Genomic DNA, 115343 nt, shown 5'->3' on the forward strand with positions numbered 1-115343 from the left:
GCGTTAGTATATAATTGTATTTAGAATTCATTTTAAACAAAAACGGTTGCTAAAGAAAGCAACCGTTTTTGTTTTTATTTACTCATTTCGGTAAAGTACTTATAGAATAACGGAATAGTCTCAATTCCTTTCAAGTAATTGAAGATTCCATAATGTTCGTTTGGTGAGTGTATCGCATCACTATCTAAACCGAATCCCATTAAAATAGTTTTACTCTTTAATTCTTTTTCAAATAATGCTACAATAGGAATACTACCTCCAGATCGTTGTGGTATTGCTGGTACTCCAAATGTTTCTGTATATGCTTTATTTGCTGCTTTATATCCAATGTTATCTATCGGAGTTACATAAGAATGTCCTCCATGATGAGGTGTTACTTTAACTTTAACAGATGCTGGTGCTATCTTATTAAAGTGTTTTACAAATTTTTCTGTAATCTCATCTGGTGTTTGATTAGGTACTAATCGCATTGATATTTTGGCGTAAGCCTTACTTGCTATTACCGTTTTTGCTCCTTCTCCTGTATATCCTCCCCAGATTCCGTTTACATCTAAAGTTGGTCTTATAGAATTACGCTCATTTGTAGTATATCCTTTTTCTCCATGAATATCTGCCAAGTCTATTGACTTTTTGTATTCTTCTAGATCAAACGGAGCTTTTGCCATTTCTGTTCTTTCTTCGTCACTTAGCTCTACTACATTGTCATAAAATCCTTCTATAGTAATTCTATTATCTTCATCCTGTAATGAAGCGATCATCTTACTTAATACATTGATAGGATTTGCTACAGCTCCTCCATATAACCCAGAATGTAAATCTCTATTAGGTCCTGTAACTTCTACTTCTACATAACTCAACCCTCTTAACCCAGTAGTAATTGATGGTTGTGTATTAGAGATCATTCCTGTATCTGAAATTAAAATCACATCATTAGCTAGTTTTTCTTGATTTCGTTTTACAAACCAATCTAAACTTTCTGATCCTACTTCTTCTTCTCCTTCTATCATGAACTTTACATTACAAGGTAATGAATCTGTTTTCATCATCAATTCCATTGCCTTGACATGCATATACATCTGTCCTTTATCATCACATGCTCCTCTAGCAAAGATTGCTCCTTCTGGATGTAATGCTGTTTTTTTGATTACAGGTTCAAATGGTGGTGAATCCCATAGTTCTATTGGATCTGCTGGCTGCACATCATAATGTCCATAAACCAATACAGTAGGCAAATTAGAATCAATGATCTTTTCTCCATAAACGATAGGATATCCTGGTGTTTCGCATATTTCGACTTGATCACATCCTGCTTCAAGTAATCTTTCTTTTATTGCGTCGGCAGTTTTAATCACATCATCTTTGTAACTAGGATCTGCACTTACCGATGGTATTTTTAATAATTCTAAAAGTTCATCTATAAAGCGTTGCTTATGTTCTTTTATATAGGATTGTATGATTTCCATTTTGTTTTTCTTTTGAGTCTAAAAGTACTAAAAATCGATCATTTCGTTTTAGTATCTTTCTTTCTCGTTATTTTATCAAAAAATATCTCCCTCACTAACAAACACTTATCCATTAAACACATTTTTTATTTAAAAAAAGTTCAAAATATTCTTTGTACATTGTAAGTATTGTTTATATTTGCACTCGTTTTACAAACAGTCCTAAGTATATTTGTAAAATCAGAAAATGCGGGCGTGGTGGAATTGGTAGACACGCTAGACTTAGGATCTAGTGCCGCGAGGTGTGAGAGTTCGAGTCTCTCCGCCCGCACTGCAAAAAGCTGAATCGATCGATTCAGCTTTTTTTATTTTCTTTTTCTTCATACTATTAAAAAAAATCCATTTAAAACATTTTTAAGGTAGGGTTAAACCTTAGTATTATCGTTTTGTATATGCTAAAAAAAATATTATCTCATTTTGCGCTATAGAGATAATGCTATGAAAAAGAAAAAATATTATGAAAAAAATTCTACTCTTATTAGGTTTCCTCAACACCTTTTTTCTGTTTGCAGGAATTGTACCATTACAAAAATTTGACACTAACACCCTTAGTCATTTTAACGATAATCCTTTATATCAAGCCTTATCTACCGATGATAAGTTCTTATATGTATTAGAGAGCACTGGAGATATTAGCACCTATGCAGTTGATACTAATGGTGTTCTTTCTTTTATACACACATCTGACCTTAATTTAAATATCGCCAATTTAAAAGACGAAACTAATGCTTTATTAATTAGCTCTAATGGATTTGATTTGTATTTTACTGATGCTCTTGAACAAATTATTCATTTAAAAATTGATAATACTACTCAAAACATTACTATTGAAAACAATTACACCTTAAATAATAATGGTTCACCTCTTCTTAATGTTACTTTAGACAATAACACTAATCGCCTTTATGCTATTCAAAAAAGATTAGTAAGTTATTTTCAAATTCAAGCAGACGGTACTTTAACTCTTGAGCAACAATTATCACTATCAAATACTAGAGATCAGTTTCTCAATATTACAACTGATAATAATGGTTTTTTATATGTTTTAAGTTCAGATACTCTTAAAGGAGCTATATATACTTTTCGTATAGATAATGTTTCAGGTAATTTAACACTTACAGATGAAATTGAGGAAGCAAATGGTTCTTTAGGTCACTTAAAAGATATTACCATACACAACAATCACATTTACATAGCCAAAAGACCTATAATAGGCCCTTTTAATGTTGTTTTTGATAGAGGTGGTATTTTAGTTTTTGATATAGATACGACTACTGGATCATTGAACTTAATACAAAAAGAACAAACTCAATTAGGAACTAATTTTACTTATGGTTTTTTTGCTGATTTCATAAAAGAAGTTGTGGTTTCTAATGATGGTAAAGAATTATATGTTGTAGATTATGGAGTGAGTGTTTTTACTTCTGAGTTTAGAAATAAAATTATCTCTTATTCGATTAACCCCGATGGAACTATTGCTTTTACTGGAAATTTTTTATCACATGATGACACTCAAGTAGCTATAATAGACAATGCTTATCAATTAACTCCTTTTCATCAAAGCAATAATTTCTTTTCGTTATCTACAGATGATCATTCTATAACCTTATTAGGTCAAGTAGACACTCCAGAAATCAGTTTAGTCGATCAAGATCAAAGATTTACATTAGCCGAAAGTGGTATAATCATTCCAGATATCCCTATTCGCATAAAAAACCATCAAAATATCAGTGTTTTCTCTTCTGATGGAGCAATTATTGGTGCTCAAAACATTTCTGTAAATCACATTCAGGGCGATGATTTTAATGTTTCATTTACCGAGTTACCAGATACTATAGGTAGTACGGTTATAACAATTCAAGCTGAAGGAATTAACAATTCAAAAAGTTTAGCTAGAATACATCTTCGTGTTTTACCAGAGAACAATCTTCCTCCTACATTAAACGTAATGGATATTACTATAAAAAGAGGAGAACGTTATAGTGCGTCGAACCCTATTCTTGCTAATTTTGTTTCGGATGCAGACACTCCGTTTGATATTTTATCAACAACCATAACTTCGTCAAATCCTACTCTTATACCATCAGATGCATTATTAAGGACAGGTATTATTCAACTATATTCTAATGTATTATATATCAACACTCCAATTAATCAATTAGGGAGTTCTTTAATCACAGTAACACTCAATGATAGTAAGCATACAGTTACAAAAACATTTAGAATTACAGTAGTAGAGCCTTCTACTTTACTTTCTGATAATGATTTCACCCATTTTTATACTGGAGATATACGCAATAATCCTCATAGTTGGGCTTCTATAGACACTAACAATCACAAAGTAGAACTAGTTTTACCTGAAAATAGTGCTATAAATCTTACTTCTGTTTCTCCTTTTTTAGGAGTTTCTATTGGTGCATCTGTTACTCCAAGTAATCTTGTTAGACAAGATTTTTCTAATGGCCCTATAATCTATGAAGTAACTGCAGAAAATGGTGATATTCAAGAATGGGAAGTAATTGTAAGAAAAGAAAATGTACTTTCTGTAGAAGATCATAAAGTACTTAATTTCTCATTGTATCCTAATCCAGCAAATACAGTTATCAATCTAGGTTTTAGCGCTCCTATTGAAGGAAATTTAGCTATTTATGATATCTCTGGACGAATTGTAAAACAACAAGAACTTAATGCTAATAATGCAACCGCTACAATAGATATAATCAATTTGTCTTCGGGAATGTATATGATAGAAATCGTATCAAATACGCAAGAGCGATTAATCAAGAAATTTTACATTTTATAACACACTTTTGACCCCCATATTTTTTCAGAAAAGTTTTTTCTGATCATTCATTAAACCGGGATAACATGCCATCCCGGTTTTATTTTTTATAATGATATTATATACTCTTTCTTATTGATTAATAATATTATAAATGGTACGTTCTGATAGGAATAATCTCTCGGAAAGCTCTGCTACGATAAGCTTTAGTTGTTTGTGTTGGTTTTCGAGTACGTAGTTCTGTACGTAGACTCTACGCTTTTCTAATAATTCGCAATTTCGTTTCATAATTTTAATTTGATTTTTGATTGAATTCTGGTTTATCTATTTTAATTTATTTCATTTTATTTCTCTATTAATTTTTCAGTTCCTACGTATCTCACGCTATAATCAATCGTTATTTTTGATATATTTACCTTTTGCTATACTATAGCATACAAAATTAAATAAAACTGTATCAAAAAGGTTTTGTAATAGTATAAACTCCTTTTTGATTTAATTATTTTATACGTTTAAGCCCCCGTAAAATGTCATCTCAATCTCGCTTAGATCACGCCTATAAAACTGCAAAAGTCATTCCTTTTAATGATTCTTCTAAGTTTATCTTATTTAGTGATTGTCATAGAGGTGACAATAGTTTTGCCGATGATTTTGCTAATAATCGAAACATCTATTATCATGCTATTAAATATTATTATGAGCAAGATTTCACCTATTTTGAACTAGGTGATGGTGATGAATTATGGGAAAATTTAGAATTCAAAACCATTTTTAAAACGCATAAAAACATCTATTTAACCTTACGTCAGTTTTATCTAAAAGATCGCTTGCATTTAATATGGGGTAATCATGATATGGTATGGAAAAATCCAAGCTATGTTAAAAAGCATTTAAGCACCTATTTTGAGCCCAAATCAGATGAACATCTACCATTATTCCCTGATATCACTTTTCATGAAGCTATAGTGCTTAAACACGAGCAAACACAACAAGAATTGTTTTTGTTACACGGTCATCAGGCTGACTTTATGAATTATGTGGGATGGAGAATTAATCGTTTTTTAGTTCGCGTCTTATGGAAACCTTTACAAATTATAGGTATTGCAGATCCTACTAGTCCCGCCAAGAATTATAAAGGTACTATAAAGATTGAAAGGCGTATTAAGGATTGGATTCGTAAAAACAATAATTTATTTACGATTATAGGTCATACCCATAGACCTCGATTTCCCGAAACTAACAAAACTCCTTTATTTAACGATGGGAGTTGTGTTCATCCGCGCTCTATAACTGGTATCGAAATAGAACACGGATGTATTACTTTAATAAAATGGGAAATAGCAACTACAGAGGACGGTACTTTAAAAATAATTAGAGTACCTCTAGAAGGTCCTCAAAAATTAAGTAGCTATATCCCAAAAGGATAATTCACATTATAAACTATCCTATATTTACTACTTCTTCTATTTGTGGAGCATACTTTTTAATTGTCATCTCTACTCCAGATTTTAATGTCATTTGATTAACACTACATCCTACACATGCTCCTTCTAATTGGACTTTTACCAACTTATCATCTTCTATAGCTACCAAAGAAATATCTCCTCCATCATTTTTTAAAAAAGGTCTTATTTCTTCTAGTGCTTTCTCTACATTTAATCTAATCTCTTCTGATGTCATTTTTCTATATCTTTATCTTTTTATTTCTTAACGGTAGAACAACCCGCCATTGTTGTAATTTTTATAGCTTCTGTAGGAGGTAAATTCTCATTACGTCTTACTACTTCTTGTACAACATTTTTTGTTATCTCTTCAAAAGCTTCTGCTGTAACTGTAGCCATTTGCATTGCTGCTGGTCTACCTACATCTCCCGCTTCTCTAATACTTTGTTCTAACGGTAATTCTCCTAAGAACGGTACTTTTAAATCTTCTGCCAAGTTTCTTGCTCCATCTTTTCCAAAAATATGGTATTTATTTTCTGGTAATTCTGGTGGCGTAAAATAAGCCATATTCTCAATAATACCTAAAACAGGTACATTAATACTTTCTTGTTGGAACATCGCTACTCCTTTTTTAGCATCTGCTAATGCTACATTTTGAGGTGTACTTACAATCACTGCTCCCGTAATTGGTAACGACTGCATGATCGATAAATGAATGTCTCCTGTTCCTGGAGGTAAATCCAATAATAAGAAATCTAATTCTCCCCATGCAGCATCAAAAATCATTTGATTCAAGGCTTTTGCCGCCATAGGCCCTCTCCATACCACGGCTTGGTCGGGTTTTGTAAAGAAACCTATCGATAGAATTTTCACCCCATAGCTTTCTATAGGCTTCATTTTTGATTTACCATCTACTGTAACTGATAACGGACGTTCTCTTTCTACATCAAACATAATTGGTGCAGATGGTCCATATACATCGGCATCAAGTAATCCTACTTTGAATCCCATCTTTGCCAAAGTAACTGCTAAATTTGAAGTTACTGTAGATTTTCCTACACCTCCTTTTCCTGAAGCTACTGCTATGATATTATTTATACCTGGAATAGGTTTTCCTTTGATCTCTTGTGGCTTATTTTGAGCAGGTGCTTCTACCTTTACATTTACTTTTACTTTTGCTTTTTCATACACCTTTTCATGAATAACTTTCATGATATCTACTTCTGCTCTCTTTTTTATATGCATCGCTGGTGTTGTTAACACCAAATCTACGATAACTTCATCACCAAAGGTAACTACATTCTTTACAGCACCACTTTCTACCATATTCTTTCCTTCTCCTGCTACTGTAATGGTTTCTAGTGCTGCTAGAATTTCTTTTTTATCAATTTTCATTACTTTCTTTCTTTTTCTAAAGTCATAGCTGACTTTAGTTTAGGTACAAAGATAACTTGAAAAGTTTAGATTATAAAGCTTATATGACGAAATAGACTGGTGTTAATCTTGCTCTACTCTTAATGTTTTTATAAAACTTTTTATTCTGGCATAATTCATGTGCAATTTCTTATTTTATTTTACCAATCAATGAATTCAACAAACGTATTTTTCTGTCTCTTATCTATCTTTATATGCACCTCTGTTTTTAGCCAAGGAAAATTAGTGCAGACTCAAAAAAACACGTTTAAAAATGCTGTTGTTATTGCAGAGACTATTCCTCTAACAGAGGAGGATAGAAGACATACTCATTTTACCAAATATCTATATCTAAAAGAAGATCTTATAACCAATACAATATTACTACTATATATACCAGCAGTTGGGTGGGATAGATTTTTCGTTTATCACTATCAGTTGTAGTATCCATTTCTAATCTCATTAACAAAATGCCACAACCTCAATTAAATTAATTTGTGTTCAATTTAGCTCTTTGAGAGGATCCCAAAAGATGTTCTCAAAATCAACAACCTGATTGTCTTCAACTTTTACGTTCTCATTTTCTAAAAGTTGTTGCATCAGGTTTGTTCCTTCAAAATGGTGTTTACCAGATAACATTCCTTTTCTATTCACAACACGATGTGCTGGAACTTCTTCTTCTTGGCTCCCTGAAGCATTCATAGCCCAACCTACCATACGAGCACTTCTAGCTGCTCCTAGATATTTTGCTATAGCTCCATATGATGTTACTCGCCCATAAGGGATTAATCGAGCTACTTCATAGACTCTTTCAAAAAAATTATTCTCTTCCTTTTTCAATGCTTTTTATTTAAAACGATCCTGTGACATAGATCCTTGCTAATGTTACAATCACCAAAACCAACATCAATGTTGCCATAAAGTAATTGGAGTATCTTGTAAATTTAGCTGTTTTATTTTCTATTTTCAAAAATGAAAGCACATAGAAATATAAGGTAGTAAATGTTCCTAAAGCGGCTGCCAAGATGAATGCCGAGATATTAAGCGCATCATAAGTAACATGTAGTGCCGCTCCTATCGCACAAAAGAAAGGAATTGGTAAAATATTGAGTATAGATACCATAACGCCTTTAAAAAAGCTTTTGGTCTTAGCACTCTTATATGTTTTTACTTTAGGGCTCTTTTTCTTTGCTTTGATAAAAAAGTAAATAGCCATTAAAAGAAAAACCACCCCTCCTGTGCGCAATAAAATATTTCTAACATAAGGGTTGTTAAAAATATATCTAGCCAATAAGATAGCTATTAAAGCCTGAAAAAGCACTACTACAGAAGCTCCTATAGCCACAAAAATCCCGCTCTTCTTTCCTCTTTCAAGGCACGTTTTGGCCACAGTCATATTGACCAATCCTGGAGGGATAACCCCCAAAAAGGCTGATAAGAAAGTTATAAAAAAGAGTTTAGTGATTTCCAATGGTATAGTTACTTGATTTTAAATCTAGTGTAAGTTATAGGTTTATTTTCTTCTAAATACTGTTTTTCGTAAAAAGTTTGAATAGAAATAACTTCTTCTGGAGCTCCTTGATTCTTATAAATATCGTGATTTGCATATAATACTTCATGTCCTTCTCCATGTAATAGTCCTAAAGTATATCCATGCATAAACTCGCTATCCGTTTTTAAATGCATAATTCCTTCTGGTTTAAGAATTTGTTTATATCGCTTTAAAAACTCACTATTAGTCATACGGTGTTTTGTGCGCTTATATTTTATTTGTGGATCAGGAAAAGTTATCCATATTTCGTCAACCTCAGCTATATCAAAAATATAAGTTACAAGTTCTATCTGTGTACGAATAAAACATACATTATTCATTTCTTTTTCTATAGCAGTTTTTGCTCCTCTCCAGAATCGAGCTCCTTTTATATCAATACCGATAAAGTTTTTATCTGGATACAATTCTGCTAAACCTACTGTATATTCTCCTTTACCACATCCTAATTCTAAAACAATAGGATTATCGTTCTTAAAGATATTCGCTCTCCATTTCCCTTTTAGATCCAAAGCATTATTGATTACCTCTTCTCTAGTAGGTTCTATAACATTATGAAATGTTTTATTTTCGTTAAATCGTTTTAGTTTATTCTTACTCCCCACAGATTATTTAATTTTTTGGTAAAATTAAGGAAATCTAATCATTAACTAACTCCCTTATCTTCGTTTTCTATAGATAATTTATTTTTTAAAGTTTTATTACTGTTTCTACTCTAGTTTTTATACTCCAATAAACTACTATTGCTATGAATACAGCAATATTATTTTAGTTCATTTTCAAAAGAAATCGTGTGAAGAAAATTCTAGTTGCTCCTCTTAATTGGGGATTAGGTCATGCTACTCGTTGTATCCCCATTATAAATGCATTATTACAAGAGGGATTCACTCCTGTTATTGCATCAGATGGAGATGCAAAAGCATTACTTCAAAAAGAATTTCCTACACTTGAATCTATAGAACTCCCATCATACAACATTAAGTATGCCAAAAAAGGTTCTTTCTTTAAGTTTAAAATGCTTTTTAACAGTCCTAAAATTGTAAAAGCAATTCAACTAGAACGTAAGGCTACCAAAAAAATCTTGACAAGCGATCGTTATTACGGCATTATTTCAGATAATCGCATGGGAGTACGTCATAAAGATATTCCTTCTGTATTTATAACGCATCAACTGACCGTTCTCTCCGGAAAAACCACAAAAATCAGCACTAAACTTCATAATAAATACATCAAAAAGTTTGATGCTTGTTGGGTTCCTGACATGGCTACTTCACCTAATCTAAGTGGTGCTTTAGGGCATCCTAAAAAAGCAAAAAAAGCTGTATCATATATAGGTCCTATTAGTCGTTTTTCTTCACAACAAACACCTATAGAAAATGACATCATGGTGCTCTTATCGGGTCCTGAGCCTCAACGCACTATGCTTGAAGAAAAGTTACTTAAAGAGCTTAAGGAGTCTCATAAAAAAATCTTATTTGTACGTGGCTTAATCGAAGATAAACAACATATCTCTCAACTTGACAATATCACTATATATAACTTTTTATTAGGTAAAGAAATTGAACATGCTATTAACAGCAGTGAACTTATCATTTCTAGATCTGGATATACTACAGTTATGGATTTAGCCAAACTACAGAAAAAAGCATTTTTTATCCCTACTCCAGGGCAATTTGAACAGGAGTATATTGCCAAGCGATTAACAGAACAAAAAATTGTACCTAGTTGTAAACAAAAAGAATTCTCTTTGTCTCAACTAGATACTATTAATGAATATTCTGGTCTTACACATTTTGAATCAGACATCAACTTCGGGAAGCTCTTCCACCTTTTCCAAGGTAAATGAGAATTCACTCCCCACACCAAAGTCACTTTCTACATAGATGCGTTCTTGATGTGCTTCTATAATATGTTTTACAATAGATAATCCTAGACCCGATCCACCTTCTGTACGCGCACCACTTTTATCTACTCTATAAAAACGTTCAAAAAGTCTAGGGATATGTTCTTCGGTAATTCCTTCACCATTATCAGTCACTCTAATGATAACCTTGTTTTTAATCAAGTTTTCTATCCCTACTTCTGTCGTTCCATCTTCTTTTCCGTATTTGATAGAATTAACAACCAAATTCGTCAAAACTTGTTGGATTCGTTCTTTGTCTGCAGCTACCCATATTGGTTCTTCATAATCCATATCAAACGTAAGCGCAATATTTTTCTTGGCTGCTTTCATCTCAAACAAATCAAATACACTCTGTGTTAATTCTATGATATCAAAGATTTCTACATTGAGATTTAGATCTCCTACCTCTAATTTGGTAATCATATCCAAATCTTTAACAATATAGATTAATCGCTCTACTCCTTTATTTGCTCTTTCTAAGTATTTTTTACGAACAGCTTCATCATCCATTGCTCCATCAAGTAAGGTTAATATATATCCTTGAACTGTAAACAATGGTGTTTTGAGCTCATGAGAAATATTTCCCATAAACTCTTTACGATAGGTCTCTCTTCCTTTTAATGCTTCAATTTCTGTTTTCTTATTTAACGCAAACTTTTCAACTTCTTGCGTTAATGTAGACATATCTGTTGTAACTGATTTATGTACTAAATCATCTGCATCAAGCAACTTTACATTATCATAAATTTTCTTAACTCTTTTATAGATAAACTTTTCAACTCTATGTTGAATGATATAAAAAGATACAATATATGTAACTATACTAAATGTTAATAACACCCATAAATTCAATACCATCTGGATGTATAAAAAAACGCTCAACATGAGCGTTAATATTAATGTGATATATAGAGACGTTCTAAAAGCGAATCTATATGTTTTTTTAAAACTTCTTGCCATCGTTTATACTACAAACTTGTATCCTACTCCCTTAATAGTTTTGAAGCTTTCATCTCCTATCTTCTCTCTAAGTTTTCTAATATGAACATCAATAGTTCTTCCTCCTACAATTACTTCATTCCCCCATACTTTATCCAAAATATCTTCGCGTTTGAATACTTTTCCTGGTTTTGAAGCTAAAAGCGATAACAGTTCAAATTCTTTACGAGGTAAGACCAATTCTTTCTTATCCTTGATAATTTTATACTCATCTCTGTTAATAGTAAGGTCTCCGATTTTAACAACATTTTCTGCATTATCTTCTTCTTTTAGCCTTCTTAACAATGCCTTAACCTTACTTACTAATACTTTTGGCTTAATTGGTTTAGTTATATAATCATCTGCACCAGCATCAAAACCTGCAACTTGAGAATAATCTTCTCCTCTAGCCGTTAAAAATGTAACAATTGTATCTTCTAATTCTGGAATTCTTCTAATGTTCTCACAAGCCTCTATTCCGTCCATTTCTGGCATCATTACATCTAGAATAATAAGGTGAGGTTTCTTCTTTTTAGCAATCTTTATCGCCTTACTTCCATTCTCTGCAGTTATTACTGTATACCCCTCGGCAGTCAGGTTATATCCCACTATTTCTAAAATATCCGGCTCATCATCAACTAATAGGATGGTAATGTCTTTTTTATTCATTGTTTGCTATTTAAGAGTGTGTTTCGTGGCTAATATACTACTTAAAATACATCGTTTTACATCAAAATTTCTTCGTAACAATTCCCTAACGTTAATATCATAGATAAATAATACATTTCAATAGCCCTATCTTATCATTACTCCTTTCCTTTGCCCCAAATTACAGAATATTACTAAAAATGAAAAAACTATTTACATTTATTGCTTTGTTTTCTTTTGCAATAAACTTTGCTCAGGACACCGGTTCGATAAGCGGTAAACTTCTTGACAAAGAATCTAATAATCAACCATTACCTTTCGCAAATATTATACTTAAAGGTACTACTCAAGGTACTACTACTGATTTTGACGGATTATATACTATCAATAACGTACCTGTAGGTACTTATACATTAGAATTCAGTTTTACTGGATATGAAACTGTTCAAGTTCCTAATGTTGTGGTTGAACCCAATAAAGTAACTGTAATTGACTCTGCACTAGGTGCAACTGCAGCAGTACTTGATGATGTTGTAATTAAAGTACAGACAAGTAGAGAACGTGAAACAGCTTTATTATTAGAACAAAAAAATGCTGTTGTAATTAAACAAGCTATTGGTGCACAAGAATTAGCTCGTAAAGGAGTAAGTGATGCTGCTGGCGCAGTAGCAAAAATCTCTGGTATTTCTAAACAACAAGGAGGAAGTAATGTATATGTAAGAGGATTAGGTGATCGCTATCTTAATACAACATTTAACGGTTTACCTTTACCTTCTAACGATATTGAAAAGAAAAATATTGACCTAAATCTTTTTAACTCAGATATCATCAAAAACGTAGGTGTAAGTAAAACTTATGCTGCTAATTTTTATGGCGACTTTGCCGCTGGTAATGTTGATATTCTTTCTAAAGAACACAAAGGTGATTTCTTTATTAATGCTGATATAGGTTCTAGTATTAATACAAATTCTGTAAACGAAGACTTCTTTAAAAGTGAAGGAACTGGTTTCTTTGGTTTCTACAATCGCTATCAAAATAATCCTTATGCCGTTATCTTATCTCATGGTGTTGATGCTGAAGCGACAGATGGAACTATAGGGCTTAACGGAAGTATTTCTGGAGGAAAATCTTGGAACATCGGAGAGGAATCTAGAATAAGCCTTCTTGCTACTGCTTCTTTTAGCAACTCATATGAATACCGAGAAGGTACCGCTGTAGATTTTACAACGGTAACTAAAAAACGTTTTCCTAATGTAGAAGAGTTTGAATATAGCAGAAATACTACGGCGTTACTTTCGTTAGGATATAAAATCAATAGCAATCATAAAGTAAAGTTTAACTCTTTATTTATCAATGATGCTACAGATGAGGTTGGATATTATGGTATTAATGGTGAAGGTTCTAACCGTGACGCCATCTTAGATACGGATAGAGGTTTTTATCAATCAAATGTACAATTTGATCAAGATATGATTTATGTAAACCAGTTAACTGGTACGAGTACATTAACAGAAAAATTAAAACTAGACTGGGGAATTGGATATAACAAAGTATTATCAAGACAACCAGATCGTAAACGTATTAGTGTCGAGCGTTATGATCTTGAACTTGATAATGATCCTACTACAAATGGTTTTTTCTTTAATAATATCGTTTTTGATAATCAACGTTATTTCCAAGATATCACCGATGATGAGATCAATGCTCGTATCAACTTAAACTACGAAGCTTCAGAACAATTATCTTTCAATTTTGGGTACAACGGAAGACAAAAAGAGCGTGATTTCGAAAACATTCGCTACGGATATGATTTTATCGAACCTAATACGCCTGTTGGTGATGTAAGAGATCTTAATGGTTTGTTTACTCAAGAAAATATCGGAACTGTATTTAATACTTTTGTTTTTAGAGGTCTAGATCCTATCAACGGATTAGGAAACGTTAATCTTCCTGGACGTCCAGAAAATACGTATAACGGAAAACTTAATGTACACGCAGCTTATGCTAGTGCCATCTATAAACATGGAGAAAAGTGGTCATTTGTACCTGGATTACGTGTAGAATTATTTGATCAAGAAATTTTTTATAATGTAATCAACTTACCGGCTACAGATCCTAAATTTAGAACAGCAGATGAGGTGTTTTTCTTGCCTAGTTTAAACATTAAATACGCATTACAAGAAAATCAAAATTTACGTTTCTCTATAAGTAGAACAGTTTCTAATCCTGAGTTTAAAGAGGTAGCTCCATTTGTTTATGAAGATGTAACAAAAAGAGTTGGAGGTAATCCAGACTTATTAGATGATCCTTCTTTTTCTAGCATTATCAATTTAGATCTTAAATACGAATGGTTTATTTCAAAAGGAGAATTACTTTCTTTTGGAGCTTTTGCTAAACAAATTAACGATCCTATTAACCTTGTTGTTGCTAATGATGCTACAGGAACACAACGTTTCTTTAGAACTGGTGATAAAGCTGAAGTTTTAGGTTTTGAATTAGAAATAAGAAAAGCTTTATTACAAGACGAAGACGAGAAGAATATTCTATCTGCTGGATTCAACACAACATATACTTATACTAAGCAAGATTTAAAAAGTACTCAAGGAACGTTCAGTACTACATTTGATCGTGATGAAGATGAGCTGCAAGGTGCTTCTCCTTGGTTAATTAATGCTGATATTAACTATAGTCCAACTTTTGGAAACTATAAACCTATTGCCAACCTAGTATTCTCTTATTTCTCAGATCGTATAGATGCATTAGGTTCTGGTCAATTAGGTAATATCATAGAAAAAGGAGTTCCTACTTTAGATTTCATCTGGAAAAACAGCATTGGAAAACATCTAGAGATCAATACGAGCATAAAGAATATTTTAGATCCATCTATAGAATATGTAAGAGAAGGTACTCCACAAGGAGATATAATCACTTCTACTTACAAAAGAGGGATCAATATCGGTTTACAAATGAAATACAAATTTTAATACTACTAAATCAAAAAAGCAATTAAATCAACACAATTATTATGAAAACTAGTAAATTTCTCTTAAGTCTTTTAACAGCAGCTACTTTATTTATCGGGTGTTCAGATGACGACACTGCAGATGTAGTAATCAATCAAGGTGGTGGCGATGACCCTAACCCATCAGATAATGTTATTGGAGGTACTTTATCTCAAGATTTAACATTAGATGCAAATGAAGAATATACCTTAACAGAAGCACTTCTTGTTCCTTCTGGTAGAACCTTAACTATCAACCCAGGGGTTGTAGTAAAAGCTGCTTCTGGTGCAGATGTATATATTGCTGTACAACAAGGTGGAAAAATAATGGCCGAAGGTACTTCTAGCAATCCTATCGTGTTTACTTCTTCTGCGTCAACTCCTAATCCTGGAGACTGGGGAGGTCTTATCATTTTAGGAAAAGCTCCTATTAATTCTGTAACAGGTGGTGATGCAACTTCTACTTCAGAAATCGGTGGTTTACCTTATGGTGGAAGCATTACTAACGATAACTCTGGTACTTTAAAATATGTACGTGTAGAGTATTCTGGAGGTAGTGCAGATGCTTCTTCAGAAAATAATGGATTCTCTTTCTATGGTGTAGGAAACGGAACTACTATTGAGTATATCCAAGCATTTGAAGGTAAAGATGATGGTGTAGAGTTCTTTGGTGGAACTGTTAACGCTAGCTATATCTCTGTTGTTGGTGCTCAAGATGATTCTGTAGATTGGACAGAAGGATATACTGGTACATTAACAAATGTATATATCGAGCATAGTGCTTCTCATGATAAAGGTATCGAAGGTGACGGATTTAATACAGATATAGGAAACAACTCTAATCCTGTTTTTTGGTCTGCGCCAACAGTAAACAATATTACTATCTTAGGTAGAGGTTCTACAAATGATAACGAAGCTATTCGCTTAAGAGCTGGTACTAGAGCTATGTTTAGTAATGTAGAATTAATCGGATTTAAAGAAGCTTATGATCTTGATGGTGACTCTGGAAACAGCCCTACAGGTCAAGGAGTTCTTGATAATGAAACTGCAGTAGACGGAATCTTATTTACTGATATCACAACTAAGCTTAAAAATGATACAGGAGCTTCATTTACAGAAGCTGATTTCTTCTCAAACGAAGGAACTGCTCAAGGAGCTAACTATGACAACTGGAGTTCTGGATGGACTCGTAACTAGTCGATTTTAAACCACATACAACACATACAACAAGAAAAACCGTCAAATTTGACGGTTTTTTTTTATTTAACATTTAAATTAATGTTGTACCTTTATAGTCCCAAAGCTATTTGTATGAAAAAATTTTACCCTACTATCTTAACATTATTGCTCTGTTGCTTTCTGTCATTTCAGGATGCTCATAGCCAGTCCATCAATAATTCTGATCAGACTATTGAAGGGCTATCGATCTATCCAAATCCTACTACATCCAATAAAATTTATATCAATTCGACTAGAGCTTTAACTAAGCAAGTCGAAATATATAACGTATTAGGAAAAAGAATATTGTTTAAAGTGATAACTTCTAAGGAGCTTGACATTTCAACCTTAAAGTCAGGTGTTTATATAATTAAAATCAAAGAAAAAGACCAAACAGCAACCAGAAAACTAGTGGTACACTAGTTTTCTCATGTTATGTTTAGGTTAAATCCCTTTCTATAAATTCATATTTTGTGTTTTATAACTAGGTTTCATTATTTTAGCACCTAGAATAAAAACACATTAGTATGAAAAAAATTACTCTCTTATTATTTTTATTGATCTCGTCTATTTCTTTTGGACAGGTGATCATTACAGAACTTGCCGATCCTAATAATAGCGCAACTGCTGCAAACACAAGATATGTTGAAATCTACAATATTAGCGGTGGAGATGTTGACTTAACTGGATGGGAATTAAGAAGATGGACTAACGGTAATGCTGCTACTACTAGCCAAGTTGATTTAACTCCACTTGGAACTTTATCTGCTGGTGGTTTTGCTGTAATTGCAGCTAATGCTGCTGCTTTTCAAACTGCTTATGGTGTTGCTGCAGACCTAGAAGGTGGTACTGCTGGTCCTGTTGATAGTAATGGTGATGATCAAATTGGTCTTTTTAACAACAGTGATACTTTAGTAGATATTTTTGGAGTTCCTGGAGAAGATGGTTCAGGTACTTGCCACGAATTTGAAGACGGTAGAGCTGAACGTAAAGCTACTGTAACTGCTGCTAATACTACTTGGGATGAATCAGAATGGAATGTATGGGCTGATGATACTGTAAGTGGATGTACTAGTCATACAAATGCTGCTCAAGATGCTCCTGGTAATTTTGATCCAGGTGCTTGGATTGGTGCTTCTGCTGACCCTTCATTAAATGCTAGCGTTTCTGCTTCAACTTTTGCTCCTGGTACAACTTCTGTTGCTGTATCATTTTCAACTAACAATTTTGATTTAACTGGTGATAATGTGGTAGAATATATTGTAAACGGAGGAACTCCTGCTACAACAACATCTAGCCCTATCAACGTTACTGTTACAGATGGTGAATCATATACTGTAACTTTAGAATTAAAAAATGCAGGTGGTGCTTTATCTCCTGAAGTAAAAGAAACAGTTAACTTTTCTGTTGCATCAATCACAAATGTTGCTAACATTGGTGCTTTAAGAGCTGGTACAGAAGGAGACTATTATATGCTTACTGGTGAAGCATTATTAACTTATGCTCAATCTTTTAGAAGTCAAAAATATATTCAAGATGCTACTGCTGCTATCTTAATTGATGACAATGACGGAATCATTACTACTTCTTATAATGTAGGTGATGGGATCACTGGAATCAAAGGGCAATTAACTTCTTTTAATAGTCTTTTACAATTTGTACCTATCGAAGATCCAGGTGCTGCTTCTACAACAGGTAATACTATTACTCCAGAAGAAGTTACTTTAGCAGATTTAGCTGCTAATCCTGTTAATTATGAATCTGAATTAATTTCTGTTATAGAAGTAACTGTTGATACATCTGTTAACACTGACTGGACAAATGGTGCTGAATATACATTAACTCAAAACTCTGATACATTTACTTTTAGAGCTTCTTTCTTTGATGTTGATTATATCGGTACAGCTATCAATACAGATCCTCAAAATATTGTAGGTCTTGTTACAGGAAGAAATACTAATCTCTTCTTAACAGCTAGAAATGCTGCAGATATTACAGATTTCTTAAGTACGGATAGCTTTACTCGTAACGGAAATGCAATCTATATGTTCCCTAACCCATCTAGCACTGGAGTACTTAACTTCACTACTGGTAATGAAAATGTTGACATTAAAGTTTTCAACATCTTAGGGAAACAAGTACTTGCTTCTACAGTAAATAACTCTTCTGTTAACACTGCTGATTTAGCTGCTGGTATTTACTTAGTTCAGTTCTCTCAAGAAGGAAAGAAAATTGCTACTAAAAAATTAGTGATTCGCTAGTTTCTTTAGTTCACGATAATTTCAAAACGTTCCTAATGCTACGTATTAGGAGCGTTTTTTTATTTTATCTTTGTTGGTCTATATATCAACAATACTCGACTTTATGTTATCTGATGCTATATTTTCTATAAAAAACACTACCGATTTTAACGAAGTAGCACTACGTGTTTTTCGCCGACAATATACTCATAACCATACTTATCAGCGTTTTTGTAATTTATTAGGAAAATCAAAAACTGCTGTAAAACATTATACTGAAATCCCATTTTTACCAATCGAGTTTTTTAAAAAAGAACAATTACTAAGTTCTTCTAAACCGGTCCAGAAAATCTTTACTAGTAGTGGAACCACGGGTAGTATTACCAGCAAGCATTACATTACTGACTTAAATCTTTATGAAAAAAGCTTTAATACTGCTTTTAATTTATTCTATGGAGATGTTTCTGAGTATGTAGTTTTAGCCTTGCTCCCAGCATATCTAGAACGAGAGGGTTCTTCTCTAGTCTATATGGCACAATCCTTAATAACACAGAGTAATCAACCCGAAAGCGGTTTTTATCTTCACAATCTTGAAGAATTAGCTTCTATCCTAAGAAAGCTTTCGCAGCAAAATCGTAAAGTTTTACTTATAGGTGTTTCTTTTGCTTTACTTGACTTAGTAGAAAACTATGAGGTGAATGTAAACAAAGAAACTACCATCATTATGGAGACGGGAGGTATGAAAGGTAGACGAAAAGAACTCACCCGTTATGAATTACATGAGATATTAAGTTCTGGCTTTAATACCCCAATGATTCATAGCGAATACGGCATGACCGAATTATTATCTCAAGGATACTCAAAAGGTAATGGTATTTTTTATTGCCCACCATGGATGAAAGTTCTCACTCGTGATCCAGAAGATCCTTTTACATTATTACCACATGCCAAATCTGGTGGTGTAAATATCATTGATTTGGCCAACCTTAATTCCTGTGCTTTTATCGCCACTCAAGATTTAGGTAGAGTATATGCAGATAATAGTTTTGAAATCATAGGGCGATTTGACCATAGTGATATTAGAGGATGTAACTTAATGGCGCTATAATATGCAAGAAAAGAAAACTTCTAAGGTTATAGGTTGTTTTACTTTTTTGGTAGTACTTATCATTGCTTTTATTGCTTATGCAATGATTTCTATAATACTTCCTATTAAAGGTACTTACCTTTTTTCGTTTATCTTATTAGTTATATCTTATAGCATTTATAAAATCACAAAGCATCAAACTAATTTCCTTCCGTTAAGTAGTATTGTTATTATCCTTTTACTTTTCTTTATTCCTAGACTCTCTTCTCCTACTATTACAAAACCTAAGGTTTCTAATGAAGAAGAACAGGTTTTTACCGAAAAAAAATATGAAAAAGGGGATTCAATTATTTTATATAGTCAAACTCGAGAATGGGTAGATAATTATGGTAATGATTATAAAGGTACTTTTTCTGTAAGAGAAAAAGATTATATCAATTCTAAAATAGAATATCTTAATTATACCAAATCAACAATTATTAAAAGCTGGACTTCTTTATATGATCATCTCATAAAAAAAGATACCCCTCACCTAGATCTAATTATAGAACGTCTTTCACTTATACAAAAAGAGCATAATCTTAATAAGTTAGATTTTGCCGAAATGGTAGTTACCTTTATTCAAGATATCCCTTATGCCTTAGTTTTTAGTGAGGAATGTCAAGCTCCAGAAAATTACGAACAAAACATCAGGAGTATATTAGAAGACTGTTCTGACTGTTGTATTGGTAATATTCCTTACGGGATTCAAAACCCTGTTGGATTTATGGGAAATTTAAAAGGAGATTGCGATACGCGCACTGTTATTATTTACGCACTTTTAAGTCATTTTGGTTATGATGTAGCCATACTTAATAGTCAATACTACAAACACTCTATATTAGGCTTAAATCTACCCGCTAGTGGTGATTATAAAATTCATCAAGGAAAACGCTATTACACTTGGGAAACCACAAACAAATACTATACTCTAGGAACGCTTCCAGAGAGTTTTGATAATATTAATCATTGGGATATTGTACTCACTAATACTTCTTCTTATGCAAACTAAACTAATTACTCTAGCCGTAATAGAGCTTACTCTAGCGATATTAATCTCTATTCTTATTTTTTATATCTCATACACTATCTTAAATCGTTTATTTTTTAAGAATACTTCATTAAGAGAAGGAAATACTGCTTTTACGATCTTTACTAGTGGTATTATTCTTTCTATTGGTATGATTTTAAGCGAAATCATTCCTTCTATTACAAATATCATTCGTCTATCGATGACTGGGCAACATCAAATCCATTTAGGCACATTAATTCAATACTCTGGTTTATATCTGTTTATAGGGTTTCTTTTTGCAGTTCTTATCAACACTGCTGTTTTCTTTTTATTCTCTATTCTTACAAGGGGTATCAATGAATTTAAAGATATTCAACAAAATAATATTTCTACTGCAATTCTCGTTTCTTCTATTCTCATTTCCATTACATTAATCTCAAAAAACAGTATTAGTTTACTAATTAGTGCCTTGCTTCCGTATACCGAAAATGCTAACTTTTTATTATAAAATTGTAAAGTATTTGTAATGTGCTTTTTTAATTTACGACTGAATTGACACATAACAAATAAACAATAATTTATAATGAAACGCTTGATTACCTTTATATTACTGGTATTTACATTAACATTAAATGCCCAAAAAATTGATTATAATACTGATGATGGTTTTGTAGCTGAAGGATATGATGTAACAGAATATTTTAACAATAAAGCTGTAAAAGGAAAATCTAGTTTCACTTATACTCATGATAATGTTAAATATAAATTTGCGAATAAAGCAAACCTAGATAAATTTAAAAGTACCCCTGATAAATTTATTCCAGAATACGGTGGATATTGTGCTTATGCAATTGCAAAAGGAAAGAAAGTTAGTATAGATCCTAAAACTTTTGAAATAAGAGATGGTAAATTATATTTATTCTATAATTCTTGGGGAACTAATACGCTTAAAAAATGGTTAAAAGAAGGTGCAAATACCTTAAAGACCGAAGCAGATAAAAACTGGAAAAATTTAAAAACGAAATAAAAAATTATACAGAGAGTAACTGTATAAACACAATAAAGTTTTTTTTCAATAATTGATTGGTTAGTTGTAAAGCCTGCTAAGTATAGTACTTAAGCAGGCTTTATATTTTTATATAATTAATTATTTAATACTTAATACAAAGTAATTCTTTTTACCTCTTTGTAACAGTACAAAACGATCATTAATTAGATCTTCTTTCGAAATTTTATATCCTTCTTTGATCTTTTCTTTATTTACCGAAATAGAATTCTCTTTTAAAGCTCTTCTTGCTTCACCATTGGATTTTAAGAACCCTCCATGCTCAACCAAAGCACCAATTACATCTAATTCTTCTTCGATAAGGTTTTTAGAAATCTCTGCTTGTGGTACTCCTTCAAAAACATCTAAAAAAGTAGCTTCATCTAGATCTTTTAGATCTGCAGAAGTTGATTTACCAAATAAAATATTTGAAGCTTTAATCGCATTATCCAAATCTTCTTGAGAATGTACCATTATAGTTATCTCTTCTGCCAATTTCTTTTGTAACGCACGTTGGTGTGGTGCTTCTTTATGAGCTTCAACTAGCGTTTCTATTTCTTCTTTGGCTAAGAATGTAAATATCTTGATATATTTTTCTGCATCTTCATCACTAGTATTCAACCAGTATTGGTAAAATTTATATGGAGAAGTACGATTAGCATCTAACCAAATGTTTCCTCCTTCTGTCTTTCCAAATTTCGTACCGTCTGCTTTAGTAATTAAAGGACAAGTAAGGGCATATCCTTTTCCTCCTCCTATCCTTCTAATCAGCTCAGTTCCTGTAGTGATATTACCCCACTGGTCACTACCTCCCATTTGAAGCGTACAGTTTTTATCTCTATATAGATGTAAGAAATCGTATCCTTGCACTAATTGATATGTAAACTCTGTAAATGACATTCCTTCAGACGACTCAGACGACAAACGTTTTTTAACCGAGTCTTTTGCCATCATATAGTTCACCGTAATATGTTTACCTACATCACGAATAAAATCCAAAAATGAAAAATCTTTCATCCAGTCGTAATTATTCACTAGCTCGGCTGCATTAGGTGCATCGCTATCAAAATCTAAGAATCTAGATAATTGTTCTTTGATTGCTTCTTGATTGTGACGTAATGTAGCCTCATCAAGCAAATTACGTTCTGCAGATTTTCCAGAAGGATCTCCTATCATTCCCGTTGCACCACCTACCAAAGCGAATGGTTTGTGTCCTGCCAACTGAAAATGACGCAACATCATCACTCCTACTAAATGTCCTATATGTAATGAATCTGCTGTAGGATCTATCCCTACATAAGCACCTCTCATCTCCTCCATTAAGTGCTCCTCTGTGTTAGGCATCACATCATGTAACATTCCTCGCCAAGTGATTTCTTCTATAAAATTCTTTATCATTTTGTCTGCATATTTTAAACTTCAACAAAGATAAAAATTAGCATATTATTCGCTATCTTTTAGATCAGAAATCCCAAATTCCTTACTTTAGTCCTTTGGATATAGTTTATATTTATGATTTTAGTTACCGGAGCCACAGGATTAGTAGGATCACATTTAATTGCACAATTATGCAAAACGCATAAAAACATTAGAGCAATTTATCGTTCTGATCAAAAAAAAGAACAAGCTAAACGTGTTTTTCTACACTATCACAATGATGCTACTGCTTTTGACAAAATTGATTGGATTCTTGCCGATATCAATGATATTCCTACTCTAGAAATAGTTTTTAAAGGTATTACTCATGTATATCACTGTGCTGCTATGATCTCTTTTAATCCAGATCATTATAAAAAACTAAGAAAAATCAATATTGAAGGTACCGCTAATATCGTTAATCTTTCTATCGCAAATCAAATCCAAAAATTATGCTATGTAAGCTCTATTGCTACTCTAGGTGATGATCCTACCAAAAATTATTTTGACGAAGAAAATGATTGGAATCCCGAATCTCTTAACTCTGTTTATGCTATCACAAAATATGGAGCAGAAATGGAAGTCTGGAGAGGTACTCAAGAAGGGCTTAATGCCGTTATTGTAAATCCAGGTGTTATTATCGGTTCTGGTTTCTTTAATAGTGGTAGTGGTTCTTTATTTTCTAAAATCAATAAAGGGTTTAATTACTATACTTGTGGAGTCACTGGCTATGTAGCTATAGAAGACGTAGTTACTCCTATGATTGCACTTATGAATGGTGAGTATACTAATGAGCGTTATATTTTAGTTTCAGAAAACTTAAGTTTTAAAAGTATTTTCTCTTCTATGGCTAGAGCTTTAGGTAAGTCTGCTCCTAAAAAGAAAGTCTCTCCTTTTATTTTTCAAGTAGCATGGAGATTGCAATGGGCTGCTTATAAAACATTAGGTATCACTCCTTCTATTTATAAGACTACAGCAAAAAGTGCTTTTACTAACTGTCTTTATAAAAATGTCAAGCTAAAAAAAGCACTTAATTATTCTTTTATACCTATTGAAGAAAGTATTAAAAAAACGGCTACTCTTTTTTTACAGGAGTGATTGCACCTCTTTTTTTCTTTGCTGCATCTATTTCGGTATCAATTTTAAGCTTTCGTTCTATTGCTTTCTTATCTAGTTTTCGTTCTATTTTTTCGTCTTTCTTTTTAAGCTTTGCTATAGAATCTTGAATTTTCTTAATAGAGTCTTCTCGCTTAACAATTTTGGCATAAAGTTCTTTAGATTTCTTTATAGTATCTTTTACACGTTCAAAAAGTTTATCATATTCTTCTAATCTAGAAGCATACCACTCATTACTTTTTATAAAAGTAACACTATCTATTCCGTGTTTTTTATATACCAAATCTACTGGATGAATTTCTTTTTCAGTAAATACTTTTTTGTTTACAGCTTTAGCAGTTCTAGCAATAGCCAAATCTGTCAACACTGCTACCATCTTGTCTTCAGGAATTAAATTCTCTGGTTTATTTATTTTTTCTATACTTTGACAAGAAATTGCTAAAATCCCTAAGCCTAAAATTACTCGCTTCATCATCTTTTTATCTATTGAATGTTAGCCTAGCTCCATTCTTTACCCCAGTAGGTTTAAAATTATGATATGCCAAACTACCATTTACAAAGGTATGTGTTATTCTTGATTTAAATGTAGTTCCTTCAAAAGGAGACCATCCACATTTATATAATATATTCTCTGTTTTTACTGTCCATGGTGAGTTTAAATCTACTAACACCAAGTCTGCATAATATCCTTCTTTAATGTATCCTCTCTTTTCTACCTCAAATAATCTTGCTGGATTATGACACATTTTTTCAACGATCTTTTCTAAGCTAATTTTTCCTTGATGATATAGCTCTAACATAGCAGGTAATGCATGCTGTACAAGAGGTCCTCCAGAAGGTGCCTTAGTATACACATTACTTTTTTCTTCTTTGGTATGAGGTGCATGATCTGTTGCTACTACATCAATTTTATCATCTAATAAAGCTTTTAATAAGGCATCTCGATCTTGCTCTGTTTTTACTGCTGGATTCCATTTGATAAAAGTTCCTTTCTCTTCATAATCCTTATCACTAAACCATAGATGATGAATACATACTTCTGCTGTAATTTTCTTTTCTTCTAGTGGAATTTTATTTGTAAACAGTTCTAATTCTTTTGCTGTTGATAAATGGAAAATATGTAATCTAGCTCCTGTTTTTTTCGCTAATTCTACTGCTTTAGAAGAAGAAAGATAGCAAGCTTCTTCACTTCTTATTATCGGGTGATATTTAATAGGAATATCATCTCCAAATTCTTCTTTATATTTTGCTGTATTCGCTCTAATCGTTCCTTCATCTTCACAATGAACGGCTATCAATAATTCTGTAGAAGAAAAGATTTTTTCTAATACTTCTGGATTATCTACTAACATATTTCCAGTAGATGAACCTAAAAATAATTTTAAAGCGGCTACTTTCTTTGGATCTAATTTTAGAATTTCATCTAAATTATCATTCGTTCCTCCAAACATAAACGAATAGTTAGCATAACTACTCTCTGCCGCTATTGCAAATTTCTCTTCTAGTTTTTCTACTGTAGTAGTTTGTGGTACTGTATTAGGCATTTCTATAAACGAAGTAATACCTCCTGCTATAGCTGCTCTGGATTCTGTTTCTATATTAGCCTTATGAGTAAGTCCAGGCTCTCTAAAGTGTACTTGATCATCAATTACCCCAGGCAATACATAATTACCTTCTGCATCAAAAATACGTACATCTGGTGTTTTTGCACTTATCTGTTCTGCAATCTCTTTGATTACCCCTCCTTCAATATAGATTTCTCCATTGATAATTTTGCCTTCATTAACAATGTTTGCATTTTTAATCAGTACTTTTTCCATGATTATATTTCGTAACGCTTAAATAAACTTTTGATTTTCATTTTTAATACTCCAAAGATAGCTTCGGATATGATAGAACCACTCATTTTTGATTTTCCTTGTGTTCTATCGGTAAAGATGACCGGAATCTCTTTAATATTAAAACCTAATAAATAGGTTTTAAACTTCATTTCGATTTGAAATGCATAGCCTACAAATCGTATTTTATCTAGATTAATTTTTTCTAATACCGCTCTTTTATAGCATACAAAACCAGCTGTTGTATCATGTATGTCCATGCCTGTAATCATTTGAACATATTTTGAAGCTCCCCACGATAACAACACTCTACTCATAGGCCAATTTACCACATTAACTCCTGTTATGTATCGAGAACCTATTACTATATCTCCTTCATTTTCTATACATGATTGATATAATCTAGGTAAATCGTTAGGATTATGAGAAAAATCTGCATCCATTTCAAAAATATATTGATATGACTTTCTCAAAGCCCATTTAAATCCATGAATATAAGCAGTTCCTAATCCTTGTTTTCCTTTGCGTTCTTCTATAAATAGTCGATCGCTATATTGTTCTTGTAATTGTTTTACTTTGGTCGCTGTACCATCTGGGGAATTATCATCAACAACGAGGATATCAAATGAAATATCCTGCGAAAAAACACTATGTATTATTCGCTCTATGTTTTCAATCTCATTGTAGGTAGGAATAATAACTAATGAATCTACCATTAAAGCTGTTTTCAGGCAAATATACTCAAATAATTGTGAGTTACTTCTATACATTACTATTGTTATAGTTTTGTATTACAATCCAAAAAACTTTTCTATTATTAAGCATATTTATACAACTTTCTTTCTAAATCTTTTAAGTTCTTGTAATTTTACCCTCTCTTTATATTTATGGAAATTATTACCAGACATATTGTAACTACAGATTGGATTGCATTAATCTTTATTTTTTGCTTATCGCTATTAGTGATTTTGCGATTGTTAAATGTTGTGCGCTTTTTTGATTTCTTGACTTTAGTGAGTAGTTCAAAATATATTACACTTCAAAAACACAACAAAAGCAATATGCTATTTAGCGCCCTTTTGGTCTTTATACAAATAGTATCGGCTGCGTTGTTTATTTATATTGCTTATCAAACATTTGATTGGCAAACCGAGACCAAAGGCTTTTTGCTCTTTGTTCAAATTGCGGTGGGTTATATGCTTTTTATTCTTGTTAAATTGCTCATAGAATATATTATCGCTACAATTTTTTCTATAGAAGATTTGATTCAAGAATATGTTTTTCAGAAATTAAGTTATCGCAATTATCTAGGTCTATTTTTATTATTTATTAATTTATTTCTAGTATATACCTTTAGTCCTTCAAGTTTAGTACTATTAATTTTATTTTTTCTACTAGTTTTTTTAAATTGCGTTGCATTGTTTTCAATATATAAGAAGCAGGAAAATGCTATTTATAGCAACTTGTTTTATTTTATTTTATATCTTTGCACACTTGAAATCGCACCCTATTTTATACTGTATAAACTAATTACATTATAAAACAGGAACTTTACAAAAGAATTACATATGAAAGTGAAAACAATTTTGGTTTCTCAACCGGAACCTAAAGTAGAAAATTCACCATACCATGAGCTTGTAGAAAAGCAACGGGTAAAAATTGATTTTGTACCGTTTATTCATGTAGAGGGCGTTGACGCAAAAGAGGTTAGACTTCAAAAAATTGATCTTTCCCAATATACGGCCATCATCCTTACAAGTCGTAATGCTGTAGACCATTTCTTTAGAATTGCAGAAGAAATGCGCTATAAGATTCCGGATACATTAAAATATTTCTGCCAAAGTGAAGCTGTAGCTTATTATTTACAGAAGTATGTTGTATACAGAAAACGAAAGATCTATGTAGGAAAACGTACATTCCCTGAGTTATCGCCTCTAATCAAGAAGTATAAAAACGAGAAGTTTTTATTACCGTCATCAGATCAGTTAAAGCCATTAATTCCTAATACTTTAGATGACCTTAAAGTACAATGGAAACAAGCTACTTTCTACAAAACCGTAGTGAGTGATCTTTCTGATTTGAGAAATGTATTTTATGATGTATTAGTATTCTTTAGTCCATCAGGTATTAAGTCTTTATTTGAGAATTTCCCTGATTTTAAACAAAATAATACGCGTATAGCTGTTTTTGGAAACTCTACAATTAAAGCCGCAGAAGAGCATGGTTTGGTTTGCAACATTCAAGCACCAACTCCAGAGACTCCTTCTATGACAATGGCTCTTAAAAAATATATTGAAAAAGTAAATAAGTAATTCTTATTTACTTTTTCAACAAAATAAAATAGGCTCGATATATAATCGAGCCTATTTTATTTATTACAATCAAGGATTATTATCCTTCAAATTGTTCATAGTTTTTCTTAAACGAAGCTACTAATCCTTCTGCTTTTTTATCATAAGCTTCTTTGTCTGCCCATGTTTCTCTAGCATCTAATACTTCAGATGGTACATTAGGACAAGTTTTAGGTACTTTTAATCCGAAAATCTCATTAGTACCGTATTCTACATTATCCAAATCTCCATTTAAAGCTGCATTAATCATCGCTCTAGTATATTTAAGCTTCATACGACTACCCACTCCATAAGGACCTCCAGTCCATCCAGTGTTAACCAACCATACTTTTGCTCCAGTCTTTCTTATCTTATCCTTAAGCATATTTCCATATTCTTTTGGATGTAATGGCATAAATGGTGCTCCAAAACATGCAGAGAAACTCGGTAATGGTTCATTTACTCCTGCTTCTGTACCGGCAACTTTTGCTGTATATCCACTTATAAAATGATATGAAGCCTGCTCTTCTGTCAATCTTGAGATTGGAGGTAATACACCAAAAGCATCTGCTGTTAAGAAAAAGATATTATCTACTGTAGTTCCTTTACTAGGCTGCTTAATATTTTCTATATGATAAATAGGATAACTAACACGTGTATTCTGTGTTATAGAAGTATCGTGGTAGTCCACTTTTCCTTTTTCATCAATAATCACATTTTCTAGTAAAGCTCCTGATTTAATCGCATTATAAATCTCTGGTTCTTTCTCTGCAGATAAGTCAATTACTTTTGCATAACATCCTCCTTCAAAGTTAAACACAGTGTTCTCCTCTGTCCAAGCATGCTCATCATCTCCAATAAGTTTTCTATTAGGATCTGTCGATAATGTAGTCTTTCCTGTTCCAGATAGTCCAAAGAATAATGCTGTATTCCCATTTTGCCCTTCATTTGCAGAACAGTGCATCGGTAAACAATTACGCTCTACAGGTAGAATAAAGTTTAACGCAGAAAAAATACCTTTTTTGATTTCTCCTGTATATCCTGTTCCTCCTATTAAAGCTATCTTTTTAGAAAAGTTTAAGATTGCAAAGTTATGTTGACGTGTTTTATCTTCGGCTGCATTTGCCATAAACCCAGGTGCATTTACAATCAACCAGTCTGGGCTAAAGTTTGCTAATTCTGAAGCTTCTGGCCTCAAGAACATATTGTATGCAAACATATTTGACCAAGGATACTCATTAATCACTCTAATATTTAAGCGATAATTCTCATCTGCACATGCATAACTATCTCTTACATATAATTCTTTGTCTGATAAGTATGCTGTTACTTTATCATAAAGTGCATCAAACGCCTCTTCTTCAAAAGGTATATTGATATCTCCCCACCATATTTTATCTTTGGTGATCTCATCCTTTACAATAAATCGATCCATTGGGGAACGCCCTGTAAATTCTCCTGTACGAACCGCTAATGTCCCTGAATCTGTAAGCTGCCCTTGGTTTTTTTTCAATACTTCTTCCTGAAGCGCCTCAGGAGACATTTGATAACGCATCTTTGCGTTTTGAATGCCATAGTCTGTCAACGAAAACGTTTTCGTTTCTGGATACAATGATTCCATAGATATAGTGTTGTGTTTATTCTATACCCACAAAACTATAAATTATTAGCACACCAACCATCAAAAAACTTATTTAATCTTCATAAAAGAAATTATCATGAAAATCCAACCTATAATTAATAGTAATCCTCCTATAGGTGTTATAAAACCTATACTTGATAAGTCTATTCCAAAAATTTGATCCGTTACTAGTAGATATATAGAACCTGAAAAAAGTAGGATTCCTGACAAAAAGAAATAATATATCTTCTTTTTTAAATCTGGATCAATCATGTTCATCATACCCAACATTACTATAACGATTGCGTGATACATTTGATACCTTACTCCTGTAACAAAAGAAGTTATACTATCTGTATCTACAAATTTTTCTAATCCGTGTGCTCCATATGCTCCTAGAATAACAGCAAACAATCCTGCTATTGCTCCTGTAATTAATATTTTTCTATCCATTATTTTTAATTTTTATAGAAGGAGATTCTCAATATATTCCTAAATTGGTCGCAAATTTACCAAAAAATACAACAGATGCGAAAGATATTAGTCATCGGAGCAGGTAAGTCTACCGCTGTTTTAATTCGATATTTTCAAAATAAATCTATCTCAGAAAATCTACATATAACTATAGGTGATGTTTCTTATGAGAATGCAAAAAAATTGCAAGCAGATCACCTTAATACTAAAGCTATTGCCTTAGATGTTTTTGATCAAAATTCTCGTGAAAGTGCAATTCAAGATGCAGATATAGTTGTCTCTATGCTTCCTGCTAGGTTTCATATTAATGTAGCTAAAGATTGTTTAAAGTTTAACAAATCTATGGTTACCGCTTCTTATGTTAGTAAAGAAATGCAAGCACTGGATGAAGAAGCTAAAGCTAAAGGATTAACATTTATGAATGAAATAGGTGTCGATCCTGGGATTGATCATATGAGTGCAATGCAAGTTATTGACCGTATTAAAGAACAAGGAGGAAAAATGTTACTTTTTGAATCTTTTACTGGTGGTCTTGTTGCTCCAGAAAGTGATACTAACTTATGGAACTATAAATTTACTTGGAATCCTAGAAATGTAGTTGTTGCTGGACAAGGTAGTGCTGCAAAATTCTTGCAAGAAGGAACCTATAAATACATTCCTTATAATAAGCTTTTCAGAAGAACTGAGTTTCTTGAGGTTGATGGTTATGGACGTTTTGAAGCTTATGCTAACCGTGATTCTTTGAAATATCAAAACATTTATGGTCTCGAAGATGTACTTACACTTTATCGTGGTACTATACGTAGAATAGGTTTCTCTAGAGCTTGGAATACTTTTGTTCAATTAGGAATGACTGATGATGATTACACTATTGATAACTCTGAACATATGAGTTATCGTGATTTTGTAAATTCTTTTTTACCATACTCCCCTACCGATTCTGTTGAGCTAAAACTACGCCATGCATTAAGAATAGATCAAGATGATATTATGTGGGATAAGCTTCTAGAACTCGATTTATTTAATTCAAATAAAAAGATTGGGATTCCTAATGCAACTCCTGCTCAGGCTTTACAAAAGATATTGGTAGAAAAATGGTCTCTTGCTCCAGAGGATAAAGATATGATTGTAATGTATCATAAATTTGGATACGAAATCAATGGAGAGAAAAAGCAAATTGATGCCACTATGGTTAGTATAGGTGAAGATCAAACTTATACTTCTATGGCAAAAACAGTTGGTCTTCCTGTAGCTATGGCTACTTTAAAAATTCTTAATGGAGATATTAATGCTCCTGGAGTACAAATACCTATTACAAAAAATATCTACGAACCTATTCTTAAAGAATTAGAAGAGTATGATATTATTTTTAAAGAAAAAGAATGTGAATATTTAGGATATAATCCAGAAGGTGTTAAAGGATAATATTTGATTATTAATAACATTATATTGATAACGGTTTGAAATTACTATTGTATTTTTGATTTCAAACCGTTACTTTTTTTAAGCTTATCTCTTATGAAAAATGCCAATTCAGATTTAAAAATAGATGGTATTGATAAAGAAATATTACGTAATCTTATGGATAATGCTAGAAAACCTATTCTTGAAATCGCAAGGAAAATAGGAATTTCTGGAGCTGCCATTCATCAGCGTTTACGTAAACTTGAAGCTTCTGGGCTTATTTCTGGTTCAAAATTTATTATAAACCCCAAAATATTAGGCTATAAAACCATGGCTTTTGTTGGTGTTTATCTAGATAAAGCGGTAAGCAACCCTTTAGCTGTAAAGCAATTAAAAGACATTCCAGAGGTTATTGAATGTCATTATACTACAGGTAATTGGTCTATTTTTATCAAAATTCTATGTCGTGACAACGAACATCTAATGCATGTTTTAAATAAGAATATTCAGGCTATAGAAGGTGTTTCTCGTACAGAGACTTTTATCTCATTAGATCAACAAATCGACCGTCAAATCCAACTTTAGATTTCAATTGATTTTGTTATACTATTATAAAAATACTTGCTGTGTTCCATTTCCTATGGGTACTCTATATACTTCACATTCACTACCATAAATCATTTTATACGCTGTAGTTATTTCTTTTACTATACGTGCTACGTGATTTTTATGAATTAAATTAATAGTACAACCACCAAAACCTCCGCCCATCATACGCGCTCCTAAAATTTCTGGATATGTTTTTGCTTTATCTATTAAAGTATCTAATTCTGGACAACTCACTTGATATTGTTCTTTCAATCCTTGATGAGATGCATACATCAATTTTCCGAAAGTAATCATATCATCATTATCTAATGCCTGAGTAGCACTGAGTACTCGTTCATTTTCTTCTAATACATATACTGCTTTTTCATAATCAGCTGTAGTAATTTCTGAAATTAAAGTTGCTAATTCTTTTTTACTTACTTCTCGCAGTGATGTTTTTCCTAAACGATTTGCAATAGCTTCGCAAGTCGCTCTACGGTCATTATAGGCAGAATCTGCTAGACTATGTTTTACATTTGTATTGATTAATAGTAACTCATAATCTTTAAAAGCTATAGGATATATTTTTGCTTCTAGAGTTTTACAATCCAGTAGAATCGCTGTATCTTCTTTTCCAAACATACTAGCGTATTGATCCATAATACCACATTGAACTCCTACGTAATGATGCTCTGCTTTTTGCGAAATTTGAATCATCTCTTCTTTGGATAAACCTAATTCAAATAATTCATTGCACAAGGCTACTATACCATTCTCCAAAGCTGCAGAAGAAGACAACCCTGCTCCTAAAGGAATATTTCCTCCAAACGCAATATCTATTCCTCCTATCTTACAATCTATCTTTTGTAATTCTCCTAAAACACCTATGATATAGTTACTCCAATGTCCCTGTATTAATTCTTTGTCTTGATTGATCTCAAAGGTAACTTTTTCGTTTAGGTCAATTGCTATACAGTTACATACGGTAGTACCATTCTTTTGCCCTGCTACTACTGTTATTTTATCTATCGCTGCCGGTAATACAAACCCATTGTTATAATCGGTATGTTCTCCTATCAAATTAATACGTCCTGGCGATGCTATTAATACAGGTTCTTTTTTATACGCATCTACAAAATGCTCTTTTATTGTATGTAAAAGCTGTTTATCCATAATTGACGGCTATTTACCTTTATGATTCCATATGCAAACGCATCGTGGTAATATGTTTTTCAAAACCAGCTTTCTCATATGCTTTTATTGCAGATTCATTTTGATCATATACATCCAATCTAATTTCATGTATATCTCGTGCTTTACACCAATCGCATAAAACATTAATAATAAGCTTATTTATACCTTTTCCTCTATGAGCATCTTTAACAAACATAAAACCTAAAAAGCCATAGGTTTTATGTTTTAAAAAAGGTTTAGCTTCGAGTATTTTTACATAGCCCGAAGCTATAATTTCTTCTTTATATGTTACTACATAAACTTCGCTTGTTTCTTCTTCTACAAGTTCTAACAAATCATAATAACTGATCTTCTCTTCTTTTAATGTAGTATCAAAAGGGCGTTCTGCTTCAACAATTCCCTGTTCAAATGCTAATAAAACAGGTAGATCTTCTGGTGTGGCTTTTCTTGTAGTATACATATCTTTTTATCTTATGCAAAATAGATATAAATTCCGATTACAATAACACAAATTCCGATACCTACCACGTTTAGATATTTCCATGGTGTGATATCAACTTGCTCTGTATATTTTTGTACATAAGCTTCTTTCCTTGGTTGTAGCTTTCCTATCAACAACATGATCAACACATTTAATACAAATAGGATTGCCATAACATGTAAAAAGTGAGGGTATTCTCCTCCATTTTCTTTCACCATTGGTGCTAATACAAATTGACTTATACTATACAATACTACTCCAGAAATGATTCCGATTTTTGCAGCAATTGCAGGTACATATTTTGTTAAGTATCCTACTACTATGATCGTTAAAATAGGAATACTATAACATCCATTTACCTCTTGTAGATATCCAAATAATCCATCTGGTGCATTAGCAATTAATGGTGCGATACACATAGATAATATCGCTAATATGATTCCAAATGTCTTTCCTGCTTTTACAACTTCTTTTTCTGACGCTTCTTGGTTGATATACGATTGATAAATATCTATCCCAAATAAGGTTACTGAGCTATTTAAAGCTGAGTTAAACGAACTCAAAATTGCTCCAAATAATACTGCTGCAAAAAAGCCTACTAATCCTAATGGTAATACTCTGGTTACTAAAGTAGGATATGCTTGATCTGGATTTTCTAATGTATCTCCAAACATATGAAATGCAATTACCCCTGGTAATACTACAATTAGTGGTCCTAAAATCTTTATAAAAGAAGCTAATAATAATCCTTTTTGACCTTCTTGTAAATTCTTTGCTCCTAGTGCACGTTGAATAATTGCCTGATTCGTTCCCCAATAAAACAATTGTACTAGCATCATTCCTGTAAATATCGTAGAAAATGGTACTGATGCTGCTTTATCTCCCAGAGACTTAAATTTATCTGGATTGGTTTGCATCAATGTTGTTAATCCATCTCCTATACTACCATCTCCTATCGCCATCAATCCAAAAATAGGAATCAACAATCCTCCTATCAATAACCCTACAGCATTGATAGTATCTGATACTGCTACAGCTTTTAATCCTCCAAATACGGCATAAATAGAACCTATAATTCCTATTCCCCATACTGTAATCCATAATGCACTTGTTTCTGAAACGCCTAATAAAGTAGGTACATCAAACATGGTATTAATTGCCAATGCCCCAGAATATAGTACTATAGGTAATAATACGACTACATATCCTGTTAAAAACAATCCCGACGTTATTGTTTTTGTCATTTTATCATATCTACGTTCTAAGAATTGTGGTACAGTAGTCAATCCTCCTTTAAGGTATCGTGGTAATAAAAATACGGCGGTAACTACCATGGCTATAGCAGCTAGAGTTTCCCATGCCATTACCAATATTCCTTCTTTAAATGCCGCTCCGTTAAGTCCTACTATTTGCTCTGTCGATAAATTGGTTAATAATAAAGACCCTGCAATTACTACTCCGGTTAAACTTCTTCCTCCAAGAAAATATCCATCTGAAGAGGATTCATTGGTTGTCCTACTGGCTATGTAAGAAATAATTGCGACTACTAATGTGAAGCCTAAAAATGATACAAATTGCATAAGTTAATTTAAAGTTTAGTTGGTTTAATTCTAAAAGTATAATTATACGTTTTTGGTTTTATCGTATATTCTTCATGCACTAATCTTCCCCAAGAAGTATCTCCTCCTACTCCCATTTGCTGTAAATCTATATTCCACTGCACTGTATCTCCTATCGTTATATCTGCATCATGTTTTTTGGTTACTGGTACTAAACCTGAAGCTGATGCGCTTCCGTCTTTACCTGATATAAAATCCAAAACTTCCATTTTAAATGGCCATACACTCGCGTTTATTAATTGATTAGCTGTTACTGTTAACATCAAATCTCCTTTAACTTTCATCCAGCGTACATCTGTCTTATTCCCTGTTTCTTGTGGTCTAGAATAACGATGAAACTGATCTGCCACAGCTCCTTCATACACTCCTATCTTGGTACCTGTTTTTCGATCCCAATAACTTTCTTGAGGTCCTTTTCCGTACCAATATACACTTTTGTAGGTTTCTGGTAATGTTAAATACATTCCGATTCTAGGTATATTAGGGATTTCTTTTGCTATTGGATTCAACTTATAATTAACTTCCAAAACCCCATTAGCTGTAAGTGTATAATCTACAACAACTTCTGCTATTTTATCTAAGGCATACGCTACACTAAAACGAACTCCTATTCCTCTTTTTTCTGGTTTATGTATTAGCCTTGCTGTATGAGTATACGTAACATCTTGCCAAATTTTCGCCCATTTATCCATTCCATTACCCAAATCATTATCTGTAGGTGGTCTCCAAAAATTAGGTCGAATAGGCTGATTTGTAATGGTTTTATTAAAATGTTTCCACGAAAGGATTTCTCCATTATTATCGCTTATTACAAAAGCCACATCTTTATTATAAATTTTTATACTATCGCCTATGGTTTTTATCTTTAAATCATTTGGCACCAATCTAGTATCATCAATCTTCTGTGCTTTCTGAATAACAAATTGTTCCCATGCTATTTCATGCCCTTTTTTAAGTATTCCTGAAACTTCCTTCTGTTGAAGAGTTACTTCCAAAATATACTCTGCATCACTTCTTAATTCTTGTAGTTCTTTGGTTAAAACTACTGTTTCCGAACTTTGAGGTTGGGCATTAAACTGTTCAATTTCACCTTTTCTTACTACTGCTCCATCTTCAAGAAGTTTCCACGAAAGCTCTTGATTTGAAAAATCTGTAAAGAAATGTTTATTGATAATCTTTACTATTCCGTTTCCTTCATAAGTAAATTTTGCTGGTTGATATACTTTCTTCACCTCAGATAAATGTGGATGAGGTTTACGATAAGGGTCTACCAATCCATTATTTAAGAAATTTCCATCGGTAGGTAGGTCTGGATGATAATCATGTCCATAAGCTAAATATGGTTTTCCGTTTTCATCTTTGTATTCTAAACTTTGATCTACCCAATCCCAAATAAATCCTCCTTGAAGATTAGGATATTGCTCTATAATATCCCAATAATCCTGTAAATTCCCTACAGAATTCCCCATCGCATGACAATATTCAATCATAATCGATGGTTTATCAGATCCTGAAGTTGCATGCTTAATTAGATATTCTGGTTTAGGGTACATAGGACAATACAAGTCTGTATAGGCTTCTTTACCTGCGGGTTCGTACTGTACTATCCTGTTATCATCTTGCTTTTTCAACCATGCATACGTTGTTTTGAATATTTCACCTTCTCCAGCTTCGTTTCCTAATGACCAACTGTATATTGATGGATGATTACGATCTCTATAATACATACGCTCTGTACGCATCATATGTGCTGGTAACCACGACATCTCATTTCCTATTTGTGTTTTCTCGTCTATAGCCAATGGATGACTTTCTATATTAGCTTCGTCTACAACATATAATCCATATCGATCACATAAATCTAACCAATACGGATCATTAGGGTAATGCGAACTACGTACAGCATTAATATTATGCTCTTTCATCAATTGGATATCTTTTTCCATTGATGCATGAGATACTACATGTCCTGTAAATGGATCTGTTTCATGACGATCTACGCCTCGTATATAAATGGCTTTACCATTAATTAAAACTTGACTGTTTTTTATTTCTACACGTTTAAAGCCTAATGGTCGTTCTACAAATTCGCTATTAAGAAGTTCTTCTTCATCCTCTAATTCTATAGCTACTGTATATAAATAGGGAGTTTCTGCACTCCAAGCTTTTACATTAGCTATAGTTGTTTTAAATGAAACAGCTTGAGTCGTTTCTTTACTCACCTCAACCTCTTCAATTTGATCATAAAGTACTTGTTCTTGATCTTTTATCTTTAATCTTATTTTTCTTTTTATATTTCCTTTTCCTTCGTTTTTTATCCATACAGTTCCGTTAAAAATACCTTGAGTATAAGTATCATCTAATGTTGTTTTGGTTTCATAATCGGCTATATGTCCCTTGGGCCTTGTGTATAAGAACACGTCTCTTTCTATACCACTCATACGCAACATGTCCTGACTTTCTAGATAACTAGCATCACTCCATCTATACATTTGTAGCGCAATCAAGTTTTCTCCTTCTGTAACATAAGGTGTAATATTAAATTCGGCTGGTGTTTTACTTCCTTGTGAATATCCAACATATTTACCATTAATGTATACATACATAGCCGATTTTGCGCCTGCAAACTTGAGGATTACCTCTTCATTTAAAAACTCATCATTTAATACTACTATTTTTCTATATGTTCCTACGGGATTATATTCTTTGGGAGCATTAGGCCATTGTGTAGTAAAAGGGTAACGTTCATCTAGATATATTGGTTTACCATATCCTTCTACTTCCCAATTTGCAGGTACTGCTATAGTATTCCATTGTGTATCATCATAACTTTTATGATGAAATGTAGTAGGTCTATCTTTTGGATTTTTAACCCAATTAAATTTCCATCCTCCATTTAAGTTTATAAACCTTCGTGAGTCGGCTCTTTTTTTTATGCTATCTGATTCTGTTGCAAAAAAAGTTGCTCTTGGTGGCAGTTTATGTTCTTCAAAAATCTTATGATTTTCATGATTAACTTGTTCTGCTATTGGTGTCAACTCTTGGGGTGAGCAACTCCATAGCATAACAAATACCCCTAAAATGAAAAATATTGGTCTCACAAGCTTTGGTTTTAAGTATTAGTAGTTTATCATGATTGTGTTGTCGCCTTAAAAACTATGTTCCTTTTCTATTCTGGTATTTTCAATAGTTATAAATACTGATACTATTTTATCATCACTATAGCCTTTAATTCTTCCAAAATAGTAAAAACAAATAAGACTTGTATTTCTTTTCAAAGGAAAAAGTAGTTCTTTTATAGCTTTTTTTTGCTTCACGGATAAACTTATACTTTTTGACGGTTATATCAATACTATATACTCCTAGTCAGATTTTTAAACTTTAGTTAATCTTACTTTAATAGGTTTTAACTATTTTAAATTGATATTAAATTATTCTTTTATTGTTGTTATACCATTTCTTATTTGAAAATACGGAATAGAAAAATTGAAGATTTTTGAGGTTTTACAAAAAAGAAAATAAAAGCATAGCACCTGTACTGAGCAAAGTCGAAGTAATAGCTACTGTGGTATTTTATTTTGAAGTAAAATGCGTAAAGAACAATTTTAATGCGGTAATTTCAATTGAGTAATGGTATTAATCTTAAAAAATCAAATCCATGAAAAAACCATTATTAATGGGATACCTAGAAAGCTGGGCTCCCAATACGCTTACTTTTACAGAAGCTGCTCAAAAAGGATATACAGGAATTGCAATGGCTTTTGGTACTATCACTGGTACTGATATTGGTATTTATGATAATACATTTAATCCTTCACCGACTATTGAATTATTAAAAGAAGATTTAGCCAAAGCTAAACAAGCTGGAGCTCAAGAACTTTTGTTTTCTGTTGGTGGTGGTGAAAACAATACCTATAATCCCCATAATGCAACTCCAGAAGCACTTGCCGAAGCACTAGTTACTTATTGCAAAGATTTAGGGTTTACTGGTGTTGATTTTGATATTGAAATTGAAACTGATGGGGATTATTTAAATGCGCTTTGTGCTGCTATCAAAGCTATCGATTCTTCTTTTACACTTACTGCTGCTCCTCAAATCAATCAAGGACCTCATGAATCTGATCTAATCTTGGTTTCTACAGGAAATTATCAAATTTATAATCAAGCTATACAAAATAACTATTTTGATTATTTATTTGTGCAAGCTTATAATAATCCTTGGCCTAGATTACAGTCATATACAGAAAAAGATGTTGCTTTTATCGCTGTAGCTTTCGACAATCTAAAAAAAAGTATTCCTAGCCAAACTTTATTTGCCATAGGTGAACCTGCTAGTAAAATTGCTGCTGGTGACTATAGTATTTATCATGGTGATGATGCTAATAAAGATATCTATCAACTTATGCAAGATCAATATCGTTCTATAATGAATGATCCTCAATATGGTGGTGCTATGACTTGGTCTATACATCTAGATGAAAGAAACGGCTTTAAGTTTTTAAATGCTATGCAGTCTGTTATTACTAATACAACAGTTTCTTCTGTTTCTTAAAAGCAAAAGGAGTAAACTTGCATTGGTTTACTCCTCTTTTTATCTTAACTACATATATCTAATATAGGTTTTTTCTTTTTGGTCATTGCTTTCATCAAATCTTCGTTAAAGATCTTTGTTAATCGAGTGATCAGTTCTTGAGCATTTTCTAGATTAAAAACTATTGGTGGTTTTATTTTTAATACGTTATGATCTGGTCCATCTGTACTCATCAAGATACCGTGATCTTTCATACGGTTTGCTAGATAGTCTGCTGCTTCGGCTAAAGGAGTTAAGGTTTCGTCTACCAATTCAATTCCTAAAAACAGTCCTTCTCCTCTTACGTCTCCTATGATTGGATATTCTTGTGCCAACTTTTGTAAAGCGTCTTTCAGATACGTTCCAACTGCTTCTGCATTATCTTTAAGTTTTTCCTTTTTGACTGTTTGTAATACTGCTGTTCCTATAGCACAGGATACAGGGTTACCTCCAAAAGTATTAAAGTATTCCATTCCGTTTGCAAACTTATCTGCCACTTCTTGTGTACATGCTACTGCTGCTAATGGATGTCCATTACCCAACGGTTTTCCTATAGTGACAATATCTGGAATTACATCGTGTAACTGGAATCCCCACCAAGTTTTCCCTACGCGTCCACAGCCTACCTGTACCTCATCAGATATACATAAACCGCCAGCTGCTCTTGTATGTTGATATGCTTCTTTTAAAAATCCTTTGGGCAACTCTATTTGTCCTCCACAACTAATTATAGGTTCTACAATTAAAGCTCCTACATTACGCCCTTTTACTTGAATATTTTTGATGCATGTTGCAACTTCATTAGCATATAAACTTCCTGTATTTTCTCCTCTATACTTACCTCTAAAAGCATCTGGTAGGGGAAAAATATGAGTATGTTCTGGAGCTCCTTGCCCTCCTTTTCCATCAAACTTATACGAACTAATATCTATACACATATTAGCATTACCATGATATCCAACTTCTGATGCTATAATATCTCGTTGCCCTGTAGCTGCTTTTACCATACGAATAGCTAATTCATTTGCCTCACTACCTGAATTTACAAAGTGTAATACATTCAATTCTGGAGGTAAGGTTTCTATCAATTCTTTTGCCAGAGCATTGATATTCTCGTGTAAGTATCTAGAATTGGTATTGAGTAAAGACATTTGTTGTTGTCCTGCTTTTACTACTTCTGGATGTTCATGGCCTACATGTGCTACATTGTTAACGGTATCTAAGTATTTTCTTCCATATTGATCCATTAAGTAAGCGCCTTCTCCTCGTACCATCTTAATCGGAATCTTATATTGTAGGCTTAGGCTTTTTCCTAAATGTTGTTTACGATAATTAATTAATGCTTCATTGGTACTTCTTTCTACTGCTTCTAATCCTTTTGTTTTAAATACTAGATTCGCATTAGGACAAATGCTTTGCCATATTTCTTGTGTTTTTGGGGTAGCTACCCCAGGAAAGTCTATTGTATTTCCTAGCATATCTAACATTATCTGAAAATGTAGGTGTGGATTCCATCCAACGTTTTCTTCAGGTTTACCGATATATCCTATCAATTCTCCCTGAGTTATCTGCTGTCCTACTTTAACTGTTGTTAAACTTTCTATAGATAGATGACCGTATAACGAATAAAATGTATCTGTTTCATACTGATGTTCTAGTATAATTGTAGGTCCATAGTCTTTGTGTTGTTTATTGTTATGTACCGCAATAACAGTTCCTGATAAAGGGGCATGCACAGGTACTCCTGCTGGCACCCAAAAATCTGTTCCTAAATGTATTGTCCTGTATTCATAACCGCTATTGCCTTCAATTTTATACGCATCTGTTGTATAAAATGGTCTAGCTTCTAAGTATCCTCCTGCTAATATGGCTTCTGGATATTGTTGCTGTAAACGGTCAATTTTAAATTGTGTTAGTACTACATCTTCATATTCGGCAGCATTTCCTAACCATGTACTCTCCATACTAAAATCTATAGTATGTACTCTTTCTTTTTTTAATGTAGGAAAAAGTGTTGCTAAACTTACCTGCTGTGTCTCTACCCATTTTTCAAAGTTTTTTTGCTTTGGATGAGGTGTATATCCACAAGTATGTCTAAAAGCATAAGTGGCATAATTACTATTAATTTGTATCCATTTCTTAAGTACTGCCCATGCTGGTTTTTCGCTTATTAATAGATAGGTATTGTCTGGTTCTTTTATTTTATTAATCGCCGATTTTGTTACTGATATTACTAATCGTATTGCTATAGCAGTATATAAATGTGATAATTCTTCTTCTTGTAAAGCAAAATGTTTGTGATATCCTTCTACAATTGGTAGAGCTGCTTCTAATGGATCTGGATGTCCCATAATTGTATAGGCACAACTTATTGCTACATCATTAATAATTTGTGTATAAATAGCATCTCCATAATCTATAGCCGCTTTTACAGTAGGTTTCACCAATGCTTCTGTAACTATGACATTATTATCATTAGCATCGTTATGCACTATTGCTTTTCTCAATTGCTCGTACGTTTCCTTTTGCTTTTCAAACTGAGCATAAAACGTTTTGATAATCGTTAGTTCTTCTCCTGTAAAAAGATGTTGATATTCTTTTGTCCATTGTGCTTGTGCGATATCCCATTCAAACGTTCGATGTGCTTGTGGATGATCAAAACCTTGTAATGCATTTGTAAGATTTCCACAAGCGGTTCCTAAACTATATCGCAATGCATCTAATTGAGGATTAACACTACTCCACACTCGGCCAGAAATCCAACTTAACAATCTTACTTTTCGTTCTTGTCCATAAGTATCTATGATTTCTGAAATTGTATTTCCTTGACGATCTTTTATTACTTTGGGCGCTACTAGCTCTGGTTGTTTTACAGCTACATATTCTAATAATTGCTGTTGAAAATCCAGATATGCAATATCCTCGTCTGGTCTACTAATTTTTAATACATATTCTTCTCCTGAAATCGCTTTAATTCTAAAATTAAAATCAACCTCTCCAGGTAAGGCTTTTGCTGTACCTTGAATAGCAAAATTATTTAATACTATTTCTTCTGCTTGCTGTAGTGTTATTTTTAGTGTTTCGTAGTTCATTGCTTATTCTGCTTCTTCTAGTAATAACATAATAATATGTGCTGCACTCCAACTAAAATTATGTGCATTTAATCCTTCTCCTGTTAATGGATGGTAATTTTCGCGTATCGCTTTTCCTTTTTCTAATATTCCTTGTGCGCCACTTAATATAGCTATTGTTGCTCGATTAGCATCCTCATGATAATTATAATTACGTAATGCTTTTACTCCAAAATAAGCTTGATCTAACCAGTTTGGCCCTCGCCAATACCCTTTTAATGGATTAAATTTTTCATGATCTGCTGTCATGGTTTGAAACGGTACTCTAGTATAAAACTTACTAGTGTCCATCATTTTTATACGCACAGCCTTTGCTTGTTCTGTTGTCGCTACTTTTGCCCATAATGCTGTCCAACCTTCGCTTCCTTCTCCTTTTATAAATTGTTTTCCTGATAAATTGGTATCATAAAACCATCCATCTTTAGGATCGTAAAACTGCTGTTGTATTTTCTCTTTTAATATTATCGCCTCCTTTTGATATGCTGTGGTATCTTTATTTTGTATGATATTGGCTAATTGTGCTAAGTATTTTTTTTCTGCATATAAATAGGCATTAAGATCAACACTTTCTTGATCAAGAGAATATGCTCCTTCTTCATTTTTAAGAATTTTGGACTGATCAAATCTAATTGCATTATCCATTCCGCTTTCCCATTTGGCTGCAATTAAACTTCCATCTGTTGATCCATATTCACATAATCCATCTTTATCATGATCTCTTTTATTATACCACCAATAATGGTATTTTTTAAGTTTAGGATACATTTCTTCTACAAATTGTTTATCACCATCTGCTTGAAAGATCTTATGTACCGCCCATGCAGATAAAGGTGGTTTTGTATCTCTATAGTTATGTTTTTCTATAGTGGTATCTCTATATACCACATCTGCTACAAATCCATCTTCATCTTGAAATTCAAACATTAATCGCATTTGTTTCTTTGCTAATTCTGAATCATATTTTGCCACTCCTACAGCTTGTTTCCATGTATCCCAAGACCAGAAACCATGAAACCATTTGTAATGATAACTCGGAAACATTCCTTCGTGTTTAATTTCTCCTGCTGGAATTCTCCAGTTATTTTGTAATGTCAAGATAGTTTTTGCTAATACCTCATCATATACTTTATCAGTAAATGTTTTTCGCTTTTGAGCTATTAACTTTTGTATCTCTCCATTTTTTTCTTCTTTTCTTTTTCTTAATACGCCTTCAAAAGTTGCTTGTTCTATATTTGATTGCTCTTTTTTCCAATCGTATTCTGGAAAAATAAAGGTTTGACTCAGTACTATTTTCTTGACTTCTTTCGGTTTTAATGTAATCGTTTCTTTTGTAGTGATATATCCATCTTCTCCTAATATTACTTGAGTTCCTTTTTCAAATTGAAGATACCCACTTGCTGTCGATTTTTCTGATTGAATATTTACTATATTTTCTTTTGCCTCATATTTAAGTGTTTTTGCCAAAAGACTTCCTTTCCATTCTGCTTCTAGTTCTAGTGTTTTTTCTCCCGTATTTACAATTTCGGTTTGCATTAATGCTGTATGTCCTGATATAAATACGAGTTGTTGTTTTACTTTATAATCGTCTTGTACATATACTTGCTCCAGATGACTAGTATAACTTTTATTTTGCTTAGGTTTCCATTCTTGTAATACTCCTGCTTTATATAACTGTAATCTTGCAAGTGCTATACTACTCCATATACCGTTTTCTTGTGTCATCAAAAATGGTCCAGAAAAGCCTCCATAACTAGCGATACTATCGGGTATACTATAGGCAAACCATGCTCCTTGATCAGAGAACATAAGCATGTTCTTATCTTTTGCATGTCTAGGTGTACCTTTATAGTTTAGAATATTCTCACTTAGTTTTAAATATTCTTGAGTCGTTTCTTTTTGAACTAGCTGAGGTTTTGCTTTTTGTTCTTTTTGACAACTTATAAGTAGTAAAAACAGTAATATGATTCCTATTCTATGCATGTCTATGTATTTATTTGAAGTTGTATTGTCCATTGGTATTCTTCTCCTGGAGCTAGTATCTGAAGTCCTTGATGGTTATTAAACACGTCTATATTGGCTGTCATAGGTTCTATTGCGATACTTTGCCTATCGTTTGGAGTATATAATTGTAAATATTTATTTATACTATCATGAGTCATCGTCATTTGATATGTTGAGGTCTTCCATACCACTCGATTTTCTTTAAGTATAAAAGCATTATCAAATGTTTGTTTTCTTATTATTTTTGAAAAGTTTTCTACTCTTTCTTCTGTTATAGGTATCATACGCTTATCGCATAATACACTATTCTTTATTGTAGTTTCTAAAGTACTTATCGCTATGTCTTCTGTATAAAAATAGGGATGCCACCCCATACTGAAAGGAAATTCTTTTGAGTCTTTATTCAATACAGTCATTCTTATGACTATCGTTCCTGAAGTAGTAATCGTATATGTTATTTGTAATTGATATTTAAAAGGGAATCCTTTTATTTTTCCATCAGATTCATATTGTAAGGTTACTATTGTCTCTTTACTTTCTTCATGTATTTTTATAACCTCAAAGACTTGATCTGCTACTAATCCATGTATAGCATTATGATTTTGGACATCATTAATTTCTAATTGATACTCTTCTTCTCCAAAACGATATTTTCCGTCTTGAATTCTATTAGCAAAAGGAAATAATATTGCCGAAGAATATGCTTTTAAGTAATCACTTCTTCCTTCTTCATCAATTGAAACTCCTTTTATAATTGGATTTTCTTTATAAGTATATTCTTGTAATGAAGCACCAAACCCTGGGGCTATTTTGCAAGAAAAATTTGCTCCTGTTAACTGGAGATACGAATATTTAGGGTCTGAATGAATTATACGTTCAGTTTTAATCATCTATATAATTATAGTTTAAGCTTACTATAAAGTGCAGGTCAATTGCTAAAATACAGATAATTAATCTATGTTTATGATCACTTATACGCTTCTATTTTTAAGCTTTTAACGTCTATAAATTGTTTAATCTCTTTACTGATCAAGCTTTTAACTTTAATCTCTAGAGCAATTCATATTATTTGATCTTTATTTTTTGCCAAAATGCTATTGATTTTGATTAAAATAAAATCAGTTTTATATCACTTTTATTTTCTTTTAATACTATTTCGCTAACCATTATTATAGATTTTTTATTCCATAGCACTTCAACTCATAAATTAAAGCCACTTTACATTTTAGATTATTCAACTATTTATAACAACAATTGTTCTTGATCCTACATATAGCTCTTATTTAATCAAAAAAGAGGATTCAAAATTGAATCCTCTTTAATTCTTGTTAAGCTTTAACGATCACTTGATCTATGATTTTTTCTACTACTTCTGGATTAAGTAAGGTAGAAGTATCTCCTAAATTTGAAATATCATTACTTGCTATTTTTCTTAAAATACGCCTCATGATCTTTCCGCTTCTAGTTTTTGGCAAATCACTAGTAAACTGTATTTGGTCTAGTTTTGCAATCGGCCCAATTTGCTCTGTGATGATTTGATTAATTTCTTTTCTTAAATTATCATGGTTTCTAGATTCACCTGTATCTTTAAGAATTACATAGCCAAATAATGCATTTCCTTTAATATCATGTGGATATCCTACAATTGCCGACTCTGCCACCGCAGGATGTTCATTAATTGCATCTTCTATAGGTGCTGTACCTAAGTTATGTCCAGATACAATAATAACATCATCAACACGCCCAGTAATTCGGTAATATCCTACCTCATCTCTCAATGCACCATCTCCTGTAAAATACATGTTTTCAAAGGCAGAGAAATAGGTATCTTTATATCTATTATGATCTCCCCAGATGGTTCTAGCAATAGACGGCCACGGGAATTTAATACACAAACGTCCTTCTACCTGATTTCCTTTTATTTCTTCCCCTAATTCGTTCATCAACGCTGGTTGAATCCCCGGAAAAGGTAAGGTTGCATAAGTAGGTTTTGTTGGTGTTACATATGGGATAGGCGAAATCATTACTCCTCCAGTCTCGGTTTGCCACCAGGTATCTACAATAGGACTTTTACGTTTTCCGATATTATCATCATACCAATGCCATGCTTCTTCGTTAATAGGTTCTCCTACTGTACCTAGTAATTTAATCGAAGATAGGTCGTATTTTTCTAAAATCTCAACACCTTCTTTTGCTAATGCTCTAATTGCTGTAGGTGCTGTATAGAATTGATTTACCTTATGCTTTTGTACAATATCCCAAAAACGTCCATAATCTGGATAACTTGGTACTCCTTCAAACATTACTGTTGTAGCTCCATTGGCTAATGGTCCATAAACAATATAACTATGTCCTGTAATCCATCCTATATCTGCTGTACACCAATACACATCTTCTTCTCTATACTGAAATATATTTTTAAATGTATATGCGGTATATACCATATATCCTCCAGTAGTATGCACCATCCCTTTGGGTTTCCCTGTTGATCCAGAGGTATATAAAATAAATAATGGATCTTCGGCATTCATAATTTCTGGTACACAATCACTATAAGCTTCATTTAATAGTGGCTGTAGCCATTCGTCACGACCTTCTTTCATTTGGATCTCTGATTGAATACGCTTAACTACTAATACTTTTTCTACACATGGACAGGTCTCTAATGCATCATCCACAATACCTTTTAGATCTATCGTTTTTGGCCCACGATAAGATCCATCAGACGTGATTACTAACTTACATTCACTATCATTAATTCTCGTAGCTAAGGCTGTTGAAGAAAATCCTGCAAATACAACTGAGTGAATTGCTCCTATACGCGCACATGCTAATACAGCTACTGCCAATTCTGGAATCATAGGTAGATAGATACATACACGATCTCCTTTTTTAATTCCTTTGCTCTTTAACACGTTTGCCATTCTACATACGCGTTCATGTAGCTTTTTATATGTTATATGTTCTGCTGGTTCATTAGGGTTATTCGGTTCAAAAAGTATTGCCGTTTTATTTCCTCTAGTATATATATGCCTATCAATACAGTTTTCTGTAATATTAAGTTGTGCTCCTTCAAACCATTTTACTTCTGGCTTTTTAAAATCCCAACTCAATACGTTATCCCATTTTTTGCGCCATAAGAAATGTTCTTCTGCGATTTCTTCCCAAAACGCTTCTGGATTACGTACAGACTTCCTATATATTTGCCAATATTCTTCTATATGCTTTATACTATAATGACTCATATCTATTGGATTTAAGAGTTTATTTGTGTTTTCATTTTTTAATTAAGTTACATATAACTGTCAAAATATTTTTTGTGTTTTATACGCACTTGTTTATTATCATTATGAAATATTCCACTTACTTTGGTCTTCATTTGATCTCATAAAAATATTCTTTTATTTTAATTTTAGACCATTACCTCTTAATTCCCTTATTTTTGCTCTTATATAAATATACGCAATATTGTCTTTATTTTCTAGTATTTTTGCTTTAATAATAAGCGTATTATGGATTATTTAATTAATAAAGATTACCCATTAGAAAAATTCTCTGGTAAAGGTGGTTGGACCTATGTTGCTATACCCGAAATTTTGCCTAATCCAGATATGCCTTTTGGGTGGGTTATTGTAAGTGGTTTTATTGATGATTATCCAATTGCTAAATACAAGCTTATGCCCAAAGGAGATGGTTCTCTTTTTATGGCTGTAAAAGCGGCTATTAGAAAGAAAATCAAAAAACAAGCTGGAGATACTGTTAGAATTCAGCTTTATATTGATACAACTCCACTAGAAATTCCTAATGAACTTCTATTGTGTTTTAAAAATGAACCGGCAAAAATTTACACTAATTTTATCCAATTAACCGATGGACAACAAAAAGCTTTTATAGACTGGATTTATAGTACAAAAACAGAGCAAACTAAGGCTGATCGAATTGCAAAAATGATGGAACTATTATCTAAAAATGAAAGTTTTTCGAGTTTAACTAAAAAAAGTAATCTCTAACACTACTCATGCTTACAAACAATACATTCTCTTTTAAATCAACGCTTCTTTATTGTTCTATTTTTTTACTTTCTCTTTCTAATATCCAGGCACAACAGCATTCTAGAAAAGAGGTATTAACTGCTTTAAATTCTCATATCGATTTTATTGATTCGTATGCTTACAAAACTCGATTTTCTCATCGAAGTTTTTATAATTATTATAAAAGTTTGATCCGTTCATATAAACAACAAAATTATATGATGCGATTTTATCATATGCCTGGTAAATATCCAGAAAAAGATTCTATTGCTTATGAAATAGCTAAATCTAATATCCAATATATTCCTAGTCAATTTAGGGTTCAAATTAATACTCTCATCGATTCTTTAAGAAGTATTCAGAAAGAACAATTCCGTATAGCAAAAGCTTTAAAAAAACTCACACATCCACCTCAAAAAGATTCTGTTTCTATTGCCAAAGGTTTTGCTGGATTAAAAGATCTTCACGACACTGCCGAATCGTATCGTAAACTTTCTACAGATTTTTATTTTTTATCAAAAAAAATTAGTGCTCTTTATCCTCTCAAAACTTCTAGCTGGTCAAAAACAGGTGCTCTTATGCAAGAAGCTCTTGATACTTCAAGGTCATATTTACACCAAGTACAACTACATTTATTAAATAGAGCTCCTCTACCTAATCCTGAGTATTTAGCTGCTTTACTTTTACGCATGAAAGCAGAACGCAATAATGTCTTAAGCGGATTAAAAGAATATGGCAGTTACAACGGAAAAGATCCTCACTCTAAATATGATTACATTATTAGACATCTTACAAATTTAAAAGATCATCTTAGTCCAGATTATAAAGTACGAGCACGTTCTAATTTATTTAATGACGTTTTATATGATTTTAATTGGGCTATAAGCTCTTATAATAAGTTTGCTAAATTGAGTGCTGATATAGATCAAACAGAACCTCCTGCATTTCTTTTAAAAATCCCTTCTCAAACTCTATTTTTTATACATCCTCCTTTTGATAATGTTAGTCAACAAACTAATCTCAATAAAGGTCCTATTCAAAATAAGATTACTGCGCAAACCTCTATGGAAGGTTTTGCTCCTAATCATCTCGTTTTTCTACTGGATGTTTCTGGTAGTATGAATAATCCATCTAAGCTTCCTCTTTTTAAAGATGCTATAGCTCAAATTGCACCTATTATGAGAACTCAAGATAAGTTTTCTGTTGTCGTATATTCTGATAATGCAAAAGTGACTTTAAACAATGTTTCTTTTACGGATAAAGAAGCTATAAATTCTTTGCTAACATTGAGTTCCAAAGGTAAAACCAATGCTTTTAAGGGACTTCAAAAAGCGTATAGCCTTGCAAAAAAGCAATTTATTACTAATGGTAATAATCGTATCATTATGATTACTGATGGGGATTTTGACATCCCTAAAAAACTATATAAAACCATCGAATCTCATACACAAAAAGATATTCATTTATCTGTATTGACTTTTGGTAATCGAAAAACTCATTTTCAAGAAATGAAGCAAATGGCTCTTTTGGGTAAAGGAAATTATACTCATGTTAAAAATGACAATCATATCAAAACTATTTTAAAGGAGATTCAGGTCACTAAACCTAAATCTTAAACCACCAAAAACCACAAAATAATTATGCTTAAACCATATTAATCAATTGCAAACACACCATATACAAACACTTAGATATAATCACTTAATTTCTTAATCAAAAGCAGACGTAAGTTTTTACTACTTTATTTTACTATTTGTTATCTAACTAACAAAATACAACTAATGCCTATCTCTAATCTAGAAAAGCTAAAACTCCCTGATGCTTTGATTGAGGAAATTAACAATCATGCCTTAATACAATCGTATACCAAAGGAGAAACAATCGTCTCTAAAGGAAGTTTTCACAACAAATATGGTATTTTAATTAGTGGACTCTTAAAAGTTTCTGTAGTTCATGAAACAAACTCACTATTAATTTATCATATAGATCAAGATAACATCCCTTTTATTACCTTTTTAGACTTTAAAAATAATCTCCCTTTTACTTTTGATTTATGTGCCGTAGAAAACTCTACAATCTATTGGCTTGATATACAAAAAGTACTCCATTGGGGAGATCTTTATGATAGTTTTAGAAACTATGTGTTTCAATCATATTCGTTTCAACATCTTTCTTTATTCAATACGCTTAAAAGCGAAAAAATCAACTCTTTAAATACTAAACTCTATACCTATTTAGTAAACAAATCAAAACTCTTAAATTCCAAACAACTCGCTATTCTTAATACTGAAATTGCAAAAGATCTCAATGTATCTCAAAATAGCATCTCAAATGCTCTAAAAATTTTAGCCAAAGAAAAGAAAATCATAAAGTACACCAACACTATTGCTGTATTATAAGCAACTATATTTCATGGATTTAATTACCAATCAAATCATAAAGATATTAGACAATGAACATTGTTTAAATTATTATCGTTTCCTGAGTAACGACCTTATTATGAATCAAGAAAGTGACTTTTTCACAAACAATTTGGTCGTTTTTATAGAAGGAGTTGCCGAAGCTTTTTGTGAATATGGGGATACTAATAATTTTCTCTTTTTTACTCAAACAGCTCAAATTCATTTTTTAAACACCATTAATGTTTTTACAGAGATTCCTCTTCAATTTTCATTGAAAGCAACTACTCCATGCAAGGTCATTTTTATTCCTAAAGAAAACTTTTTCAATATTAAAGACACCTCTTCTCTATATCCTATTTTATCGCAAGACTATTATACACTACAGCAACTCATATCCGACAGTATTATTAATACCATCACAAAAAATCTAGATGAACTTTTGTATGCCTATCTCAAACAAAAAGCAACTGCCCTTAAAGTTGAAGAGTTATATGTTCATCGTAATGAGCTTTCTGAAAGTTTAGATTTCTCTAGAGAGTCAATTTCAAGATCCTTAAGGCGTTTAGAACAACAAAGCAGAGTATTAAGAAAACCTAGATCCATAATCATTACAGGTTTTTAATCATTACAACACTATACTTTTTAATGGTAAAGCTTAATCTTTTGTTAATTTTTTAATATTTCAAAAACATAAACATCTCATATTAAATTCTTTTCAATTTTACATCAAAGTCACAAAATAGTGTTCGTCACATTTTCATGATTTGCCTCAAATACATTTGAATTAGAATTAAAAAATTTAAACAAATGAAAAATCTTAAAAAGCTAAACGGCGTTAAGTTATTACCTAAAAACGAGCAAAAACACATTAATGGAGGAACTGGTGTAGTATATACTCCAGGAGATAACTTTATTTGTGTAGCAACAGCTAGTAATGGTAGCAGAGGATATTATTTCTTAGATTCTGAAGCTGAAATGGCTACAATTTGTACTATTCTAGGAGAAGGTTGTACAGATTATTATTGCGAAGCTAATGGTATTGTAACTGGTGGTGTTTAATCACTAAACTCATAATCAAAGAATAGCTCATTTAATCATAAATGAGCTATTTTTTTATACAAACTTTCTTGAGTTTTACCCTATACTATCAAATTCTAAATCACTGCCGAAACACATTTATTTGATATATCAATTATTTTTATATATATTTACTTGATATATCAAATAAATATGAAATTCAATACTCCCACTACGTCCGTATTATATTCTATTGAAGAAACTATAAAGGCTTATCGTAAATTAAGTCAGCAAAATATTTCTAGAATAGTCCCTAACATCACTATAGATCAAGCCTTAATTCTAATCATCATCGATCGTGAAGACAAAACGCAATCCGAAATTGCAGATTTAGTTTTTAAAGATTATGCCTCTATGACTCGTATTATAAAATTAATGCTTGACAAAGAGTATTTAATCAAAACAACTGATATTCAAGATAAGCGAAAAACCAAGTTAAGCGTTACTAAAAATGGAAAACAAATCATTGAAAAATTAAAACCAATCATAAAAGAAAACAGAGCTGTTGCATTAGATGCTATCTCTGATGAAGAGCTTCAGCAACTATATAACATATTGAATAAAATCACTAAAAACTGTCAAATCAAAAAATAAATGAAACAATTAATCTATATATGTATTACCGCAATCATTTTTTCTTGCACTAAAGAAAAAGCTACTGTTAATCAAGATTCTAAAATCACTGAAATATCAAATTATCTAGATAATTTAGATGGATTTAGTGGTACTGTTTTAATTGCAAAAAATGATAGTGTGCTATTTAAAAAGGCCTATGGATTTGCTCATTTAGGTCATCAAGTCAAAAATAATATAGCAACAAAATTCTCATATGCTTCGATTGGAAAGTCTTTTACTGCTACTGCTATATTTCAGTTAATTCAAGCTGGAAAATTATCACTCGATGATACTATTGGTAAATTTCTTCCTAATTATCCCAATCAGATAGCAAAAGATGAAATAACAATTAGGCACTTGCTCTTGCATAGAAGTGGTTTACCTAATTATTTTCATTCAGAAAAATTCCTTAACACATCAAAAGAACAGTTTAGAACACTTCATAGCCTTTTTCCTTTATTTGAAAACGAACCTTTAGAATCTAATCCTGATGAACAATTTGCTTACCGCAATACTAATTATATCATACTAGGTAGCATTATTGAGGAAATAACAAAAATGCCTTATGAGCAGTATATTAAAGATCATATTTTTTCTAAAGCAAAAATGAAAAATACGGGCAATTTTGATATTGATCATCCCATTACTAACGTTGCCGAAAATTATACCTTATCAGATGTTTATCCTAATAAGCTTCAAAAAACTATTTTTATGGGAACCGTTATAGGTAGTGCTGCTGGCGGTGGTTATACGACTATAGAAGATCTTTATCAATTCGCTACTGTATTTAAACATAATCATCTATTAAATTCTAAATATACAGCTATAATGAAAACCGAACCATCTACTGGTTTTTATGGCTACGGAATGCAATTTGCCGGGGCAAAAGATTCTGGTATCTATGGTCATAGTGGCGGGCATTATGGTACTGGTGCCGAGTGGAGAATTTATGAAAAACAAAATTATACCGTCATTCTACTCACCAATAAAGATCTTGATCAAGGTTTTTTTGATGCTCGTTTTTTTATCGAAAAAACTATTTCTGGAACTACTCCAAAGCTAGATAGTTATTTCTTTACAAAAACTATGGTAGCAACTTGTTTAGATAAAGGCATTGAGGCTGCTAAAAAAATGATAGTAAATTCGTCCATAACTTTATCTGAAATAGACCTTAATACCAAAGGTTATGAAATGATCAAAAGAGGTTTTTATCCAAAAGCCATTGAACTATTTAAACTTGAAGTTTTTGCCTTCCCTGAATCTTATGACGCTTATGATTCTCTGGGAGAAGCTTATATGAAGTATGGTGATTTTTCAAAAGCCGTTGAAAACTATCAAAAAAGTCTCTCATTAAACCCTAATAATACGAATGCCAAAGAAAAGCTAAAAACATTGATGGAGAATCAAAAAACGATGTAATAAATAACTGTTATACAGGTCTCTTATTTAACTATCATTAAACGAACATAAGTCCCGAAAAGGGACTTATGCTTTTAATACACTTTATCTATACCCCTTAGAGATTCTCAATCTTTTGTTTTTAAGTGTTTAAACTATTTAAAAGCATTATAAAGTAATTTCCAACTCACTTAAAAGCTTTATATCCCACTTTAAAAGCTGTTAATCCCCAATATTTGAATACACATTAAAACACAAGCATATTCGTATAAAAATTATACTAATGAAAAATAAAATCTACACCTTGCTTTCAAAACCATATGCTGTTGTTTTAACAATGTTTATCGCTCCTTTATTTGGTCTAATAGATAGAAACTTTAGTTTCTTCTTTGGATTAGGTATCGTCTTTTTAATTTTATGGAGTACTAATTTTCGTTGGTCTATATTCGGATTTGGTGAAAAAATCACCGCAAAAAAGACATTGAAAAGTTTTCTTATTGCATTACTATTTGTCTTTGTATTTTATATCATAGAAGGGTTTCTTGAAATATACTTTGGTAGAACAGATTTATCATCTTTTGATGATATCCGAAATAATATTGTAGGCTATATTATCATGACAGTAGTCATCTGGGTATTTGCGGCTTTTGGAGAAGAACTACTCTTTAGAGGATATTATATGAAACATCTAGCTCAATTATTGGGGAATACTAATTATGCCTGGTTAGCTTCTGCTATTATTGTGTCTATTTATTTTGGGTTATCGCATTCTTATCAAGGTTTGGCAGGAATCATAGGCGTAGGATTATGGCACTTTGCTGTTTCGCTTGTATTTTATAAGAAAAGAAATGATTTGATTTCTCCTATACTAATACATGGTTTTTATGATATGATCGGTTTAACTCTTTTATTTTTTAGTAAAGAGCGCATATTTGCCGATTGGATACTACAAATGTTTCAAGTTTAATACACTAATTCAAATCGAACTACTTTTTATCGAAGCATATCACTATTGTCTCAATATATATTCTTAGCTATTAAGTAGTTCTTTTTTATGGATAATAATACTTAATTAGAATTCAGGCAGTTTTCACACTTTCCTTGAATTAGTATCTGAGACATCATTATAGTTCGATTAGGAATTTCTGGAATCTGTATATCTAATGTTACGCAGTCAACTTTACCACAACTTAAACATTGAAAATGTGGATGAATATCTTTGTGTTCTGTAGCAGAACAACCTTCACACTTGGCGTACCATTTTATCCCATTTTTTCCTAAAAAAGAATGTAAAACACCATCATCCTCGAGTTTATCTAGAACGCGGTAAATTGTAGTCTTATTTATTTCTGAGCTTAGTCGTGTAACGAGTTCTATAGCCGAAATTGCATTAGAATCTTTTTTAAATTCTTCTAATAGTAATTCGATCGATTTTGTTTTCCTAATAACTCCCATACCACAAATTTAAAACAACATAGTTGTATTAACAAATAGCATTTTTATTTGTAATCATTGTTTGAGTGTAACTTTACAATCTGTAAGTATGTAATTAAAATGTTCGATATCCATTTTATTTAATTTCAATTTACCTGTAATCGTTACAACGGTATCTGTTTTTATATTTGGTTTTGTTTTAAATTGAAGTTCTATCGCTGTTTCTGGACCTCCAACACCACAGAAAAAACAAGAAGACATAGGTCCTTTGGATAGTATAAATAGTTTTCCTCTTGGGTCAACATTTAAAAAATAACCTGTAATAGAAACCAATTCCCCTTCTGTAGCAACAATAGCATCTGAAAATTCTGGAAATAAAAAAGTTTCGCCATAAGCAGGAAAAAACTTATCTGTATACTCTATTTTTGCTAAATCTTTCCAGGTGACCTTTTGTTGAGCAAAAGTCACCATATTTAATAGCAATATAAAGGCTATTATAATTTTATTTTTCATTATTCAGAATCGTTGAAATGTTCATCTTTATTATTGGTATTATCGCTAATAAAACGGTCAAGATTATTAGTATAACAACAACTACTCCTATTTGTAAAATTTCTTGAAAAGGTAACGTAACAAACATATGTACCTTATCTTTTTGTCCCAATAATTCAAATACGACATTTGCCCCTATTTTAAGTACTAAAACTCCTATAATAAAAGCTATCATTACTATAATCAATCCCTCGAATAAAATCATTTGAATTAACTGGAAATTGCTTGCTCCATATGTTCTTAAAAGTGCCAAATCAAAAGAACGCTCTTTTACCATTTTATAAAGGCTTATAAAAATAGTCATCACCGAAATCATAAGAATTAAATAGGCTATTACAGCTATAGTATCAATACCCAGACTCAAATAATTATATAATTTATTTAATTCATATTTAGGTAATGCTGCTTGCATATTAGTTTCTTCATTAATCTTTCTAGGAAGATTTAAAAATGCTACCGGATTTCTAAATGAAACTAACAATGAAGTAATTTCTTTTTCTTCATGCCCTTCTGTGTCAAATTCTTTCCTATGTTCCTCTTCATGATCATGCTCCTTATGCTCATCCATCATTTCATTCTCATGATGGTGGATATCCCATATACTTTCTAGACCAGTAATAATCAAATGATCTATCACTTTTCTAGTAGGTTTCAATATTCCTACTACTGTTAATTTTTCTGCATGTACTTCTATACTGTGCTCTGTTAACCCATGTGAACTTAAAAATGTATCTCCTATATCAAGCTGTAACTCTGCTGCAACTGTACTCCCTATTATGACTTCTAATACGTTATCTACTTTTTGACCTCTTTCTAATTTTGCATCATAAAGCGTCATAAAATCATTAGTCGTACCTACAATTCTATATCCTTTGTAATGATCTCCATAGGAAATAGGTACAGCAGTTTTTACCATTGGGTTTTTACTTATCTTTTTTGCTTCTTCATATAAAATATTACCTATGGGATTATCTAGATGTAATACTGAGGATAATACTAATTGTAATGGACTTCCTTTGGCTCCAATGACTAGATCTATGTTCCCTAAATTATGCGCTACTTGATGCTCAAAGGATATTTTTAATTGTCGAATTCCTAGAAGCAATAGCATACTTAATGATAAACTAAAGATGTTTAAGATTGTATATAATGGTTTCGACTTTAAATTATATAAGCTAGTTTTCCAAATCATCATAGGGTAATGGATTTTTGGAAATATGGTTTAATTCTATGATCATGCGTGATGACAATTAAATTAGCTTCTGTTTCTCTTGCTTGCTGCTTAAGTAATTCAATAACATTTTTGCAATTTTCATCATCCAAACTTGAAGTCGGTTCATCTGCCAAAATAACCTGAGGACGGTGTATTACTGCCATCGCTATACTGAGTCTTTGTAACTGCCCTTCACTAAGTGCTTGTACTCGCTTATTCTTACAATCATTTAAATCTAATTGTTCTAGTAAAAGTTTAATACGAGTATCTTTTATTGACTTCTTACTTAAAAAGAGGCGCATCTTTAAATTATCTAAAAGACTTAATGATTGTATTGCATACTTTTTTTGAAATACTAGACCTATTTGTTGCCCTCTAAATTTATCTAGTTGGTTATGGGATAACGAGCATAAATCTATATCACTAATAAGCACCTTTCCGCCTGTAGGTTTTAATAATCCTGCCAAAAGATGTAAAAACGTGGTTTTACCTATACCTGATTTCCCCAAAACAAGTAAACTTTCTTGCTTATCAAGTGTGATATTAGGAAAACTAAGTATTTGTTCTCCTTTTTTATATTGAAATGTAAGGTTACTAGTTTGGATCATTATTAACACATAAAAACTAAGCTTCTATTTGATTCAATTGATTCATTTTTTCTATTAGATCACCTTGAATCGCTACTACAGCAGATTTAGGAATATTATCTTTATCAAACGGCCATTTACTGGTCGGATTTTTAATATCTTGAGTTAACTCGCCTGGATGTTGAACACTTAAAAATAATGTTTTACCATCTGGAGAAAACCATGGGCCTGTCAATTCTGCATCTCTAGGAGCAGAAGCTACTCTAATTACTTTTCCTGCATCTGCTCCATACCTAGGAATTACAAACAAACTATTATTTTTAAATGGCATATAAGGCCCATCTTTTTTATTCATCGCATAACCTGATATATCTGATGTCATCCATAGGTTACCAGATAAATCAAAGGCCAAGTTATCTGGACAAGAAAAACCATTTTCTTCTCCTCCAGCCATATAAACTGAAGCTTTAAAAGTCAAGGCATCAAATGCTCCATCTGCTTCTTCTATTTTTAAAATTGAACCGTGAAAATCATTTTTATTTTTGTTATTGGTTAAGGTCAAAAGAATATTTCCTGTAATCGGATCTATTTCTATATCTTCTGGACGATTCAATGCTGTTGCTCCTAATAATTTTGCTGCTTCTCTTGCTCTAATTAGTACTTCTGTTTGATTTTTAAATGAACTTTTTAAAATTGGTTGATTTTCCCAATCCAAAGCAAGCCATTTCCCTCTTAAAGTATCTGCGACATATAATGTACCTTCTTTTAAGGAACCAGGTTTAGAGGAAATAAATTTATAGAGATGTTCGTCTTTTTTATCATCTCCTGTATAAGCTACTATACGTTTGTCATCTAGCTCATATAACGTACAACACTCATGTGCAAATCGCCCTAGAGCAATATGTTTTTGGGCTGTTCCATCTTGGGGATTAACTTCTACAACCCAACCATAATGCTCAGGGGGGCAATTATAAAATTTTTCCCAACCATAGCTACTCGGTTTATGAGTTGCCTCATCATTGGTATCATATATTGTTTCTCCATAAAAATTATCATAATTCTCTTCACAAGTAATAAAAGTTTTCCATGGTGTGATTCCTCCTGAACAATTACCTAGTGTTCCTATTACAGTATTTTTTCCTTTAATTGGAACATCCCAATTAAGTGGAATCGGAGTTTGTGCAGTGATGCGTTTATTTAATGGATCATTTTCTACAATATTCCATCTTCCATTTTCTTTTTTTATCCTAACAATACTTCCCCCTACATTGTACATCTCTTTTTGAACTTGATCCAAAGTTCTATGTTCTTCAGGATTTTCGTATTTTCTATAATTAAAATCAGAAACAAAAAGTGGGTTTACATACTCATGATTCACCCACAATAAACCATCTTTTGGATTATTTTCATCAAAAGGAATAAAACAGGTAAAGTCATTATTAAACCCAAAGGTATCCTTCTCATTAATATTATCTCCCCATTTTACTACAGTATGGTATTGTAATCCTTCTGCTAATAAAAGGTCATCTTTATCAGATGGAGTTAGAGCTTTTAACTTCAGATTTTTTAGTTTCTCTAAGCTATCATCTAGTCTTAATTTTGATTTTGTTGGTGTTGTAGTATTACCACAATTAGTTAAAAACGGTGGAATAGCTACAACACCAATACCCACTTTTCCTAAAAATTCAATGAATCTCCTTCGATCGTATTTCATATTAATTCATACAGTGTTTTTCTAGGCAGATTAAACTAGAATAAATATTCTTAAACACTCTTTCATATCTATTGTATACTCTTCCTCTTATACTTATAGGTGTATTTAATACATCATATAGTTGGGGGCGTAATTCTGTTATCTTTTTATTTAAATAATGTGAAAGAAATGAGAATTGAGGATTATCGTTCTGTCGTGATATTATGGAATGTTTTTTCTGCGCTCTTATTTCGTTATAAAATGGTTTTAACCCTCTAATTTTAGAAAAAGATTGTCCTCCTAAAGCATCATAAATAATCTTATTATCCTCAGATAGTATTAAGTAGATCTTATCGATATGATGCTTTATTATTATTTCTTTTATGCATGCTATAGTTTGCATATCAATAGCAAATGAATTACCCAAAGATGTATAAAAAAAGTTCTCGTATCTATATACATCATTAATAACAGATTCTAAACAATCTGTAGGGCATAAAAGAAAAAGTGTGTTAGACATGGGTTATAGTTTTGGATCGTATGGAAAAGAAGAGTGATGCAAATCAATTTTTAATGTATCATCAATGAGTTTGTACCCAAATGTGTATTCTACTTTAGCTTCGTTTCCTTCTACGTCTGTAAAAAAATAATTTCCCATAGCTATTGCTCGATTTGCTTCTAAGATAAAATCTGTATTTTCAAATCTTACTTTTGTCCAAGGTTGTAAAGCAAACCCTTTATCTTCTTTACATGCTCTTTGTTCTCCTGCAATGAAATAAGATAAAGCCTCAGATTTGCTTGGTCTAAATTGTTCATTAGCACATTTGGTTGGTTTAAACAAGATAGGACTTGATTCAAAAGCATAACATTCATCAAGGAACTCATTTGTATAAGCTTCACAAGCTGCAATATCCTCTTTTAACGAACCTATTTTTACTACACCTTCTCCCCATTTATTTTGGGCATTTAATACATTTTATTTAGTTATCATGTTTATAAAGTTTGATTATTTACAGTATTTAAAAACTCATTTCTTTTTAAATCATCTTCAAAATATCCTCCATATGCAATAGTAGTAGTAAAACTATTTTTGTCTTTGATTCCTCTAGAAGAAACACATAAATGCTTTGAACAAATCATAACAATTACATCTTCTGTCTCCAATGCATTTTGTAGCTCTTTAAGGATTTGTATGCTCAATCTTTCTTGAACTTGAGGACGATGTGCATAATAATCTACCAAGCGGTTTATTTTTGAGAGTCCTACCACTTTTTCTTTTGGGAGATATGCAATATGAGCATGACCAATTATGGGCAAAAAATGATGTTCACAAGCAGAATCGATAGTGATATTTTGCTCAATAAGCATTTTTTGATAACCGTATTTATTTTCAAAAGTCGAAAGCTTTGGTTTATTCTTTGGATTTAATCCATAAAACAATTCTTTAACATACATTTTGGCTACACGATAAGGAGTACCTGATAGGCTATCATCAGATAAATCGAGCCCTAATTCTTCCATTATCAATCCAAAATACTCCTGAATATTTTTAATTTTTTCATCATCAGATTTATCAAAAGCATCTGAACGCATCGGAGTTTCAACACTACTTGATAAATGGTTGTTTCCTATTACTTCTATCTGTTCTTTATTCATGGTTTCTACAACAGTTATCAGTTTTACATTGGCAATAATTCAAGTTGTATACATGTAAGAGTACTAGTGAAGATGCCGCTATATAAGTAAAGCTTTCTGATATAGAAAACAGTTCCATTTTTTCGTTCATTATCACTGCAAATAGTATTGAAAAATTAATCCATAATGCAGTTCTTATTATAGTACTAGAAGTGGTTTTAGCCGAACGGTATACTGCAAAAAAAGAAACCATTAAGAACAAGAAATCAATATATTTCCAATATGTATGAATACTTGCATAATTATTTATTGTATATGCTTGTGTAAGAAAAATAAAGGGGGTTACTAAACAATGTAGGATACATAATGTACTTGAAAGTATCCCAATATTATCGGATTTATGTAATGCTAATTTTATCATCTACATTTATTAATACAACTCAGTTGCAAATATAAATATTTTATTCACTATTGCAACTTAATCGCATTAACATTGTAGTTTTATAACAATCCGAAAAACGCAATATTCTGCTTAATTGATTATATCATTAGTATTAAATGTATCTACTTATCTTATTTCTAGCTCTTATACCCTAGAAATATCTCAGCATGGAGCAAAACTTAGCCCCTCTAATTTTGATCAAAACTAGAGGGGCTAAGTGTATTATCAGTACTTTATATTATAAATTCTTTCTGTTTTTCCATAAGAATTTTTCTTTATTGGTATCATTCCATTGGGTTAAATCTGTAAGCATTTTTTCTATAGTTGCTTTCTCTAGCCATTTACCATTAACAAATACTCCAGAAATTTTACTCGTATTTCTTATATCTTCTAAAGGATTTTCATCTAGTAAAACTAAATCTGCAAGTTTATCAACCTCAACAGTTCCTATTTTATCGTCAATCTTAAGCCATTCTGAAGCTAATCGTGTCGCAGAAGCTAATGCTTCTTCATTAGACAATCCTGCATCTACTAATAGCTTTATTTCGTCATGTAGCGAGAATCCCCATACCACACCAGAAATACCAGCATCTGTTCCTGCAACCATGGATACACCTGCCTCTTTAAAAGCTTTGACTATTAGTTTATGAAAATCTGCTTGTTTTTGAAAATACGTAATCAGTTCTGGAGTTGCATTTTTATTATAACTATTTGATGTAATCCATTTATTTTGCATCAATGGATGTACATATTTTAAACTAGGTAATGTCTTAACACTTTCTAAGGATTTAGCTTGTTTAATAATCCATTCCATATTAGTTAGGTTAGGAATTAGCCATGTACCGTTTTCTTTTGCCAAACGAGCAAACTCTTGAGCTTTTTTATAACTGTAGTCTTCGGTTTGCTTTGATAATTCTTCGGCATGAGCAATTAATCCAAAATGAGGGATAAAAAATTCTTCAGCAGGCTTTCCTTCAAACGCTGTAGGGACATGACCTACAACTTTCATTTCTTGTTTTTGAGCCTCATCAACTATAGCATTAAATGTTTCTGGAGTTAACCACGTATACACTTTAATAAATCTATAGCCTAATCCTTTTGCATTTCTTACTGACTGTCGACCTTCTTCTGGCGTTGTTGCTACTATTTCGTTTCCTTCTCCGTCAATTACAGCTGCTATAGCCATACGTGGTCCTATGACACTTCCTTTTTCGATCTCATCTCTTTGAGAGAAATGCCCTATTCTACCGCTTAACTCAAATACCGTAGTCACTCCGTTTGCCACATATGGTGTCATCATATTTTGAGTATCAAATGTTAATGTTGCACCACGTGTAGGATATCCTTTAGAAAAACTTCCGCTTGAAAGGTTATGTACATGCATATCAATTAATCCTGGAATAAGCCATTTATCTCTTCCATCAATTATCGTAGCATTGTTAGGAATAACTGCATTTATCGATACAATTTTATTTTTCTCAATAATCACAGTAGCGTCTTCTATGATCTTATTGTCAACTGTCATCGGAATAATATTCACATTCTTGATAACAAATACTTCTTCTTTTTTTGCTACTTCATTTCTGGGCGATTGGTTTGACGTTGTACATGCGTTAAAAACTATTAAAAGACATACAATTATTAGTGATTTATAAAATCGATTATTATTAGTCATATTCCTATGTTTTTTAGAAGGAATGACAAAATTAAATTGAAGGAACTAAGTAAAATAGTATAAATCAGACATTCTAAATAAACCGAACTGGGAATTTTGAAATCCCCATTTCTGTAATAGAATTAAAAAAGTTACTAGGATTATGCTGAGTTAATAATTTAAATTCTCTCAAAAAATGTGATGCATCATAGAAATTATTATCATAGCATATATCTGTAAAATTTATTGGATTTTCGCTTTGTACTTTATAGGCTATAGCGTTCCTAAATCTTGTGATTTTTTTATATGCTTGAGCAGAACATCCTACATAACTATTAAACTTTCTGTTTAGTGTTCTCGTGCTCATATTACATTGTTTTGCAATAGTAGCTATGGTGATATTTTGGTCTTGTTGAATTAAGGTAATTGCCTTTCCTAAATAATCTATTTTTATATCCTTAAAGGCGTTGTAAAAATATGTCTCTGCGAGTTCTACTTTTTTATCGATTTCTTCAATGTTACTTATCGTTTCTCCTAATTTGATTAAATCATCATGCTTAATTTCCTGAAAATTATTAGGCGCTAACTTTTTATAGGGTTTATCAAAAAAGTAATTTATTCCTAAAGTTGTAAAGTCAATCGAAAATTCATCAAATACGCCTTGATATCTTATTTGAACAGGATTAAGGTATTTTCCAAATAATTCTACTTTTGAAGGAGCTTTAGGGTTCTGTATAAACTGAATCTTATTTTCAAATCTTTTGATTTCTGTATTAACGGTCAATACCATAGTAGTCCCTATCTGTGGAAAAATATCATAATTGATATCTCTTTGTCCGTTACTTCTAAGGATACTAAAGCTTTGAATATATTTCTTAAGAAATTCAGATTTCGGTTTTATTTCTTCAATCATTTTTAATCAAACTTTAACCTTCTATTTTCCATAACATTTTCTCATCCATATGGAAAACCTCATGATTGTTTTCTGTTATGCTATTTGCAATTAAGCGCTAAGACTATCTGTAAAAACCAAATCGCCTTCTTGTGATTTAAATTGCCTATTCTACACACTTAAATCTTAACTGCCCTTGTAATACTATTCACTATATGTGTTTATTGTATGTATCGTAAAGATGAAAAATGTTACCTTTCTGTTACACTTTTATTTAATATGGCTTTTAAACCAAGTGATTATTTCTTGAAACGAATCAAACTTAGGATAGGGTAATGAATGACTTTTTTTGTCATAAATTTTTATTTTATACTCTTTATTATAGGATTCAAGTTGTTTTGCCAGTTCTATTGCTCCCATTACTGATACTCTTCCGTCTTGACGTGAATGTAAAATATAAGTGGGTGTATTTATTTTATCAGCCCATTGTACAGCAGAGCGTTCATAAAAATATTGCTCTTTATTTCTCTTAAAATCTGGCAAAATATTTTCTAATCCCTTATAATTAAATTCTTTTTCTAGGTCGGACCAGCCAGTAATAAATATTGGCCTTTTTTCCGTTTGAAGTTTATAATCGGCAACACCTCCTACAACCGCAGCAGCATTAATATTAATTTTTTTAAGACTTTGATATGTCATTTGACCACCTCTAGAGACTCCCATCATAAAGATGTTATCACTATCTATATTATCGTTTTCTTTAATTGCTTTATAAAGATTTATTACATCATTTACATCATCACCTCCAGACTGATCAATAGCGCCTAATTCTCCGACATATCGATAGTTTGATGCATACACTGCAAAACCATTTTTAGCAAGCCAATAAAAATCTGGTAAATCTTCTTCGGATAATCTTCCTATGTTTCCCGTTCCTCCTCGATTGTATATAATAACCGGAATTTTCTTTTTTCCTACTTTTTTGGGACGACAAGAAAAACCTTCTACTTCAAACTCATCACTTTTGTAATTGAATTTTTCGTAGATATAGTCTGTTTGATTTTTAGCTTTTTCATAAGACAAACTATCATACCTATATTTTGCAAGAGGACTAATCTCTTTATATGATTTTTTAATCTCAATAGGAGTTATATTATAAATTTTTGATTGAGCAAAAGTCTGAACATATCCTATAATTACAATTAATAAAATTTTTATTGTTTTCATCTTATCAATATCTATATCGTTTTGTTATTCTATTACCAATACTCAAATATTCTAGAGATTTCCCCATTCTTAAATTCAAAAAACGTCATTTGCGGTTCTCCATCTTTAATTGTATTTTCTTTTTTTAAAACATAACTTCTTTCAATAGTTACCGCATTTAATCCTATTATTTTATTCTTGATTTTTACATCTGCAACTTCTCCGTCATACCCTCCTTCTTTTTGATTACGTACATATCCATTATATAAATCTTCTCTAGTATAGGTTCCTCCATATTTTGGATGTATATAGGTAAAATCATCTGAAAAAAGCTCAAAAATCTTATCAATATCTTCAATTGTAGAGTTTGGTTGAAATACTTTAAGATTCAAATCATAATAGGCTTCAACCAGTGTAGCCAATGAATCTTTATGTTGTTTAGTAACATTTTGGGCTAGTGTTTGATTCATTGTCCATATAATCAAAAAAATAGAAACTACTGTTTTCATATGTGATATTGCCATTTAATTTTACACTTAAAATCTGGAATTAAAGCCACTTATAGACTTTGCAGTATTAGTTCTTGAGTTAAACACTTTTAATGTCTGTCTTCAAACTAGCTCAAATATCCTTTATAAATCACCTAAAAAAAGAATTGAATCTGTTATAATTTTGATAATATTTTCAGGTAATTCATCTATTTCAAACTTATAGATAATGAATCCTTCTTAATTTAACTTTTTTATATATTCAATCGCTTCATCTATATTCTTTCTATAATTATGAATTGAGTATTCAACCTCAACATCCGGAAGCAAAGGACCGTTATATCCTTTCCAGTTTTCCCAATATTTTGTAGAATAGCCAATAAGTATTCTTGAGTTTGGAAGACGAAATCCTCTTGTCTCTCCATAATGGTTAACATTTCCGCTTGTTGCTTCTCCGATAAGAGTAGCATTGAAGTTTCTCTTTAAATTTACAGCATTCATTAATGCCGAAGAAAAGGTATGTCTACCTATTAGCACATATAATTTATCTTTTTCGTTAAGATATGTCGTACGTAATTTATTGAGAAAAGGATCTAAAATCGCAGAATTCCCTCCACTATTATTTCTTAAATCAATAATTATTTTTTGAGGTTTTTTCTTTTTAATATCACTAAATAATTGATCATTAAAAAGTTTAAAAGGAGTATTCTTTTTTTCTGCACAACTTTGATAATTGAAATATAAGATTTTATTATCTGCTATAAAATCATACCAATAATTATCATTTCGGCTATCACGTAAAATCTGTACAGTTGATTGTAATAAAAGGTTCTTTTTATGAAGAGATGAAATTAGGTATGTCGTGTTATCTAAAATGAAGTTTGCTTCTTGATTAGAGGCTATTATATCTAACCCTTTTAATATCCGTGGATTCTTTATAAAGAATTGAGTATACACATCAAAATAAGATTGATTATCATCTTTAATAATCGTTTTCATTTTTTTTATTATCCCTCTACTCGTATTTTTATTAATACCATTTAGTTTTTTATAGCGTAGATGAGCATTTATAGCATCTGTATTCGTAACAAAAATACCTTCTTTAAAAAAGTCAAATTGCAAAGGAAAAACATTCTCATATGAAGGTTCTAGCTTTGTATGCTCATCCCCTATACTTTTTGTTAATTTATATAGTTCAATCTCAAAACTCTCGTCATTTAAGATTTTACTTTTTTCTTTAATGTCTTCAATTTTCTTATAAAAATCTTGTTCTGATATTTTGGCAAATAAGTTTTTGTGTCTCGTGGGCAATTCTTTTTTCAAAAAATCTAGATCTTCAATAATCTGTACTTGTGATAGACTTTGACAATGAACATTTGAAAAATAAAAGAATAGTAAAATCAAGTTAACAAAAACTACTCTTCTACTGTTTTGATAGATCGAATTATGCATTTTATATTGTTTTTTATATAGATAAAAACAATATGTTTTTGTTACATAGTTTTACTATTGCTAAATATAGTTGGAATATTCTCCTGTTTTTATTTCATATTCATATCATGAATAAACGAATATGCTACTAAAACGTATAAAAATGTAATTGTTTTCTTTTAAGTCTTAATATTAGTTTTCGCTATGGATTCAAAACTCTTTATAATAATTGGAAAATAAATCACTTATATTTTATAATATTAAGGGTTTTATCACTTTTCTTCATAATACAAAACAACCATTTAAACATTGCATTTAAATGGTTGTTTTTCTTAATATATTAATTATTGTTTTCTAATTTCTCCAATGATTTCTTATTTCATCTTCAGAAAGTTCTAAAAAGCGAGCAGCGTTATAATAAAAGATATCTGCTTTTTGAGCATTAGTAAGAAATGTTAAGTTATTTATAGCTTGAATCGAGGTATCTATTATTTCTGGAGATTCTACAGGATCAGATCCATATAATATACGTTGACCATAACCAGAGTCAATTAAATCTTTTAAATACACATCAAATCCATCGTGTTGAAAAATCCATGAGATATCTACATATAATAGCGGGTATTTTGCCAATAACACTTTCATTTCTTCTATATATGGCCACCCCGCATGCATTAGATATATCTTTAAATTAGGATGAGTCATTAACACTTCTTCAAATTGTAATGGATTTGCATTATCCGGACTAACATTGTCCATAAGGTGATAAGCTACTGGCATTCCTAACTCTTCTGCCATCGAAAAATATGGTTTAACCTCTTCTTGATTGGCATATAAACCTTGATAGTAAAATCCTACTTCTCCCATAACTTGTAATTTCCCATCTTTATGTACTTGACGTAACTCTTCTACTGTAGGCATACCTAACCCTCCTACCATATTCCCTGGAATTATACGTTCAGGATCTCGTTCATACCAACTTGCTGATGCAAAATTTATCCCACTTAGCATGGCTTTTACAATATTGTACTTTTCTATTTTCTCGTAAGTTTTAACTCGAAACGCTTCAAAATCTTCTTCGGTTAAATCACCTCTAAAATCTATAGCAGTATGCAAATGCATATCAATAACGGGAGAGGATTCTATTACCCATTCATTTGTAGTGTTCCCATTATCGTCAGAACATGAGACAAAGAACATAGCTATTAATGTAACTAAAAGACTTAAATACTTCATTGATTTTTATTTATTGTTGAGAATACAAAAGTATTTAGCGGAATCAGTCGCTAGGTTGTCCATTCTTGCTAACTAAGTAGTATTTTATAAATTCATAATTGAAGATTCAATTCAATATTACTTATTCTATGGGAATACAAATATCGACAATAGATTTATTTTCGGGATGCTCGGTTGGTTTATTATGATAAATTTCAAACGGACTTCTCTCTGCTCTTTTAAATCCATTTTTATCTAACCAAATAAACAGTGCTGCCCATGATTTTTCAAATTCATCTAAGCTAATTTCTAAAGAGCCTATAACACATTTTCCTTCTTCTATTGATGTAGTTCCTATTTGGCCTTCTCCTTTTAAAGGTTCTTCTAACAGCAAACAACGTTGTATACGAATTTTATTAGCTTCAGTTATTTTTAAATTTTCATGATAAATCGTAAGTAAGCTTTCTTTTTTATTCAGTATTCCTTTTGATAACACCCATTTAATCAACTTGTTGAAAGTACTACTTGGATGTTGTTTTCCTAGAGAAGAAATATACGCCAAATTCATTTTGGGCATTTTCTTAACTTCAATTTTTGCATTGTTTTCTAACCAATCCAAAAGAGTGTCTATATTAGAAAGGTATTTTTCGTAAGTAGGGTATGCTTTATTATCTTTTTTCTTAGGATATTTTATAGGTGCATATCTGCTCGTATTTTGTCTTTTAAAGTCTGTTGGATTTACTCCGTAAAACTTTTTAAAGGATTTTGAATACGAAGCTTTATCACTATAGCCATATTTAAAAGCTATCTCTGAAATAGTAGAGCTTTTATAAAGTAAATCAGTTACAGATTTTTCTATTCTTAACCTATTAACATAAGTATTTAAGGTCTCTTTGGTAAGAATTTTAAAAATACGATGAAAATGAAAAGGAGAAAAACAGGCTATTTCTGAAATTATTTTTAAGGATAAGTCTTTATTCAAATTCTCATCGATATATTCAAAAACTTTATTAATCCTACCTGCATGATCATTTTGTGTTTTATTCTCCATGTTTGCTTTATTAAAGTCTTTCTATGTCAATATTATATAATCGTTTGTTAGAAATATAATATTATCCTCAATTTTCTCCGCTTCTCTTACTTTTATTTTATCTAAAGTTAGATCGTTTTAATTCAGTTTATTTAATAGCTCTCGCATTGATTCAGCTAAATCAAACTCATTTTCATACTCCACAATATAGGTTGAACTTCCTGAAGCTGTTGTTGAATATTCGGCATTCTTTTTACGGATATAGATAACTGGTATTTTTTTCGCATAAGCATATCCTATTTCGATTCCAACACCAATTGACTTTGTTGTTAATTCGGCAATAAGAACATCGGTATTGTCAATCTCATTGAATGCAGTTTCCATCATTTCTTTTTCTTGATTAGCTGCAAAATTATAGTTGTCTACAAAAACCAGTAATTCTATATTATTTTCTTTACATGTTTTTTTTAAACCTTCAACTTCTTTGTCAAAAAGTTTTCTGTTTGAATAACTTATCGCTAAATATCCCTTTTTCATATCGTTTTATATATCTTCTATTGTAAATCGGCTATTTTCATTTCCATTATTGGCAAAAACCTATCTTTAATTGATGTTTCTAATTTTCCTACTACTTTAAATCCTATCTGCTTTTTCAATTTTCATTTTTTTGCTAATTAACAAAGGTTTAAGAAATAAAAATGTTCTAAAAAATGAGGTTTTTTATATTAAAATCAATCGATTCCTCCTCTTCCTTTTTAGTTTATAACTAATCTTAAATATAAATAACTTTTACTTCCGTTAAACGCTACATGTCTTTCTTTTATTTATTAGCATTACTTCGTTCATGTTCAATCAACCATTTTTTTCTTTCTATTCCTCCTCCATATCCAGTCATTTTCCCGTTTTTTCCAATCACTCTATGGCAAGGTATAATAATCGAAATTCGATTGCAGCCATTTGCTGAAGCTATTGCTCTAATTGCTTTTGGGTTATTTATTTTTTCGGCTTGTTTTTGATATGTTATTGTCGTTCCATATTCAATTTTTTGCAAATAGTTCCATACTGTATTTTGAAAAACAGTGCCTGGTGCTTCTATATTTACATTAAAAATTCTCCTCTTTCCTTCAAAATACTCATCTATCTCTTTTTTAACTTGTTTGATATGTTTATTCTCTCCAGAAAGAATATTTGCATTTAATAATTTTTGCAAATCTTTAAATTCTGTTTCAAGCATTCGTCTATCTACAAATTCGAGTAAACATATCCCATTATCAGTTGCACAAACAAACATTGGTCCTAATGGTGTTGTAAGTCTATTTATAAGAATTATATTTTTGTTTTTGCTTTGTTTTGGAGACTCTCCTACGAGTTTTTTAAACGTATATCCAAAACCACTTAATGATTCATAACCTGTATCAAATGCTGTATGTGTAGCCTTTTTCCCTTGTTTAAGTTCTTGAAAAGCATTATTTATTCTATACATTCGCTGGTAAGCTTGAAAAGTCATCCCATAATTTTTTTTAAACCATCTTCTTAAAACTTCTGGGCTAATTCCTTTTTGCCTTAATTGATAATCTGTTATTTTCTCTTTAGGGTTTTCTTTAACAAGTGTTATAGCATTAGCAACCTGTTCTGGTGCTTGATTTGCATTTTCTGTTGGTTTACAAACTTTACAAGGCCTATAACCATTATTCAAAGCTTCTTTAAAAGTCGTATAAAACTCTACGTTTTCTTTCTTAGGCTTTCTTGCTCTACACGTTGCAATACAAAAAACAGACGTAGTTTTTACACCTACAAAGAAGATTCCAACAAAGCCTTGTTTTCTTTCTAATAAAGCTTGGTAATATGTTTCTATTGTGTTACGGTCTGTTATTCGCATTTAAAAAATTGATTTAAATGTGTTTTGATCTAGTATTGTTTTTGCTACTTGCTCAAATTGATTATACATATTGTCAAAAAGAAAATTCCCCATACTAATTCGCTTTACACCTAAATGGGTCAATGTATTAAAATCTGGAAGTTTGGGCATACTCATTACATTAATCGGTAAGTTTGTACAATTAACGATTTCTTTTATGTCTACCTCAGCCTCTATACATGGTGTAAAAATCCCATCTGCTCCAGCATCTTGGTAAAGTCGAATTCTTTTCTTTGTTTCTTCTACTGTATTTGGGGCATTTAATAAAAATGTATCAATTCTCACATTTATAAAAATATCAATTTTTTCATTTTCTAAATGCTTTTTTACTTCTGTTAGCGTCTTTGCAAAATTATCAACATCTAATAAGCTTCGCTTTTTATTAACTACGCTATCTTCTATATTAATTCCTACAACACCTAATTGCGCTAATCTTTTAATGTGATTAACGATTTCTTTAGGTTTACGACTATATCCTGATTCTAAATCAACTGACAATGGTAATTTTGTATTAAGTGCAATTCGCTTTACGAAATATTCCATTTCAGAAAATTCCATTTCTTCACCATCATTATATCCTAAAATGGATGCAATTGCCGAACTTGAAGTTCCTATAGCTTGAAAATTTAATTTTTCGGCTGTTTTAGTACTAGGTACATTCCAAACATTTCCTATTAATAATGGTTTGTCTTGACTGTGTAATTTTTTAAATTCCATCGGTGTTATATTTTGTTACAAATGAACAATGATGAAGTTTAGTCAGCAACCGAAAATTTGATGAGTATTTTTTTATCGCGGTATCAGGTATAAAACATATTAAACATTGAATTATTGATGATCAACAATTCAATGTTACCTTTAGAAACATAGCTTATGTTTTTTTATAGCATATTACTACATTTCGTTTGCTATTCTATCAATTTGGCAATTATAACATCCTCGCTTGGCATTATGCACTTGGATGTATTTCGCCTTTTTATTATCAAACACCCTTTGTATAGCTTCTTCTATTCTTTCTCCTTCAATTGTTATTGCATCTATCATTATTCCATCATCATCATAAACTCTTAAAGACAAATACCTATTTTTTAGTATTTCGGGGATTTCATTTTTCTTTAAACAGGCTTCATTAGTGTTTATTCTAACAAAGATTGGTCCTGAAGCACGATATGGTGAATTTGCTTTATGATGTTCATAATTAAAGGCAAGTATTTCTTCTCCTATTTCAGCTTCCTTTAAACTTATTCGACAAGGATATCCTGGCTTTTCATCTACCTTTATTTTAGAGATCCCTTTAGCTTGTAGTTCTTTTTCCTCGAGATTGAATAGCTGTTGAATCTCATTTTGTTTGATTCCTGATATAATAAAATTGTTTTTCATTTTTTATTAGTCTTTAGCCTGACTACCATTCTAGTAAGTAGACGAGTAACTATTGGTCATTAATTTCTCCAACAAATTTCCTATTAAAATTAACTGAATACAATCCGATTATTGCTCATTTATTGAACTGTGCTGCCTCATAGGCATTGATGATTTTCTTTCGTTCATCTTTCCATCGATATTGCCCTACAAACCCGTTATTTTTGATTACTCTATGACACGGTATTAAATACGCTATAGGGTTTTTACCTATTGCAGTTCCTATCGCTCTAACTGCTTTTGGGTTTCCTATTTTATTACCTATGTCTTGATAGGCTACCAAACTTCCTGTAGGGATCTGTAATAATGCTTTCCAAACTTGAATCTGAAAAGGAGTTCCTTTAAAATGGATATTTATTTTCTCTTTTGGAACCTGCCAAGTATCAAAGTATTTCTTTAGTAACTCTCCATTTACATCTAATTGATTTTGGAAGTTAGCGTACGGAAAATCTATGGTCAATTCCTTAAGTGGATCGGAGTGATGATCTAAAAAACTGACTTTACAGATTCCTTTGTTGGTTTCTCCAATTAATGTCTCTCCAAATACTGTTTGTATTACAGCCCATCGAATAGTAAGATCTTTTCCTTTGTTTTTAAATTCTCCAGGAGAAACGGCTTCACACTTTACAAATAGGTCATGTAGTCGCCCATTACCCGATAGCCCCGTCTCGTAAGACGTTTCTAGTGTACTTTTTCCTAACCGAAGTAATGATTTTGAGTATTCTGTTGTAAGATATTGTAAAAACTGTTTGGGAGTAATTCCTGCTCAATCTTGAAATACTCTTTGCAGATGAAATTTGCTCAGGAAAACATGATTACTTATATCATCTAGAGACGGTTGTTGAGTCTGATGTTCATTCAAGAATTTTATTATTTGTTCAACAACATTGTAGTGATTATTTAATTTCTCCATACCACAAAGTTCTTATTATCAACTCATTTTTTCAATCCGTTTTTTGCTCTTTTTTCTAATGAGATATGTTGGGCGTTATTAAATGTTACACAACGTTTTATTTTGTAGTTTGTCTTCCCATTTTAGTAAGAACGCTATCAACAGGCTCCCATAATTCAATTTTATTTCCATCAGAATCCATTATATGTACAAATTTGCCATAGTCATATGTTGTAATTTCATCGATAATAGTGACTCCATTACCTTTTAATTTCTGTACTAATCCTTCAATATTTTGAACCCTATAATTTATCATAAATTCCTTTTTTGAAGGATCAAAATAATCTGTAGAGTCTTCAAAGACATCCCAATTTAAATAATTGATCTCTTCTGGTCGGTTCGCATTTCTAAATTCAAATGGAGAACCATAATCATCTACCGCAAGACCTAAATTATCTCGATACCATTCTTTCATTTTTTTTGGACTACTTGATTTAAAAAATATACCTCCAATTCCTGTTACTTTTGGAATAGTATCTATGGATTCTATAGGTATTCCTTCTTTTTCTTTCATATTTTGCTTTTTATTCTCTTCTTGGTTACAACTTATCAAAGTCACAACTAATATTAAAAAACTGATAACTTGTCTCATTATATTTCGCTATTATATGTTTTTTTGATAGGCACAGCAGTTTCTAAATCAAAACTCTGCATTATCTGATAGGTATTGTTACCCGATGTTTTTAATTCCTTTTTTTATTGTTTCAACCCATTATTATATGTAGTGTTTCTTTTCATTCTGTATGATGGATGATTTAAACCTGTTGGTTCAAAAAATTCTACGCCAACATATTTAAATCCCAATTTATGTAATAATTTCTTTGAGCCAATATTGTTCGGATTATGACCAGCGAAAAGTTCATTAGCTTTTAGGTCAACAAAAGCATATTTAATAATTCTTTTTGCGGATTCTTTGGCAATTCCTTTTTTCCAATGTTTTGGAACAATATGGAACCCTATTTCGTAAACTCCTTTATCTAAATCATAAGGTTTTAATCCACAGCAACCAACAAATTCATTATTATCGAGTAAGAAAATCGGATAATATTGAATCCCATACTTTTTATAGTTTTCAACTTCATAGTTCAGTTTTTCAAATATTTGACTGTCATCTAATTTGCCTCTAGAATCAATAAGTTTTGTCACATTTATATCTCCCCACAATTCCTTTGCTAATAGAAATTTTTCTTTAGTCCAAGTTGAAAAACCTAATCTCTCGCTTTTTATAAAATAATTGTTCAATTTTTCTTTCTAATTCGAGTTTTACATTACATACATCGTTCATTCAGTATAAGAAACGTAAGGCCGGTGATAAGCTATTACGTTTCTGATTGGTACTAAGCCAAATATAAATATTTTGCTTTTATCTTTTTTCTCATAAACGCCAATTTTATATTTGACGATTTTGCAAATAAACAGAGACCTTTTGATTAAGAATTACAGCCCTATGTTTTCTTATACATTGTGCCTGTTGCACAAGTATTAGATAAAAATAGTATTATTTCGTAAATTGATGTATGCAAGGCAAGAAGATTTATCAAGAAAAACCATTCACTCATTTTCAATTGAGTGATCGTATAGCCAAAACAAATTTCTATCGTCGATTAAAAGAAGTTATCCACTTAGATTTTTTATACGACAGTACTAAAAAGTTTTATGGTAATAGTGGTCAAAAAAGTATTGACCCTCTAGTATTTTTCAAATTGTGTTTAATAGGTTATTTAGAAAATATCATTAGTGATCGTAAGCTTATTGAGCATTGTAGCATGCGATTAGATATTCTTTACTTTTTAGATTATGATCTAGATGAACAGCTTCCTTGGCATTCTACAATCAGTCGTACTCGACAGCTTTTTCCTGAAGCAGTTTTTGAGCAAGTCTTTACTCATATACTTACCTTGTGTGTGGACAAGGGTATGGTCAGCGGACATACTCAAGACATAGACTCAGCTCCCATAAAAGCTAATGCTAGTATGGATTCTTTAGAGTTAAAAGTTCCTGCTAATGAATTAGATGTTCATTTAGCCAAGATCAGACATATTAGTAATAGAGATAAAGAGGTTTTTAGAAAAGCTAAAGAAAAATAAAGCTACTTTACAGCAAAGAACAATCACAGCTAATACCAAAGAATTAAATAGTATAACAGCTAGAAATAAAAAATGGGCTAAAGATCAAAATCAACGTCAAGACTCCAATAATAAGAGAAGTCGCTATACAAGCAATAAAACACATTATAGTCCTACAGATCCTGACGCTAGAATTAGTGTAAAGCCTGGTAAAGCAAGAAAGCTCAATTATAGTAGTCAACTTAGTGTTGATACAGCTCATCATGTAATTACAGATATAAAGGCTTATCATGCTGATAAAAAAGATAATCAATGTCTAGAAGATATAGTTCGTAGATTACACAAACGTCTATGGAAACAAGGCTTTGTCTGGGAGAATATTATTGCAGATACAGGCTATAGTAGTGGAGAAGTTTATGCTTTTTTAGAGCAAAGAAAAATTTATAGTTATATACCTCCTCATGGCACATATAAAGGTGGTCCTGATGGCTTTTCTTATATAAAAGAACAAGATCATTATCTATGTCCTATGGGAGAGGTTATTCCATTTAAGAAAGTATTTTTAGATTATCAGACGCAGACTAAAAAGAAAGAATATCGTGGTTCTTCTAAACAATGTAAAAACTGCCCATTAGCTTTACAATGTCTAGGAAAAACAGCCAAAGAAAAGAAGTTTTCTGTAACCTATTATCGTGAACAATACGAACGAAATAAAACTAGAATACATAGTAATAAAGGAAAATACATGAAGCGAAAAAGACAAAGTACAGTTGAACCAGTCTTTGGAACGCTAACTCAATTTATGGGATTAAGAAAGATTAATACTATAGGTATACAACAAGCCAGTAAGGTAATGATACTTTCTGCTATTGCGTATAATCTCAAAAAATACTTGAAATTCTCTAAAAACCTGAGCAAGAGTATTGCTAAAATCAAAACACCTAGTTATAAATCTCTATATGTTGAATTAGGAGCGTATTATATCTCTTTTAAGGAACTTTAATTTTATCAATTAAATATCCTTATCTCATAAGAAAAACCCTTTTAAAGAGCTTTTCTTCTTCTTTATATTTTATAATTATTGACTTGTGCAACAGTTACTGGTGTTGTAGCTAGTTTTTCTTTTCAATAAGTTGCTCCAGGTTTACTTATTCCATTTTTATCAGGAACATACAAATGAAACGTATTTTGTTCGTCACAAAAGTCTGGCTCCAAAATTATTGATATTTTTTCTCCAATAGTATCCGACAAAATCTCTTTAAGTTCGTTAACATTCTCAACAGTATTCCATTCCGAACCGCCATTTTGTTGATATTCTCTGTAAGTATTATTTACAATTAGCAATTCATGGTCAAAACTATTTTCAACTTGAGATTCCATTACAATTTTTATAAAATCCTCAGTTACTAATCCATTATTTAATTCATTAATCTCTTTAAATGCAGTTATTGAATCACTTTCATTACTCTCATTAATAAGCTCATCTAATTCATTTGAATTCTCCATAAAGAAATAGTTCCGGTTATTTCCAGAGTTTGGGATTCTAACCAATATTAAAACCTTAGCATTGTCTTTTAGTAATTCCGTTACTCTCTTTATAAAGTCACTTTTTGTCATTTATAGATTGTGATTTAATTAGCTACAACGTTCCTTGTATATTGCGTCTGCCTGTCGAAGGCGACAAATGCAATATACAAACTGTTAGGCAAAGTTTTTTACTCTTTCGAGTTTAAGTATTCATATTTGATCAAGTCATTTTTGGACATTATTTCAATTTTCTCAGCCTCCTTAATTACAAAATTTCGATCTGTTATTTCTAAAACATCATTATAATAATGATCCGTTAAAATTATTCCCTTTGTTTCTTTAAGATTAAGCAATAGTTTTTTGATAATGTCTTTGTACAGCGGTTCAATCATCGAAAAAGGTTCATCTAACATCATAAAAGGATGATCTAGATTCCCAATAATTAGTAATTCAAAATATCGTAATTGTCCTAGAGATAGTTTCCCCGTTTTTATTTTTTCAAAGTCTGATATTTTTGGAGCATAAAAGATTTTATCCTGATCATCTCCGTTTGGGAAAAACATAGGTATGATTTCTCTTACAGTTTTTTCTTTTGGCAAAAATGTGTCTTGAGGTAAGTAAGCTATTTGTTTAGATGGAATAATTTCTTTTGGTACAATTGTTTTTGAATTAATTTTTATTTGAATTGAATCAGCTTTTACAGTTCCAAAGATTAATTTTAAAAATGTTGATTTTCCAGTTCCATTGCGTCCAAAAAACCCAATGATTTCTCCAGTTTTACATTTAAGAGAAATGTCTTTTAAAATTACTTTTTTACGGTAAGATTTATTAAGATTAGTTACCTCTAGCAAATTCATTTAATTGAATATCATATAAATTAAATGAATTAAGAAAGATATAGAGGTATTTATTATCCATACTTTTTTTACCAAATTCATTTTGGTTAAACCTAGATTGTGATATCCAAAATATTCATTCTTTTTAAATGCTCCAAAACCAATATAGCCAATTAAAATACCAAAGGAGGAAAATATAATTAAACTCCAAAAAATACCAGATGTAAATCCAAAAAATAATGAAAAGGGAAGATTGAACATATTGACATCTAAATAGTATTTCCAAATCGCCCTACTATACATTTTTCAATCTTAAGTTTAATTTCATATAGTTTTCAATTTTGCCCAACGTTCTGTGTATGGTGCGTATCCCGAAGGGTATGCACTATACACCTTGTTATCTTCTTTTCATTTTATATTTTCTATCCATTCTCTAGCTAAAGCTTCCACATATTCTTCAAATGTCACCACGCTTTTATAAGTATGGAATGTATACTCGGGTTGATTTGCCATGAATTCTACATTATCAAAGCAATGGTCATGAGAGAAGAGAAATACTTTTTTAGTTGGAGGGTCATATAGCGTTAAAGCTCCATTTGCCTCGCAAACAAATGCAATTAGGTTAGAATGGTCAATTTCTTTTTTCCCATCTTCTTCACAGGTCATTGAATAATAATCATCCCAATCGCCAATTCCACTGGAACATTCTGAACCGATAAACATGAAGTTTTGATTATTAGAAAATGAGTTTTCGGGCTCATTAAATGATTCTCGAATTCCTCCGATATTCCTCAATAGTATTTCATGTTCTTGGATTAATTCACATTTATATTCCTCCGCAGTTTCACGTTGATTTAGCCAACCGCAAATCTGTCCATCAATAGTGTCCCAAGCGAATAAAGTGTAGTTTATGTGGTTAATTTTAAAGTAAGTCTGTCGTGACTTCAGAATCAATTCAGTGAGTTTTGGGAAAGTATTCTTGAATTCCTCAGTCAACCGCATTTCTTGTTGTTCTTCAAATTCGACTTGAGAATTAGGGTTATGAAACCAACTTACCTCAGACTTAAATATCTCAAAGTCCTTATTTGTTTCTTTTCTCTTATTTCTATTAAATATTCCCATTCAATTGAAGATAACGTTTCGTGTAAGAGTAGTGGCTGACGGTAGGAAGCTATTACTTTTACACTTTGTTGTATGCCGTTTTTTCTTATTGTTCTAATCTAGTAATATCAGTATTATCAAACTTATTAAATGTACCTTTAAATGAATTTGTTAAAGCGTCAACTACTTCAATTTCATTTTCAAAAATCTTAATCCAAACCGACCAAAATCCAGTTGATGTGGCTAAATCTGTAATTGTTTGGATATAGCCGTTCGGGCGATTATTACAGGTGTAAAAAGATAATGCGTTTTCTGCTTTTCCATACGCTTCACTTCTTTTTATCCATCTTCTATCAGCATCAGACGTTAAAGCTTCTCCATATCTATTTAAACCTGTTAGTTCCAGTGTTTTTTGTGCAATATCTTTATCAACTGAATTATGTAAGTGATCTTTTAATGTAATTACACCCAATGGATGATATTCAAATAAAAGATATGTATTATGAATATCTGGCCAATAATAGTCCTCGAGATTTAATTGAGAATGTCCTTTGATACTATTACAGTTAACACAGGCAAGTAGAAAATTATACCAGTTTGTTTCAACATTGGGAGAAATACTTTTAGGAAGTATGTGTTCAACAGCAGGGTTGGTTATTTGATTTTCACAGTATGAACAATAGTCTCCAAGTCTGTCAATAAGATAGGGACGAGCATCACCATACTCATTAATTTCTATATTTTCTCCGTCTTCATTAGGAGTATCACCTTTATCTATTGCTCTCATTTCAAAAGGTGTTTAAATGATTCTAGATAAGTAACATATGCAGGGTCATTGTAAAATGGAATTAATAGATTTTCTAATTCTTTTTTTATTTTCTCTACCTCTTTAGGATCACTATTATGCTTCCCCTCATTTATTAACTTGTAGTATTTATCAGCAACAATTTTCATATCTGTAAATCGTTTACTTTTTTGAGCTTCTTTTACTCCCATTTCTCCTTCAACTATCTCTTCTAACCCTATCATTTCATAGTCATCAGACATGTTCTTACCTTCCAAATCTATTAGTTCATCATTTTTTAAACTTTGAACAATAAAAGGAGAATGAGTTGTAGTGATAAATTGGATATTTGGAAATGTTTCTTTCAGTTTGGAAACTATACTTCTTTGCCATTTAGGGTGTAAATGTAAATCAAGTTCATCTATTAGTACTATTCCAGGACTTTTAAGAGCTGCATCTAGTTCTAAATATGGGTTTAATAATACACAACGATAAGCAATGTCAGCAACAAGTCCTACTATATTTCTTTGTCCATCGCTTAAATAATTAAAAGGTAATGTTTCGTGATTGTCACCTGATCTCATAGCCATTAATTGATCTTCTTCAACTCCATGAAAGATTGTTTCCCAACCTTCAAGGCAATTACTTACGGCTCGTTTAATAACTTGAGCTCTCCATTTTGCTGTTTTATTTCCTTGAAGAAGAGATAATTCCATTGTCTTAAACCAAGACGCAAATCTTTTTATGCTTGAAGTTGAATCAAGGCAATTATAATACCCTTCATATCGAGATCCTTTGGGTAGAGTTTTTAATCTTTTAGAAGGTTCACTAAAAAGCCTTCCACAACCTAAATAATCAAATACGGGTAATACTAATTCTTTTCCTCCATCTTCTGATAAAGCAGTAAAATGCTTTTTTGAAATTCTCCTTAAATCCTTATCATCTCCCTGCATGTACCCCCAATCAATATGTGATTTTTTGATTGTCCATGAAATCGGAGTTTCATTAAGTTCACCTTCTACTATAATGGAGGTTCTTACTTTTTTCTCAATACTTTGACCAAAGTTTTCAACTCTTGCATCTTCTTTTCTAATGGGGCGCACATTTTTTCCTTGGCTAACGGCAACATAAGGATTAATAGCAGCAGCTAATGCTTCTAAAACAGATGTCTTTCCAGAACCATTTTCTCCAATTAAAACATTAAAGTTACCGTTGAAATTGAACGTTCTATCTTCAATTCCTCGAAAGTCAATTATTCTAATATTATGAATTTTCATAGGACTTAAATTTAGTTGTCAAGGTTTTTAGTAGGTACTAATAATTCTCGAACATCAACGTCAAGTACTTCAGCTATCTCGATTAACGTTTCTAATGAAGGTTGCATATCATTTGTACACCATCTTGAAATAGTTGTTCTGTTTTTATGTACTTTCTCTGAAAGCCATTTATTTGTTCTATCCTTTTCAGCTAGTACAACTCTAATTCTATTGATTTGCTTTTTAGAAGTCATTTGCATCGTTTTATGTTGCATGAATAGCAATTAAAACAAATTTAGTTGATTAATTTGTTTTTAGTTTTTTCTTTTTTTGCTATATTTGATTCGTAAAACGATTCATTATTTGTGTAAAACGATTTTAATGAATCGAAATTAGAATTAATTAATGTTTTAATCTTTTTTATGAGCAGATACACCAAAGCGGATTTAGAGAGAATAGTTTCCATGCAGTATGAAAACTTAAATGCAATTCATGATTTATTAAGTATCATGAAGCATCAAAATGAATTATTGAATAATGCCAATAAGAAATTGAAAGATGAAATTAATGGTGTTAAACGAAAAATGTATTCTGGAAAGATTGTGAAGTCTTAATGGAATAGGGAAGAGTAGATTGAAGTACCAATTCTTTTAGTAGAGTTGGTACTTTTTATTGGTTTTATTTTTTGTTTTCGCAAATGGCATACAACAATTATATATAGTTACCATGGTAACTATATATCTATTATATTTCTAACAAATCTAAAGGATTTATAATTGATTTAAAATTATTTAGGAACTACCTGCATATAAATTCCTATTGTTTTTACATTATTGATTTAAATACATTAAATCTGTACCTCTTATTAATAAATGAATAGTTTATTTGGTTATAGAAATTTCCCATAATTATTAATAGTGATAGTCCAATCCAATTAATTCACTAATAATCAACAATGATTTTGCATAGGTTACCTTATTATATGCTATACTTATTCTAAATTTCTTCTTATAATTTCTTCTCCAATCGTCCCAAAGTATTCAGCTATAATCTTTTGCCATAAAACCATTCCATTTTCTGAATTTGAAAACAGTACCAATCCATCTTTTGAATTTTTAAGGATTATAGCTATTGTTTTTGTACCATAGTCTCCCCCTGTATGCATAAATGCTATTTCATTATTTGGCAATTTAGACAGCATTTGCATCCCCAAACTCCAATCAATCCCGTCCTTTTCATTTGCTTGAACTTTTAAAAACTCTTCATAATTTCTTTTCGATAAAGCTGCTCCATTCAAAATATGAATCAAAAATTTTGAGTAATCTTCTACTGTCGTTAATAAATTTGCTGCAGCATTTGTTACAATATATTTTTCATAGTTTATCAGGTTTCCGTTTTCATCATGTTCAACAGCATATTGTTTTTCATCAATCTTATTTGTCCAATAAAAATATGTGTTATTCATTCCCAATGGATTAAACACTTTTTCTTGAGCAATTTCTTCAAAGGGTTTTTCCAACTTTTTCTCAATAGCTTTTCTCAAATATTCAAAACCTTCTCCAGAATATTGCCATTTTGTACCTGGTTCAAATTGAAAGGACAACTTATTATCGCTTGTTAAATAACGCCAATTAGGAAAACCAGATTGATGAGATAAAATATGCCTTGTAGTCAGTTTATGTAAATATTTACTATGCTTTATGTCTTTGTCTATAAAATAATTTGAAACAGGCTTATCCAAACTCCAAACTCCTTCATCAATGAGTTTTAATACCACAAATGCCGTAATTGGTTTTGTTAAAGATGCAACTTTATAAATACTATTATTAGAAATTGGTTGATTTGATTTTTTATTCCCAAATGTTCTTATCTGTTGAAGCGTACCGTTTTTAATTAACCCAATTGCTATGGACGGAATTTTGTGTTTTTTTAATAAGTTCTCAATTTCTTTATCGTTATCAAACAGTTTATAAGCGTAATCTGCATTGAATTTTTTGCCATACTCTTTGGTAGGCGGTTTGTGCTCATAGCTTAAAATTCGTTTAACTTTCCATTGTCCATTTTCTAAAATCCAAGTGTGAATAAATTTACCTTGTTCAGTAGCATATAATTCTTTATTGGGTTCCTTAATGTAAAAAACATGATTGCCTGTTTGTACTGCGCCATATATTTCTCCATTACTTTTTAAGGAAAATACTTTTAGAGTTTCTTTTACCAATTTTCTGATGGGTTTGAAATTAGGATTCGAACAAATACTGCTGGTAAACGATTCATAAAACTCTTCTAAATTTGAAGTGCCATTTTGATCGTGAAAAAACTCTAAATCTTTATGAAGCACTTTTTTTAGAGCGGCGTAATTACATTTATCAAAACCTTCTTTAAAAATTAAACTATCTGCTTTTTTTAATTCGATAAATAAAGTGGAATTTTCTGGTACTTGTGAAATGCTATTATTCGCTATAAAAATTAATAGGATTACGAAAATTAGTTTGTATGATTTCATTTTAAATTTTGATTACTATGTTGATAGCACAAACCTATCAAAGCGCATCAAAAAATCGCTCAAAAACCACCCGACAATAAGTTGACAATCGCCCGACACCTTATATAAAACACTAAAATACAACCCCATATTCATATCTTTATTTTTTCTTATCAAGCGCTACAATATTTCTTAAAATCATAAAGATGTTTAATAGAATAGTACAGTTTAAGAATAAAATGACATCACTATTATTCAATAAAAAGAACTATTAAAAAAAGGTAAATCCAGAAAGTATACACCAAAGAATTTATCATAAAATCATTGGGTTGATGAGAAGATAAAATTGTTTTTTTTAAATCACTTTTGTCAATTCTTAAAGACTTCATTAAGGCTTTTTATTTATCACCCAAATCACAATGATTTATAACAACATGTTTTATTTTTTTTTTGTTATTTGCTGGCTATACTTTCCATTTACCTTTACTCAAGTCAACAACTTTTCCTCCAATTTTTAAGCTGTACTTATCATTTTTAAACTTTCCGTTTAAATGTATATATGATTTTCTTTTCATTTGAAATCCCTGTTCTACTATTGAAGAGACTTCTGATGATTTGTTTTTTAATAGGTAAGCAAGGAAACAACCATTAGCACTTCCTGTAGCTGAATCTTCTATTAAATTTTCATTTTCGAGACAAAACATTCTAGTATTAAAGCTATTCGGTTTTTCAAAAGTTTCTTCTGTAACAAAAAACAAAGAAGTTGTTAGTCCAGTCTTACTATTAGTTTTGTATTTCTCTTTTTGGGTTAAAAACTCTATAACCTTCTGTGAATCGAGCTTTATTTTATTGATCTCCTCTAAATTGATAATAGGAATGATAATATATGGCAAGCCTATACTTATTTCTTCTATTGACTTGTGTGTGTTTAGTACCTCTCGCGATATACCTAATCCATCAGCAATTTCTTGATGTTTATAAGTTGCTATAAATTCTGGATCGGCTAGTTTCATTATAAAACTACTATTATCAACATCATCAATAGAGGTTAAATCAATACTAATATTTGAATGCTTTAAATCTAGGATAATGCTTTCTTTTGGTTTTGGTAACAAATATTTTGAAATAATATAAGCAGTTCCTAATGAGGGGTGACCAGCAAAAGGTACTTCATATTCTGGGGTAAAAATTCTAACTTTAAATGTTTTATCATTATAATTTTCTTTTATGAATGTTATTTCCGGAAAATTAAGTTCCTTGGCAATTTTGAGCATATCTTCGGTAGAGATTTTGTTTTCGAAATCAACAAAAACTGCAAGTTGATTCCCTCCGTATTTTTGAGATGTAAAAACATCTACCAAATAATATTCTATTTCTGTCATTTTTTATGCTTGGTGATAACGATTAATGTAATCGTCAGTTATGGGTTAAATTAGTAATTTATTATTTCCTATTTTCCAATCACTATTTTTAAAAATTTCTATTCCTATAGAAGGAATCAATTTATTTATTAAGAGAGTTTATTCATGATTATTAAATTAGGACCACTTTATATTACAAATTACTAAAGTAAATTGAGTTAACTTCTTCTTAATTACAGTTTACATCAAGTATAATCTCCTTCGTTGCCTGCTCGGCACAAGATGAGTTGTAGTGGGTTTCTACTCACAACCCTTTCGGCTTAAATATATTAATCAAATGAAATAGCGATTTCGGTTTGCACCGAAATCGCTATTTATTATACACTTTGTTCTCTACTGATTTTTTTACTTTTTTGCACTTAAAGCTATACTGACAACACTAGACGCTAGTAATTTTGCTTCTTCACTATGAATGTCAAAGTCAGCTTTTTCAAACAATTCTTTAATTTGTGGGTCAGCTAACATTAATTCTATAGGAAATTCTTTCCTTGACTCAATTGTCACATCCTTAAATCCTGCATTTTTAACATATTTAATATAGGTGTCAATATTTTCAGCACCAGATAAACATGCTACGTGAGTTGCAATTGAATTTTGAATACAATTTGGTAACTCTTTTATTAGAACCACATCACTTATTGATAAATTTCCGTTCGGTTTTAAAACTCTATATGCTTCGTTAAAAACATCTTGTTTATTCGTTGATAAATTAATAACGCAATTTGAAATTATATGATTTGCAATTTCATTATCAACTGGTAATTTTTCAATATCACCTTTACGAAATTCAACATTTTGAATATTTCCTTTTTTTGCATTTTTTCTTGCTAAACTTAGCATATCATCCGATAAGTCAATTCCAATAATTTTACCATTAACACCAACTTTGGGTGATACTAAAAAAGCATCAAAACCAGCACCTGAACCTAGGTCTATTACAGTTTCTCCTTCTACTATTTTAGCCAAAGCAGACGGATTGCCACAACCTACACCTAAATTTGAGTTATCTGGAACATTTTCTATTTCCTTTTTGGAATATCCAATTGTTTCAGAAACGACCTTGCTATGTCTGTTTTGACAAGTGTTTTGTGAAACTACTTTTGCTAAATTACCATAACTATCTACAACATCTTTTTTTCTTGACTCTTCGTGCATTTTTTTATATTTTTTAATGAACATCAAAAGTCCTAGAATTTTTATTTTTCTCAATTGATTTAGGTCAAGTTTGCACAATTTTTTTTCGAATCCTACTCAAAGTTTCAGGTTCGACTTGAAGATAAGATGCTAAATAATTAAGCGGTACACGTTGTATAAGTTTGCCTTTGTTTGTTAGTATTTCCAAATATCTCTCTGTTGCACTTAAATCATTAAGAAATCTATTATGTTCTTCTGTTACAATAAATTCACTCTCTGCCGCAAGTCTACCTACTTGTTGCCAAAATAGATTCTTTTCGTATAATTTTTGAAGCGAATGAAAAGGTAGAACAATCAGTTTCGTTGATTCAACTGCTTGAATTGAAATTTCACTAATTTGATTAGTAATCATGCTACGATATGAACAAGCTATATTTTGTTCGTCCAAAAATTGGGTAGTGACTTCCTTCCCATCTCGAAGATAATATAATCTTAAAAGTCCTTTTTCGATAAATGCAATATTCTTAGCAAATTTTCCTTGCCTTAAAAAATATTCACCTTCTTCTATTTCCTTTATCTGCAAAAAAGGCAACACTTCTTCTAAAGCTTGTGAGGAATAATGAGGGAATTTTTTTAAATAATTTTCGATTGTTTGCATCTGTTGTTTTTAGCTTGCAAAGAACACCTAAACATAAGCATTGCGGTTATTTTTCTTTTAATTATGTGATTATCCAAATATAACAATATTCGTAAATAATTATAATTCAGTTTATTTATATTTAGAGTGATAATTATTTTGATAATCGAAGTACAAATGCAGCAACAGAATCTTTTAATGCTAAAATAAAAGCCTTTAGAGTACAGTTTAGAGGTGTAAGAAATGTAGAATTCTTTCTCTTCAGATTAACGCAATTTTTTGCCTAAACACAACTTTTATTCTTGACCCATTATCTCAGTAAAACCCTCGGGATTGTAAAAACAAAAAACCACTGATAATCAGTGATTTAATTTTAATTTGTAGCGAGAACGGGAGTTGAACCCGTGACCTCCGAGTTATGAAAACGAAACAGTTCATTTGTTTTACCATTAATAATCAATCAATTAGCATTTTAACAAAATGCATTATTAAGCATTTAGATGCATTAGTGTACATTCAAAGTGTACATAAAGGTGTACACCGATTGTATTTAATAATATATAGATCACATATTCAATAGTTATTTATAAATATGTTTTCTATGATAAAAACAACCTATCTTTTTTCAATGTAATCAATCCCGTATGTATAATTTCTTTAAGTTTTAAAGAGATTATATCTACTGGAATGTTCAAATCTTTTGCTATTTCTTTCTTTTCTAATATTATTGTATTCGTTCCAGAATACTTTTTAAGTTCTTTTAAATAATCTTTTATTTTATCTATAATTGACTTTCCATTTAAATCAATTAAGACATCCAAAATTTTAGTGTTGCAAAATTCTATTGTTTCTATCAATTTCATTTTAACATGCTCATTCTCTTCCATCAATTTATTATATTTTGATAATGGAATCCACCGTATTACTGTATCTGTCAATGCTATGACCTCAATTTCGACAGGTTGTATGTTTTTACTTGAAAATTGTTGAATAAAAGCTATCATATTATTTTGCTCATTATCCAAACAGTAAATAAATAGCTTATTATTATTTTGAACTTTTATATTTACTTTAACCAATCCTTTCTCTATAAATCCAACTTTCGATAATATATCTCCTTCTCTAACTATAATTTCCTTAGCTTCAACCTTTTCTTCTTTAGATATTTTCTGTATACTATTTAAAATATTACTATTCATTTTCATAATAACCTTTTCATTCTTTTCTTTAAAAGAAGAGGAAGTTCTTTTAAAACTTCCTCTTTTTTACAAACAACTCTAAATATTAATTCATTTCAAGAGCATTGATTTTATTCAATAACTAACTTACGTTGCAACTCTTGACCTTCATAATTTAATTTATACACATAGATACCACTTGATAGTACATGTTCTTCTGCAATACCATCCCAATCAACAGTATGTAATACATTACCTTTTACTGTATCTGATACAAAAGTGTACACTTTTTGTCCTAATACATTATATAGGCTAATGTCTACATGTCCATCTTCTGGAATACTATAACTAATCTGTGTAGCATCTATCATAGGGTTTGGTATATTTTGTCCTAAACTTAATCCTAATACATCGTTTAATACTACTTCTTCAGTTTCGCTATTAGGCGTATAATTTAACACATATGGTGCTTTCATCGCTCCTAAGGACACTGAGGTATCAAACTCCTCTACATTATCTAAGGTCACTATCTTCTCTCCATCAAATAACTTGAATGTAATCTCTTCATTTGATGAGCTACCTCCTATACCGATAAAGTAGTGATATTTACCTTTTACTAATTGTGCTTTTGATACTCCTCGTAGTTCCTCTCCTGCAAATGCTGCTATCGTATACTCTTTTGAGATATCAAATTGTACTGCATTTACCACCGCTGTCATATACATAAACCTTAAATAATCTCCTCGATCTACTTTCCAGTTTAATTGTGCTGCTTCGTCTATAGTTGATAAACTTGCTTCACTCATTTTTGAAGCTTCATTAGTTTTATCTACTAATCCACTGTAGTTTAATGTCATTGCATTTGTTACATCCATTGTATATCCATGTCCTGGTAGTAAATGTGTCAAAGCTCCTACCCAACCATCTTCTGCTGTATATTCTGCTCTAAGTCCTCTACGTTCTATACGATCACCTATACTTATTCTTGGTGATGATGTTAACGAACGTAACGCAAAAGCCGTTCGTTGCAATTCACTTGGTAAAAACGCTATTGGTGTAAGTTCTTTATCATTTGGATCACCATCGCCCTCAGCATCTCCATTTAAAGATATGTTTGTATTAACATCTACTGGAGCTCCTGATACTATTAATGTAACTTGAGCACTATTTAATCGTTGTAATACATACGATTTACGTATATCTATAGTATTTGGATTATTTCCTTGTGCTATTAATGTTCCTGTCTCATCTGCTTTAGCTACTGGATTTTTATCATCAAGTGTCTCAGCATCTATTAGTATATCTCCTTTAGTTAATCCTTCTATAGCATCTAATGATAAGGTTGTTACATTAGGATTATCACTTACATTAAAACTAATATCAAAGTTTTTACCACTCACTACAATTCTACGGGTTAGCGTATTACCTACAGTAAATTTTATTGGAACAGTTTGATTACCCATATCTGCTCTAAATTGAAAATAATGTCTCTCAACAATCCCCTCATACTCTGTACACTCTGAAGCATCCCAGACTCTAAAACTTAATCTCTTTCCATTATCATTTCTATCACCAAATACAGATAAATCTACTAATCCTCTTGAATTAACATTTATTGATCCTCTAAACTCTCCATCTATATATACAGCTACAATATCATTTACATCGGTAGATTGTTCTCCATCTATAATTAAGCGACTCGTAAAATCTGAGGAACCTAAATAATCACCATTACTAAATCCATCATCATAATCTGGAACCACACAATTGGTAACAATCTCTAGTGTAAAACTTTCTATTCCTAAAGATGTTCCTGTAGTAGTTGGATTCGATGAGTTATCAAACACCTCTGCATATACTGTTGTAGTATGTATTCCTGGTGTTAAAAATGGGGCTACTACAAATTCTAAATTACTTTCTATAGCTTGATCATCAAGAGATAATCGCTCTCCTTCATCTATATTTCTAATATTACCAAATCCATTATTATCCCTTACAGATAACCATACTGGTAATCGTGTAAAACGATACTCTACATCAATTCCTCCTTGACTGTTATCAAAATCAACATCATCTATAATCAACTCTTCTCCTTCTACCTGTACGCGATTAACATTATTTTGACTCCATCGTATTGCATTTAAGTTCACAATAAAACTTCTTGAAGCACCTTCTATATTGTTATCTGTAATATCTCTTAATCCTTCATTAGCTATCAATAATGTTAATTGTGCTCCTTCTAGGTTTGCCAATGAACTTAATGGTCTAATATTAAGTATTGTTCCTCCTGAAGATACGTTATGTTCAAATTCTAAACTCGATACAAGTCGACTTACATCTAATGGTGCAGCTTCACCACTATCATTATGGAAAATATCTCCAACTTTGGTTGTGGCTCTTGCATTTCCTGTGTAATCTCTAATAGCTTCTTGTATACCATCTACTTCTAAAGCGTTATCATCTAATACAAAATATGCTACCAAATTTGTTTCATTTCCTAATAATTGACCATCTAGGTTTTGTACAATTTCTATTGGTGTTCTAGCATCTGTCCATATACGTACATCATCTATACCTCCTACATAGGATTCCCCATTTACTTCTGGTGAAATCATTATAGATTCTGTATTAGTCGTCACTCCTGTAGTATAAATTCCCGATCCAACAGGTTCACCATTAAAATAGATTTGTATAGCATTACTACCATCATATACTGCTGCTATATGTGTCCAGATTGAAGGCTGAATTGTTTGTGTAGAACGTACACTATCATTAATTTCTATATGCCCTGATGGTGTTAATGCTACCTTATAATTATTCCCTTTTTGTAGGATTGGCACTGCTGTTCCTGATGGAATAGTACTAGGATTTACCCACATCTCTACAGTAAAGGCTTCTGGTGCATTAAATACTGAACGGTGTGGAATTTCAATTTCTACTTCTTGTGTTCTTATTTCTACAGATACGAGTTCTTTTGGTAATCCTCCTAAAACTCCTCTTAAGGCTACAGAATTTAAATTAACTGTTGCTGGATTTATAGGTCCTGAGAATTCTGCCGAAATTGATCCCGAAGTATAAATCCCATTATTAGCTGGATTTGTACTTACTAAAACTGCTGCTGTTTTGTTTATGGTTCCAGAAATAAAATCCGTAGGATTATTTCGCGCATTCGGATTATTACTCAGTGGATCACATATAGGTACTAACCGTACGCTATAATTTCCATTGGCTAAATCCATCTCTGCTGTATAAGTAATAAACCCTGTTTGAGTATCTAAATTTGCTTTTAGCGCTTCCGCATCTAGAGTCACCAATTCTATTCCTCTATTATTTCCTTCAATAGCATACTCTATCGCTACCTGAAAATCACTTGGTATCATTACCACTTCTTCTACATTCGTTTGAGTATTAATTCTAGTTTCTCTTCTATCAGCTAATAAATTTTCTATGTTAGGTATTTTGAATCTAAAATCCAATTTATTATTACTGCTATTATTAATTACCCAATCTTTAATAGGTGCTGTTACTTCTATATTATCTACACAAGGAGCACTAAAATCTGCCGTAAAAGTAATCTCATGTACCGGTCTAATACCACTGTCAAAGGTATCTGGTGCATTCGCTCCAGCTCCTATTAATCGATATTCATCTTGGCGATATGATTGATACGCAAACCCATCTCCTGCTTGCTCACAGTCAGCATAAAAACGTAAACGTATATCTTCGTATCTCACATTTTTTCCAACATCGGCACTATTAGGTCTCACTACCATACGTAATGGTTTTTCAACCATAAATCCATTCTCATCTTCCACCATTATAGATCGTATTTCTTGTACAACTCCCACTGGAGAATCTTCATCTAATCCAAAAGGGAATGAAGCTCGATTTCCTGCTACACTATTAAGCTTTACACCACCAAATTCTATCTGTGCTCCTCTTAAATTTGAAGAGTTGATTAATTGCACATAATATATTTTTCGAGTATCATCTTGTGCCAATTGTGTATTACGCAAAATCATATCATACTCTATAAAATCATTCCCTCCATTGAATCCAATTGCATTATCTATTACTATTTCTACTCCTTGACGTGGTTGTGTACCTGCTTCAAATGGACACATACTACGTCCTGCATGTACCCCAAACATAGGTGATCCATAGTCTGGATCAGGAACTACAGCTGTAAAGAATTGATCTCCATCATCATCATCACTAAAGGTAAAACTCTCTGTAACAGTATTACTAAAGCTTTCATTCCTTGTATTCGTTCGTGTTCCTATAACTCTACCATTAGATCCAAAAGTAAAAGTTCCCCCTCCAAGGTTATTCACATATGTATAGCTGAATCCAGCTCCTGCTCCACCTCCAAAATTTTTCCCGTCATCTTCTGATATACTTCTAGTAAAAGAATAGCTAATTGGAACTCCTCCACCAAATGAGAATCCATTTTGTCCTAATTTTGCAAATTGATCTAAATTATCAAGTGTTGATGGAATTTCATTTCTTTTGTCTTCTACTACTTCAACAAATCTAATTAAATCCTGGTAGGTAATTCTACCTCTTGCAAGGCTTTGATTATTTTGAATTCTAGATACTAAAGCTTCTCTCTTACGCTTATTTGCAGCCACAAGGTCTTTCCATATTTGGACTTGATTTTTTAAATCTTCTATATTTAAACCTTGAGTTTGACTCGCTATCTGTCTTTCTAAAGTTGGAATGGTCACATCTATAATATGCTGTTGAGTTACCGCAAAGGGCGTTTCCTCTGTGACAGAAGGTATATTAGTTTCTTTTTTTACAACCTTACAATTCTCTATCTCAATTCTATTTCCTCTACTTATAGCAATCACATCTGTAGTCCCTATAAAAACATCGGCATCTTCTCCTACATAGGTATCAAAGGATGGTGTCGAAACAGATCTATTGATCGACACATTTCTTCCATTTCCTCCAGTATTACGGTATGAAAAAGAAAATTCTCCTGATCCTAAAACATCTATTGTTGAACCTGTAACTGTATTCTCAATTTCAAGTGTACTTCCAGATCCTACTCCTACAAATGTTCCTGTAGACATTCTTACTTGAAAGTCAGCTCCTCCTCCTGCAAAGAAAACCCCTGAAACATCTGTCCCTTCAGCATATGTTGATGTCTTAGAGAAGGAAGCTCCTTCTTCCAATGTAGCAAAACTATTATCTCCTGGTGGATCATGTAATACATGCAATACCGAAGGGTTGCTAAAAGTAAAATCTGCATTACCTGCTTGTACTCCTGTTACTATCGCATCTATAGTAGATGTTTTAGTTTCTCTAGCACTAGAAATTCCTCTTTCTGCCGTTGCTGTAAATCCACGTAAAAAGTTTTTTGACGGATCTGCTGCTTCTATAAAATTAGCAGTATTAACTTCAAACTGTAATACAGCATTTCCTAAACTATTTGTTTCTACTGCCACATTACCTTCTATTAATACAATAGTACTTTCATCCTCCTCATTATCTCCTCTTTTCATTCCTCTTATCAGGTCTCCACTATAATTTACAGTTACACCTTCTAATAGACAACGTTGTCCATTATACTCTTCATATACTGTAGTTACTGCTACTATTCGGTCATATTGTTGGAATACATAACGATCAATACAATTAGAATCTATTTCTATTTCATTTCCTATCCCTCGTTCATCATTACTATTTTGAGCATCACTTAATTCATAAAATTTAGTTTCTACCTGCATCTCATTACGATATTCAATATCTTGAATAGCATTTCCTCGTCGTAGATCAACTGTAGTATCAACTGTAAATGTTGGATTTTGTATACTTGTTAAGGACAGTTCATAGGTACCAGGAATTAAATCATTTACCGTAAATACTTTAAATTCACTATCAAAATTAGTTGCATTAATATTACGAACAAACGGAGGCTCCCTAATATCAGATCTTGTGATCGTTCCTGTCCATGCTCCAATATTATTATCACAAGGAATAATAATATTTCCTATTAAACTATGTCTAGTTAAATTCTCAAAGTTTAATTCGGTAATCGCTTCATCTACATTCAATGTATAAGTATCTCCTACTGGATTATAACTCTTATTTGCAGCTATATATTCAAAATGTACACCTCGTTCTAAAGGAGCTCTTGTACTATCATCAAAACTTGCATCTCCAAAAACACTAAAATAATTATTATCAATTGAACCTTTTTTTACTATAGTATTTACGGCTCTAAAACTATCTTCGTTATGTTCAAAGGTATATCTCAGACTTAATGCACTCGATAAATCATTATCATTATCTTCTATTATATTCTCTCCATCTGCAATATCTCTCAATAAGTTCTCCGGATAGGCACCTATACGATATTCAAACTCATCAATATATCCTGCATAAAAATCTGTCTTTGAATCTTCTCCTTCTCCTGGGTTTTCTATATGAGTTGCTCCCAAATAAGCTTTGGTATTAAAGTCTAAAGCTCCTACAGCTGATGGTATAGGAATCACTTCATACATTCCATCATATAATATACGTATACTATCATCTACTTCATTAACAGCTACAGCAAAAAACTCAAAATCATTTTCTTCTATTCCTGGTAAAGTCACTTGCTTTAATACCTGATCATTTAAACTTACCGAAAATACGGCTTCATCTATCAACTGTATTTTTAAACTTCCATGATGCATTATGGTTTGTGTAGCTCTTAATTTTGCTTCTGGATCATTATTGATCGTTCTTCTATAATGTCCAGTCCATGTCAATTGATTTGTAGTAGTAGTAATAGGTTCTTTTAACTCTAAATACCCTGATCTTCCTTCAAAGAAAATACTGGTTACATTCTGTCTAGTATTTTCGCTTGCATTTATATTTGTGCTTTGTAATATTGTTGGGTGAATAGAAAAGGTATGTCTTCCTTGGGGGCTATCAAATCTAAAAGATCCTTTCGAATTAGTTCCTATAGCTTCTGTTGTCATATTATCTCTTAGAACAACTCCATTTACTTTAATCGCTGTTCCTGTTAAAACAGGATAAACTGTTTCTGTCCCTTCATTATTCACCACATATTGTACTCTTCCTTGAATCTCAAAAGTTGATATATCTACAAATTGATCGATTCTACTCTCTGTTTCTGTATATGCTAACTGTTCTGCAACCTGTTTAAATCTAGTTATTGGTTGAAAATCACGATTTGGAAAAATTGGTTTAAATGTATATCCAAAATCACTATCTGTAGTTAAACCTCCTGGTAACGTAACAAAACTATAATTTCCGTTTTGATCTGTTATCACTCCATATTCGATTGGTGGAATTTCTGTATTTTGTGTTGTAAATGTACTTGATGATCTTCCTACTAATCTTCCTCTAGTATCAATTGCTTGATTATACACTTCATTATCTGTAGTTAAATCAAAACGATAATAGGCTATTAAACTACTATCTTCTGATCCTAAGATGATATCTTTATGCTTAAAGATTTCTTCTGGTGTACGTATTGTTCTCCAAATACGCAACTCATCTAATAAATAGTTATTACGTACTTCATGATTAAATGAGAATTGTGAAATTCTATTTAATCCTACTACAAAAGGTTCTTTTGTAGTAGCATCTGCTCTTCTAGGGTTATTTAAATCTGGTGCTAACCCTCCATCTAGATATAAAGCCCCTCCTGTAGGACTTACCGATAAGGCATAATGATGCCAATCCGTAGGGTCTCCTTTTATATTAGTTTCTAAATAAAGTCGATTCCCTAAATATATTTGAATCTTATCATTATTGATACGTATCTCCCCTATATCTAACTTAAATACGGTATTTACTTCGGCACTATTTACTGGAGTCTTATACCAAAACTCTATCGTAGCTATTCCATTTGCTTCTTCAAATACCTGTACATTATTAACAAATATTGGAGCTCCCGTACTTTTTACATCAAGTACACTATTATTAGATTTTACCTCTGTCCCATCTTTTAATACTGCTGCTACTCTTACATCTTGTACTCCAATTTGTCCTTCGGTTACTACCCTTCCATTAACTTCTCCATTATGAAATACAAAGCCTGTATCTGTTCCATCTACATCTTCTTTTTCATCTCTAGCGCCTATTACAGTGTATTCATATATTCGCCCTGGAACAATGTCCTCATCAAAATATTCTATAAAATCTGATACATTTACAGCTGTTAAATCATTCTTTACTATATTATGTATAATTGTACCTATACTACCTCCTCCAACTTCTCTTCTTCTAATCGAATAGTTATTAACGTCTTTAACATGCGGCCAACGTAAACGTACATTATGTCTCCCATCTGTTCTAAAAGCTGCACCATTTCCATCACTTGCTTGTAATAAAATAGTATTTAGATTAAAAATAGGATGATCTGCCATAGCGTTAATTATGGCAAAATCTGTTCTTATTTGATTTCTATTAGTCCCAGTACGAATACTTGAATATTTTAATAATGGAATAGTTTCATCAAGATTTTCTATATCGCTTAATACATTATGCCATCTCGCTTCTTTAAGTTGTGGTAAGTTTGCGACCGACACATCTTCATCTGCATCTACATAAGCGATTACTAGTCCCAAACGATTAAAATCTTCAAGAGTAACTTTACTAGCTCCATGCAAAGTAGTTAATCTATTATCTTCTAACTGTTCTCTAGTTCTTGCACGATTCCATGCTCGATATTCTGCTAGAAACAAATGATCTGCTCGTCCAGCAGTGACATATAAATCCTCTGCAGATACCGTAAAGTTTTGTACCGAGGCTCTACGAATCCCATTAATATAAATACTAAATCGATTTCCTTTATCAAAAACTAATCCAAAATGATACCATTCATCATTTTGTAGCACGGCATCACCTGATAAGCTAATATTAGGAATAACCGCATTTCCATTAGTAATACTTATAGCAGTAGGGGTTACTCCTACTTTAAACTCGTTACTTCCATCCAATAGATTAGTAAGTTCAAACCCTTCAAAAGTATTAGTCCCATCTTCTCTATTAAGCTTTACCCAAAACTCTAATGTACCTTCTCCTTCTTCACCTTGTTTAATAATATCAGTTTGCAATCGTGTTTGAGTATCATAATATGATTTATAATCATTTTTTGCTAATAACTGTACTACATAAGGTCTTGGCGATATATTATTTTGTGCTATGGCTAAAAAGGTAAAGCATAGCATCCATAATAATAGTAATTGTTGTTTTACTTTTTTCATATGCTTTATATTTAGAACGTATTAGTTATTTGCTGTAATCTATATCTAAATCCATTAGCTACAACTTCATTATCACTAATAGGTGTTAATCTTTTTCCATTTGTATTTCTTAAAAATGTTACTCTTCCATTTCCAACAAATTGACATTGTACAGCATATTGTCTATGTCCAGCCGCTTGTATAGATACAATTTCTGGATCATCTGAATCTTGTAAGATAATTTCCCAACTATACAACCGTATATCATCACTCTCTTCATATGTATCAAACATCGCCCTTTCATTGGACGAAGTATTTTCTGGGTTTCCGTTTCTCTTTAAAAAATAATTAGGTTTCTTGGCTGATATAATAAACACTTTACCTTTTTCTCCTGGTATTGATTCAATAATAAACGACTGTGAATACTTGCCATTTACAGTATTTGATTCAGGTTGAAAATCTGCATTATTATTACTTAAATTATGATTTAAAACTAAAAAACTTCCATTACTATCTACTTGATTTATGAATCTGTATAGATTCGTATCCGAATTATTTTGGGCTATCATACTAGTCATACCTAGTAATAATAGCACCATAAATTGATATATTTTTTTCATATTTAATTTTTAATTTACCTTAGATAAAGACAAGAGTTATCCTACTCATTATTGTTATCTTTTTGAACAATGAGAAGAATATTCTTAAATGATTATTGTTATTTCTAAGGAGATTCGTTTGTACTCAATTAGTATTTCGTTACTACTCTACTAATATATTTGTATATATTAATCAATTTAATATACTTATTGATATTGTTTTGTCTAAAACAATCTATTATCAAACGAATATTAATTATTGATTTTTTATTTACTAATTACAGCTTCTAATGCTTCAATCTTTTTCATTAACTGCTCAATCTTTTCTTCTTGATTGATCGTATGTAATGTCAATTCTTCTACTTTTTCTACTAAGATAGTATTGATCTGTCCTACATTCATTCCTTCTGCAATTACTTGCGCTTCAGTAGGCATATGAGGTAAGTGTTTATTTGCTTTGATATATTGAGCTACTTCTTTAAGTGGCATTAACTTATAATCCTCTGCAAATACATAGTCAGGAAATGTTGTTACATTTAGTTTCACTTGATCTGTAGTAATTATTCCATCTTGTATCTTTGTTTCAATTCTATTTTCATCACTTCTAATTATCACTGCTTTACTTTCTCCAGCAAACCTTCCTGCCCATAAGGTTATATCAGAACCAGATATTATGCCACCATTATTCAATGATAAATTACCATTCTGTAATCTAGCTATTTCAGTATTAGCCCCATCTCTAAACACAAAGTGACCAAGGGTTTTACTAGCAGGTTGTAGTCCTGCTCGCATAATCATAGGTCCTCCACTGTTAATTCTACTATTTACTAATATATTATCATCAAATTCAACTCCTTCATTAAATTTAACATGTTTTTTAAAGTCAGCAATTTCGTTAAAATAAGCATGACCAAAAAAATTAGCAACTCTACGAACTGCCAAACCATTCTTATAAGACATTTCAACTATCATTTGTTCAATACCTTTTTCTTGTACCCTAAATTGATATGCAAATTCACTATTTTCAACACCTGCATTCACTAAAAAGTCTAATCCTCTGGTTGATTTTATATCATAAAACGTTTTATTTCCTAATCCAAACAAATTCATACCACCACGTGTAAACTCCGAAGTAAAATTCTTACCATCATTATATTTACCTATAGAAAATCTAATACTTTCATCCACTCTATTATTATCGTTATCAGCATTAATGACAATTCCTTCGCCAAGACCAAGACCAGTTAGCCATCGTGGTTCATCATTAATTTGATTTCCTGCTGCAGGAGTTGAAGATTGAGCATTACTTATAAGACTACCTAACCCTATAGCTAGGCATGTTAACATTGTGATTTTACTTTTCCTTCTCATTTTTTAATTATTTTAAAGTTAATACCTCAAAAATAACTTTGATGATTTAAAAAAAACTGACCTATGTATTAATGTGATTTAAGTTAGTTATATGAATTCAAATACTATATTACCTGTATTTGTATATTATATTATCTATATTCTAACATGTTATTATTTACATAATGATATGATATTACATAAAACTAATACTATATTGCAAAAACACTTCATTTGTTTTTTTAACAAAAAATTAATCTTTTACTACTTTATCCACAATAATACCGTCAAAAACCTAAATACAAAAAACAACAAATTAACCACAAAAAAAATACGGTAAAACAGTATCTTAAACAAGCAAACAAAACATAATCAAACACTTAACAAAAATATTCAATTTCTAAAAACAAAAAAGCGCGTAAGTTTTTTTATTTCTATATACTAAATTATAAACTAACTAGCATTTTTCAACATGTCTTATCTTACTTATAAAAATTTACAATTCCCTTCTTCTTTAATAAAGGATATTGAAACAAGCTCAATTCTTAAGTCTTATAATAAAGAGGAAATAGTCGTGGGTCTTGATAGCTATCAAAATTCTACAGGAATTATAGTCGAAGGACTATTAAAAGTTTTAGTTAAACATAATAATAACAACTTATTATTATATCATATAGATATCAATATCAACCCCATAATATCTTTTGTAGATTTTAAAATCAATTCTTCGTTCACTTTTGAGTTAATAGCTATAAAAAAATCTTCTATTAAATGGTATAATATAACAAAAAGCCGAAATTGGTATCATAATTATGATATTTATAAAAATACCATTCATAAGGCTTATGCTTTTCAGTATTCTTCAATATTCAAAGCTTTGAAGCATACACAGACAAATTCACTTCAAGATAAACTTTATGATTATTTAATAACAAAATCTAAAGTTTTGAACGCTACGCAATTTCCCATTACTAACCTAGAAATTGCTCAAGATCTCAATACAACAAATAATAGCATATCTAGAGCGTTTAAAGTTTTATCTGAAAAAAATAAGATTGTAAAATATACCGATACTATAAAAATATTATAAAATAATATATTATTATGGATTTAATCATTCCTCACATTTTAAAAATATTAGATGGTGATAATCAAGTAAATCATTATCATTTCCAACCGAATGACCTTATCATGACACAAAAAAGTGATTTCTTTATGGATAATTTGGTTATTTTTATCAATGGTATTGCTGAGGCATTTTGTGAATATGAAAAAGCTAATCATTTTCTTTTTTTTATAGAAACAGCTCAAGTTCATTTTTTAAATTCAATAAACGTTGCTACTCAAACTCCTCTAGAGTTTTCGTTAAAAGCTATAACCTCTTGTGACGCTATTTTTATCCCAAAAGAAAAATTTCTTCATACTAAAGATAATTTTGACACATTATACCCTTATCTAGCTCAAGATCAATACACTACACAACGATTAATCACAAATAGTATTATTCATACTATAACAAAAAATCTAGATGAATTGCTTTATATTTATCTTAAACAAAAAGCAACTGTTCTTAAAATTCAAGAATTACATATTCAACGTAATGAACTTTCTGATAGTTTAAATTTTTCAAGAGAATCTATTTCTAGATCTCTAAAACGTCTTGAACAACAGAAAAGAATATTACGAAAGCCTAGGTCTATAATTATTACAGGTTTTTAATTAAGACTATATAATCTTAATTAAAAACCTGTAATAATTACGAAACTATATTTTTTTTATACTCGATAGATTTCCTCAATTTATATATTATGGGAAGTTTCATTCTTATTGGATAGAAAACAAAAAGTGTATAGTTAAGTATAAACAAGTACCATCACTATCACTTAATATATATCATTGACTTGTGCAACAATCATTGTTACCTAACGTTTTTTTGCTCCCAATTTTATTTTCAATCCAATCGTGAAAGTAAATCACTATTCCAATTATGAAGTGGAATTAAATTAATAATTATTCTAATAAAAATAGCTCAGTATTAGGTTTACTAGATAAAAAACTCACAGCTATAAGTCTTATTGCAGAGTAATTTAATTAACAATGATTTTTCTAATTGCTCTCTCACTTCCATTTTGAATCTGAAGCAAATATAAACCAGCGTTCAACTCATTAAAGTTTAATTTTTCAGAGAATTGATTATTTACATTATTATATTGCTCTTGTCTAAGCAATTGCCCTTTTAGATCGAATAATTTAATACTTACATTATCCGTATTTGTTGCTTTAAAAGCTAAATTAAAGTTACCATTTGAGGGATTTGGAAATAGTTGTAAAGTATTGTCAATATTAGAGGTAATATCCAGTGTGCTAAGCGTAGTATCACGATTAATGATTAAATCTTGGGATACCTTACCGCTATATTTATCTATAGCAGTAATAGTTATTGTGTAACTTGTATTTAATAATGTTCCAGTTATGATGCCAGTTATTGGATCTAAATTAAGCTCGTTGGGCAAATCTTGAATAGAATAAATTAATGATTCTCCTTCAGGGTCTCTAAATGCATCATTTGGGATTTGGTAATTTAATTCTTTTGTAGGTGAATTATATATATCTAATGTTCTTTGAATTTGAGGATCTTGATTTGCCCCTACTTTTACCCAAAATTTTCTACTAAAACGAGTAACGCCATCAGTAGCTATTATAGTTACTTCTGTTTCACTTTGTGTGCTTGTATCTAAAGCATCATTGAAAAACATAAAATTTAAATTAGGCACAAATGAGTGAGAACTTGCGGTCATTCTATCTGCTTTGAAAACAGTATTTGAAGAAGAAAACTCAAAAGAGTTTGTACCATAGTTATTAAATTCTAATGACCTAAAAGGTTGAGTATCTAGATTACCATTTACATCTATTAAAATATTATTAGGTTGACTTATCCAGATATTCTCTTGATCTGGATATATATAAAATTGAATTTGTAAAACTTCTGTTTCTCCTCCATCATTGGCTATAATTGAAATTATGGTATGCCCAACTTTACCTGTAGGTTTAATATGTAATTCGTTATTAACAATATCAATAGCATCAGTTTTAATAATGGTTCTATCAGAACTTGCATAAGAAAAAGTAATATTGTTTCTATTACCCGAAATTTTATGATCATAATTGAACGGAAAATTGAATGTTTGTTGTGCTTCACTTTGTTTGATTAATTGAGCATTTATTATAGGTAATACAATATTTGGTATTTGGAAGCTTGCAATAGAAACACCAGTCCCTCCACTTCTTTTATAGTTAAAAAGTTTATTATTAAAGGCTATAGATTTACTTTTGCTTAAATTGTCATTTTCAATAAAATCACTTTCGCTATTAGGTTCTTGATGCCAAGTAACACCATCTTCCGTCCAAAATAAACGTTTTTCTGATAAAAAAGGTTCTCCTTCATTATATAAATAATTAGGATTAATTTCTACGATTATCCATAACTTATTCTCATAAACAGCATAATTTCCTGCGGTAGATAAGTCAACAGGTAATGGAAATTGATGTCTTTGCCATGTTACACCATCATCTGAAGATATATATACACCTCTTGTATTTTTTTCAAAAGCAAAATCAGTTTTATTTCCCCCAAATAGTATTAATTTTCCATTTAAAGACACAACTTTAGGAGACCAAAAATGTGGAAAATCTGTAGCAATAGTATTAGTTTTTTGTACCCAATTTGAACCATCTGAAGTAGACCAAACATCGTTTGAACCACTACCTCCTAAGACATACAACTCATTATTATGAACTACTGCTGCTGGTTTTGTTTTAGATGAAAAGTTAGCATTATTAGTAGTCCATGTAATTCCATCTGTAGAAGTTTTTACTTCATTGGTACCTGCTCCTCCAATAGAATATAACTCTCCTTTAAAAGCAATACCCACAGCTCCATTGTTATGATTAATATCACTTGCTACTTCCTGCCAGTTTAATCCATCTGCGCTTTTCCAAATATTATCTGAAGCAATACTTCTCCCATATAACCATAATTCATTATTATATATGGTAAGATTTCTATGACTTCCCATATAATCTTGCGAGAATGAATTAATATTAAATAAAATTAATATAAAAAATACTATTTTTTTCATTATTCTATAATTTGTCTTTTATAGGTAACGAATAAAAACGATTTATCCCTATCTTATTATTGCTTTAGTAATTGTAAACGATATAATATACTTTATTGATAGCTATTTTTGGGGAGTTTATAAATAGTCTCTATAAAATAGTTAATATCATCTTTTATTATTCATTAAATATCTGTAACTATATTAGAAATTATCAAATAAACTTTCCTGGGTATCGAAGAAAAAGTTTTTCAAATTGATATTAAGTATACTTTTAAATAAAAAAATCCTAGAATACTAATTATAGCTACTGTAATCATATGTTTTTAAACCCGTTACAAAACTCAATCACCTGATAATCAAAATAAATTTTAGAACTTTAAAATATGTTAATTTCGAACAAAAGGTGTACATAAAAGTGTACAGTAGAGTAAAAGCAATGACTATAACCAACTATATCTTATTGATTTTATGTAATTTAAAAGAATGGAGTAATCGTTTTACAATTCCGAGGGTTTTGCTGATTATCTCAGTAAAATAGAGGTTTTATAAAAACAAAAACCACTGAAATTCAGTGGTTTAATTTTAATTTGTAGCGAGAACGGGAGTTGAACCCGTGACCTCCGGGTTATGAATCCGACGCTCTAACCAACTGAGCTATCTCGCCATTTTCATCCTTATTGATGTTTTAAAAAAATAACCCTCTGATTACAGAAGGCTAAAATTTAGTAGCGGGAACAGGACTCGAACCTGTGACCTTCGGGTTATGAGCCCGACGAGCTACCTACTGCTCTATCCCGCGATATTGGACTGCAAAGATACAATCTCTTCTGGCTTTTTCAAGTCTTTTTTATGTTTTTTTTCATCTTTTTTTATTTCAAAAAGATAAGCTTCTACTTATCAATATTTTAATCTATTATTTTTTTACAATAATTTTCCTGCTAGCTGCAATAATTGCATTTCAGCATTTTTTGCATCGTATTTTGCATTACTCAAATTTAACTCTGCATTTAACAAATCGATCTGTGCTTGTCTATAATTAATGGAGTTAATTTGCCCTAATTTGTATCGTTCGTTTGTAAGTTCAAAGTTTCGCTTATTGGTATCTCTGCTACGTTCTTGTACTTTTAATGTAAATAAGCGATTTTGATAAGTTTCCCAGGCATTATTAATATCTCTGCTTAGTTGTTGTATTATTTGCTCTTTGGACACTTCTCTAGAAGCTATAGCTATCTTTGCATTATTCACTCTTGTTTTTGTTGTTCCTCCATCAAACACATTCCAAGAAAATGAGATTCCTCCATTAATTCCTTTTTGAGTATTTTCTGAAGGTGAAAATTGATTCACAGGTTCGCTATTCGAACTATTCCATGAGTATCCTCCATTTACGCCTACTGTAGGCATCCATCCTGACCTGTTTATTTTTAAATCATATTGACTCAATGCTAAGTTCTTTTGCGCTTGTAAAACATTTACGTTTTCTTCTTTGGCACTTGTCAATAATACTTCTTTATCCAGGTCTACTTTATAATTTACATCGGTAGACACTTCAAATGTAGTATTTACGTCTCTACCTAATAATACATTTAAGTTTCGTTTTGCGTTGGCCAATTGTCTGTTAACTTCTAAAACAGTAACACTGTCATTACTTACAATAACTTCTGCATTCAACACATCTAGTTTTGTATTTTGACCGTATTCAAAATTATATGTTGTGCGTTGTAATCGCTGTTTTGATACTTCTAAAGTCTTTTCTTGACTACTTTTATTTTCTGTAAGCCTTGCTATTTCATGATACGCTGTATACAATTGTATAATGGTATTTTCTAACACTTGACGCGCTTGCAGTTCTGATAATTGTAATGCTTCTTGTAATCGTTTTACTGTATATTTTCTATTAAACCCGTTAAAAAGTGTATAATCTACTCTCACTGATGCATTATACGATCTTGACTCTGCTCCATTCACTTCATTTACATCTCCGCTTGCAAATGTAGTTTTACTATCATTTTTAGTATAATTTGCTCCTGCACTAGTAGACACACTAGGAAGATATCCTGTGTTAAAAACTCCACTATTATTTTTGGCTACAGCCACATCATTTTTTGCAATAACCACATCATAATTATGCTTCATTGCTAATTGTATAGCTTCTTCTGGGGTTAGCACTTCTTGGGCTTTAAGTGCACTAACACCTAATATACTTATAAAAAAACCAGTTATAATTAAGCTATTAATTTTACTTATTCCCATTTTACTTTTCATTTGTAGAAGTTTCATTTTCTGCTTTCAGTTCTATTACCGCTCTTTCTACCTCTTCTTTAGGAGGTCTTGCCCCTGTTAAAATCCATTTTTTTCCAATCTTAATATCATTTGATATCGAAAGTAATACCGGTAACGTCAATAATGTTAATAATGTAGCAATACTAATACCATATGCTATCGAAATTGCCATAGGAATCAAGAACTGTGCTTGTCGACTTGTTTCCAAAATTAATGGTGCTAATCCCGCTACTGTTGTAATTGTTGTTAAAAAGATGGCTCTAAATCTTGATTTACCAGCTTCAAATAGTGCTGTATCAAATTTCATCCCTTGTTTTAAATACGTATTAAACTTACTAATCAATACTAGTCCATCATTAACCATAATTCCGATCAAAGCAATAATTCCTAACATTGATAGTATATTTACAGCAAAACCATGCAACCAGTGTCCCCATGCTACTCCTATTAAACTAAAAGGTACCATGACTAATAACATTAAAGGTTGTCCATAAGATCTAAACGTAAAAACGATTACGATATAAATCAACAAGAAAATAACTGGTGCTACTACGGCTGCCGATCCTGATACTTTTGAAGCTTCTCTATTTTGTCCTTCGTATAATGCCGTAATTGAAGGATATTTTGCTACGATTTCTGGCATAATACGATTTTGAATATCTGCCAATATATCTGTAGCACTAGCCTTACGGTCTTTCATATCAGCTTCAACTTTAATTTCTCTTTGCCCATTGAGGTGATTTATAGAAATCTCTCCTCTTTCTATCTCATAATTGGCAATTTCAGTCAAAGGTATTCTGTTTCCGCTTGGCGTAAGAATACGCATATCATCAAGATTTTTAATAGATGATCGTTCTTTTTTGTCATAACGCACCCATACTTTGATTTCGTCTTGACCTCGTTGAAAACGCTGTACTTGTAGCCCAAAGAAACCACTACGTACCTGAGACATCACTTCGTTAAGTGTTAACCCTAATAAGTAAGCATTGTCTTTTAGTTTGATTTTAATTTCTTTGATTCCAGAAGGATCATTATCTGTAACATCTTTTAATTCTGTATTCTTACTTAATTCTGTTTTTAATTCAAGCTTAGCTGCTTTTAATTCATCTATTTTATTACTGAGTAACGAAACTGATACTGGTTTTCCTCCAAAGTTACCTCCGGATCCAAACGTAAGACTTTCCACTCCATACACTTCTCCTACTTTATCTCGAATCGCATTAGTTATCTCTCCCGACGTAAAGTTTCTTCGTTCTCCTGGTAATAAATTAATGTTTAATGAAGCTGTTGCACTTCCTGGTCCTATACGTTTAATTACATTCTCTACTACATCTTCGTTCCCTTCTTGTTTTGCTGTATAGGTCTTATTAACTTCCCAAGCTGCGGTCTCTATAACCGAAATGATAGAATCGGTAATAGTCTCATTTGTTCCTTGTGGCATTTTAAGGTTTATCGATACTCTATCACTTGCTATAGAAGGAAAAAATGTTCCTCTTATTACTCCTCCTTGAAAAGCGCCTAGTGTTATAATCAATAATGCAACAGGAATAATCAATCCAAAGAATTTATTTTGTAAAACAAATCGCAATGCTGGTGCATATAATTTGTCTCTCATATAATCCATTATTCGCTCGGCATAGCGATTAAACTTATATACTTTTTGTCCTCTTTTTAAAGCTTTTGAATGTGCTACGTGAGCTGGTAAAATTATTAAAGCTTCTATTAGCGAAATGACCAAGGTTAAAGTTACTACTGTAGATACTTCTCCAAAGAAATCTCCTATGTTTCCGTCTAAGAAAAAGAATACTGCAAAAGCCAATACTGTAGTTGTTATGGCAGAAATGATAGGCGGTATCACTTCTAATGTACCATCTATGGCAGCTTGAATTGGTGTTTTTCCTTTTTCAAAATGATGGTATATATTTTCGGAAATTACAATTCCGTCATCCACCAAAATACCAATTACGATAATCATCCCAAACAAGGACAATACATTAATTGTTACATCAAAATATCCTGCAAAAATAAACATTCCAAAAAAAGCTACTGGTAATCCTGCCGCTACCCAAAATGCCAATCTAGGTCTTAAGAATAGTGATAAGAATAACAATACCAACAACATTCCTTGCCATGCATTCTTAAACAATAATTGTGTACGTTCTCTTAACGGAATAGAAGCATCTCTAGTGATCTCTAATTGTATTCCTTCACTTCCCTCGTTAAAACGTTCTATATATTCATTAATCTTCTCTGCAGAACTTAATAGGTCTTCATTATTTGTATTACTCACCTGTAATCGAACTGCCGTATTACTGTTAAAGAAACTACGATTAGGAGTCTCGTTCCAGCGATCTCTTATTTCGGCTATATCTTTCAATCTTATGATATTTCCTGAAGTTTCTGCTCTAATAATTAGATTCTCTAATTCGTCTGCATAATACGCTCTATTATTAGCTCTGATTAAATATTCTTCAGATTCCGTTTTAATAGATCCACCAGTAGTTAACAAATTAGCATTTGATACTGCACTTGCAACTTGACGAAATGTAAGGTTATATGCTTTTAAATCTTGTTCTCTTACTGCGATCTCTATTTCTTCGGCAGGAAACCCTGTTACCGTTATTTGAGATATTCCGTCAATTCTTCTTAGATCATTTTCTACATCTCGACTTATTTGCTTCAGTGTTTTAAGTGAAACACCTTCTCCTGTTACTACAAAACTTATGGTCTCTGCTACATTTTCAACTTTTGTAATTACAGGAGGTTCCATTCCCACTGGAAAATTGGGTACTTTATCTACTGCATTTTTTACTTCGGCCAATACCACATCAATATCGTATCCTTTAAGTTTTTCTATAGCTATATTAGCTGCATTTTCTGAAGAAGTAGAAGTAACTCTATCAATTCCTATCAATCCTTTAAGATTGTCTTCTATTTTTAATACAACTCCTTCTTCTATTTCTTGGGGAGAAGCTCCAGGATAAACTACATCTATACGTATAAAATTAGAATCTATTAAAGGGAAAAAGGAAGAACGTAAGGTTGAATATCCTAGAAATCCCATTATCACAAATGCCAGTATCAATACATTAACGGCAACTGGATATTTTATAAAGTATGATATTATCTTTTTCACTATCTATATTCTTTTTGGAGGGCTATTATTTATTTTCTGATACTACCTTTACCTTCATTCCTTCATGAGCTCCAGAAATAGGTTTACTTACCAGTTGTATTCCGTCTTCAAGTCCTTTTACTATTACTGTATTCTCATTAAAATACACTGGATTAATTGGTATTTTTCTCAATACAGAATCTTGTACGATATAGACTTCTTTATTATCTATTAGCAGTTTTCTTGCTATCTCATAAGCATTTGCCTCTTTTTGTGCAGGAACATAGGCTTCTAGATACATTCCTTCTCTTAAATTATCGCCTTTTACTTCTATAAACACTTTTACTGTTTGTGTAGCTTGATCTATCTTTCCGTTAATTCTAGTTACTTTCCCTGTCCACTCTTGGGTTTCTTCTAGATTTCTTAATGACACATCTTTTCCTACACTTAATATATTTGCATAAGTTGCATTGATCGCAACTTCTATCTCATAGGCTTCTGTTCTAATGAACTCTCCCATTTTTTGACCTGCTCTTACTAGTGTTCCTTGAGTTACTAGAGCTTCTGTCAAAATTCCATCAAAAGGAGCTCGTATATTGTATTTTCCTAATCGTGCCTCTAGGTTCTTGATATTATAATATGTAGCATAAATATTCTTTCCTGTCACAAAATACTTTTCTTGGTCTGTATCTGTTTTTGGCAATGCTGGTATACTTTTATTTAAATCAAAATTCTTTAAATACGTATTCCATTTTTCAAAAGCTGCTGGATAATCCAACCTTAAATCTGGCATCATTGATACGATAAGATTTTGTAAACTACTTTTTTGGGCCTGTAAGGTTGCATAATGCTCTTCGTTATTAATACGAAGTAATACTTCTCCTTTTCTGTATTTTACTCCTACTTTAAATTCTTTTCCTGTTGCTTGCAATACACCTTGAACTTCAGAAAACAATTCTACTTTTTGCTTTGCAACTAAGTTTCCGTCTGCTGTAATAATGATAGGAATCTCGCTATTTTTAACGGTCTTTGTAAAGACTGTTTTTTCTGTTTGTACTTTTCTTTTAGGAGGTTGCTTTTTATTATTCTTAAATAGCATAAATATTCCTATTGACGCTCCTAAAATGAGTACACCTAATAATGCGATAACTACTTTTCTCATTCCTTACTTCTATTAATCTATTCTTTATTACCTATTTTCTATATTGCTTATCCTTTAGCAATCACTTGTTTTTAATTCGGCTACAAATGTAATCACTAATAGTCGCTACTTGTCTCTTCTTATTTTGTAAATTCATGTTAAAAATTCACTACAAGCGTTTATTTATTAACACCCTATTTCTTATTCATTTTGATCTAAAGTTTCCTTTAGACTGACATTATATTGTAAAGTTTAATTTGTTAACAATACTTAATGATCGTATAAAAAAAGAGTTGCCTTTTTAAAAACAACTCTCTTGGATTCTTATGTTATTATGCCTCTAACAACTCTATTTCTTCTTGTAGATTTTCCCAATCTTCCATAGCTTTTTCTAAATCTTTCTTTTTGGCTTCATAGTGTTCAAAAAAATCAGGTTTTGCTATAGTAGCTTCGTAATCTTTCATTAGCTCTTCATCAATCAATTGTATCTCTTTTTCTAATTTGCTAATTTTTGCTTCTATATTACTCAGCTTATTGTTTAACGATTTGAGCTTCTTTTGTTCTTGATACGAAAGTTTTGCTTTGGTTTTTTCTACTGTTTCTACTTTTGCTTCTTTCTCTCTTTTTTCTACTTCTCGTAGATTAGCCACTTTTCTTTGCTCTAAATAAAAGTCAATATCTCCTAAATACTCTTTTATCTTCTTATCTTTAAACTCATATACCGTAGTTGTTAGCCCTTGAAGAAAATCTCTATCATGAGAAACTAATAACAAGGTTCCTTCAAAACTCTTCAATGCTTTTTTAAGTACATTCTTTGATTTTATGTCAAGGTGATTGGTAGGCTCATCCATCACCAATACATTGAATGGTTGTAAAAGCATTTTACACAACGCTAATCGATTACGTTCTCCTCCTGATAATACTTTTACTTTTTTCTCTACATCATCTCCTCTAAATAAGAATGCACCTAACATATCTCTTACTTTGCTACGTGTCTTTTCGTTTGCAGCATGGATCATCGTTTCTTCTATCGTAAGTTCTCCGTCAAGATATTCGGCTTGATTTTGAGCAAAATATCCTATCTCTACATTATGTCCTAATTTTAAGTTACCTGTATGTGAGATCTCATTAATAATGATCTTTGCTAGTGTAGATTTTCCTTGTCCATTTTGCCCTACAAAGGCTATTTTTGAACCTCTTTCTACTAATAAATCTATAGCTCTTAAAATCTCTTTTTCTCCATAATTTTTGCTCACCTGCTCTGCCTCTATTACTACTTTACCAGGTTGCACACTTACAGGAAAACTAATATTCATCACAGCATTATCATCTTCGTCAACTTGTATACGCTCAACTTTATCTAGTTTTTTAATCAGTGATTGTGCCATAGATGCTTTTGTAGCCTTGGCTCTAAACTTTTCGATAAGCTTTTCTGTATGTTCAATTTGCTTTGCTTGATTTTTTTGCGCAGCTAATTGTTGTTCTCGCATTTCTTCTCGCAGTACCAAATATTTTGAATATGGTTTATTGTAATCATAGATCCTACCTAGAGATATTTCTATTGTCCTATTGGTTACATTATCCAAAAACATTTTATCGTGAGATACTATCACTACAGCCCCAGAATAGTTTTTAAGGAAATTCTCTAACCAGATAATGGATTCAATATCAAGGTGGTTTGTAGGCTCATCTAATAGTAAAATGTCATTATTTTGTAGTAGAAGCTTTGCCAACTCTATACGCATTCTCCATCCACCAGAAAAGGTATCTGTTAATCTATCAAAATCATCTGCTGTAAATCCCAGTCCTTGTAATACGCGTTCTGTATCTCCCTTATAATTATAGCCCCCTAAAAGTTCATAACGTTGTGTAAAATCGCTTAAATCCGTAATTAACTTGTTATATGCTTCAGATTCATAATCAGATCGTGTAGCTAACTGTTCATTAATTTCATCAATCGCTCGTTCTATCTTTTTGATTTCAACAAAAGCTTCATATGCTTCTTCTACAACTGTTCTTCCTTGTATGAAATCTATATCTTGCTTTAAGAAACCAATTTTGGCATCTTTATCTAACGCTATCTGTCCAGAATCAGGTTCTTGCTCTTTGGATAAAATCTTAAGCATTGTTGATTTACCTGCTCCATTTTTTCCTATAAGTCCTACTCTATCTCCAGCACCTAATCTAAATGTGATATCTTCAAATAAATATTCTCCTCCAAATGAGATTGATAAATTATGTATGTTCAGCATCGATTTCTTGTCTTATTTCTGCAAAGATGCTCATTTTTATGCGCCTGTAAAAGTTCCTTATTATTTATTACGTTATTATGATTTTTCTTTTCTAATTTGACGATATTTGTAATACTAATCTGATTGTTTCTATGAAGTTTTTAAAAGGCACAAAAGTATATAGTATTCTTACTGGTGCATGTCCAGTTTGTCATGAAGAAAGTATGTATAAGCATCCTAATCCATATAGCTCAATTTTTCAAACACTGAGCATGAATGAACGTTGTAGTCATTGTCAAACAAAATACAAAATAGAACCTTCTTTCTTTTATGGAGCAATGTATGTAAGTTATCCTGTTGGGATTGCTTTTGCTGTAGCAGCTTTTATCATTGCTAATTTCTTTTTTGAATTAACTTTACTTCAATCTTTCTTTATTATTGTAGGAACTTTGATTGTTTTTATGCCCATTATCATGCGTTTAGCTAGAAATATATGGATTAACTTTTTTAAGCATTTTAAGAAGAAATCAAAACATTAAAATGTTCGATCTTCAAATCTTTTTATGTTAATTTCTTTATCTAGCGGTATATCATTTGCTATGTTTTGATATAATGCTTTTGCAACGGTAGGACCGATTAAAATTCCTCGTGTTCCCAATCCATTTAAGATATGAAGATTTGGGTACTTAGCATGTCTCCCTACTAATGGTCTTCTATCCAAAACTGTTGGTCGTACTCCTGCCATTTGATCTACAACCTGAAACGGAACTTTAATAATTTTCCTTATTCCTTTTTCAAGTTCTTCTCTTGCTTCAATAGTACTTTTTAATGTTTTATCGTCGTGATTATACGTTGCACCTACTTTATATAAATTATCACCTAATGGAATGATAAAAATCGCCGATTTTACCGCTTCTTTAAGCTTTAATGCTTCGGATTTAATAATTAAATACTCTCCTTTGTTTCCTGTTAATGGTAACTCATTAAAAAACGGATTTTGCTTTAATCCATATCCTTCAGCAAATACTACATATTTTGCCTTAATACCTTTATAAACCACCTCATTTGCATTTATTTCTAATGCATTATACTCAAATCCATCTTCAAAAAAAGCATTACGTTTTGTAAGTTTTTCTTTAAATGCATCAAGCATTTTAACAATTTCAACTCTCCCCGTATTTTTTACTTTACCATAATGATATAAAGCATCAATACCAGCATATGTATTTTTATCTACTAGTTGAGGAGTTAAAAATCTTTGTAATGTAGGTTTATCATAGGCTTCTGCCCAGGTGTTTTGCTCTTCTACAGAATTAAACCTTCTTAAAACGGGTAGTTCGTATGTAATTTCTGTATTGAATTGTTGTTGCAGTCTATTGTATAACGGTAAAGCTTCTGCTAATTGTTCTTCTGCTTTCCACGCTAAGGTAAATCGTTTTAAAATCACAGGATTATACAAACCTCCTGCAACTCTTGAAGAGCGCTGTGAATCGTTATCGAATACTACATATGATTTATTATGCTCTTCTAATTGGTCTGCAAAAGACATTCCGGCCAAACCAAAGCCTACAATTATAAAATCTACCATAGTGCAAAAATAAAAAACGCCCATAGGATTATGGGCGTTTTTTACATATTTATAATGACTTATTTTAGTAAGTCCACATGTCTTGTTCAAAGTTACGTATACTTTCTTTGATACGTTCACTCTCCATTAACTGGAATAATGCATTATCAATGATATAATCATCAATCTTACGGTCACCTTGTACGTTATCTTCTTGATAGATAATCGCACTAAAACGTCTAGCGTTTAACAGATGATCAAAAGAAAATGGCATTGATGTATTCTTTCTGTTAAAAGCCTTTGCATTATGCAAAATCTCTCTTACATCAGGATACCAAATCCAGAATAATTCTACCATATCTGGCTCATCGTCATCGATAAA

98 protein-coding genes, 3 tRNA genes and 1 pseudogene (1 of these 102 only partly in view) are annotated in these 115343 nt (G+C 31.4%); 33 read left to right on the forward strand and 69 right to left on the reverse strand.

Annotated elements, in window-relative coordinates; all coding sequences use genetic code 11:
- Positions 1-74: 74 nt before the first annotated feature.
- Positions 75-1463 carry a dipeptidase gene (locus ACYEKI_RS12070; protein WP_459211449.1) on the reverse strand — a complete coding sequence of 463 codons (1389 nt, stop codon included), beginning with the start codon at positions 1461-1463 and terminating at the stop codon, positions 75-77.
- 228 nt (positions 1464-1691) lie between these two features.
- Here ACYEKI_RS12070 and ACYEKI_RS12075 point away from each other — a divergent pair.
- Both ACYEKI_RS12075 and ACYEKI_RS12080 read left to right on the forward strand, forming a co-directional pair.
- Positions 1692-1773, forward strand: a tRNA-Leu gene (locus ACYEKI_RS12075).
- A gap of 186 nt (positions 1774-1959) precedes the next feature.
- Positions 1960-4305: a T9SS type A sorting domain-containing protein gene (locus ACYEKI_RS12080; protein ID WP_459211450.1), complete on the forward strand. Its 2346-nt coding sequence runs from the start codon at positions 1960-1962 to the stop codon at positions 4303-4305.
- A 111-nt stretch (positions 4306-4416) separates the two neighbouring features.
- On the opposite strand, the gene ACYEKI_RS12085 is transcribed toward ACYEKI_RS12080, so the two are convergent.
- Positions 4417-4572, reverse strand: a complete 156-nt coding sequence (locus ACYEKI_RS12085; protein ID WP_459211451.1) for a hypothetical protein — start codon at positions 4570-4572, stop codon at positions 4417-4419.
- A gap of 239 nt (positions 4573-4811) precedes the next feature.
- Between ACYEKI_RS12085 and ACYEKI_RS12090 the strand changes: the two genes are divergently transcribed.
- Positions 4812-5711, forward strand: coding sequence for a metallophosphoesterase family protein (locus ACYEKI_RS12090; RefSeq protein ID WP_459211452.1), 900 nt, complete (start codon positions 4812-4814; stop codon positions 5709-5711).
- A 13-nt stretch (positions 5712-5724) separates the two neighbouring features.
- Here ACYEKI_RS12090 and ACYEKI_RS12095 read toward each other — a convergent pair whose 3' ends face one another.
- From ACYEKI_RS12095 to trmB, 5 genes are all read right to left on the reverse strand, one after another.
- The gene (locus ACYEKI_RS12095) at positions 5725-5964 is read right to left on the reverse strand and encodes a NifU family protein (protein ID WP_459211453.1); all 240 of its coding nucleotides are present in this window, start codon (positions 5962-5964) and stop codon (positions 5725-5727) included.
- 20 nt (positions 5965-5984) lie between these two features.
- Entirely contained in the window at positions 5985-7121 is a 1137-nt protein-coding gene (locus ACYEKI_RS12100; protein ID WP_459211454.1) for an Mrp/NBP35 family ATP-binding protein, read from the reverse strand.
- Positions 7122-7640: 519 nt separating this feature from the next.
- On the reverse strand, positions 7641-7979 hold the full coding sequence (locus ACYEKI_RS12105; RefSeq protein ID WP_459211455.1) for an MGMT family protein: 339 nt from the start codon (positions 7977-7979) through the stop codon (positions 7641-7643).
- Positions 7980-7989: 10 nt separating this feature from the next.
- Entirely contained in the window at positions 7990-8610 is a 621-nt protein-coding gene (locus ACYEKI_RS12110) for a LysE family translocator (RefSeq protein WP_459211456.1), read from the reverse strand.
- Positions 8611-8618: 8 nt separating this feature from the next.
- Positions 8619-9293: a tRNA (guanosine(46)-N7)-methyltransferase TrmB gene (gene trmB / locus ACYEKI_RS12115; RefSeq protein WP_459211457.1), complete on the reverse strand. Its 675-nt coding sequence runs from the start codon at positions 9291-9293 to the stop codon at positions 8619-8621.
- A 188-nt stretch (positions 9294-9481) separates the two neighbouring features.
- On the opposite strand from trmB, the gene ACYEKI_RS12120 reads away from it, so the two are divergent.
- Positions 9482-10534, forward strand: coding sequence for a glycosyltransferase (locus ACYEKI_RS12120; RefSeq protein ID WP_459211458.1), 1053 nt, complete (start codon positions 9482-9484; stop codon positions 10532-10534).
- Here ACYEKI_RS12120 and ACYEKI_RS12125 read toward each other — a convergent pair.
- Positions 10487-11551, reverse strand: a complete 1065-nt coding sequence (locus tag ACYEKI_RS12125) for a sensor histidine kinase (protein WP_459211459.1) — start codon at positions 11549-11551, stop codon at positions 10487-10489. The genes ACYEKI_RS12120 and ACYEKI_RS12125 overlap by 48 nt on opposite strands.
- Before the next feature lie 3 nt (positions 11552-11554).
- On the reverse strand, positions 11555-12238 hold the full coding sequence (locus ACYEKI_RS12130) for a response regulator transcription factor (protein WP_459211460.1): 684 nt from the start codon (positions 12236-12238) through the stop codon (positions 11555-11557).
- Between the two features lie 179 nt (positions 12239-12417).
- On the opposite strand from ACYEKI_RS12130, the gene ACYEKI_RS12135 reads away from it, so the two are divergent.
- The 8 genes from ACYEKI_RS12135 to ACYEKI_RS12170 all read left to right on the forward strand — a co-directional run bounded on the left by ACYEKI_RS12135 (position 12418) and on the right by ACYEKI_RS12170 (position 21841).
- Complete coding sequence (locus ACYEKI_RS12135; RefSeq protein ID WP_459211461.1) at positions 12418-15201, forward strand: TonB-dependent receptor; 2784 nt, start codon at positions 12418-12420, stop codon at positions 15199-15201.
- Positions 15202-15242: 41 nt separating this feature from the next.
- Complete coding sequence (locus tag ACYEKI_RS12140; protein WP_459211462.1) at positions 15243-16415, forward strand: multidrug transporter; 1173 nt, start codon at positions 15243-15245, stop codon at positions 16413-16415.
- A gap of 114 nt (positions 16416-16529) precedes the next feature.
- Positions 16530-16859 (forward strand): T9SS type A sorting domain-containing protein, encoded by a 330-nt coding sequence (locus tag ACYEKI_RS12145; protein WP_459211463.1) that lies wholly within the window; start codon positions 16530-16532, stop codon positions 16857-16859.
- 104 nt (positions 16860-16963) lie between these two features.
- Complete coding sequence (locus ACYEKI_RS12150) at positions 16964-18697, forward strand: lamin tail domain-containing protein (RefSeq protein WP_459211464.1); 1734 nt, start codon at positions 16964-16966, stop codon at positions 18695-18697.
- Between the two features lie 103 nt (positions 18698-18800).
- A complete protein-coding gene (locus tag ACYEKI_RS12155; RefSeq protein ID WP_459211465.1) occupies positions 18801-19784 on the forward strand; it encodes a LuxE/PaaK family acyltransferase in 984 nt (327 codons plus the stop codon).
- A gap of 1 nt (position 19785) precedes the next feature.
- Positions 19786-20814, forward strand: a complete 1029-nt coding sequence (locus ACYEKI_RS12160; RefSeq protein ID WP_459211466.1) for a hypothetical protein — start codon at positions 19786-19788, stop codon at positions 20812-20814.
- Positions 20804-21322, forward strand: a complete 519-nt coding sequence (locus tag ACYEKI_RS12165) for a DUF350 domain-containing protein (protein ID WP_459211467.1) — start codon at positions 20804-20806, stop codon at positions 21320-21322. The genes ACYEKI_RS12160 and ACYEKI_RS12165 overlap by 11 nt, the downstream gene beginning before the upstream one ends.
- 75 nt (positions 21323-21397) lie before the next feature.
- The gene (locus ACYEKI_RS12170) at positions 21398-21841 is read left to right on the forward strand and encodes a YHS domain-containing (seleno)protein (protein WP_459211468.1); all 444 of its coding nucleotides are present in this window, start codon (positions 21398-21400) and stop codon (positions 21839-21841) included.
- A gap of 120 nt (positions 21842-21961) precedes the next feature.
- Here ACYEKI_RS12170 and tyrS read toward each other — a convergent pair whose 3' ends face one another.
- On the reverse strand, positions 21962-23257 hold the full coding sequence (tyrS, locus tag ACYEKI_RS12175; RefSeq protein WP_459211469.1) for a tyrosine--tRNA ligase: 1296 nt from the start codon (positions 23255-23257) through the stop codon (positions 21962-21964).
- 114 nt (positions 23258-23371) lie between these two features.
- Between tyrS and ACYEKI_RS12180 the strand changes: the two genes are divergently transcribed.
- Positions 23372-24373 (forward strand): SDR family oxidoreductase, encoded by a 1002-nt coding sequence (locus tag ACYEKI_RS12180; protein WP_459211470.1) that lies wholly within the window; start codon positions 23372-23374, stop codon positions 24371-24373.
- Here ACYEKI_RS12180 and ACYEKI_RS12185 read toward each other — a convergent pair.
- The 3 genes from ACYEKI_RS12185 to ACYEKI_RS12195 are packed head-to-tail and all read right to left on the reverse strand — an operon-like array spanning position 24351 to position 26945.
- Complete coding sequence (locus ACYEKI_RS12185; protein ID WP_459211471.1) at positions 24351-24866, reverse strand: DUF4296 domain-containing protein; 516 nt, start codon at positions 24864-24866, stop codon at positions 24351-24353. The genes ACYEKI_RS12180 and ACYEKI_RS12185 overlap by 23 nt on opposite strands.
- 4 nt (positions 24867-24870) lie before the next feature.
- Complete coding sequence (locus ACYEKI_RS12190; protein WP_459211472.1) at positions 24871-26211, reverse strand: dihydroorotase; 1341 nt, start codon at positions 26209-26211, stop codon at positions 24871-24873.
- Positions 26212-26213: 2 nt separating this feature from the next.
- A complete protein-coding gene (locus ACYEKI_RS12195) occupies positions 26214-26945 on the reverse strand; it encodes a polyprenol monophosphomannose synthase (protein WP_459211585.1) in 732 nt (243 codons plus the stop codon).
- Between the two features lie 171 nt (positions 26946-27116).
- Here ACYEKI_RS12195 and ACYEKI_RS12200 point away from each other — a divergent pair, with 171 nt between their 5' ends.
- Together ACYEKI_RS12200 and ACYEKI_RS12205 are read left to right on the forward strand one after the other, a co-directional pair.
- Positions 27117-27770, forward strand: coding sequence for a DUF4271 domain-containing protein (locus ACYEKI_RS12200; RefSeq protein ID WP_459211473.1), 654 nt, complete (start codon positions 27117-27119; stop codon positions 27768-27770).
- A gap of 27 nt (positions 27771-27797) precedes the next feature.
- Positions 27798-28541 carry a uroporphyrinogen-III synthase gene (locus ACYEKI_RS12205; protein WP_459211474.1) on the forward strand — a complete coding sequence of 248 codons (744 nt, stop codon included), beginning with the start codon at positions 27798-27800 and terminating at the stop codon, positions 28539-28541.
- A gap of 79 nt (positions 28542-28620) precedes the next feature.
- Here the strand turns inward: ACYEKI_RS12205 and pckA are convergent, their stop codons facing one another.
- Positions 28621-30180 carry a phosphoenolpyruvate carboxykinase (ATP) gene (gene pckA / locus ACYEKI_RS12210; protein ID WP_459211475.1) on the reverse strand — a complete coding sequence of 520 codons (1560 nt, stop codon included), beginning with the start codon at positions 30178-30180 and terminating at the stop codon, positions 28621-28623.
- A gap of 69 nt (positions 30181-30249) precedes the next feature.
- Entirely contained in the window at positions 30250-30633 is a 384-nt protein-coding gene (locus ACYEKI_RS12215; protein ID WP_459211476.1) for a DUF423 domain-containing protein, read from the reverse strand.
- A 75-nt stretch (positions 30634-30708) separates the two neighbouring features.
- Here ACYEKI_RS12215 and ACYEKI_RS12220 point away from each other — a divergent pair, with 75 nt between their 5' ends.
- Positions 30709-32079, forward strand: coding sequence for a saccharopine dehydrogenase family protein (locus tag ACYEKI_RS12220; protein ID WP_459211477.1), 1371 nt, complete (start codon positions 30709-30711; stop codon positions 32077-32079).
- A gap of 93 nt (positions 32080-32172) precedes the next feature.
- A complete protein-coding gene (locus ACYEKI_RS12225; RefSeq protein WP_459211478.1) occupies positions 32173-32643 on the forward strand; it encodes an Lrp/AsnC ligand binding domain-containing protein in 471 nt (156 codons plus the stop codon).
- Between the two features lie 24 nt (positions 32644-32667).
- Here ACYEKI_RS12225 and galK read toward each other — a convergent pair whose 3' ends face one another.
- From galK to lacZ, 4 genes are read right to left on the reverse strand one after another with little or no spacing between them, the layout of a single operon-like run.
- Positions 32668-33819 carry a galactokinase gene (gene galK / locus ACYEKI_RS12230; protein ID WP_459211479.1) on the reverse strand — a complete coding sequence of 384 codons (1152 nt, stop codon included), beginning with the start codon at positions 33817-33819 and terminating at the stop codon, positions 32668-32670.
- Positions 33820-33838: 19 nt separating this feature from the next.
- Entirely contained in the window at positions 33839-34300 is a 462-nt protein-coding gene (locus ACYEKI_RS12235) for a GNAT family N-acetyltransferase (RefSeq protein WP_459211480.1), read from the reverse strand.
- A gap of 11 nt (positions 34301-34311) precedes the next feature.
- Complete coding sequence (locus ACYEKI_RS12240; protein ID WP_459211481.1) at positions 34312-35901, reverse strand: solute:sodium symporter family transporter; 1590 nt, start codon at positions 35899-35901, stop codon at positions 34312-34314.
- An 8-nt stretch (positions 35902-35909) separates the two neighbouring features.
- Positions 35910-39041: a beta-galactosidase, LacZ type gene (lacZ, locus tag ACYEKI_RS12245; protein ID WP_459211482.1), complete on the reverse strand. Its 3132-nt coding sequence runs from the start codon at positions 39039-39041 to the stop codon at positions 35910-35912.
- Positions 39042-39598: 557 nt separating this feature from the next.
- Between lacZ and ACYEKI_RS12250 the strand changes: the two genes are divergently transcribed.
- Complete coding sequence (locus tag ACYEKI_RS12250) at positions 39599-40492, forward strand: glycosyl hydrolase family 18 protein (protein WP_459211483.1); 894 nt, start codon at positions 39599-39601, stop codon at positions 40490-40492.
- A gap of 44 nt (positions 40493-40536) precedes the next feature.
- On the opposite strand, the gene ACYEKI_RS12255 is transcribed toward ACYEKI_RS12250, so the two are convergent.
- The 4 genes from ACYEKI_RS12255 to acs all read right to left on the reverse strand — a co-directional run bounded on the left by ACYEKI_RS12255 (position 40537) and on the right by acs (position 48887).
- Positions 40537-43602 (reverse strand): aminotransferase class III-fold pyridoxal phosphate-dependent enzyme, encoded by a 3066-nt coding sequence (locus ACYEKI_RS12255; RefSeq protein WP_459211484.1) that lies wholly within the window; start codon positions 43600-43602, stop codon positions 40537-40539.
- Positions 43603-43605: 3 nt separating this feature from the next.
- Complete coding sequence (locus ACYEKI_RS12260) at positions 43606-45621, reverse strand: MGH1-like glycoside hydrolase domain-containing protein (protein WP_459211485.1); 2016 nt, start codon at positions 45619-45621, stop codon at positions 43606-43608.
- 2 nt (positions 45622-45623) lie between these two features.
- Positions 45624-46532, reverse strand: a complete 909-nt coding sequence (locus tag ACYEKI_RS12265; RefSeq protein ID WP_459211486.1) for an aldose epimerase family protein — start codon at positions 46530-46532, stop codon at positions 45624-45626.
- 438 nt (positions 46533-46970) lie between these two features.
- Positions 46971-48887 carry an acetate--CoA ligase gene (gene acs, locus ACYEKI_RS12270; RefSeq protein WP_459211487.1) on the reverse strand — a complete coding sequence of 639 codons (1917 nt, stop codon included), beginning with the start codon at positions 48885-48887 and terminating at the stop codon, positions 46971-46973.
- Positions 48888-49154: 267 nt separating this feature from the next.
- On the opposite strand from acs, the gene ACYEKI_RS12275 reads away from it, so the two are divergent.
- The 8 genes from ACYEKI_RS12275 to ACYEKI_RS12310 all read left to right on the forward strand — a co-directional run bounded on the left by ACYEKI_RS12275 (position 49155) and on the right by ACYEKI_RS12310 (position 56132).
- On the forward strand, positions 49155-49652 hold the full coding sequence (locus ACYEKI_RS12275) for a YdeI/OmpD-associated family protein (protein WP_459211488.1): 498 nt from the start codon (positions 49155-49157) through the stop codon (positions 49650-49652).
- A gap of 8 nt (positions 49653-49660) precedes the next feature.
- Complete coding sequence (locus ACYEKI_RS12280) at positions 49661-51289, forward strand: vWA domain-containing protein (protein WP_459211489.1); 1629 nt, start codon at positions 49661-49663, stop codon at positions 51287-51289.
- A 165-nt stretch (positions 51290-51454) separates the two neighbouring features.
- Positions 51455-52072 carry a Crp/Fnr family transcriptional regulator gene (locus ACYEKI_RS12285; protein WP_459211490.1) on the forward strand — a complete coding sequence of 206 codons (618 nt, stop codon included), beginning with the start codon at positions 51455-51457 and terminating at the stop codon, positions 52070-52072.
- Positions 52073-52085: 13 nt separating this feature from the next.
- Positions 52086-52697 carry a cyclic nucleotide-binding domain-containing protein gene (locus ACYEKI_RS12290; RefSeq protein ID WP_459211491.1) on the forward strand — a complete coding sequence of 204 codons (612 nt, stop codon included), beginning with the start codon at positions 52086-52088 and terminating at the stop codon, positions 52695-52697.
- Positions 52698-52882: 185 nt separating this feature from the next.
- Entirely contained in the window at positions 52883-53134 is a 252-nt protein-coding gene (locus ACYEKI_RS12295; RefSeq protein ID WP_459211492.1) for a hypothetical protein, read from the forward strand.
- Between the two features lie 171 nt (positions 53135-53305).
- Positions 53306-53746 carry a MarR family winged helix-turn-helix transcriptional regulator gene (locus tag ACYEKI_RS12300; RefSeq protein WP_459211493.1) on the forward strand — a complete coding sequence of 147 codons (441 nt, stop codon included), beginning with the start codon at positions 53306-53308 and terminating at the stop codon, positions 53744-53746.
- Positions 53747-55186, forward strand: coding sequence for a serine hydrolase (locus ACYEKI_RS12305; protein WP_459211494.1), 1440 nt, complete (start codon positions 53747-53749; stop codon positions 55184-55186).
- A 262-nt stretch (positions 55187-55448) separates the two neighbouring features.
- On the forward strand, positions 55449-56132 hold the full coding sequence (locus ACYEKI_RS12310; RefSeq protein WP_459211495.1) for a CPBP family intramembrane glutamic endopeptidase: 684 nt from the start codon (positions 55449-55451) through the stop codon (positions 56130-56132).
- A gap of 101 nt (positions 56133-56233) precedes the next feature.
- Here the strand turns inward: ACYEKI_RS12310 and ACYEKI_RS12315 are convergent, their stop codons facing one another.
- The 23 genes from ACYEKI_RS12315 to ACYEKI_RS12425 form a co-directional block, all read right to left on the reverse strand.
- Positions 56234-56620 carry a Fur family transcriptional regulator gene (locus ACYEKI_RS12315; protein WP_459211496.1) on the reverse strand — a complete coding sequence of 129 codons (387 nt, stop codon included), beginning with the start codon at positions 56618-56620 and terminating at the stop codon, positions 56234-56236.
- 54 nt (positions 56621-56674) lie between these two features.
- Entirely contained in the window at positions 56675-57112 is a 438-nt protein-coding gene (locus ACYEKI_RS12320) for a hypothetical protein (RefSeq protein WP_459211497.1), read from the reverse strand.
- Positions 57102-58346: an ABC transporter permease gene (locus tag ACYEKI_RS12325; RefSeq protein ID WP_459211498.1), complete on the reverse strand. Its 1245-nt coding sequence runs from the start codon at positions 58344-58346 to the stop codon at positions 57102-57104. Before ACYEKI_RS12325 ends, ACYEKI_RS12320 begins: the two co-directional genes overlap by 11 nt.
- Positions 58343-58972, reverse strand: coding sequence for an ABC transporter ATP-binding protein (locus ACYEKI_RS12330; protein WP_459211499.1), 630 nt, complete (start codon positions 58970-58972; stop codon positions 58343-58345). The genes ACYEKI_RS12325 and ACYEKI_RS12330 overlap by 4 nt, the downstream gene beginning before the upstream one ends.
- A 16-nt stretch (positions 58973-58988) precedes the next feature.
- Positions 58989-60665: a PhoX family protein gene (locus tag ACYEKI_RS12335; RefSeq protein ID WP_459211500.1), complete on the reverse strand. Its 1677-nt coding sequence runs from the start codon at positions 60663-60665 to the stop codon at positions 58989-58991.
- A 1-nt stretch (position 60666) separates the two neighbouring features.
- Entirely contained in the window at positions 60667-61164 is a 498-nt protein-coding gene (locus ACYEKI_RS12340) for a hypothetical protein (RefSeq protein ID WP_459211501.1), read from the reverse strand.
- Positions 61165-61167: 3 nt separating this feature from the next.
- Complete coding sequence (locus ACYEKI_RS12345; protein WP_459211502.1) at positions 61168-61485, reverse strand: hypothetical protein; 318 nt, start codon at positions 61483-61485, stop codon at positions 61168-61170.
- A 152-nt stretch (positions 61486-61637) separates the two neighbouring features.
- Positions 61638-62300, reverse strand: coding sequence for a GTP cyclohydrolase I FolE (gene folE, locus ACYEKI_RS12350; RefSeq protein ID WP_459211503.1), 663 nt, complete (start codon positions 62298-62300; stop codon positions 61638-61640).
- A complete protein-coding gene (locus ACYEKI_RS12355) occupies positions 62293-62700 on the reverse strand; it encodes a MerC domain-containing protein (protein WP_459211504.1) in 408 nt (135 codons plus the stop codon). The genes folE and ACYEKI_RS12355 overlap by 8 nt, the downstream gene beginning before the upstream one ends.
- Before the next feature lie 259 nt (positions 62701-62959).
- Complete coding sequence (locus ACYEKI_RS12360) at positions 62960-64396, reverse strand: amidohydrolase family protein (protein ID WP_459211505.1); 1437 nt, start codon at positions 64394-64396, stop codon at positions 62960-62962.
- Positions 64397-64469: 73 nt separating this feature from the next.
- On the reverse strand, positions 64470-65288 hold the full coding sequence (locus tag ACYEKI_RS12365) for a helix-turn-helix domain-containing protein (protein ID WP_459211506.1): 819 nt from the start codon (positions 65286-65288) through the stop codon (positions 64470-64472).
- Between the two features lie 249 nt (positions 65289-65537).
- Positions 65538-66494 (reverse strand): alpha/beta hydrolase family protein, encoded by a 957-nt coding sequence (locus ACYEKI_RS12370; RefSeq protein WP_459211507.1) that lies wholly within the window; start codon positions 66492-66494, stop codon positions 65538-65540.
- A 32-nt stretch (positions 66495-66526) separates the two neighbouring features.
- On the reverse strand, positions 66527-66997 hold the full coding sequence (locus ACYEKI_RS12375; RefSeq protein WP_459211508.1) for a nuclear transport factor 2 family protein: 471 nt from the start codon (positions 66995-66997) through the stop codon (positions 66527-66529).
- Between the two features lie 204 nt (positions 66998-67201).
- Positions 67202-68413: a S41 family peptidase gene (locus ACYEKI_RS12380; RefSeq protein ID WP_459211509.1), complete on the reverse strand. Its 1212-nt coding sequence runs from the start codon at positions 68411-68413 to the stop codon at positions 67202-67204.
- 333 nt (positions 68414-68746) lie between these two features.
- The gene (locus tag ACYEKI_RS12385; protein WP_459211510.1) at positions 68747-69628 is read right to left on the reverse strand and encodes an amidohydrolase family protein; all 882 of its coding nucleotides are present in this window, start codon (positions 69626-69628) and stop codon (positions 68747-68749) included.
- A gap of 121 nt (positions 69629-69749) precedes the next feature.
- Positions 69750-70658 carry an AraC family transcriptional regulator gene (locus ACYEKI_RS12390; protein WP_459211511.1) on the reverse strand — a complete coding sequence of 303 codons (909 nt, stop codon included), beginning with the start codon at positions 70656-70658 and terminating at the stop codon, positions 69750-69752.
- 117 nt (positions 70659-70775) lie between these two features.
- Positions 70776-71174, reverse strand: a complete 399-nt coding sequence (locus ACYEKI_RS12395; RefSeq protein WP_459211512.1) for a nucleoside 2-deoxyribosyltransferase — start codon at positions 71172-71174, stop codon at positions 70776-70778.
- A gap of 283 nt (positions 71175-71457) precedes the next feature.
- Positions 71458-72516 carry a bifunctional transcriptional activator/DNA repair enzyme AdaA gene (locus ACYEKI_RS12400; protein WP_459211513.1) on the reverse strand — a complete coding sequence of 353 codons (1059 nt, stop codon included), beginning with the start codon at positions 72514-72516 and terminating at the stop codon, positions 71458-71460.
- On the reverse strand, positions 72517-73272 hold the full coding sequence (locus ACYEKI_RS12405; RefSeq protein WP_459211514.1) for an isocitrate lyase/PEP mutase family protein: 756 nt from the start codon (positions 73270-73272) through the stop codon (positions 72517-72519).
- A gap of 177 nt (positions 73273-73449) precedes the next feature.
- The gene (locus ACYEKI_RS12410) at positions 73450-73935 is read right to left on the reverse strand and encodes a DUF1203 domain-containing protein (RefSeq protein ID WP_459211515.1); all 486 of its coding nucleotides are present in this window, start codon (positions 73933-73935) and stop codon (positions 73450-73452) included.
- Positions 73936-74050: 115 nt separating this feature from the next.
- Complete coding sequence (locus tag ACYEKI_RS12415; RefSeq protein ID WP_459211516.1) at positions 74051-74434, reverse strand: methylated-DNA--[protein]-cysteine S-methyltransferase; 384 nt, start codon at positions 74432-74434, stop codon at positions 74051-74053.
- Between the two features lie 550 nt (positions 74435-74984).
- A complete protein-coding gene (locus ACYEKI_RS12420) occupies positions 74985-75440 on the reverse strand; it encodes a VOC family protein (RefSeq protein ID WP_459211517.1) in 456 nt (151 codons plus the stop codon).
- 182 nt (positions 75441-75622) lie between these two features.
- A complete protein-coding gene (locus ACYEKI_RS12425) occupies positions 75623-76168 on the reverse strand; it encodes a GNAT family N-acetyltransferase (RefSeq protein WP_459211518.1) in 546 nt (181 codons plus the stop codon).
- 275 nt (positions 76169-76443) lie between these two features.
- Between ACYEKI_RS12425 and ACYEKI_RS12430 the strand changes: the two genes are divergently transcribed.
- Entirely contained in the window at positions 76444-77013 is a 570-nt protein-coding gene (locus ACYEKI_RS12430; RefSeq protein WP_459211519.1) for a transposase, read from the forward strand.
- Positions 77014-77260: 247 nt separating this feature from the next.
- Positions 77261-77995 (forward strand): transposase, encoded by a 735-nt coding sequence (locus ACYEKI_RS12435; RefSeq protein WP_459211586.1) that lies wholly within the window; start codon positions 77261-77263, stop codon positions 77993-77995.
- A 122-nt stretch (positions 77996-78117) separates the two neighbouring features.
- Here ACYEKI_RS12435 and ACYEKI_RS12440 read toward each other — a convergent pair whose 3' ends face one another.
- The 6 genes from ACYEKI_RS12440 to ACYEKI_RS12465 form a co-directional block, all read right to left on the reverse strand.
- Complete coding sequence (locus ACYEKI_RS12440; protein ID WP_459211520.1) at positions 78118-78609, reverse strand: hypothetical protein; 492 nt, start codon at positions 78607-78609, stop codon at positions 78118-78120.
- A gap of 98 nt (positions 78610-78707) precedes the next feature.
- Complete coding sequence (locus ACYEKI_RS12445; RefSeq protein ID WP_459211521.1) at positions 78708-79376, reverse strand: ATP-binding cassette domain-containing protein; 669 nt, start codon at positions 79374-79376, stop codon at positions 78708-78710.
- 387 nt (positions 79377-79763) lie between these two features.
- Positions 79764-80477, reverse strand: a complete 714-nt coding sequence (locus ACYEKI_RS12450) for a hypothetical protein (RefSeq protein ID WP_459211522.1) — start codon at positions 80475-80477, stop codon at positions 79764-79766.
- Between the two features lie 85 nt (positions 80478-80562).
- On the reverse strand, positions 80563-81243 hold the full coding sequence (locus ACYEKI_RS12455; protein ID WP_459211523.1) for an HNH endonuclease: 681 nt from the start codon (positions 81241-81243) through the stop codon (positions 80563-80565).
- A complete protein-coding gene (locus ACYEKI_RS12460; RefSeq protein WP_459211524.1) occupies positions 81240-82517 on the reverse strand; it encodes an AAA family ATPase in 1278 nt (425 codons plus the stop codon). Before ACYEKI_RS12460 ends, ACYEKI_RS12455 begins: the two co-directional genes overlap by 4 nt.
- 11 nt (positions 82518-82528) lie before the next feature.
- A complete protein-coding gene (locus ACYEKI_RS12465; RefSeq protein ID WP_459211525.1) occupies positions 82529-82771 on the reverse strand; it encodes a helix-turn-helix transcriptional regulator in 243 nt (80 codons plus the stop codon).
- Positions 82772-82918: 147 nt separating this feature from the next.
- Here ACYEKI_RS12465 and ACYEKI_RS12470 point away from each other — a divergent pair, with 147 nt between their 5' ends.
- Positions 82919-83110: a hypothetical protein gene (locus tag ACYEKI_RS12470; protein WP_459211526.1), complete on the forward strand. Its 192-nt coding sequence runs from the start codon at positions 82919-82921 to the stop codon at positions 83108-83110.
- Positions 83111-83487: 377 nt separating this feature from the next.
- Here ACYEKI_RS12470 and ACYEKI_RS12475 read toward each other — a convergent pair whose 3' ends face one another.
- From ACYEKI_RS12475 to ACYEKI_RS12490, 4 genes are all read right to left on the reverse strand, one after another.
- Positions 83488-84999, reverse strand: coding sequence for a serine hydrolase (locus tag ACYEKI_RS12475; protein ID WP_459211527.1), 1512 nt, complete (start codon positions 84997-84999; stop codon positions 83488-83490).
- A 443-nt stretch (positions 85000-85442) separates the two neighbouring features.
- The gene (locus ACYEKI_RS12480; RefSeq protein ID WP_459211528.1) at positions 85443-86360 is read right to left on the reverse strand and encodes a PhzF family phenazine biosynthesis protein; all 918 of its coding nucleotides are present in this window, start codon (positions 86358-86360) and stop codon (positions 85443-85445) included.
- A 384-nt stretch (positions 86361-86744) separates the two neighbouring features.
- Positions 86745-87608 (reverse strand): arsenite methyltransferase, encoded by an 864-nt coding sequence (gene arsM, locus ACYEKI_RS12485; RefSeq protein ID WP_459211529.1) that lies wholly within the window; start codon positions 87606-87608, stop codon positions 86745-86747.
- A gap of 10 nt (positions 87609-87618) precedes the next feature.
- Positions 87619-88191 (reverse strand): Crp/Fnr family transcriptional regulator, encoded by a 573-nt coding sequence (locus ACYEKI_RS12490; protein WP_459211530.1) that lies wholly within the window; start codon positions 88189-88191, stop codon positions 87619-87621.
- A 143-nt stretch (positions 88192-88334) separates the two neighbouring features.
- On the opposite strand from ACYEKI_RS12490, the pseudogene ACYEKI_RS12495 reads away from it, so the two are divergent.
- Positions 88335-88457 (forward strand): annotated as a pseudogene (locus ACYEKI_RS12495) (transposase); the annotation flags it as partial.
- A gap of 312 nt (positions 88458-88769) precedes the next feature.
- Here ACYEKI_RS12495 and ACYEKI_RS12500 read toward each other — a convergent pair.
- The 4 genes from ACYEKI_RS12500 to ACYEKI_RS12515 form a co-directional block, all read right to left on the reverse strand.
- Positions 88770-89375, reverse strand: coding sequence for a Crp/Fnr family transcriptional regulator (locus ACYEKI_RS12500; RefSeq protein ID WP_459211531.1), 606 nt, complete (start codon positions 89373-89375; stop codon positions 88770-88772).
- Positions 89376-89479: 104 nt separating this feature from the next.
- Positions 89480-98578 (reverse strand): LamG-like jellyroll fold domain-containing protein, encoded by a 9099-nt coding sequence (locus ACYEKI_RS12505; RefSeq protein WP_459211532.1) that lies wholly within the window; start codon positions 98576-98578, stop codon positions 89480-89482.
- A gap of 11 nt (positions 98579-98589) precedes the next feature.
- Positions 98590-99177: a hypothetical protein gene (locus ACYEKI_RS12510; RefSeq protein ID WP_459211533.1), complete on the reverse strand. Its 588-nt coding sequence runs from the start codon at positions 99175-99177 to the stop codon at positions 98590-98592.
- A 246-nt stretch (positions 99178-99423) separates the two neighbouring features.
- Positions 99424-100503, reverse strand: a complete 1080-nt coding sequence (locus ACYEKI_RS12515) for a hypothetical protein (protein WP_459211534.1) — start codon at positions 100501-100503, stop codon at positions 99424-99426.
- Between the two features lie 475 nt (positions 100504-100978).
- On the opposite strand from ACYEKI_RS12515, the gene ACYEKI_RS12520 reads away from it, so the two are divergent.
- A complete protein-coding gene (locus ACYEKI_RS12520; RefSeq protein WP_459211535.1) occupies positions 100979-101596 on the forward strand; it encodes a cyclic nucleotide-binding domain-containing protein in 618 nt (205 codons plus the stop codon).
- Positions 101597-101610: 14 nt separating this feature from the next.
- On the forward strand, positions 101611-102225 hold the full coding sequence (locus ACYEKI_RS12525) for a helix-turn-helix domain-containing protein (protein WP_459211536.1): 615 nt from the start codon (positions 101611-101613) through the stop codon (positions 102223-102225).
- Between the two features lie 368 nt (positions 102226-102593).
- Here ACYEKI_RS12525 and ACYEKI_RS12530 read toward each other — a convergent pair whose 3' ends face one another.
- The 7 genes from ACYEKI_RS12530 to ACYEKI_RS12560 form a co-directional block, all read right to left on the reverse strand.
- Positions 102594-104645, reverse strand: coding sequence for a T9SS type A sorting domain-containing protein (locus ACYEKI_RS12530; RefSeq protein ID WP_459211537.1), 2052 nt, complete (start codon positions 104643-104645; stop codon positions 102594-102596).
- A 572-nt stretch (positions 104646-105217) separates the two neighbouring features.
- Positions 105218-105291: transfer RNA gene (locus ACYEKI_RS12535), tRNA-Met, on the reverse strand.
- 62 nt (positions 105292-105353) lie between these two features.
- Positions 105354-105426, reverse strand: a tRNA-Met gene (locus ACYEKI_RS12540).
- 122 nt (positions 105427-105548) lie between these two features.
- Positions 105549-106889 (reverse strand): TolC family protein, encoded by a 1341-nt coding sequence (locus tag ACYEKI_RS12545; protein ID WP_459211538.1) that lies wholly within the window; start codon positions 106887-106889, stop codon positions 105549-105551.
- On the reverse strand, positions 106879-110043 hold the full coding sequence (locus ACYEKI_RS12550; RefSeq protein ID WP_459211539.1) for an efflux RND transporter permease subunit: 3165 nt from the start codon (positions 110041-110043) through the stop codon (positions 106879-106881). The genes ACYEKI_RS12545 and ACYEKI_RS12550 overlap by 11 nt, the downstream gene beginning before the upstream one ends.
- 25 nt (positions 110044-110068) lie before the next feature.
- Positions 110069-111184: an efflux RND transporter periplasmic adaptor subunit gene (locus ACYEKI_RS12555; RefSeq protein ID WP_459211540.1), complete on the reverse strand. Its 1116-nt coding sequence runs from the start codon at positions 111182-111184 to the stop codon at positions 110069-110071.
- Between the two features lie 311 nt (positions 111185-111495).
- On the reverse strand, positions 111496-113415 hold the full coding sequence (locus ACYEKI_RS12560) for an ABC-F family ATP-binding cassette domain-containing protein (RefSeq protein WP_459211541.1): 1920 nt from the start codon (positions 113413-113415) through the stop codon (positions 111496-111498).
- A 131-nt stretch (positions 113416-113546) separates the two neighbouring features.
- Here ACYEKI_RS12560 and ACYEKI_RS12565 point away from each other — a divergent pair, with 131 nt between their 5' ends.
- On the forward strand, positions 113547-113933 hold the full coding sequence (locus ACYEKI_RS12565; RefSeq protein ID WP_459211542.1) for a DUF983 domain-containing protein: 387 nt from the start codon (positions 113547-113549) through the stop codon (positions 113931-113933).
- On the opposite strand, the gene ACYEKI_RS12570 is transcribed toward ACYEKI_RS12565, so the two are convergent.
- Positions 113930-114982: an NAD(P)/FAD-dependent oxidoreductase gene (locus tag ACYEKI_RS12570; protein ID WP_459211543.1), complete on the reverse strand. Its 1053-nt coding sequence runs from the start codon at positions 114980-114982 to the stop codon at positions 113930-113932. The genes ACYEKI_RS12565 and ACYEKI_RS12570 overlap by 4 nt on opposite strands.
- A gap of 64 nt (positions 114983-115046) precedes the next feature.
- Positions 115047-115343, reverse strand: the final stretch of a protein-coding gene (gene porN, locus ACYEKI_RS12575) for a type IX secretion system ring subunit PorN/GldN (protein ID WP_459211544.1). It continues 594 nt past the right edge of the window; the window shows 297 of its 891 coding nt (coding positions 595-891); its start codon lies off the right edge, out of view; the stop codon is at positions 115047-115049.

This window comes from Aquimarina rhabdastrellae (assembly GCA_947387485.1).
GTDB lineage: Bacteria > Bacteroidota > Bacteroidia > Flavobacteriales > Flavobacteriaceae > Aquimarina.

Coding starts and splice junctions, on each gene's coding strand:
- ACYEKI_RS12070 (WP_459211449.1), bottom strand. CDS start 1,463: ATGGAAATCATACAATCCTATATAAAAGAACATAAGCAACGCTTTATA.
- ACYEKI_RS12080 (WP_459211450.1), top strand. CDS start 1,960: ATGAAAAAAATTCTACTCTTATTAGGTTTCCTCAACACCTTTTTTCTG.
- ACYEKI_RS12085 (WP_459211451.1), bottom strand. CDS start 4,572: ATGAAACGAAATTGCGAATTATTAGAAAAGCGTAGAGTCTACGTACAG.
- ACYEKI_RS12090 (WP_459211452.1), top strand. CDS start 4,812: ATGTCATCTCAATCTCGCTTAGATCACGCCTATAAAACTGCAAAAGTC.
- ACYEKI_RS12095 (WP_459211453.1), bottom strand. CDS start 5,964: ATGACATCAGAAGAGATTAGATTAAATGTAGAGAAAGCACTAGAAGAA.
- ACYEKI_RS12100 (WP_459211454.1), bottom strand. CDS start 7,121: ATGAAAATTGATAAAAAAGAAATTCTAGCAGCACTAGAAACCATTACA.
- ACYEKI_RS12125 (WP_459211459.1), bottom strand. CDS start 11,551: ATGGCAAGAAGTTTTAAAAAAACATATAGATTCGCTTTTAGAACGTCT.
- ACYEKI_RS12130 (WP_459211460.1), bottom strand. CDS start 12,238: ATGAATAAAAAAGACATTACCATCCTATTAGTTGATGATGAGCCGGAT.
- ACYEKI_RS12135 (WP_459211461.1), top strand. CDS start 12,418: ATGAAAAAACTATTTACATTTATTGCTTTGTTTTCTTTTGCAATAAAC.
- ACYEKI_RS12140 (WP_459211462.1), top strand. CDS start 15,243: ATGAAAACTAGTAAATTTCTCTTAAGTCTTTTAACAGCAGCTACTTTA.
- ACYEKI_RS12145 (WP_459211463.1), top strand. CDS start 16,530: ATGAAAAAATTTTACCCTACTATCTTAACATTATTGCTCTGTTGCTTT.
- ACYEKI_RS12150 (WP_459211464.1), top strand. CDS start 16,964: ATGAAAAAAATTACTCTCTTATTATTTTTATTGATCTCGTCTATTTCT.
- ACYEKI_RS12155 (WP_459211465.1), top strand. CDS start 18,801: ATGTTATCTGATGCTATATTTTCTATAAAAAACACTACCGATTTTAAC.
- ACYEKI_RS12160 (WP_459211466.1), top strand. CDS start 19,786: ATGCAAGAAAAGAAAACTTCTAAGGTTATAGGTTGTTTTACTTTTTTG.
- ACYEKI_RS12165 (WP_459211467.1), top strand. CDS start 20,804: ATGCAAACTAAACTAATTACTCTAGCCGTAATAGAGCTTACTCTAGCG.
- ACYEKI_RS12170 (WP_459211468.1), top strand. CDS start 21,398: ATGAAACGCTTGATTACCTTTATATTACTGGTATTTACATTAACATTA.
- tyrS (WP_459211469.1), bottom strand. CDS start 23,257: ATGATAAAGAATTTTATAGAAGAAATCACTTGGCGAGGAATGTTACAT.
- ACYEKI_RS12180 (WP_459211470.1), top strand. CDS start 23,372: ATGATTTTAGTTACCGGAGCCACAGGATTAGTAGGATCACATTTAATT.
- ACYEKI_RS12185 (WP_459211471.1), bottom strand. CDS start 24,866: ATGATGAAGCGAGTAATTTTAGGCTTAGGGATTTTAGCAATTTCTTGT.
- ACYEKI_RS12190 (WP_459211472.1), bottom strand. CDS start 26,211: ATGGAAAAAGTACTGATTAAAAATGCAAACATTGTTAATGAAGGCAAA.
- ACYEKI_RS12195 (WP_459211585.1), bottom strand. CDS start 26,945: ATGGTAGATTCATTAGTTATTATTCCTACCTACAATGAGATTGAAAAC.
- ACYEKI_RS12200 (WP_459211473.1), top strand. CDS start 27,117: ATGGAAATTATTACCAGACATATTGTAACTACAGATTGGATTGCATTA.
- ACYEKI_RS12205 (WP_459211474.1), top strand. CDS start 27,798: ATGAAAGTGAAAACAATTTTGGTTTCTCAACCGGAACCTAAAGTAGAA.
- pckA (WP_459211475.1), bottom strand. CDS start 30,180: ATGGAATCATTGTATCCAGAAACGAAAACGTTTTCGTTGACAGACTAT.
- ACYEKI_RS12215 (WP_459211476.1), bottom strand. CDS start 30,633: ATGGATAGAAAAATATTAATTACAGGAGCAATAGCAGGATTGTTTGCT.
- ACYEKI_RS12220 (WP_459211477.1), top strand. CDS start 30,709: ATGCGAAAGATATTAGTCATCGGAGCAGGTAAGTCTACCGCTGTTTTA.
- ACYEKI_RS12225 (WP_459211478.1), top strand. CDS start 32,173: ATGAAAAATGCCAATTCAGATTTAAAAATAGATGGTATTGATAAAGAA.
- galK (WP_459211479.1), bottom strand. CDS start 33,819: ATGGATAAACAGCTTTTACATACAATAAAAGAGCATTTTGTAGATGCG.
- ACYEKI_RS12235 (WP_459211480.1), bottom strand. CDS start 34,300: ATGTATACTACAAGAAAAGCCACACCAGAAGATCTACCTGTTTTATTA.
- ACYEKI_RS12240 (WP_459211481.1), bottom strand. CDS start 35,901: ATGCAATTTGTATCATTTTTAGGCTTCACATTAGTAGTCGCAATTATT.
- ACYEKI_RS12250 (WP_459211483.1), top strand. CDS start 39,599: ATGAAAAAACCATTATTAATGGGATACCTAGAAAGCTGGGCTCCCAAT.
- ACYEKI_RS12255 (WP_459211484.1), bottom strand. CDS start 43,602: ATGAACTACGAAACACTAAAAATAACACTACAGCAAGCAGAAGAAATA.
- ACYEKI_RS12260 (WP_459211485.1), bottom strand. CDS start 45,621: ATGCATAGAATAGGAATCATATTACTGTTTTTACTACTTATAAGTTGT.
- ACYEKI_RS12265 (WP_459211486.1), bottom strand. CDS start 46,532: ATGATTAAAACTGAACGTATAATTCATTCAGACCCTAAATATTCGTAT.
- acs (WP_459211487.1), bottom strand. CDS start 48,887: ATGAGTCATTATAGTATAAAGCATATAGAAGAATATTGGCAAATATAT.
- ACYEKI_RS12275 (WP_459211488.1), top strand. CDS start 49,155: ATGGATTATTTAATTAATAAAGATTACCCATTAGAAAAATTCTCTGGT.
- ACYEKI_RS12280 (WP_459211489.1), top strand. CDS start 49,661: ATGCTTACAAACAATACATTCTCTTTTAAATCAACGCTTCTTTATTGT.
- ACYEKI_RS12285 (WP_459211490.1), top strand. CDS start 51,455: ATGCCTATCTCTAATCTAGAAAAGCTAAAACTCCCTGATGCTTTGATT.
- ACYEKI_RS12290 (WP_459211491.1), top strand. CDS start 52,086: ATGGATTTAATTACCAATCAAATCATAAAGATATTAGACAATGAACAT.
- ACYEKI_RS12295 (WP_459211492.1), top strand. CDS start 52,883: ATGAAAAATCTTAAAAAGCTAAACGGCGTTAAGTTATTACCTAAAAAC.
- ACYEKI_RS12300 (WP_459211493.1), top strand. CDS start 53,306: ATGAAATTCAATACTCCCACTACGTCCGTATTATATTCTATTGAAGAA.
- ACYEKI_RS12305 (WP_459211494.1), top strand. CDS start 53,747: ATGAAACAATTAATCTATATATGTATTACCGCAATCATTTTTTCTTGC.
- ACYEKI_RS12310 (WP_459211495.1), top strand. CDS start 55,449: ATGAAAAATAAAATCTACACCTTGCTTTCAAAACCATATGCTGTTGTT.
- ACYEKI_RS12315 (WP_459211496.1), bottom strand. CDS start 56,620: ATGGGAGTTATTAGGAAAACAAAATCGATCGAATTACTATTAGAAGAA.
- ACYEKI_RS12320 (WP_459211497.1), bottom strand. CDS start 57,112: ATGAAAAATAAAATTATAATAGCCTTTATATTGCTATTAAATATGGTG.
- ACYEKI_RS12325 (WP_459211498.1), bottom strand. CDS start 58,346: ATGATGATTTGGAAAACTAGCTTATATAATTTAAAGTCGAAACCATTA.
- ACYEKI_RS12330 (WP_459211499.1), bottom strand. CDS start 58,972: ATGATCCAAACTAGTAACCTTACATTTCAATATAAAAAAGGAGAACAA.
- ACYEKI_RS12335 (WP_459211500.1), bottom strand. CDS start 60,665: ATGAAATACGATCGAAGGAGATTCATTGAATTTTTAGGAAAAGTGGGT.
- ACYEKI_RS12340 (WP_459211501.1), bottom strand. CDS start 61,164: ATGTCTAACACACTTTTTCTTTTATGCCCTACAGATTGTTTAGAATCT.
- folE (WP_459211503.1), bottom strand. CDS start 62,300: ATGAATAAAGAACAGATAGAAGTAATAGGAAACAACCATTTATCAAGT.
- ACYEKI_RS12355 (WP_459211504.1), bottom strand. CDS start 62,700: ATGATAAAATTAGCATTACATAAATCCGATAATATTGGGATACTTTCA.
- ACYEKI_RS12360 (WP_459211505.1), bottom strand. CDS start 64,396: ATGACTAATAATAATCGATTTTATAAATCACTAATAATTGTATGTCTT.
- ACYEKI_RS12365 (WP_459211506.1), bottom strand. CDS start 65,288: ATGATTGAAGAAATAAAACCGAAATCTGAATTTCTTAAGAAATATATT.
- ACYEKI_RS12370 (WP_459211507.1), bottom strand. CDS start 66,494: ATGAAAACAATAAAAATTTTATTAATTGTAATTATAGGATATGTTCAG.
- ACYEKI_RS12375 (WP_459211508.1), bottom strand. CDS start 66,997: ATGGCAATATCACATATGAAAACAGTAGTTTCTATTTTTTTGATTATA.
- ACYEKI_RS12380 (WP_459211509.1), bottom strand. CDS start 68,413: ATGCATAATTCGATCTATCAAAACAGTAGAAGAGTAGTTTTTGTTAAC.
- ACYEKI_RS12385 (WP_459211510.1), bottom strand. CDS start 69,628: ATGAAGTATTTAAGTCTTTTAGTTACATTAATAGCTATGTTCTTTGTC.
- ACYEKI_RS12390 (WP_459211511.1), bottom strand. CDS start 70,658: ATGGAGAATAAAACACAAAATGATCATGCAGGTAGGATTAATAAAGTT.
- ACYEKI_RS12395 (WP_459211512.1), bottom strand. CDS start 71,174: ATGAAAAAGGGATATTTAGCGATAAGTTATTCAAACAGAAAACTTTTT.
- ACYEKI_RS12400 (WP_459211513.1), bottom strand. CDS start 72,516: ATGCGAATAACAGACCGTAACACAATAGAAACATATTACCAAGCTTTA.
- ACYEKI_RS12405 (WP_459211514.1), bottom strand. CDS start 73,272: ATGGAATTTAAAAAATTACACAGTCAAGACAAACCATTATTAATAGGA.
- ACYEKI_RS12410 (WP_459211515.1), bottom strand. CDS start 73,935: ATGAAAAACAATTTTATTATATCAGGAATCAAACAAAATGAGATTCAA.
- ACYEKI_RS12420 (WP_459211517.1), bottom strand. CDS start 75,440: ATGAAAGAAAAAGAAGGAATACCTATAGAATCCATAGATACTATTCCA.
- ACYEKI_RS12430 (WP_459211519.1), top strand. CDS start 76,444: ATGCAAGGCAAGAAGATTTATCAAGAAAAACCATTCACTCATTTTCAA.
- ACYEKI_RS12440 (WP_459211520.1), bottom strand. CDS start 78,609: ATGACAAAAAGTGACTTTATAAAGAGAGTAACGGAATTACTAAAAGAC.
- ACYEKI_RS12445 (WP_459211521.1), bottom strand. CDS start 79,376: ATGAATTTGCTAGAGGTAACTAATCTTAATAAATCTTACCGTAAAAAA.
- ACYEKI_RS12450 (WP_459211522.1), bottom strand. CDS start 80,477: ATGGGAATATTTAATAGAAATAAGAGAAAAGAAACAAATAAGGACTTT.
- ACYEKI_RS12455 (WP_459211523.1), bottom strand. CDS start 81,243: ATGAGAGCAATAGATAAAGGTGATACTCCTAATGAAGACGGAGAAAAT.
- ACYEKI_RS12460 (WP_459211524.1), bottom strand. CDS start 82,517: ATGAAAATTCATAATATTAGAATAATTGACTTTCGAGGAATTGAAGAT.
- ACYEKI_RS12465 (WP_459211525.1), bottom strand. CDS start 82,771: ATGCAACATAAAACGATGCAAATGACTTCTAAAAAGCAAATCAATAGA.
- ACYEKI_RS12470 (WP_459211526.1), top strand. CDS start 82,919: ATGAGCAGATACACCAAAGCGGATTTAGAGAGAATAGTTTCCATGCAG.
- ACYEKI_RS12475 (WP_459211527.1), bottom strand. CDS start 84,999: ATGAAATCATACAAACTAATTTTCGTAATCCTATTAATTTTTATAGCG.
- ACYEKI_RS12480 (WP_459211528.1), bottom strand. CDS start 86,360: ATGACAGAAATAGAATATTATTTGGTAGATGTTTTTACATCTCAAAAA.
- ACYEKI_RS12490 (WP_459211530.1), bottom strand. CDS start 88,191: ATGCAAACAATCGAAAATTATTTAAAAAAATTCCCTCATTATTCCTCA.
- ACYEKI_RS12500 (WP_459211531.1), bottom strand. CDS start 89,375: ATGAAAATGAATAGTAATATTTTAAATAGTATACAGAAAATATCTAAA.
- ACYEKI_RS12505 (WP_459211532.1), bottom strand. CDS start 98,578: ATGAAAAAAGTAAAACAACAATTACTATTATTATGGATGCTATGCTTT.
- ACYEKI_RS12510 (WP_459211533.1), bottom strand. CDS start 99,177: ATGAAAAAAATATATCAATTTATGGTGCTATTATTACTAGGTATGACT.
- ACYEKI_RS12515 (WP_459211534.1), bottom strand. CDS start 100,503: ATGTTAACATGCCTAGCTATAGGGTTAGGTAGTCTTATAAGTAATGCT.
- ACYEKI_RS12520 (WP_459211535.1), top strand. CDS start 100,979: ATGTCTTATCTTACTTATAAAAATTTACAATTCCCTTCTTCTTTAATA.
- ACYEKI_RS12525 (WP_459211536.1), top strand. CDS start 101,611: ATGGATTTAATCATTCCTCACATTTTAAAAATATTAGATGGTGATAAT.
- ACYEKI_RS12530 (WP_459211537.1), bottom strand. CDS start 104,645: ATGAAAAAAATAGTATTTTTTATATTAATTTTATTTAATATTAATTCA.
- ACYEKI_RS12545 (WP_459211538.1), bottom strand. CDS start 106,889: ATGAAAAGTAAAATGGGAATAAGTAAAATTAATAGCTTAATTATAACT.
- ACYEKI_RS12555 (WP_459211540.1), bottom strand. CDS start 111,184: ATGAGAAAAGTAGTTATCGCATTATTAGGTGTACTCATTTTAGGAGCG.
- ACYEKI_RS12560 (WP_459211541.1), bottom strand. CDS start 113,415: ATGCTGAACATACATAATTTATCAATCTCATTTGGAGGAGAATATTTA.
- ACYEKI_RS12565 (WP_459211542.1), top strand. CDS start 113,547: ATGAAGTTTTTAAAAGGCACAAAAGTATATAGTATTCTTACTGGTGCA.
- ACYEKI_RS12570 (WP_459211543.1), bottom strand. CDS start 114,982: ATGGTAGATTTTATAATTGTAGGCTTTGGTTTGGCCGGAATGTCTTTT.